This is a genomic window from Demequina salsinemoris, assembly GCF_000974805.1.
Lineage (GTDB): Bacteria > Actinomycetota > Actinomycetes > Actinomycetales > Demequinaceae > Demequina > Demequina salsinemoris.
Window position 1 is genome coordinate 1 of record NZ_BBQZ01000001.1, and the last position, 113,361, is coordinate 113,361.

Annotated in this window: 105 protein-coding genes, 3 tRNA genes and 1 other RNA gene (1 of these 109 only partly in view); 53 read left to right on the forward strand and 56 right to left on the reverse strand. The window is 69.1% G+C overall.

The window, feature by feature from the left end:
* The coding region (locus AOP78_RS00005; protein WP_152659329.1) for an SDR family oxidoreductase at positions 1-452 on the forward strand (452 nt) is incomplete at its 5' end.
* Positions 453-593: 141 nt separating this feature from the next.
* Here AOP78_RS00005 and cysC read toward each other — a convergent pair.
* The 5 genes from cysC to AOP78_RS00030 are packed head-to-tail and all read right to left on the reverse strand — an operon-like array spanning position 594 to position 5,652.
* Positions 594-1,697: an adenylyl-sulfate kinase gene (cysC, locus tag AOP78_RS15395; protein WP_062200052.1), complete on the reverse strand. Its 1,104-nt coding sequence runs from the start codon at positions 1,695-1,697 to the stop codon at positions 594-596.
* Positions 1,694-2,662 carry a sulfite exporter TauE/SafE family protein gene (locus AOP78_RS00015; protein ID WP_083979591.1) on the reverse strand — a complete coding sequence of 323 codons (969 nt, stop codon included), beginning with the start codon at positions 2,660-2,662 and terminating at the stop codon, positions 1,694-1,696. Before AOP78_RS00015 ends, cysC begins: the two co-directional genes overlap by 4 nt.
* Positions 2,663-2,720: 58 nt before the next feature.
* Positions 2,721-3,971, reverse strand: a complete 1,251-nt coding sequence (gene cysN, locus AOP78_RS00020) for a sulfate adenylyltransferase subunit CysN (RefSeq protein WP_062200054.1) — start codon at positions 3,969-3,971, stop codon at positions 2,721-2,723.
* Positions 3,971-4,879 (reverse strand): sulfate adenylyltransferase subunit CysD, encoded by a 909-nt coding sequence (gene cysD, locus AOP78_RS00025; RefSeq protein WP_062200057.1) that lies wholly within the window; start codon positions 4,877-4,879, stop codon positions 3,971-3,973. The genes cysN and cysD overlap by 1 nt, the downstream gene beginning before the upstream one ends.
* On the reverse strand, positions 4,876-5,652 hold the full coding sequence (locus AOP78_RS00030; protein WP_062200060.1) for a 3'(2'),5'-bisphosphate nucleotidase CysQ: 777 nt from the start codon (positions 5,650-5,652) through the stop codon (positions 4,876-4,878). Before AOP78_RS00030 ends, cysD begins: the two co-directional genes overlap by 4 nt.
* 78 nt (positions 5,653-5,730) lie before the next feature.
* On the opposite strand from AOP78_RS00030, the gene AOP78_RS00035 reads away from it, so the two are divergent.
* The 4 genes from AOP78_RS00035 to AOP78_RS00050 all read left to right on the forward strand — a co-directional run bounded on the left by AOP78_RS00035 (position 5,731) and on the right by AOP78_RS00050 (position 11,952).
* Entirely contained in the window at positions 5,731-7,575 is a 1,845-nt protein-coding gene (locus tag AOP78_RS00035; RefSeq protein WP_083979593.1) for a bifunctional copper resistance protein CopD/cytochrome c oxidase assembly protein, read from the forward strand.
* 812 nt (positions 7,576-8,387) lie between these two features.
* The gene (locus tag AOP78_RS00040; protein ID WP_062200066.1) at positions 8,388-9,011 is read left to right on the forward strand and encodes a DUF4190 domain-containing protein; all 624 of its coding nucleotides are present in this window, start codon (positions 8,388-8,390) and stop codon (positions 9,009-9,011) included.
* Between the two features lie 416 nt (positions 9,012-9,427).
* A complete protein-coding gene (locus AOP78_RS00045; protein ID WP_062200070.1) occupies positions 9,428-11,392 on the forward strand; it encodes a putative bifunctional diguanylate cyclase/phosphodiesterase in 1,965 nt (654 codons plus the stop codon).
* Positions 11,393-11,394: 2 nt separating this feature from the next.
* Positions 11,395-11,952 (forward strand): DUF5317 family protein, encoded by a 558-nt coding sequence (locus AOP78_RS00050; RefSeq protein WP_062200073.1) that lies wholly within the window; start codon positions 11,395-11,397, stop codon positions 11,950-11,952.
* Between the two features lie 10 nt (positions 11,953-11,962).
* Here the strand turns inward: AOP78_RS00050 and AOP78_RS00055 are convergent, their stop codons facing one another.
* Positions 11,963-12,322 (reverse strand): RidA family protein, encoded by a 360-nt coding sequence (locus AOP78_RS00055; RefSeq protein WP_062200078.1) that lies wholly within the window; start codon positions 12,320-12,322, stop codon positions 11,963-11,965.
* A gap of 116 nt (positions 12,323-12,438) precedes the next feature.
* Between AOP78_RS00055 and AOP78_RS00060 the strand changes: the two genes are divergently transcribed.
* Complete coding sequence (locus AOP78_RS00060) at positions 12,439-13,098, forward strand: class I SAM-dependent methyltransferase (RefSeq protein ID WP_062200082.1); 660 nt, start codon at positions 12,439-12,441, stop codon at positions 13,096-13,098.
* Positions 13,099-13,155: 57 nt separating this feature from the next.
* On the opposite strand, the gene AOP78_RS00065 is transcribed toward AOP78_RS00060, so the two are convergent.
* A complete protein-coding gene (locus AOP78_RS00065; protein WP_062200087.1) occupies positions 13,156-13,461 on the reverse strand; it encodes a hypothetical protein in 306 nt (101 codons plus the stop codon).
* 165 nt (positions 13,462-13,626) lie between these two features.
* Between AOP78_RS00065 and AOP78_RS00070 the strand changes: the two genes are divergently transcribed.
* From AOP78_RS00070 to AOP78_RS14915, 3 genes are all read left to right on the forward strand, one after another.
* Positions 13,627-14,964 (forward strand): MFS transporter, encoded by a 1,338-nt coding sequence (locus AOP78_RS00070; RefSeq protein ID WP_236685245.1) that lies wholly within the window; start codon positions 13,627-13,629, stop codon positions 14,962-14,964.
* Positions 14,965-15,033: 69 nt separating this feature from the next.
* The gene (locus AOP78_RS00075) at positions 15,034-15,426 is read left to right on the forward strand and encodes an FKBP-type peptidyl-prolyl cis-trans isomerase (protein ID WP_062200090.1); all 393 of its coding nucleotides are present in this window, start codon (positions 15,034-15,036) and stop codon (positions 15,424-15,426) included.
* A gap of 613 nt (positions 15,427-16,039) precedes the next feature.
* A complete protein-coding gene (locus AOP78_RS14915; protein WP_152659330.1) occupies positions 16,040-16,576 on the forward strand; it encodes a hypothetical protein in 537 nt (178 codons plus the stop codon).
* A gap of 276 nt (positions 16,577-16,852) precedes the next feature.
* Here AOP78_RS14915 and AOP78_RS00080 read toward each other — a convergent pair whose 3' ends face one another.
* The 8 genes from AOP78_RS00080 to AOP78_RS14930 all read right to left on the reverse strand — a co-directional run bounded on the left by AOP78_RS00080 (position 16,853) and on the right by AOP78_RS14930 (position 24,461).
* A complete protein-coding gene (locus tag AOP78_RS00080) occupies positions 16,853-17,092 on the reverse strand; it encodes a hypothetical protein (protein WP_152659331.1) in 240 nt (79 codons plus the stop codon).
* Positions 17,093-17,547: 455 nt separating this feature from the next.
* Positions 17,548-18,879 (reverse strand): tyrosine-type recombinase/integrase, encoded by a 1,332-nt coding sequence (locus AOP78_RS00085; RefSeq protein WP_062200099.1) that lies wholly within the window; start codon positions 18,877-18,879, stop codon positions 17,548-17,550.
* A gap of 175 nt (positions 18,880-19,054) precedes the next feature.
* On the reverse strand, positions 19,055-19,261 hold the full coding sequence (locus AOP78_RS14920; protein WP_152659332.1) for a hypothetical protein: 207 nt from the start codon (positions 19,259-19,261) through the stop codon (positions 19,055-19,057).
* A gap of 295 nt (positions 19,262-19,556) precedes the next feature.
* Positions 19,557-19,868: a hypothetical protein gene (locus tag AOP78_RS00090; RefSeq protein ID WP_152659333.1), complete on the reverse strand. Its 312-nt coding sequence runs from the start codon at positions 19,866-19,868 to the stop codon at positions 19,557-19,559.
* Positions 19,869-20,301: 433 nt separating this feature from the next.
* Positions 20,302-20,559, reverse strand: coding sequence for a helix-turn-helix domain-containing protein (locus tag AOP78_RS00100; RefSeq protein WP_062200111.1), 258 nt, complete (start codon positions 20,557-20,559; stop codon positions 20,302-20,304).
* Positions 20,560-21,438: 879 nt separating this feature from the next.
* Positions 21,439-22,149, reverse strand: coding sequence for a DUF4145 domain-containing protein (locus AOP78_RS14660; protein WP_160297571.1), 711 nt, complete (start codon positions 22,147-22,149; stop codon positions 21,439-21,441).
* A 285-nt stretch (positions 22,150-22,434) separates the two neighbouring features.
* On the reverse strand, positions 22,435-23,325 hold the full coding sequence (locus tag AOP78_RS00110) for an NPCBM/NEW2 domain-containing protein (RefSeq protein ID WP_083979599.1): 891 nt from the start codon (positions 23,323-23,325) through the stop codon (positions 22,435-22,437).
* Between the two features lie 281 nt (positions 23,326-23,606).
* Positions 23,607-24,461 carry a hypothetical protein gene (locus AOP78_RS14930; protein ID WP_152659335.1) on the reverse strand — a complete coding sequence of 285 codons (855 nt, stop codon included), beginning with the start codon at positions 24,459-24,461 and terminating at the stop codon, positions 23,607-23,609.
* 315 nt (positions 24,462-24,776) lie between these two features.
* Here AOP78_RS14930 and AOP78_RS00115 point away from each other — a divergent pair, with 315 nt between their 5' ends.
* From AOP78_RS00115 to AOP78_RS00125, 3 genes are read left to right on the forward strand one after another with little or no spacing between them, the layout of a single operon-like run.
* A complete protein-coding gene (locus tag AOP78_RS00115) occupies positions 24,777-25,352 on the forward strand; it encodes a hypothetical protein (protein WP_152659336.1) in 576 nt (191 codons plus the stop codon).
* A complete protein-coding gene (locus AOP78_RS00120) occupies positions 25,349-26,836 on the forward strand; it encodes a hypothetical protein (protein WP_062200126.1) in 1,488 nt (495 codons plus the stop codon). Before AOP78_RS00115 ends, AOP78_RS00120 begins: the two co-directional genes overlap by 4 nt.
* The gene (locus AOP78_RS00125) at positions 26,829-27,827 is read left to right on the forward strand and encodes a coiled-coil domain-containing protein (protein WP_062200128.1); all 999 of its coding nucleotides are present in this window, start codon (positions 26,829-26,831) and stop codon (positions 27,825-27,827) included. Before AOP78_RS00120 ends, AOP78_RS00125 begins: the two co-directional genes overlap by 8 nt.
* Positions 27,828-28,007: 180 nt before the next feature.
* Here AOP78_RS00125 and AOP78_RS00130 read toward each other — a convergent pair whose 3' ends face one another.
* The 5 genes from AOP78_RS00130 to AOP78_RS00150 all read right to left on the reverse strand — a co-directional run bounded on the left by AOP78_RS00130 (position 28,008) and on the right by AOP78_RS00150 (position 32,110).
* Positions 28,008-29,102: an HNH endonuclease gene (locus AOP78_RS00130; protein ID WP_062200132.1), complete on the reverse strand. Its 1,095-nt coding sequence runs from the start codon at positions 29,100-29,102 to the stop codon at positions 28,008-28,010.
* Positions 29,103-29,108: 6 nt separating this feature from the next.
* Positions 29,109-29,459, reverse strand: a complete 351-nt coding sequence (locus AOP78_RS00135; protein ID WP_062200137.1) for a nucleotide pyrophosphohydrolase — start codon at positions 29,457-29,459, stop codon at positions 29,109-29,111.
* 106 nt (positions 29,460-29,565) lie between these two features.
* Positions 29,566-30,882, reverse strand: a complete 1,317-nt coding sequence (locus tag AOP78_RS00140) for a tyrosine-type recombinase/integrase (RefSeq protein WP_062200142.1) — start codon at positions 30,880-30,882, stop codon at positions 29,566-29,568.
* Positions 30,883-31,040: 158 nt separating this feature from the next.
* A tRNA-Gly gene (locus AOP78_RS00145) sits at positions 31,041-31,114 on the reverse strand.
* Positions 31,115-31,177: 63 nt separating this feature from the next.
* Positions 31,178-32,110: an aldose 1-epimerase gene (locus tag AOP78_RS00150; RefSeq protein WP_062200145.1), complete on the reverse strand. Its 933-nt coding sequence runs from the start codon at positions 32,108-32,110 to the stop codon at positions 31,178-31,180.
* A gap of 179 nt (positions 32,111-32,289) precedes the next feature.
* On the opposite strand from AOP78_RS00150, the gene AOP78_RS00155 reads away from it, so the two are divergent.
* A complete protein-coding gene (locus AOP78_RS00155) occupies positions 32,290-32,826 on the forward strand; it encodes a septum formation family protein (RefSeq protein ID WP_062200148.1) in 537 nt (178 codons plus the stop codon).
* Between the two features lie 11 nt (positions 32,827-32,837).
* Here AOP78_RS00155 and AOP78_RS00160 read toward each other — a convergent pair whose 3' ends face one another.
* Positions 32,838-34,139, reverse strand: a complete 1,302-nt coding sequence (locus AOP78_RS00160) for an MFS transporter (protein WP_062200154.1) — start codon at positions 34,137-34,139, stop codon at positions 32,838-32,840.
* A 95-nt stretch (positions 34,140-34,234) separates the two neighbouring features.
* On the opposite strand from AOP78_RS00160, the gene AOP78_RS00165 reads away from it, so the two are divergent.
* Positions 34,235-35,221: an NAD-dependent epimerase/dehydratase family protein gene (locus tag AOP78_RS00165; protein ID WP_083979603.1), complete on the forward strand. Its 987-nt coding sequence runs from the start codon at positions 34,235-34,237 to the stop codon at positions 35,219-35,221.
* A gap of 6 nt (positions 35,222-35,227) precedes the next feature.
* Here AOP78_RS00165 and AOP78_RS00170 read toward each other — a convergent pair whose 3' ends face one another.
* Positions 35,228-36,187 (reverse strand): EamA family transporter, encoded by a 960-nt coding sequence (locus AOP78_RS00170; protein ID WP_066730219.1) that lies wholly within the window; start codon positions 36,185-36,187, stop codon positions 35,228-35,230.
* 104 nt (positions 36,188-36,291) lie between these two features.
* On the opposite strand from AOP78_RS00170, the gene AOP78_RS00175 reads away from it, so the two are divergent.
* The 3 genes from AOP78_RS00175 (at position 36,292) to AOP78_RS00185 (ending at position 39,232) form a co-directional block, all read left to right on the forward strand.
* Positions 36,292-36,918, forward strand: coding sequence for a GNAT family N-acetyltransferase (locus AOP78_RS00175; RefSeq protein WP_062200162.1), 627 nt, complete (start codon positions 36,292-36,294; stop codon positions 36,916-36,918).
* A 104-nt stretch (positions 36,919-37,022) separates the two neighbouring features.
* A complete protein-coding gene (locus AOP78_RS00180) occupies positions 37,023-38,153 on the forward strand; it encodes a serine hydrolase domain-containing protein (RefSeq protein ID WP_062200166.1) in 1,131 nt (376 codons plus the stop codon).
* Positions 38,154-38,251: 98 nt separating this feature from the next.
* Complete coding sequence (locus AOP78_RS00185; protein ID WP_062200170.1) at positions 38,252-39,232, forward strand: SRPBCC family protein; 981 nt, start codon at positions 38,252-38,254, stop codon at positions 39,230-39,232.
* A gap of 66 nt (positions 39,233-39,298) precedes the next feature.
* Here AOP78_RS00185 and AOP78_RS00190 read toward each other — a convergent pair whose 3' ends face one another.
* Both AOP78_RS00190 and AOP78_RS00195 read right to left on the reverse strand, forming a co-directional pair.
* Entirely contained in the window at positions 39,299-40,771 is a 1,473-nt protein-coding gene (locus AOP78_RS00190) for a sensor histidine kinase (protein ID WP_152659337.1), read from the reverse strand.
* Positions 40,768-41,457 carry a response regulator transcription factor gene (locus AOP78_RS00195; RefSeq protein WP_062200176.1) on the reverse strand — a complete coding sequence of 230 codons (690 nt, stop codon included), beginning with the start codon at positions 41,455-41,457 and terminating at the stop codon, positions 40,768-40,770. The genes AOP78_RS00190 and AOP78_RS00195 overlap by 4 nt, the downstream gene beginning before the upstream one ends.
* A gap of 292 nt (positions 41,458-41,749) precedes the next feature.
* On the opposite strand from AOP78_RS00195, the gene AOP78_RS00200 reads away from it, so the two are divergent.
* The 5 genes from AOP78_RS00200 to AOP78_RS00220 all read left to right on the forward strand — a co-directional run bounded on the left by AOP78_RS00200 (position 41,750) and on the right by AOP78_RS00220 (position 46,290).
* Positions 41,750-42,364: a DUF4956 domain-containing protein gene (locus AOP78_RS00200; RefSeq protein ID WP_062200179.1), complete on the forward strand. Its 615-nt coding sequence runs from the start codon at positions 41,750-41,752 to the stop codon at positions 42,362-42,364.
* Positions 42,361-43,140 (forward strand): VTC domain-containing protein, encoded by a 780-nt coding sequence (locus AOP78_RS00205; protein WP_062200182.1) that lies wholly within the window; start codon positions 42,361-42,363, stop codon positions 43,138-43,140. Before AOP78_RS00200 ends, AOP78_RS00205 begins: the two co-directional genes overlap by 4 nt.
* A gap of 22 nt (positions 43,141-43,162) precedes the next feature.
* Entirely contained in the window at positions 43,163-45,025 is a 1,863-nt protein-coding gene (locus tag AOP78_RS00210; RefSeq protein ID WP_062200187.1) for a carbohydrate-binding domain-containing protein, read from the forward strand.
* Between the two features lie 200 nt (positions 45,026-45,225).
* Entirely contained in the window at positions 45,226-45,684 is a 459-nt protein-coding gene (locus tag AOP78_RS00215; protein ID WP_062200192.1) for a VOC family protein, read from the forward strand.
* Between the two features lie 24 nt (positions 45,685-45,708).
* Complete coding sequence (locus tag AOP78_RS00220) at positions 45,709-46,290, forward strand: dienelactone hydrolase family protein (RefSeq protein WP_062200196.1); 582 nt, start codon at positions 45,709-45,711, stop codon at positions 46,288-46,290.
* Positions 46,291-46,292: 2 nt separating this feature from the next.
* Here AOP78_RS00220 and AOP78_RS00225 read toward each other — a convergent pair whose 3' ends face one another.
* Positions 46,293-47,111 carry a CPBP family intramembrane glutamic endopeptidase gene (locus tag AOP78_RS00225; protein ID WP_083979605.1) on the reverse strand — a complete coding sequence of 273 codons (819 nt, stop codon included), beginning with the start codon at positions 47,109-47,111 and terminating at the stop codon, positions 46,293-46,295.
* A gap of 152 nt (positions 47,112-47,263) precedes the next feature.
* On the reverse strand, positions 47,264-48,691 hold the full coding sequence (locus tag AOP78_RS00230; RefSeq protein ID WP_083979759.1) for an ATP-binding protein: 1,428 nt from the start codon (positions 48,689-48,691) through the stop codon (positions 47,264-47,266).
* A gap of 36 nt (positions 48,692-48,727) precedes the next feature.
* Here AOP78_RS00230 and AOP78_RS00235 point away from each other — a divergent pair, with 36 nt between their 5' ends.
* Entirely contained in the window at positions 48,728-49,303 is a 576-nt protein-coding gene (locus tag AOP78_RS00235; RefSeq protein ID WP_062200208.1) for a dienelactone hydrolase family protein, read from the forward strand.
* Positions 49,304-49,331: 28 nt separating this feature from the next.
* Here the strand turns inward: AOP78_RS00235 and AOP78_RS00240 are convergent, their stop codons facing one another.
* Complete coding sequence (locus tag AOP78_RS00240; RefSeq protein ID WP_062200211.1) at positions 49,332-50,276, reverse strand: NAD-dependent epimerase/dehydratase family protein; 945 nt, start codon at positions 50,274-50,276, stop codon at positions 49,332-49,334.
* 171 nt (positions 50,277-50,447) lie between these two features.
* Here AOP78_RS00240 and AOP78_RS00245 point away from each other — a divergent pair, with 171 nt between their 5' ends.
* Positions 50,448-50,876, forward strand: coding sequence for a cupin domain-containing protein (locus AOP78_RS00245; protein ID WP_062200214.1), 429 nt, complete (start codon positions 50,448-50,450; stop codon positions 50,874-50,876).
* Between the two features lie 10 nt (positions 50,877-50,886).
* Here the strand turns inward: AOP78_RS00245 and proC are convergent, their stop codons facing one another.
* The 5 genes from proC to AOP78_RS00270 form a co-directional block, all read right to left on the reverse strand.
* Positions 50,887-51,720 carry a pyrroline-5-carboxylate reductase gene (gene proC / locus AOP78_RS00250; protein WP_062200218.1) on the reverse strand — a complete coding sequence of 278 codons (834 nt, stop codon included), beginning with the start codon at positions 51,718-51,720 and terminating at the stop codon, positions 50,887-50,889.
* Positions 51,721-51,792: 72 nt separating this feature from the next.
* Positions 51,793-52,542, reverse strand: coding sequence for an ABC transporter permease (locus AOP78_RS00255; protein ID WP_062200221.1), 750 nt, complete (start codon positions 52,540-52,542; stop codon positions 51,793-51,795).
* Positions 52,539-53,258 carry an ABC transporter ATP-binding protein gene (locus AOP78_RS00260; RefSeq protein ID WP_062200226.1) on the reverse strand — a complete coding sequence of 240 codons (720 nt, stop codon included), beginning with the start codon at positions 53,256-53,258 and terminating at the stop codon, positions 52,539-52,541. Before AOP78_RS00260 ends, AOP78_RS00255 begins: the two co-directional genes overlap by 4 nt.
* Before the next feature lie 41 nt (positions 53,259-53,299).
* Positions 53,300-53,893 (reverse strand): TetR/AcrR family transcriptional regulator, encoded by a 594-nt coding sequence (locus tag AOP78_RS00265; RefSeq protein WP_062200230.1) that lies wholly within the window; start codon positions 53,891-53,893, stop codon positions 53,300-53,302.
* On the reverse strand, positions 53,890-55,200 hold the full coding sequence (locus AOP78_RS00270; RefSeq protein ID WP_152659338.1) for a hypothetical protein: 1,311 nt from the start codon (positions 55,198-55,200) through the stop codon (positions 53,890-53,892). Before AOP78_RS00270 ends, AOP78_RS00265 begins: the two co-directional genes overlap by 4 nt.
* Positions 55,201-55,277: 77 nt before the next feature.
* Between AOP78_RS00270 and radA the strand changes: the two genes are divergently transcribed.
* Positions 55,278-56,669 (forward strand): DNA repair protein RadA, encoded by a 1,392-nt coding sequence (gene radA / locus AOP78_RS00275; protein ID WP_236685246.1) that lies wholly within the window; start codon positions 55,278-55,280, stop codon positions 56,667-56,669.
* A gap of 3 nt (positions 56,670-56,672) precedes the next feature.
* On the opposite strand, the gene AOP78_RS00280 is transcribed toward radA, so the two are convergent.
* Positions 56,673-57,296, reverse strand: coding sequence for a hypothetical protein (locus tag AOP78_RS00280; protein WP_062200242.1), 624 nt, complete (start codon positions 57,294-57,296; stop codon positions 56,673-56,675).
* A 61-nt stretch (positions 57,297-57,357) separates the two neighbouring features.
* Between AOP78_RS00280 and AOP78_RS00285 the strand changes: the two genes are divergently transcribed.
* Positions 57,358-58,257 carry an HhH-GPD family protein gene (locus AOP78_RS00285; RefSeq protein WP_062200245.1) on the forward strand — a complete coding sequence of 300 codons (900 nt, stop codon included), beginning with the start codon at positions 57,358-57,360 and terminating at the stop codon, positions 58,255-58,257.
* Positions 58,258-58,306: 49 nt separating this feature from the next.
* On the opposite strand, the gene AOP78_RS00290 is transcribed toward AOP78_RS00285, so the two are convergent.
* The 10 genes from AOP78_RS00290 to AOP78_RS00335 all read right to left on the reverse strand — a co-directional run bounded on the left by AOP78_RS00290 (position 58,307) and on the right by AOP78_RS00335 (position 67,390).
* On the reverse strand, positions 58,307-59,323 hold the full coding sequence (locus AOP78_RS00290) for an aldo/keto reductase (RefSeq protein ID WP_062200249.1): 1,017 nt from the start codon (positions 59,321-59,323) through the stop codon (positions 58,307-58,309).
* Positions 59,324-59,586: 263 nt separating this feature from the next.
* Positions 59,587-62,145: an ATP-dependent Clp protease ATP-binding subunit gene (locus AOP78_RS00295; RefSeq protein ID WP_062200252.1), complete on the reverse strand. Its 2,559-nt coding sequence runs from the start codon at positions 62,143-62,145 to the stop codon at positions 59,587-59,589.
* Positions 62,146-62,461: 316 nt separating this feature from the next.
* The gene (gene dtd, locus AOP78_RS00300) at positions 62,462-62,887 is read right to left on the reverse strand and encodes a D-aminoacyl-tRNA deacylase (RefSeq protein WP_062200256.1); all 426 of its coding nucleotides are present in this window, start codon (positions 62,885-62,887) and stop codon (positions 62,462-62,464) included.
* 34 nt (positions 62,888-62,921) lie between these two features.
* On the reverse strand, positions 62,922-63,257 hold the full coding sequence (locus AOP78_RS00305) for a DUF2516 family protein (protein ID WP_062200259.1): 336 nt from the start codon (positions 63,255-63,257) through the stop codon (positions 62,922-62,924).
* A 93-nt stretch (positions 63,258-63,350) separates the two neighbouring features.
* Complete coding sequence (locus AOP78_RS00310) at positions 63,351-63,611, reverse strand: hypothetical protein (RefSeq protein ID WP_062200264.1); 261 nt, start codon at positions 63,609-63,611, stop codon at positions 63,351-63,353.
* 93 nt (positions 63,612-63,704) lie between these two features.
* On the reverse strand, positions 63,705-64,862 hold the full coding sequence (gene ygfZ, locus AOP78_RS00315; protein ID WP_062200268.1) for a CAF17-like 4Fe-4S cluster assembly/insertion protein YgfZ: 1,158 nt from the start codon (positions 64,860-64,862) through the stop codon (positions 63,705-63,707).
* A 13-nt stretch (positions 64,863-64,875) separates the two neighbouring features.
* Positions 64,876-65,487 carry a heme-binding beta-barrel domain-containing protein gene (locus AOP78_RS00320; RefSeq protein ID WP_062200270.1) on the reverse strand — a complete coding sequence of 204 codons (612 nt, stop codon included), beginning with the start codon at positions 65,485-65,487 and terminating at the stop codon, positions 64,876-64,878.
* 150 nt (positions 65,488-65,637) lie between these two features.
* Positions 65,638-66,075 (reverse strand): DUF4395 domain-containing protein, encoded by a 438-nt coding sequence (locus tag AOP78_RS00325; RefSeq protein ID WP_062200275.1) that lies wholly within the window; start codon positions 66,073-66,075, stop codon positions 65,638-65,640.
* Positions 66,076-66,208: 133 nt separating this feature from the next.
* A complete protein-coding gene (locus tag AOP78_RS00330; RefSeq protein ID WP_236685247.1) occupies positions 66,209-66,643 on the reverse strand; it encodes a thioredoxin family protein in 435 nt (144 codons plus the stop codon).
* Positions 66,644-66,655: 12 nt separating this feature from the next.
* Positions 66,656-67,390, reverse strand: a complete 735-nt coding sequence (locus tag AOP78_RS00335) for a hypothetical protein (protein ID WP_062200280.1) — start codon at positions 67,388-67,390, stop codon at positions 66,656-66,658.
* 56 nt (positions 67,391-67,446) lie between these two features.
* Between AOP78_RS00335 and AOP78_RS00340 the strand changes: the two genes are divergently transcribed.
* A complete protein-coding gene (locus AOP78_RS00340) occupies positions 67,447-68,157 on the forward strand; it encodes a response regulator transcription factor (protein WP_062200283.1) in 711 nt (236 codons plus the stop codon).
* Positions 68,158-68,282: 125 nt separating this feature from the next.
* Positions 68,283-69,611 carry a Na+/H+ antiporter NhaA gene (gene nhaA / locus AOP78_RS00345; RefSeq protein WP_083979611.1) on the forward strand — a complete coding sequence of 443 codons (1,329 nt, stop codon included), beginning with the start codon at positions 68,283-68,285 and terminating at the stop codon, positions 69,609-69,611.
* A gap of 85 nt (positions 69,612-69,696) precedes the next feature.
* On the opposite strand, the gene nth is transcribed toward nhaA, so the two are convergent.
* Positions 69,697-70,404 (reverse strand): endonuclease III, encoded by a 708-nt coding sequence (gene nth / locus AOP78_RS00350; RefSeq protein WP_062200287.1) that lies wholly within the window; start codon positions 70,402-70,404, stop codon positions 69,697-69,699.
* A 152-nt stretch (positions 70,405-70,556) separates the two neighbouring features.
* Between nth and AOP78_RS00355 the strand changes: the two genes are divergently transcribed.
* Positions 70,557-70,964: a hypothetical protein gene (locus AOP78_RS00355; protein ID WP_062200291.1), complete on the forward strand. Its 408-nt coding sequence runs from the start codon at positions 70,557-70,559 to the stop codon at positions 70,962-70,964.
* Complete coding sequence (locus AOP78_RS00360; protein WP_062200294.1) at positions 70,957-71,670, forward strand: Crp/Fnr family transcriptional regulator; 714 nt, start codon at positions 70,957-70,959, stop codon at positions 71,668-71,670. Before AOP78_RS00355 ends, AOP78_RS00360 begins: the two co-directional genes overlap by 8 nt.
* Positions 71,671-71,765: 95 nt before the next feature.
* On the opposite strand, the gene AOP78_RS00365 is transcribed toward AOP78_RS00360, so the two are convergent.
* Both AOP78_RS00365 and sp36 read right to left on the reverse strand, forming a co-directional pair.
* Positions 71,766-72,236 carry a RidA family protein gene (locus AOP78_RS00365; protein WP_062200297.1) on the reverse strand — a complete coding sequence of 157 codons (471 nt, stop codon included), beginning with the start codon at positions 72,234-72,236 and terminating at the stop codon, positions 71,766-71,768.
* On the reverse strand, positions 72,233-72,391 hold the full coding sequence (sp36, locus tag AOP78_RS14935; protein WP_152659339.1) for a Sp36 family protein: 159 nt from the start codon (positions 72,389-72,391) through the stop codon (positions 72,233-72,235). Before sp36 ends, AOP78_RS00365 begins: the two co-directional genes overlap by 4 nt.
* A 71-nt stretch (positions 72,392-72,462) precedes the next feature.
* Between sp36 and AOP78_RS00370 the strand changes: the two genes are divergently transcribed.
* The 3 genes from AOP78_RS00370 to AOP78_RS00380 all read left to right on the forward strand — a co-directional run bounded on the left by AOP78_RS00370 (position 72,463) and on the right by AOP78_RS00380 (position 76,213).
* Positions 72,463-75,105, forward strand: a complete 2,643-nt coding sequence (locus AOP78_RS00370) for a transglycosylase domain-containing protein (RefSeq protein ID WP_062200301.1) — start codon at positions 72,463-72,465, stop codon at positions 75,103-75,105.
* Positions 75,105-76,040, forward strand: coding sequence for a metallophosphoesterase (locus AOP78_RS00375; RefSeq protein ID WP_062200305.1), 936 nt, complete (start codon positions 75,105-75,107; stop codon positions 76,038-76,040). The genes AOP78_RS00370 and AOP78_RS00375 overlap by 1 nt, the downstream gene beginning before the upstream one ends.
* 99 nt (positions 76,041-76,139) lie before the next feature.
* Positions 76,140-76,213: transfer RNA gene (locus AOP78_RS00380), tRNA-Pro, on the forward strand.
* A gap of 341 nt (positions 76,214-76,554) precedes the next feature.
* Here AOP78_RS00380 and AOP78_RS00385 read toward each other — a convergent pair.
* Together AOP78_RS00385 and AOP78_RS00390 are read right to left on the reverse strand one after the other, a co-directional pair.
* Complete coding sequence (locus AOP78_RS00385; RefSeq protein ID WP_062200309.1) at positions 76,555-77,598, reverse strand: aspartate-semialdehyde dehydrogenase; 1,044 nt, start codon at positions 77,596-77,598, stop codon at positions 76,555-76,557.
* Positions 77,595-78,866 (reverse strand): aspartate kinase, encoded by a 1,272-nt coding sequence (locus tag AOP78_RS00390; RefSeq protein WP_062200312.1) that lies wholly within the window; start codon positions 78,864-78,866, stop codon positions 77,595-77,597. Before AOP78_RS00390 ends, AOP78_RS00385 begins: the two co-directional genes overlap by 4 nt.
* A gap of 218 nt (positions 78,867-79,084) precedes the next feature.
* On the opposite strand from AOP78_RS00390, the gene AOP78_RS00395 reads away from it, so the two are divergent.
* The 4 genes from AOP78_RS00395 (at position 79,085) to AOP78_RS00410 (ending at position 83,497) form a co-directional block, all read left to right on the forward strand.
* Positions 79,085-80,023, forward strand: coding sequence for an ABC transporter ATP-binding protein (locus AOP78_RS00395; protein WP_062200316.1), 939 nt, complete (start codon positions 79,085-79,087; stop codon positions 80,021-80,023).
* Positions 80,020-81,252 carry an ABC transporter permease gene (locus tag AOP78_RS14940; RefSeq protein WP_062200321.1) on the forward strand — a complete coding sequence of 411 codons (1,233 nt, stop codon included), beginning with the start codon at positions 80,020-80,022 and terminating at the stop codon, positions 81,250-81,252. Before AOP78_RS00395 ends, AOP78_RS14940 begins: the two co-directional genes overlap by 4 nt.
* Positions 81,253-81,392: 140 nt before the next feature.
* Positions 81,393-82,340: an ABC transporter ATP-binding protein gene (locus AOP78_RS00405; protein ID WP_062200324.1), complete on the forward strand. Its 948-nt coding sequence runs from the start codon at positions 81,393-81,395 to the stop codon at positions 82,338-82,340.
* Positions 82,337-83,497, forward strand: coding sequence for an ABC transporter permease (locus tag AOP78_RS00410; RefSeq protein WP_062200329.1), 1,161 nt, complete (start codon positions 82,337-82,339; stop codon positions 83,495-83,497). Before AOP78_RS00405 ends, AOP78_RS00410 begins: the two co-directional genes overlap by 4 nt.
* Before the next feature lie 583 nt (positions 83,498-84,080).
* On the opposite strand, the gene recR is transcribed toward AOP78_RS00410, so the two are convergent.
* Both recR and AOP78_RS00420 read right to left on the reverse strand, forming a co-directional pair.
* Complete coding sequence (recR, locus tag AOP78_RS00415; RefSeq protein WP_062200332.1) at positions 84,081-84,677, reverse strand: recombination mediator RecR; 597 nt, start codon at positions 84,675-84,677, stop codon at positions 84,081-84,083.
* A 94-nt stretch (positions 84,678-84,771) separates the two neighbouring features.
* Positions 84,772-86,949, reverse strand: coding sequence for a DNA polymerase III subunit gamma and tau (locus AOP78_RS00420; RefSeq protein WP_062200337.1), 2,178 nt, complete (start codon positions 86,947-86,949; stop codon positions 84,772-84,774).
* A gap of 183 nt (positions 86,950-87,132) precedes the next feature.
* Here AOP78_RS00420 and AOP78_RS00425 point away from each other — a divergent pair, with 183 nt between their 5' ends.
* From AOP78_RS00425 to AOP78_RS00435, 3 genes are all read left to right on the forward strand, one after another.
* A complete protein-coding gene (locus AOP78_RS00425) occupies positions 87,133-88,137 on the forward strand; it encodes a LacI family DNA-binding transcriptional regulator (protein ID WP_062200340.1) in 1,005 nt (334 codons plus the stop codon).
* 250 nt (positions 88,138-88,387) lie between these two features.
* On the forward strand, positions 88,388-89,665 hold the full coding sequence (locus AOP78_RS00430; RefSeq protein WP_062200344.1) for a family 1 glycosylhydrolase: 1,278 nt from the start codon (positions 88,388-88,390) through the stop codon (positions 89,663-89,665).
* A 94-nt stretch (positions 89,666-89,759) separates the two neighbouring features.
* Positions 89,760-90,590, forward strand: a complete 831-nt coding sequence (locus AOP78_RS00435) for an aldo/keto reductase (protein WP_062201602.1) — start codon at positions 89,760-89,762, stop codon at positions 90,588-90,590.
* A 47-nt stretch (positions 90,591-90,637) separates the two neighbouring features.
* Here the strand turns inward: AOP78_RS00435 and ffs are convergent.
* An RNA gene (gene ffs / locus AOP78_RS00440) (signal recognition particle sRNA small type) lies at positions 90,638-90,734 on the reverse strand.
* A 114-nt stretch (positions 90,735-90,848) separates the two neighbouring features.
* Between ffs and AOP78_RS00445 the strand changes: the two genes are divergently transcribed.
* The 3 genes from AOP78_RS00445 to AOP78_RS00455 all read left to right on the forward strand — a co-directional run bounded on the left by AOP78_RS00445 (position 90,849) and on the right by AOP78_RS00455 (position 93,477).
* Positions 90,849-90,936, forward strand: a tRNA-Ser gene (locus AOP78_RS00445).
* Positions 90,937-90,986: 50 nt separating this feature from the next.
* Positions 90,987-91,682: a LytR C-terminal domain-containing protein gene (locus AOP78_RS00450; RefSeq protein WP_152659340.1), complete on the forward strand. Its 696-nt coding sequence runs from the start codon at positions 90,987-90,989 to the stop codon at positions 91,680-91,682.
* 121 nt (positions 91,683-91,803) lie between these two features.
* Complete coding sequence (locus AOP78_RS00455; protein WP_062200352.1) at positions 91,804-93,477, forward strand: methyl-accepting chemotaxis protein; 1,674 nt, start codon at positions 91,804-91,806, stop codon at positions 93,475-93,477.
* Between the two features lie 154 nt (positions 93,478-93,631).
* On the opposite strand, the gene arfA (AOP78_RS00460) is transcribed toward AOP78_RS00455, so the two are convergent.
* The 4 genes from arfA (AOP78_RS00460) to AOP78_RS00475 are packed head-to-tail and all read right to left on the reverse strand — an operon-like array spanning position 93,632 to position 99,147.
* Positions 93,632-95,134, reverse strand: a complete 1,503-nt coding sequence (gene arfA / locus AOP78_RS00460) for an arabinosylfuranosidase ArfA (protein ID WP_062201604.1) — start codon at positions 95,132-95,134, stop codon at positions 93,632-93,634.
* A 29-nt stretch (positions 95,135-95,163) separates the two neighbouring features.
* Entirely contained in the window at positions 95,164-96,297 is a 1,134-nt protein-coding gene (locus AOP78_RS00465; protein WP_236685248.1) for an arabinan endo-1,5-alpha-L-arabinosidase, read from the reverse strand.
* A gap of 38 nt (positions 96,298-96,335) precedes the next feature.
* Entirely contained in the window at positions 96,336-97,853 is a 1,518-nt protein-coding gene (gene arfA, locus AOP78_RS00470; protein ID WP_062200356.1) for an arabinosylfuranosidase ArfA, read from the reverse strand.
* A gap of 49 nt (positions 97,854-97,902) precedes the next feature.
* Positions 97,903-99,147, reverse strand: coding sequence for a glycoside hydrolase family 27 protein (locus AOP78_RS00475; protein ID WP_369401071.1), 1,245 nt, complete (start codon positions 99,145-99,147; stop codon positions 97,903-97,905).
* A gap of 879 nt (positions 99,148-100,026) precedes the next feature.
* On the opposite strand from AOP78_RS00475, the gene AOP78_RS00480 reads away from it, so the two are divergent.
* The 5 genes from AOP78_RS00480 to AOP78_RS00500 all read left to right on the forward strand — a co-directional run bounded on the left by AOP78_RS00480 (position 100,027) and on the right by AOP78_RS00500 (position 106,345).
* Positions 100,027-101,307: an extracellular solute-binding protein gene (locus tag AOP78_RS00480; protein ID WP_152659341.1), complete on the forward strand. Its 1,281-nt coding sequence runs from the start codon at positions 100,027-100,029 to the stop codon at positions 101,305-101,307.
* 73 nt (positions 101,308-101,380) lie between these two features.
* The gene (locus AOP78_RS00485) at positions 101,381-102,343 is read left to right on the forward strand and encodes a carbohydrate ABC transporter permease (RefSeq protein ID WP_160297572.1); all 963 of its coding nucleotides are present in this window, start codon (positions 101,381-101,383) and stop codon (positions 102,341-102,343) included.
* Positions 102,340-103,185 (forward strand): carbohydrate ABC transporter permease, encoded by an 846-nt coding sequence (locus AOP78_RS00490; RefSeq protein WP_062200367.1) that lies wholly within the window; start codon positions 102,340-102,342, stop codon positions 103,183-103,185. The genes AOP78_RS00485 and AOP78_RS00490 overlap by 4 nt, the downstream gene beginning before the upstream one ends.
* Positions 103,186-103,190: 5 nt before the next feature.
* Positions 103,191-104,285 (forward strand): cellulase family glycosylhydrolase, encoded by a 1,095-nt coding sequence (locus AOP78_RS00495; RefSeq protein WP_062200371.1) that lies wholly within the window; start codon positions 103,191-103,193, stop codon positions 104,283-104,285.
* On the forward strand, positions 104,282-106,345 hold the full coding sequence (locus AOP78_RS00500) for an alpha-L-arabinofuranosidase family protein (RefSeq protein WP_062200376.1): 2,064 nt from the start codon (positions 104,282-104,284) through the stop codon (positions 106,343-106,345). Before AOP78_RS00495 ends, AOP78_RS00500 begins: the two co-directional genes overlap by 4 nt.
* Before the next feature lie 34 nt (positions 106,346-106,379).
* Here the strand turns inward: AOP78_RS00500 and AOP78_RS00505 are convergent, their stop codons facing one another.
* On the reverse strand, positions 106,380-107,426 hold the full coding sequence (locus AOP78_RS00505) for a LacI family DNA-binding transcriptional regulator (protein ID WP_083979621.1): 1,047 nt from the start codon (positions 107,424-107,426) through the stop codon (positions 106,380-106,382).
* Between the two features lie 844 nt (positions 107,427-108,270).
* Here AOP78_RS00505 and AOP78_RS00510 point away from each other — a divergent pair.
* The 5 genes from AOP78_RS00510 to AOP78_RS00530 all read left to right on the forward strand — a co-directional run.
* Positions 108,271-109,668, forward strand: coding sequence for an ABC transporter substrate-binding protein (locus tag AOP78_RS00510; protein WP_062200383.1), 1,398 nt, complete (start codon positions 108,271-108,273; stop codon positions 109,666-109,668).
* 75 nt (positions 109,669-109,743) lie between these two features.
* Positions 109,744-110,697, forward strand: coding sequence for a carbohydrate ABC transporter permease (locus AOP78_RS00515; RefSeq protein ID WP_062200386.1), 954 nt, complete (start codon positions 109,744-109,746; stop codon positions 110,695-110,697).
* A gap of 17 nt (positions 110,698-110,714) precedes the next feature.
* Positions 110,715-111,677: a carbohydrate ABC transporter permease gene (locus AOP78_RS00520; protein ID WP_201774735.1), complete on the forward strand. Its 963-nt coding sequence runs from the start codon at positions 110,715-110,717 to the stop codon at positions 111,675-111,677.
* A gap of 1 nt (position 111,678) precedes the next feature.
* On the forward strand, positions 111,679-113,028 hold the full coding sequence (locus AOP78_RS00525) for an arabinan endo-1,5-alpha-L-arabinosidase (protein WP_062200389.1): 1,350 nt from the start codon (positions 111,679-111,681) through the stop codon (positions 113,026-113,028).
* Positions 113,028-113,361 carry the 5' end (the start) of a YesL family protein gene (locus AOP78_RS00530; protein WP_062200392.1) on the forward strand. The gene runs 383 nt beyond the window's last position, so only the first 334 of its 717 coding nucleotides appear in the window; its start codon is at positions 113,028-113,030; the stop codon falls past the right edge of the window. Before AOP78_RS00525 ends, AOP78_RS00530 begins: the two co-directional genes overlap by 1 nt.

The window sequence follows — 113,361 nt, forward strand, 5'->3', positions numbered from 1 at the left end:
CCACGGCGCCCAAGCACTACATCCTCCGCACCTCCTGGGTCATCGGTGAAGGCAACAACTTCGTGCGCACGATGGCGTCGCTCGCTGAGCGTGGCATCGCACCGAAGGTCGTGTCCGACCAGATCGGCCGCCTGACATTCACCACCGACCTAGCGCGCGCGATCCGACACCTCGTCGAGAGCAAGGCGCCGTACGGCACCTACAACGTCACCGGATCCGGCGAGCCCGCATCGTGGGCCGACATCGCCACCGTCGTCTACGCCGCCGTCGGCGCGGACCCCGCCTCCGTCACCCCCGTGACGACCGAGGAGTACTTCGCCGGCTCGGACAAGCTGATCTCGCCCCGACCGGCGCACTCGACCCTGGATCTCGCGAAGGTCAAGGCAACGGGTCTCGAGCTCCGTGATTGGCGCGAAGGCCTGGCTGGATACCTTGACCACGGACTCGCCTGAGCGCGGTTGGTGAATCGACCTCCGCGTCACGACGACGGTTGAGGTCGCGACAGCACGAGGCAAGGCTTTCCGTGTCGTCGAGCGTCACCGTGGGTCGGTGCGGCCACGCAAAGAATGCGCGTGGAGCTGCACGCGAACCCGTCAGCGACCCTCGAGCCGAAGCGTGCTGATGATCGCCTCCGCCGCCTGGGCGGGCGAGAGGTCCTCGGTGATCACGAGGTCTGCGTTCGTCGGCTCGTCGTACGGGTCCGAGATGCCGGTGAACTCCTTGATCTCGCCGGCGCGCGCCTTCGCGTAGAGCCCCTTGCGATCGCGGGCCTCGCACACCTCGAGGGGCGTGGCGACGTGGATGAGCACGAAGCGGCCGACCTTCTCGACGCGGGCGCGCATCTCGGCGCGCATCTCCTCGTACGGCGCGATCGGGGCGGCGATCGCGATGCCGCCGTGCTCGGCGACGAGCGCGCCCACCCAGCCGATGCGCTGGACGTTGAGCAGGCGGTCCTCGCGGTTGAATCCCAGCCCCTTGGACAGCATCGCGCGGACCTCGTCGCCGTCCAGCAGGGTGACGTGCTGCTCGACGGTCGCGCGCAGGCGCTCGGCGAGCTCCTTGGCGATCGTGGACTTGCCTGAGCCGGACAGCCCGGTGAGCAGGATGACCATGCCGTCGCCGACGGAGCGCTCGGACGCGACGACGTCGAGCTCCTCGATGTCGAAGGCCTCTCTTGCGAGCGACGCCAACAGGGAGACGCGGGCCTCGCCGGCCAGGTGAGCCGCGGACGGCTCGGGAAGCACGCGGACCGCACTTGCGGCCTGGGTGGCGACTGTGACCGCGCGCGCGAGCGCGCGCGGGTCGCCGTGGTCCACGACGATCACCGCGCGATCGGGCTCGGGCAGCGGATCGACATCACCCGTGTAGAGCGTCGCGGGCCCGTCCACGGCCGTTCCCTCGCCGGGGCGCAGGGTCGCATACGCGAACGCGTGCAGGGGGCGGAGCATCTGCACGGCGCCCGCGACCCACCATCCGTGAGCGTCAGGAACGACGGCGGCGACGGTGACGCGGGCGACCGGGGTCGCCTCGCGATCGAGGAGCGTCACCTCGTCGCCGACGGAACCAGGGGAGAACGGGAGACAGAGCGTCGGCGCGGGCGCATCGTCCCCGGGAAGGGAGAGGTACAGCGGAAGGACCCCGGCGACCATGAGCTCGATGTCGTGGTGCTCGAGCTCGGTGAGCCGGTGCTCGGTCACGAGTCCTCCCGATCGAGCTCGGCGGTCTCCGCCTTCGCCTGGGGCGACTCGTGCTCGGACAACCGCTCGTGCCACCAGAACGGGGTGAAGCCCTGCTGGCGGCGCAGCAGGATCCACACGACCGGGGTGAGCAGCGCGGCGGCCGCGACGATCGCGAGCGAGACGCCGGTCGGCACGTTCAGCATCGCCAGGCCGGAGAACAGCAGGACGAAGGCGAGTGCCCGACGGATCGGCGCGCCGCCGACCCTCGATGAGATCTGCGCGCCGATGAAGGCGCCGGGAACGGAGCCCAGGATCACGGGCACGGCGACCGTCCAGTCGACGTCTCCGAAGAACAGGTGTCCTGCGGCGGCTGCGAACACGAGCGGCACGGCCTGGACCAGGTCGGTGCCGACCAGCTGCGACGCGCGCAGCGTGGGGTACAGCGCCATGAGGGCGATGATGATCAGCGATCCGGAGCCGACCGAGGTCAGGCCGACCATGAGGCCGCCGAGGACGCCGACGATGATGGTCGCGGCCACCCGGGGCTCGGGATCGGGCCGCTCGGTCGGAAGGGGCTCGGCGGAGCCGTCGCGGGCCTGCGCACGCTCCCTGAGGCGCATGTAGGCGCGCATCCCGAGCCCGGCGGCCGCGAGGATGAGCGCGACGCCGAGCGCCTGCTTGACGAAGACCTGGATCTGCTCGTCCTCGCCGAACATCTGGACCAGCATGACGCCGGAGAACGCGGCGGGCACCGAACCGATCGTGAGCAGCTTCACGAGCTGCCAGTTGACGGTCTTGCGCCGGATGTGGACGAACGACCCCACGGGCTTCATGAACGTGCTCGCGACGATGTCCGAGGACACCGCGGTGAGCGGCGAGACGCCGAACCCCAGCACGAGCATCGGGGTCATGAGGGCCCCTCCGCCCATGCCGGTCAGTCCGACGACGACGCCCACCACGAGGGCGGCGAAGAACAGATCCATCAGCGTCGCCCTCCGTGGGGGAAGGAGAGTCGGCGCGCCGCGTTCACGGCGCGCACGCTCAGCCGGCCGTCCGTACGACTCCCGCGCCGACGGTGCCGTTGGTGGCCTCGTCGATGAGGATCATCGCGCCCGTCGTGCGGTTGTCGTCGTAGTCGTCGATCATCAGCGGCGTCGTGACGCGCAGCTTCACGCGGCCGATGCTGTTGAGGCCGAGCTGGTGGACGCCCTGCTCGCGGTGGAGCGTGTTGACGTCGAGCTCGTAGGAGATCTCCTTGACGATCGCGCGCGCCGAGCGGGTCGTGTGCAGCAGGCCGATCTTCTGGCCCACGGACAGCGGGTGGTCGTCCATCCAGCACACCGTGAGGTCGAGGTCCTGAGTCGGCTTCGCGTGGTTCTGCGGGCGGCACAGCACGTCGCCGCGCGAGATGTCGAGCTCGTCCTCGAGGCGGATGCTCACCGACATCGGCGGGTAGGCGGCGTCGACCTCGCCGTTCGGGCCGTCGATGGCCTTGACCTTCGAGGTCAGGCCCGAGGGCAGCGCGAGGATGTCGTCGCCGACCTTGATCACGCCCGACGCGACGGTGCCCGCGAAGCCGCGGTAGTCGCGCGCCTTCGAGTGCTGCGGCCGGATCACGTACTGGACGGGGAAGCGCACGTCCTGGAGGTTGCGGTCCGACGCGATGTGGACGTGCTCCAGGTGGTGCAGCAGCGACGTGCCCTGGTACCACGGCATCTTGTCCGAGCGCTCGACGACGTTGTCACCCACGAGCGCAGACAGCGGGATCGCGGTGAGGTCCGTGACGTCGAGCTTCGACGCGAAGTCGGAGAACTCCTGGTAGATCTTGTTGAAGACCTCCTCGGAGTAGTCCACGAGGTCCATCTTGTTGACCGCGAGCACCAGGTGCGGCACGCGCAGCAACGTCGCGATCGTGGCGTGACGGCGCGACTGCTCGGTCAGGCCCTTGCGGGCGTCGACCAGGATGATCGCGAGGTCGGCGGTCGAGGCGCCGGTCACCATGTTGCGGGTGTACTGGGCGTGGCCAGGGGTGTCCGCGATGATGAACTTGCGCTTGGGGGTCGCGAAGTAGCGGTAGGCGACATCGATCGTGATGCCCTGCTCACGCTCGGCGCGCAGACCGTCGGTCAGCAGCGCGAGGTCGGTGTACTCGTTGCCGCGGGCCTGCGAGGCGGACTCGACCGCGTCGAGCTGGTCCTCGAAGATCGACTTGGAGTCGAACAGCAGGCGACCGATGAGGGTGGACTTGCCGTCGTCGACGGAGCCGGCGGTGGCGAAACGGAGCATATCCATTAGAAGTAGCCCTCCTTCTTGCGGTCCTCCATGGCGGCCTCCGACACTCGGTCGTCGCCGCGCGTGGCACCGCGCTCGGTGAGGCGCGTCGCCGCGGTCTCCTCGATGATCTTGTCCAGGGTGTCGGCGTCGGACTCGACCGCTGCGGTCAGCGTCGCGTCGCCGACGGTGCGGTAGCGCACCATCTTGGTGACGACCTCGTCGCCCTCGCGCGGCACGGCGAACTCGTTGGCCGCCATCCACATGCCGTTGCGGTCGAAGACCTCGCGCTCGTGCGCGAAGTAGATCGACGGCACCGCGATGTCGCGGGACTCGATGTAGCTCCAGATGTCGAGCTCGGTCCAGTTGGACAGCGGGAAGACGCGGATCGACTCGCCAGGGTGGACCTTGCCGTTGTACAGGTTCCACAGCTCGGGACGCTGGTTGCGGGGGTCCCACTGGCCGAACTCGTCGCGGAAGGAGAACACGCGCTCCTTGGCGCGGGCCTTCTCCTCGTCGCGTCGGGCGCCGCCCATGCACGCGTCGAAACGGTTCTTCTCGATGGTGTCGAGCAGGACCGGCGTCTGGATGCGGTTGCGCGAGCCGTTGGGCTCCTCGCGCACCGTGCCCTTGTCGATCGCCTCCTGCACGGAGCCGACGACGAGCTGGAGGTCGTACTCCTCGACCATGCGGTCGCGGAACTCGATCACCTCGGGGAAGTTGTGGCCCGTGTCGATGTGGACCACGGGGAACGGCACCGGGCCGGGCGCGAAGGCGCGGATCGCGATGTGCAGCAGCACGATCGAGTCCTTGCCTCCGGAGAACAGGAGAGCGGGACGCTCCATCTGCGCGACGACCTCGCGCGTGATGTGGATCGCCTCCGCCTCGAGAGCGTCGAGCTCACTGAGGTGGTAGGTGGGGTTGGTCACGAATCGTCTCCAGACGAGGATGCTGCGGCGATGGTCTCGAGGATCTGCGTGGCGAGAGCCGGTCGGCACACCACGAGATCGGGAAGGTAGGGATCAGCTCGATTGTATGCGAGAGGGGTGCCATCCACCCTGCTGGTGTGCAGACCCGCCGCGCGGGCGACGGCGATCGGGGCCGCCGAATCCCACTCGTACTGACCGCCGGCGTGGACGTAGGCGTCGACCTGGCCGCGGATCACCGCGGCGATCTTCACGCCTGCGGAGCCCATCGGCAGCAGCTCGGCGTCGAGCGCCTCGCGCACGGGCTCGGTGATGGCCGGCGGGCGCGAGCGGCTGACGGCCAGCTTCAGCCTGGCGTCGCCGGACGATGCGGCGGGCGCCACGGTCGCGGAGTCGAGCACGAGGTCCTCGCCGGGGATGGCGACGGCGCCGGCGATCAGCTCGCCCTGCTCCCAGACCGCGACGTGCACGGCCCAGTCGTCGCGACCCTCGGAGTACTCGCGGGTGCCGTCCAGCGGGTCGATGATCCACACGCGCTCCGCGTCGAGGCGGGCCGCGGAGTCCTTCGCCTCCTCGCTCAGCACAGCGTCGCCGGGCGCCTCGGAGGCGAGCCAGCCGGCGATCGCCTCCTGCGCGCTCGCGTCGCCGAGGTCCTTGAGATCGCGACCGGTGATGCCGTCGGCGGTGGCCTTCGCACGCACGTCGAGGAGCACCTGACCCGCGCGCTTGGCGATGCTCGCCGCGAGCGCGGCGTACTCATCGGTGTGTGAGGTCATGGTCTCTGTCTACCTTGTCAGTAGGGAAATAGCCAATCGCAGAATCTGCTGAGACTCGCGCCCGCGTACGCTTTCCCCATGCCCCCGGAGTCTCTCGTGACCGTCCTCGCGGCCGCGCGGGACGTGGCGCTGTCGCTGACCGTCGGTTCGCTCGTCGCGGTGATGACGGTGGCGGTCCCGGGCTCGAAGGCCGCCGATCGCGCAGCGTCGCTGGCCAGGTACGCGTCGATCGCATGGGCTGTCCTCGCGGTGGGCTACCTGCTCGTGCAGGCCTCCGTCATCACGCTCGTGCCGCTCACCGACGATGCGTACGGCGCGACGCTCGGCCAGTTCATCACGCGCATCGACCTGGGTCAGGCCTACCTCCAGATGGCGATCGCGGCGGTGCTCGCATCGATGGCCGCGGCGCTCATGCGGACCCCCGTCCACGCCGCCTGGGCGATGACGCCGGTCGCGTGGGGGATCGGCTGGGAGGCCGTCACCGGCCACGCCGCGGGCGCGACCGACCACCACCTCGCGGTCTCGGCGCTCGCCCTGCACCTCGTGGGCGCCTCGCTGTGGCTCGGCGTCGTCGCCGCGGTCGCGTGGCTCGGCCCCGTCCTCGACGACGATGCGGCGGATGTCGCGCGCCGCATGTCCCGCATCGCCGCGTGGGCCGCGGCGGCGGTCGTCTCCTCGGGCGTCGTCAACGCGGCCCTGCGCATGACGGGTTTCGGCGACCTGGTGTCCACGACCTACGGCCGGGTGCTGCTCGCCAAGCTCGCCGTCATGGGGGTCGCGATGGCGCTCGCGGCCTGGCATCGCAGGACGACGCTGCCGCGTCTGAGTGAGGCCCCGACGCGCAGGCTCTTCGCGCGCGTCATGATCGTCGATGCGGGCGTGCTGCTCATCGTCACGGGGCTCGCCGCGGTCCTCGCGTCGTCCGCTCCGCCGGTGCCGAGCGTCGTCGTCGCCGACCCGACCCCGGCGTTCCTCCTCACCGGCTACGAGCTTCCGCCCGCCCCGTCCTTCGCGACCTGGTTCGGGACGTGGAGGCTCGAGGCGCTGTCGGCCGCGGTGCTCGTGGCCATGGGCTTCATCTACCTCAGATGGACGATGCGGCTGCGTCGCCGGGGCGACGCCTGGCCCTGGTATCGCGACGTGTCGTGGATCGTCGGCATCGTCACGATGCTGTGGATCACGCAGGGAGGCCCCTCGATCTACGGGATGGTCACCTTCTCCGGCCACATGGTGCAGCACATGCTGCTCGTCATGGTGGCCCCGATCCCGCTCACGCTGGCCGCACCCGTGACCCTTGCGCTGCGCGCCCTGCCCGCGCGCACCGACGGCTCGCGAGGCCCGCGCGAGTGGGTCCGCGGCATCGTCGAGTCGAGGTGGGTCGGGTTCTTCGCCAACCCCGTCGTCGCGGCCGTGAACTTCGCAGGCTCGCTCGTCGTCTTCTACTACTCGCCGTTGTTCCAGTTCGCGCTGTCGAACCATCTCGGACACCTGTGGATGGTGCTCCACTTCACGCTCGCGGGGTACTTCTTCGCGAACGCGCTCGTGGGGATCGATCCCGGACCCAAGCGGCCCGGCTATCCGCTGCGGCTCGTGCTGCTGTTCGCGACCATGGCGTTCCACGCGTTCTTCGGGGTCGCGATCGCGACGTCCGAGGTGCTGCTGGTGCCCGACTGGTTCGGGCTGATGGGCCGCACGTGGGGGCCCGACGCGATCACCGACCAGCAGTGGGGCGGCGAGATCGCGTGGGGGATCGGTGAGCTCCCGGTGCTCGCGCTCGCGATCGGTGTCGCCGTCGCGTGGCGCCGGTCGGACCTCAAGGAGGGGCGCCGCCGGGATCGCCAGGAGGAGCGGACGGACGATGCCGAGCTCAAGGCGTACAACGCGATGCTCGAGCGGATCGCGAGGTCCGACGCGGACTCGTGACGCGACGCGCTTCATCCACAGATTTCCTCCACAGGACTGTGAACAGAAGGCGAACTCCCACACCCACATGTGGATAACCCTGTGGGCTGACGGTGGAAGAAAATGCGTGTCCGATTCACCTTGCATGGGCCCTCCGACCGGAGTACGACTGTACCCATCGAGAAGGGGTTCCACCCGCTCGATCTGGTCGGCGAGGGGGCCACGGGACCGGTTTCACCACCGGTGCCGACCTGGCTCCTTCCCGGTCAGGGATCCGCCTGGTGCGGGTCCGCCGAGACTCGGTCGGCGCGGTTCCTCGTGAATCGCTCGCGATGGTCGGGTCACCGGTTCTCCCGAGGCGCCGCGGCGCGTCGCGAGGGCTGGAGGTTGCTGCTCGGCCGGGACGGACGCACAGCACGCGGGATCGGCGGGTGGGCCCTGGATCGGATGCCTTGGGACAACGTGTCGCCACCACGAGGAGGGGCCTGCGGACGTGCAGGTCTGCCGAGTACTGCGGGTGACGGCGTAGGGAGACGCGGACCCCCTGGCATCGGCTGAGAGGTCACCCTCGAGACAGGGGGGTGAAGCCGCAACGTCAATCACGGCCGTCGGCGGTCCGGCGAGTCCGGGCTGTCGAGAACTCGACGCCATGGCAAGGCCCCCCGAACGCCAATTTCGGGGGGCCTTCGCCTTGCGTCGACCGGCCCCGGAGGGCGGCCTGAGAGCACGCTACGGCGCGGGCTCCCGGAAGCGTTGCAGACACGCCGCCGACCCCCGGCTCCCCGGGGTCGACCGGCCACTAGCCTTGGGGCATTCGAGGCGCGGGAGGATCGATGGACACCGAGCGGTTCACGGGCGACGGTCCGTCCACGGGCGACGGCGGGGCCGTCGTCGGCGAGGCGGATCTCGACAGCGCGCAGCCTGAGCTGGTCGCCGCGGGCGACAAGGGCGGCGCGGCGGACCCGCTCTCCGTCGGCGCGGTCGTCACGGGGATCCTGCTCCTGTCCCCGGTCGCGATCGTGCTGGGACACCTGGCGCTGAAGCGCGCGAAGTCCCGGCCGGACCAGCCGCGGACCTTGGCGATCGCCGGCACCATCCTCGGATACCTGGGGCTCGCGGTGACCATCGGCGCGATCGCCGCCTACATGACGACGTTCGGTCCGGGGTTGGATCGTGCCACCGCCGACGCACAGGCTCAGGCCGACGTCACGGCGATCGGCAACGCGGTCGCGACGGCGCTCGAGTCCGATCCGGTCCTCCCCGACATCGCCGTGGGCGACGAGTCGTACACGGTCGGCGGCGACGAGATCTCCGCGCTGCTCGCCGGCGAGCGCGAGGTCGAGCTCTCCGGCACCTCGCGGACCGACTGGTGCGTCCAGCTCGGATACGAGGGCGGGGAGATCGCGACCGTGGCCTACGTCGGCGCCGACGGATTCCATGAGGGCGCGTGTGACTGATGTCACAAAGGCGGGGTTTTGTATGACAAGCAGGTAAATTTCATCCCATAAGTGCTGGTCTCAGGCACGAGAATGCGGGAGTATGTCAGCGCGGCTACAGTCCGGTGGCCGCAGCAACCGGGGTCGATGGCAACTGCTCCGGAGCGTCGGAGGAAGGGCGTGTCCCCCACGTCGGAAATCCGGGGCTTTGTCGTCGACTCCAGATCAAGGGAGTCACCGATGAACAAGTGGAGCATCCTCCAGAACAGCACCGTGGCGCGCGTCGCCGCGAGCACCACCACCCTCGTCGCCGTCGCCGTCATCGCCGGCGCTGGAGTCAAGTGGAACTAAGTTCCATGCAGCGTGAAGGCGCCGACGAGATCTCAGCTTCGTCGGCGCCTTCACGCCTTGATCTCTTCCTTTTCGCTGTTTGGGCAGTGGGCCTGAGCGCCCTTGCGCTCGTCCTGATCCGGACCCCCTGGCTTGACGCGCTCGACAGTGCGGTGCTGCTTCCGACGCTCATGCTCGTCGGCGCGGCCATCCTCGGCGAGGCGAAGCCGATCGATACCTCGGTCGGGCCCGGTGAGACGCGCAGCCTCTCGATGTCCACGCCGTTCGTGCTGGCGCTCGTGGCCGTGTCGGGCGGCGTCGCGCTTGTAGCCCAGGTTGCGGCAAGCCTCACCGACGACATCGTCAACCGTCGCGATGTCAAGAAGTCCCTCTTCAACGTCGCGCAGTACTCGATCAGCGTCTTTGTCGCGCGAGTGGTCTACGCGCTTCTCGCCGGCGTGCCCCTGTTCGAGGGCCACGCGGTCGTCGGCACCGCGCAGATAGCGCCTCTGATGGTCGCGGGCATTGCCATGGTCACGGTCAATTGGGTCCTCGTGGCTGCCGTCGTCTCGATCGCCTCGAGTCAACCCTTCAGGTTGAGCTCCGGCGAGGACGTCCGTACCTTCATCTCGACGAATCTCATGCTGCTCCCGACCGGAGGCATCGCCGCCATGGTCGCGGATGACGGAGCGATCGCATTGGTGCTGCTCGCGGCTCCCGTCGTCGCGGCCCACATGTTCGCGGCTGCGTCGGCGAAGCACGCCCATGCCGTCGCGCATGATTCCCTCACTGGCCTCGGCAACCGCGGCGCGATGGAGAGCCGCGTGCGACATGCCCTGAAGGCCGCGCGCGAGGACGAGCTTCCCGGCCCCGGCCTCGTGCTGATCGACCTCGACCACTTCAAGGACATCAACGACACCCTTGGTCACTCGGTGGGCGACACGATCCTTCAGGAGGTCGCCCAGCGCCTGGTGGACGCCGCACCCGACTCCGTCGTGCATCGTCTGGGCGGCGACGAGTTCGCGGTCGTCATCGACGGCGACCTGCGCGCTGCCCAGCGCGCGGCCAACGGCCTGCTCGCCTCGCTCGATGAGCCCGTGCTCGTCGAGGGACTCGAGATCCTCGTGCGCGCGAGCGCCGGCATCGCGGTCGCGCCCGAGCACGGCCACACGAGCGAGCTGCTCATGAAGCACGCCGACATCGCGCTGTACCGCGCGAAGCGCGAGCGTGACGGCATCAGCGTCTTCGACTACCGCCACGACGTGAACTCGGTCGAGACGCTCCAGCTGCTCGCCGAGCTGCGCACGGCGCTCGAGCACGACCAGCTCCGGGTCGTCTACCAGCCTCAGGTGAACCTGCGCACCGGCCGGATGGTCGCGGTCGAGGCGCTCGTGCGCTGGGACCACCCCGCGCGCGCCAAGGTCGGCCCCGACAAGTTCATCCCCCTCGCGGAGAACTCGGGCCTGATCTTCCCCCTCACAGCGTTCGTGCTCGACACGTCCCTCGCGCAGATCGCCCAGTGGCGCAAGGTGCGTCACGACCTGCGTCTGTCGGTCAACCTCTCCGCGCGGCACCTGTCGGACCTGTCGCTGCCGCAGCAGATCTCGAACGCGCTCGACAAGCATGGGGTGCCGGCGTCGGCGCTCGTGCTCGAGATCACGGAGACGGGGATCCTCTCGGACGCCGTGCGCGCGGACGTGGTGATCCGCGCGATCCGCGCGATCGGCGTCGAGGTCGCGATCGACGACTACGGGACGGGCAACGCCTCGCTGAACTACCTCAAGAACCTCGAGGTGGACGAGCTCAAGGTCGACCGCACGTTCGTCGGGAACATCCACTCCGACCGCCACGACCACGCGATCGTCGCCTACACGGTCGAGCTCGCGCTCGACCTGGGGCTGCGGGTCGTCGCCGAGGGCATCGAGGACGAGCGCACCGCGGAGCTGCTGCGCGAGATGGGCGAGGTCATCGGCCAGGGTCACCACCTGGGCCGTCCCGTCCCGCCGCACGAGATCGTGCGACGCCTCGCGCTCGAGTCCGAGCGCACGTCCTGGTCGCCTCGCGAGAGCTGACAGTGGTCGTCCTCGTCTTCTCGATCCTCGCGGTGCTCTCGCCGCTCGTCGCTGGCCGCTGGCCCGCGGCCGTGGTGCTTCACCGGTGGCGCTGGGCGTGGCTCGTGTGGGGCTCCCTGCTGCTGCAGATCGCGCTGTTCTCGTTCGGCTTCGCCGAGCGGATCGCGCCCGCGCTGCACATCCTCACCTACGTGGCGGCGATCGTCTTCCTCTGGATGAACCGCGCCGTGAAGGGCGCCGTGATCGTCGCGGCCGGCGCGCTGTCCAACGGCGTCACGATCGCGCTCAACGGGGGAGTGCTGCCCGCGAGCGCGGCCGCCCAGGCCGCCGCCGGCATCGTCCCTGAGGAGGGTGCGGTCAACAGCGGCGTGCTCGCGGATCCGATCCTGCCGTGGCTCGGCGACGTGTTCGCGTGGCCCGAGCCCCTGCCGCTCGCCAACACGTTCTCCGTGGGCGACGTGCTGCTCGTGGTCGGAGTGGCGGTGGCCGCGTGGGCCGGGTCCCGTCGCATCGGGGCGCCGCTCGAGACGCCCGACACGTCGGTGGCCCCGGCCTCCTGACGCCTCGCCGCTACCTGCCCGAGAACGCCACCCCGTCGAGCATGACGAGCCGCTCCGGCTCGGCGAAGTCCGTGGTCGCGGTCATGCGCGCGGGCGGGGTGTCGCCGAAGAACTCGGAGAACACGTCCCACGCGGCATCGATCTCCTCGGTGTACTCGCGGATCCACAGGGTGAGCTGGACGACGTCGCTCATCTCGAGCCCCGCCGCCGCGAGCGTGTCGCGCAGCCCCGCGAGCGCGGTGCGGGTCTGGTCCGCGTAGCTCGACAGCGAGGCGTCGCCGCCGTGGTGGGAGATGAACGTGAAGCCGCCCGCGGTGACGAGGGGCGCATACGACGGATCGCTGGGATCGATGGCGTGTCGCGTGATCATGCCACGAGGCTACGCGGCTGCCTGACCTCGGCGTCTCGGCGCAGGCGTAGGCTCGAAGGTGACGGAGTCGAGCAGCATCACCGCTGTCCGACGGCCGGCGTGAACGGAGCGCTGAGATGCCGAAGGACGTCTGGGGTCCGCTCGTCGATCACTACGACGAGTGGCACAGCTACATGGCCGGGGCAGACCTTGTCGGGGCGGTGTCCAGGGCCGTCGCCGGCGCGGTGCCGCGCGGCTATGTGGTCGAGCTCGGGTGCGGCACTGGCATCTACACCAGGGGGATCGCGCGGAGCTGCGACCGCGTGCTCGCGCTCGACGCCTCCGGCCCGATGGTCGAGCAGGCTCGTGTCGAGCTCGCCCACCTCGCCAACGTCGAGGTCCGCGAGGCCGACGCCTATGCGACCGGCCTGCCCGACGGGGAGGCCGACGGAGTCGTCGCGGTGAACCTGCTCCACATCGTGCCGGACCCGGAGCTCGTGGTCAGGGAGATGCGGCGGATCGTGAGGCCGGGAGGCTCGGTCGTGATCGCCGACGCGACCGTCACCGGGCTCTCGGCCGCGCGCGTGCTCGAGAGCGTCTGGCGGACCGTGCGACGTCCCGAGGGCTTCAAGACCTACCGGAGAGGCCAGCACGACATCTCCCAGACGACGCTCGAGAGCCTCGTGCACGAGGCGGGCTTCGAGTCCGTGGCCGGGGACGAGATCGACGGCAAGGTCATGAACTCGGCCTTCATCCGGGCGACGGCGCCCGCGGTCTCACCCATCGTCGACGCGTAGCTGGGGCGCGAGCGAGCCCGCCCTGGACATCATCCGCGGGGGGGCCCGATCGAGCCGTCAGTCCAGGTCGTCGTGGATGTCGTAGTGGTCCTCGTGGACGGCGTGGCGGTGGCCGTCGTGCAGGTAGTCCATGTGGTCGACGTGCCAGATCGCCTCGTGACCGCACTCGGCCCCATGCTCGTGCTCGGAGATGGCGTGGGCGACGGGGACATCGCCGTGGTCGTCGTAGTGGTCCTCGTGCGCGGCATGGAGGTGGCCGTCGTGCAGGTAGTCGACGTGGTCCGCGTGGCGGATCGCGACGTGGCCGCAGTCCGGTCCGTGCTGGTGCTCGGCGAGGGAGTGGGTCTTCAGGTCAGTCGACATCGGTATGCCTTTCCGTGAGAGGGGTCGCCCGTGGGCGCCGAACGCCGACCCCCAGCCCGCCGGGTTCCCCTCAAGCCGAACACAGCCTGCGGGACCGGGCAACCGGAGCGGCGGCCCGAGCGTCGGCACCCTTTCCTTGTCACACCCTCGCCCTAGGGTGAGCGTGTGAGCACCTCGCAGAAGGGAGCGGACCCGGCGGCGCCGAGAGTCGCGCGCTGGACTCCGTGGCGCGTCGTCGTCATGCTCGGGGTCACGAGCCTCGCCGCCGACATGGTCTACGAGGGCGCCCGGTCGATCTACGGGCCGCTGCTCGCGAGCCTCGGCGCCACCGCGGTGGTCGTGGGTGTCGTCACCGGCGCCGGCGAGGCGATCGCGCTCGTGCTGCGACTCGTGTCCGGCCCGCTCACCGACCGCACCGGCCGCTATTGGGCGGTGACCATCGTCGGCTACGGGCTCACCGCCGTGTCGGTACCGCTGCTCGCCTTCACGCCGTTCCTTGGTGCGGCTGGCCTCGCGGTCGCGGCCGCGCTCATCCTGCTCGAACGGACGGGCAAGGCGATCCGCAGCCCCGCCAAGTCGGCGCTGCTCGCCGACGCGGCGACCCAGGTCGGCACGGGTCGCGGCTTCGGCGTCCACAAGGCGCTCGACCAGACAGGCGCCTTCCTCGGCCCGCTCCTCGTCGCCGCCGTCGTCGGGTTCACCGGGATGCTGTGGGTCGGGCCCGCCGCGCTCGCGGTCCCGGGCGTCGTCGCGATGATCGTGCTGTTCGCGACCCGCGCCCACACGCCCGAGCCGGCCCATGCGCGCGAGGCGACGACAGCGTCGTCCCCCGAGGACCCGGCCACCGCATCGTCCGCGGCCCCGGCGACCCGCGCATCGTCCCTGCCCGGGCAGGGCTGGATCGCGCGAGCGCTGGGCGCCGGGCTGCCGCGCGCGTTCTTCTGGTACGCCGCCGCGGCCGGGCTCATGACGGGAGGGCTCGTGACGTTCGGGCTCATCGGCTACCACCTGGTGGTCGCGGGGCTCGCGTCCGATGCCGCGGTTCCCGTGATCTACGCGTTCGGCATGCTGGCCGAGGCGCTTGCGGCGCTCGCGATCGGATGGTCCTACGACCGGATCGGGCCGCGCGTGCTGTTCGCAGTGCCGGTGCTGGTCGCGATCGTCCCGGCGGTCGCGATGAGCGGAACCCTGACGGTCGCCGTCGCGGGCGTCCTGGTCTGGGGATTCGCGTTCGGGTTGCAGGACTCGACGATCAAGGCGCTCGTCGCCGACATCGTCGAGGCGCCGCGGCGCGCAACCGCTTACGGCGTGTTCGCCGCGGTGCAGGGCGTGATGGCGATCGGCGGCGGACTCATGGCCGGATGGCTGTACGACGTGTCCGTGACGTGGCTCGCGATCGTCGTCGCGTGCACCCAGGCGGTCGCCGCGGTGGTCCTCGCGATCGCCTTCAGGACGATGCGGGGGTCCAGGGACGATGCGCCGCACGGCGCGATTCCCGCCTAGGCTGGCCCGGAACGGCCGGACGCGTCCGGCGCACCGACCCGTGCATCACCCCGAACGCAAGGAGCGACCATGTCCCTGCCTACTCTCACCCGCGACGCGAGCGGCAACCCCTCCGTCGACTTCACCGGCGCCGAGATGCCCGAGGGCCTCGTCGTCGAGGTGCTCACGAAGGGCGAGGGCCCTGCCGTCGTCGAGGGCCAGCACATCACCGTCCACTACAGCGGCTGGCTGTGGGACGGCGCGAAGTTCGACTCGTCGTGGGACCGCGGCGAGTCCATCTCGTTCCCGATCGCGTACGGCGCGCTCATCGACGGCTGGGTCGACGGCATCGTCGGACAGCCTGTGGGCTCGCAGCTGCTGCTCGTCGTCCCGCCGGAGTCCGGCTACGGCTTCCGTCCGATGGGTCCGATCCCCGCGGGCTCCACGCTCGTCTTCGCGGTCGACGTCCTCGAGGCCAAGTAGCGGCGCGACGCCTCGTAAACGACGAAAGGCCCCTCGTCAGAGGGGCCTTTCCGTTGGAGCGGGTGACGGGAATCGAACCCGCGCTATCAGCTTGGGAATCATCCTTGGGCCCTATCCGCGCATCCCGGTTACCAGGGGCCATCCACTGATTACCTGCGGTAATGGTAGCAGGACGTGCCGCACGAGGCGGCGTGAGAATGCATTGTCAGGCGTTCGTTGTTCCACGTTGTTCCACGAATGTGGCCATCGGCCGCACCCTCGGCGTGACCATCGGAGTCCGCTTAGGTGTCGCCGCGGTTGTTTCGGCCGTTCAGCGAGCGCTTATCCAAATGAGTCTCTTGAACGATCGGCACAGTCCCATCTGGGGGCGACGGTCTCGTGCGGGGGCGTGGGCCATCTAGCCTGCGGTGCCGGTCGGAGCACCCAGTCGCGTTGTAGTGGATCGAGCGTTGGAGTTGACGTTCGGGCGCGTGCATTGTTGCGATGCGTTGGCGGAGCAGAGTTCGGATCTGGGTGCACGCGAGCGTCGGCGAGGCCGCTCACTTTCAGTTGAGCGCGGGCCTGGACTTGGATCTACAGTTGACGTATCCACACTACGAGGGGGTAGGGGAATATGAGGTTCGCAGACGACGTCGTTGACGAATACGGTGATGACCTCGCGATGCAATTCGATACCCCGAGCAGTGGAGCTCAGATCGATGTTGCTCGAAACGGCATAGCGCTATTCACGCTTACGGTGGTCGAAGCCGATGGTGGCGAAGTCGCCACATTGACCTTCCACTCGGAAGGCGGCTCGGAGTCCGGAGAGACGGTAATTGTTAGCCAGCGGTCGCTTGGGGTCAACCGAGTCACGATCGATGGCGGCGATATTGAGCTGCCCGGTCACCGCTCTGTTTCGATCGACGAGGCCAGTCGCGCAGATCGTTGGGTCGCGCTCGCGGAGGCTGCGCATCCCGCCCAGATTCCGGATCCTGGTGGTGGAACACCACGTTGGGAGCCTGGAGGTGGCATAAGTCGTTGCATGGCCAAGTGCATGGTGAAGGCTGCCGCAGCGGTAGCGGCGTGTGCCCGACTTGGCCCGGCCGCTGGAGCCCTCTGCTCGGCTGCCGCGTTGATTGAGATTCACGACTGCCCAGACAACTGTGACTAGCACTACGCACTTGTATGTTTACGGACGCTGTTGACGGCGCCGCACTGGCTGACCGGGTCTGCTGCGCGCGGGCGGGCGGCAAGGCGTGTTGGTGGCTCGCGCTTCCTCAAGGGTGGAGTCGCAGGGGCAATCGGCCTGAGGAATGAATGCAGCGTACCTGGGACTGCGGTGACCACCCCGCTCGACACTGCAATCCTTCGGTGATGCTGCGCGTAACTGATTCGACGACTCGTTCCCTTCCGTGGGTGCCGAGCGCGAGCCGCGCTATGCCTCCTGCTACGGCGGACTGTGGCGGTTCCCGCTCATCTTCAGCGCGCTCTCCCGCCGCTCCTTTTTGGAGGCGCCAGCGAACCGCAACCTGAGGTCGTCGGCCACTCCCATCAAGTAATACCTCAAGGGCTCGGCTCCGACTGCCAGCAGGAAAAGGACGACGGCCGTGAGGAGGTCGTGCGTCCACAAGTAGAGGAACCCCGCTGTGCCGAGGCTCCGAGGCGTCGTACTGTGGAAAAACTTCATGGCGACATATACCGAGGCGATATTCTGACCGTCGGTGCGCTTAGAGGCGCCCATGAAGTGCGTTTGGGGTGGATTCCCCCGCGGTATCTTCCTTTCTAAATTCCCATGCCTGCACTCACAAAGTGGTGATCACAGGCGCCTATTCAGCGCACCCATAGACCGCGAAAGCGGTCTATTTGGGTTGATACGTTCTCCATTCGTGTCACCTCCTTTCGCGTTGAATCGAGTGCCTCCGCCCAAGGTGGAGACACGGCCCGTAGCGACGGACCACGAGTGAACATCGCGCTTGCGGTGTCCCTCGTGCAGCAAGTATGGCAGTAGGTGATGTACAATCACGCGCCTTTTCGCCACGGGCGGAACGTCGTGCCTGGCACCTGTATGCGATGCGAGATGCGGTCTTCTGCTGGTCTACTCGTGGCCGTTGGTCGCCCGGGTCCGGTCGGATGTTCTGCAGCTCAACCGCCCTCAGTTCTCGCGAGGTTGTCCAACGCACTTGCGATCTGAGCGTCGCGGTCTTGAGATGCGTGTTGGTAGAGGTGGGCTGCGCGGGTGCTGGTGTGGCCAATGCGGGCCATGAGTTCGGCGGGGGTTGCTCCGGCTTGAGCCGCGAGGGTCGCCCCGGTGTGGCGCAAGTGATGCCACGTGATGTCAGGGCGGGCGATGTTCGTTCGGGCGGTTCGCATGGCGTAGGAGCGGGTCGCGGAGGTCACAGGTAGCTCGGTAGTGGTGGTGAACACGAGTGCGTCGGGGCTGGGGTCGGTGTGGCGCGCCAGGTGCTCGGTGAGCGCGTCGGTGACGATGGCGGGTAGGGCGACTGTGCGTCGTCCTGCGGTGGTCTTGGGCGGTCCGAACGCGACCGGCTGGCCCGCAAGCTCTACGAGAGTCTGACGGACGTTCATTCGGCCATGGGTGAGCTCGAGGTCGCGGCGTCTGAGAGCGAATACTTCGCCGGGCCGTAGGCCCGACCAGGCGGCAACGAGTACGGCGGCGCGGTATTGCTCGGGCATCGCGGCGGCCAGGCGGGTGACCTCGTCAGGGGTCAGCGGTAGGCGTTCGGGGTGGGTCACGTGGCCGGCTCCGGGAATGCGTGCGGGGTTAGCGGTCAGCAGTTCGTCGTCCGTGGCGGTGGTCAGGATTGCGTGCAGGAGCCGGTAGGCCTGCGCGGCGATGGTGCGGCCCGCGTTGGGCCGGGAAGGGATCACCCGGGAGGGACGGGGCGCACCAGCGGCCTTCCACGCGGTCACGATCGCGGGGGAGAGCCGTCCGGTCTGTGCGACGTTCAGGCCTGCGGCGTGTGCCCATGCTCGAGCAGGGTGAGAGCGTCGGGTCTCGGTGACGCCCCGCGCCGTCGCGGAGGCACGAGCGGTTGTTGTGACGGCGGCGTGCCACTCCCGAATCAGTGCTGGGGTGAGGGCCCGCAGGGGCAGGTGGCCGAGGCATATCGCGTGACGGCCTTCGCCAGCGGGTGCGAGTACCCATCGGTCGGCGAGGCGTCGGTAGAGGTCGAGGGTGCGGGGTCTGAGCTGCGGGGTGCGTTGGCGCAGCCACGCGCTCGTGTAGTCGGCCAGGGTGATATCTGCGGCCTCGGGTGCGGTCCACGTGCCCCGAAGTAGCTCGGCGTGGATCAGGGTTAGCCACCGGTCGGCCTCGCCCTTGGTGGCGAACGTGCGCGGGGCCGACCTGGACTTGCCGTCGGGGCCGGTGTAGCGGGCACGCCACCGTCGTGACGGCAACTGCTCCACCGCGCCAAAGCTCCGGCGCCGCGCGCGCCGCGTCGGCCCGCTCACCTGGTCACCTCAGCCGCGTGAGGGCCGCGCGAACCACCCCGGATCGCGGGTGAACGCAACCCATCCCCGTGTAATCCAACAACTGTTGGATATTTGGGGACCTTCTGTGCGAAAGGCAGGAGGGAGCGGGGCTGCCTGGGCAGTACAGAAAAATCGGACGTTGCATCGCAGGTCGTCACTGTTCAGTCCCGTCGGTCGCCGTTTCAGGGTCGACAATTCCGGGTGCTGAAGGATCGATTCGGCGGAGCATCGCGCTGATGAACGACGCGTCGGGTCGCGTAGGATCGCGGTCGTTGTCGTAGACCGCGTGCGGCACGTTGTTGTCGTAGAAGCTCATCGTGCGTTCCCGCCGTTCGGCGCGCAGGACATCGGTGACGGACACGCTTTTCCGACTCGCACGACCCTTCGTCCGGGCCCGTAGTTCGGTGACCACAGGGGAAGGTGTGCCGCGCTGGCGTTGAGCTGAGCGCGACCGTCGCGCGCTCCTGGCCTCGCGCGGAAGGTGACAGTAAGTAGTTCTTTCATCAATGTTCATGTCTTTCTCATATGGGGCTACCTGGCGGGTACGCAGAGGGGATACGGCACGGGTACGCAGAGGGGCTACGTACGGTGACGTGCATGGCGTTGTAGGGACGGGTCCCAGGGGATACGTCACGTGGCCCCTGGGACCCGCACCTTCAGCTGGTGCTCCAGGGGTCGGGCCGGATGCGGTATGACGCGTTGTTGCCATAGCGGGCACCCCGCACCAGTGCCACAGCGCCGCGTTCGATGAGCTCGTGCATCACCTTGCGGACGCTCCGCAGGTTCTGAGGCGTCGGCTCCGTGTTCGCTTTCGTGTAGCCGCACGCCTTGGCGATGGCTGCGTGGCCCCCGAAGTAGAGGCCGGGAGGCTCGCCTCGGTCTCCGGTTGTGTCGAGCGCCCGGTGTGCCATGAACAGCAGCACGCGGGCCTGCGCGTTGGTGAGATACGGGGCCCAATTGGCGAACACAGCGCCTACGAGTCGGTGGCCCATTACAGGTCCTGCGCTCGGCGGCTCTTGAGCCACTTGGTGCGTGCTTCCTGCTCCTTGGCAGGCTCGGATATGGCCAACTCCGCGAGAGAGATGCAATCTGCCGCCCTGCATTCGGGGCAAGCGATCATTGGTCCGGACCCGTCGGCTCGCTCGATGATGACGGCTGGTGAGTGATGAATGCAGTCGAGTTCGTAGATGAAACAGAGCCAGCGAGCCTCAAGGCCCCGCACGTGTTCCTTGCCCGGCGGTACCGACGCGATGACACGGTCGGATTGGTGCCGGTGCGGGATCAGGCGTAGCGGGTGAGGCGTGGACACCGTGACGACACGAAATGGAACCGTGGTTCCATCGGCGAAGGTGTGCGAGCGGCGAGGTCCTGTTGACGAGGCGGAAGCAGACACGACTGTCCCTAGCCCTTGTGGCCCGCGAGCGGGCCGCTGGTCGCGGTCGTGGTCGATCGCTCGATGTACGCCGCGAGGGCGGCGCTAGAGACGAGCACCTTCCGTCCAAGGCGAACAACGGGCAGGCGCCCGTCTGCAATCCAGCGACCGAGCGTGTCGACGTGGACGCGCGCGATCACCGCTGCTTCGTCGCGGGTCAGCAGCACTGACCCGGAGCGGGCTTCGGGAAGGTTGGGCGTGCGGGCGAAGGCGGGAGCCTTGCTCATAATTGGCGTTCCTGACTCGGCTGTCAGGTGTGAGGGGCGCGCGGCAAGGCGCGCGGGCGCGCTAGCGCCTCAGGTGCTTCGGAGAGGGATCGCTTCTAGCGCGTGACAGCCGAAACCATGCCGACGCGGCCCTGCCCGAAGGCGGGGGCCGGAGGCGCTGCGGCGAGCACGACAGTGCTGGCGACGCGGTCCACGAGCCGTTCGGGCACGTGCTCTCGGCGAGTCTGCTGCGCTACCCATTCGCGAGTTTGCTCGCGTCGAGAGACGTGCTCTGCCAAGGCGTCAAGGAGCGCGCGCACCGGTCGCTCAATACGGAAATCGCCACCTTGTGCCGCCAGGTAGTGAATGCGGGCTGCCGCTCCGCTCCGTGTGGACGAATCAGCCGCGCCCGCCATCACCAGACCACGCAGGCGCTGGGCGGCGAGACGGTTGGCTCGATTGATGGCGGAGAATGCGATGAGCTTCTCGCGAGTGCCGGGCTTGTCTAGTACTTTCGCCCACGCCCGGTTCCACGCGCGCACCTGCTTGGCTAGCGGCTCGATCCAATGGTGAATCGCTGCGACCTGAGTATGTCCGGGGTCGCCAGCAGCGCCGCTCTGAGGCGGCTCGTCACGCTCTGGCTCGGTTCCCGGTTGCACACATTCAGTACTACATCCAGGAGTGGCGCTTATCAAAGCTGCAACACGCCGAGACTGTGGATTTGTCCAGTCCTGAGTCGTTGCCTTGGGCCAGCGACGGCAGCCGGCGGCCGGGCGGTTGCCGTCCGGGAGCTCTGCCGAAGAAATGGAACGGGTGCCCGCGACTTCACCCGAGGGGGTCGAGCCAGACAAGGTCGTCGGCCTGGCGTGTCGCGTGCGCGTCAGGCCGTCTGGGGTCGAACTACTTGTTCTTGTCCTGCTCGATTCGGCTGCGAATACTCTCGGGAACCTTCGCATAGAGGTTCGCGACCTTCGTGGGCTTTGCGATCAGCTCTTCTACGAGCTCATTGATGGATTCGAAGATCATGTCTACAACCTCCGTCTCGTCCGGATCGAGGACGAAGACCATCAGATCATCGGGCATGTCTTTGACGTGAAGTGAGCTGTTGCCGGCTACGCGGATGACTGTGAGCATTTGCGCGAGCGGTTCGGGAATCTTGTCGCTGATTCGCTCGATCCTCATCTCGAGATTCGCATTGCCCGGCGCGTCGGCGTCGAGTGTGCGTAGAAGCCTCTCAAGCGAAGCCCTGGCGAGCGCGGTACCTGCTCTGCGCGAGATGCCGAGCACCTCGCGCGCTTCCTCGTAGAGATCCTTCGCTTCCCCGGGCATCTGTGGGTGGGGAACAGAGACAATTCCGGCCGCAGGGTAGACAAGTCGCTCCTCGCGCCAGGTGGACCACTCTTTGCATTGCGCGCACCGAGACGCGGACCAGCAGCCGCTGACCAAACGTGAGTCGTCATAGTCGCCCAGTCCACCGCTCAGGCGGACTTGAAGGCTCTGCCATGTCTGGTGGGCAAATGCCCCGCAACGGGGGCAGTCGAACGCCGACTTCCCCTGACCGGGCGTGTTGTTGGTGGGGAGCCCCTCGTCGGGTTCCGGCACGGGGCTCATACTCATGATCATGAGCTGACATTATCGATTTCGCTAGCGTCGTCGCTAGGTCTGCTGTGTTGATGAAGGCCGAACGTCGTTGACCCAACCTTCGTCTGGGTTTGGCACTTCCGGGAGATTGCCTGGGAGAAATGTCGACGATCGGGTGGTCCAACCGCTCTCGGAGGGATCGACATTCCGATGCCGGTTCACCACTTGTCTAGGGTCAGCGCCTTCGGTATTGAGCGACCCAATGCGAGATTGGGCCCGCCTCCGAGGAGCCGGGCCCAATCCATTCGCAACTGACTAGTTTCCCGAACCTGGTGGCACCGGGTCCGACTTGCAGAGTGCCATGGGCGAGGTCATGACGACAAACGCTTTGCCATATGTGACGGTGTCGGCGTCTGGACCGTCGTAAGTGAATGTGACGTCGTAGGCGTTCTTAATGGAGACCCTGAACGACTTCATCCGGTTCGCGACCTTCATGTACCCCGAGTCGTAGATCGTCTCGCCGTCGGCTGCAACGGTCACGCTGCCGGTGACGTTTGAGGGGGTCTCGTCACTGATCCCAACCTTGGCCTTCACCGCGACGCACTTGTATGCAACCTTGTGGGTGACCTCGCCGGAGTAGTGGGCGGTGCCTGCGAGGTAGCCGGCCCACGCCGACCTGGACCCGAACCCGTACTCCGTGCCGTCGACAGTGGTATTCGCATAGGTGCCGAATGTCTCCGAGGTGCCGCCCCACTCATCGATGAGGTTGAACCACTTCCACACGCGCACGCGCTTCTTCGCCGAGACCGACTTCTGAAGCTTGGTGCTGCCCTTGTAGATGACGCGATAGTTCTTGAGGCCAACGCCGGTGGTCTTGAACTTCAGCGTGAACTTCCCCGTGGAGCTCACCCGCGCTCTATACCTATTTGCGGTCTTCCATGTGCTGCCGGACTTGACCTGCAAGTAGACGTACTTGCCCTTGATGTTCTTAGACGCGGTGCCCTTGATGACGGCGGTTGTTCCTGCGATGAAGTAGGTGTCGTCTGCAGGGTGCGTAATGCTCTTGATCGTGACCGACGTCGTCGCCTTCGTCGTCGCTGATGCATTCCCGGATGAGGCAACGAGGCCAGCGAATGCGAGTGCAAATGCCAGGGCGGCTGCAACGAGCAGGCGTCCTGGATGTGTGGTGGCGGATGGACGGTTCATGCTTTTCCCCTCAGAAGTTGTAGGGGTCAAACTACGGGTGTCAAGAAGTGCTCACACGTGACCAATGACACAGAGTGACGCATCTCACGTAGGCGAATCGCCCATGTCAGAATCAACCGGACGCGAGGGATTGCCGCGCTGATGGGCTACATCTCATTCGGGCTACCGACGGGCGGGCTGGGAAGGGTGCTACTGCGCCTGGAGGTTGTTCACCGGGACGATGCGAAGCATTCCGACGTTGGGACGGTGCGATCGACGGACTCGCGATGCAGGCCGTCCGGTCACCAGTGATTGCGCCTACTCCATCTAGTTTCGAGTGTGTTGAAGCGCGGCGCCTTGGCGAGTGTGGTCGTATCGGCGGGAGGCCACGACGGGGCGACAACAAAAGGTCGCAATGCAAAGCGAACCGCCGCTGGGTGATGCCAAAGGTCTGGGCAGGAGGCGGCTCCAATGAGGCGAACGATCTCGTCGCGGCCAACTAGCCCGGATACGGCGTTGTAGCAGCCGCGCAAGTGTGCGATGCCCTCTGCGCGTACGTCGGCGATACCCATGGGAATTCGACCCGTTCGAGACCTCGGGTAGCAGATTGTGCTGTACGTTGTGGCGCCCGACCTCGGCGAAGGTGTCGCAGGCAGTGTGCTGACAGCTTCGGCTACGACGCTGCACCAGACGTGACCATCCACGACGTTGTGCGAGTCGAGATCACCTCCGACGATGCGGAATGCCCCCTCGGTCACGTCGTGTACGAAGTCCGCACGCGCTGCGCGATCTGCGCTCGACAGTGTGATGCTCACTTGTGCGACTTGAACAAAGGCTGCGTGTAGCGCCTCGTCGACGAGGAGGCGTTCGACCCAGCTCGCGCCGCGTCCGGACTCAAGGTTCAGTCCTGCCGCGTTAGGAATCGGGCGGCGTGTTGGTGTGGCGAAGTCTCGCTCGCTGGTGTGGAAGCCGCCGTAGACATCCTCAATGTCAGCCAGGAACTGACTCAGTCCGTTCGCGCCGCTCGTCGTTACCGACACGCAACGCTTGACCAGGTCGTACTGGTGTCCGGCGCCACGGCAGTAGCAGTTGCAGGCCGAGAGCCGTGCCTGTTCGCACGCTGCGTTGTGTTGCTCGAAGTAGTGCTCCTTGGACACGCGTCCCCCTCAGTCAAGAGCCATTTGCGAAATTAACAGGTAGTTATCAACAATGCAATCGCCCTCAGGCGGCTGTCGGGGAGATACCTCCATCGGTGCAATCGCATCGGATCGGTCCAGAAGGTGGTGTCGGACGGGTGGGTCGCGCTACCGCTGCGGGCGAGTCCTGGGGACAGGCGACTGTTCTCGCGGACTTCGGTCCTGCTTCGGACCTCAATGAGCGACGCCCATTGGTTTCGCGCAGGTGCACCAAGCCTTCGCGCGCGGCGGTCGCGATCGGAGCTAACCTCGGTACTCACGGGAAGGTTCTCAGCCTTGGGAGACGTGATGTCATTTGGGAGGCGCGTGCCAGCGCTGCGGGTCGATGACTTGCCGGACGGCTTCACCAAGGCTGCCCTCGCCCGTCGCGAGTCGCCTCAGATTGTCTATTCATTCTCAACGGACCCAGAGCGGGAGCAGTCCCTGGAATCGTGGGGCGACCTGAGCGCAATCATCGGATCGATCGGGTGCCAGGCCGAGAGGGCTAGTGTCCGGCTCCATTGGTCGGCCGGTGGCCGTCGGCTCGCGGCGGATGTGCTTGGCTCGGCTCCACTTGATCGGCTGATCGTGCGCTGGGAGGACTCCGCGCTGGAGGAGGGACTCACGGCGCGACCGTGGTACGTCACGTACGCGGAGCCTGCCCGCCGACTGGCGAAGGTGCCGATCGGCAAGGTGCCTCATGACTTCGACTCGTTGGCCGATGAACAGGTTGACGCGCTTGAAGGGCTCGACTTCGCGTGGGTACCTGAGGAAGCGGTGCTTTCCGAGGCGGCCGCCGTTGCCGCCCTCGAAACGTTCTTCGCTTCGGGCGGTGCTGAGGAGAGCGGGATGCTCGTAAGGGAGAAGAAATGACCGCCATCAACGGCGATCCGATCATCCATCACCGGGTCGAGGTCGACGGCGAGGTCATCGACTTTGCTATCGAGGCCGCGCCAGTCGATGAGCACCTTGAGGAACTTCATGATCTCGATTCCCTCATTAGGGGCCTGGACGCACGGATCGAGGACCTCGACGGTCGAATCGATCCCCTGACGAACCACTCTGACCGACTTGACGTCGCTGTTGCCGTGTCGAGCGGAGTCCTCGCCGGAGCCGTCGACTCTTTATGGGTGGGCGAGTTCAGTCTCATGGACGCCCGCCTATGGGGTGAGCAGCATGTGAACAAGTTCGTTATGGAGGTTGCGCGCCGCAATGGCTATGAAGGCTCCAGCATGGCGGGGGCTGTGCGGAGACTCGAGAAGGTCTTTCCGTTCGCTGGAGACGATGCCACCAAGGTCTTCGGTGGCGGTCGGCTTCACCACTTGCGGGACCTCACGCACCACCCCTCGCCGGTTGGCCTCATAGCCTCGCTCGTGCTCCAGTTCACCGGACAAGCCTGGGGCGTCACGTTCGGCCAATTGTCTCCGGTGGATCTCGCGGGCAACCCGCACATCGGCGCGAATGCGTACCAGAAGCTTCTGTCTGGCACGGTGGGATGGCTCGGTCACCTGATCAGCGACGTCGCTGGCTCGAGTGCGAACGCCGGTGCAGGAACAGGTCTCCCGGGGCCGTTGATGTCAACGATCTACTCGGCAGCGGCGCAGTGGCAGAAGCTGACTGGCGCAGAGGCCCCTGGCAGGCTCATGGAAGAACTTGAGAAGGCGTTCCGCGGGTCCGACCTTGCTGTTCCTTTCGACTTCCGAACTGAGCTGGGTCTCGTGAACCAGGTTGGTCGGCAGTCGCTCCCCGTGATCCTCAACGACGTCATCGTCAGAGCCTTCTACTTCGTGCGCCGGTTCATCGAGGCACGCTCCGCCGGGATGGGCTGGCGCGAGTCGATCATGGCTGCCAAGCCGTGGGGGAACCGGACCATCGCCCGCATGCTGACCATCTCGACGGCTACTTTCTCCGCTGTCGACCTGGCCGATGCAGCGGTTCGAGCGGCAGCGAAGTCCGGAGGCGAGCCAGCGACCTTTGCAGCCTTGCTCCTGCTGCGGGTGAACTACGTCGGAGCTGTGCGTACGACTGTCGCGCTTGCGATCGATGCGCGCAGGGGTGTCCAGCGTTCCCGCCTGGCCGATGAACGCGCGATCTGCATCAATGAGCGTTTGCGGCTCCTCAACACTCGGTCGTTCTACCTGATCGCAGGCACATGGACCGAAGCGGAAGGTGCCGAACAGGCGGTCACCCTAGCTGAGCAGGCGGCTGCACACGCCGCTTCCGAGTTCCGTGCGTCCTGGTTCGAGACCCTCGAAGCCGAGAAGCGTGTCTCGCCGCTGCTCGACGATGTCCGCGAGAACGACCCCGAGTTCACCCAGCTGCTGCTCGAGACCCTCCGAAGGGGAAGAAGTGACTGACGAACAGCCCCAAGATCCGGACGTTGTTGGCTCGAGTGATGACATCACGCGCAGGAGCAACGAGAGCATCCGTCAGATCGAGCGACTGGCAAAGCAGGTAGAGAAGTCCAAGAACCTGGCGCGCACCGCGAAGACTGAGGCCCTCGAAGCAGGGAAGGTCAAGACTGGATGGGGGCCGTTCGCCAACCGGGAATCGATCGACGAACTCCAGAAATCAGGCACAGCGCAAGCACGGGCGATCGGCGAATTGGCGGACACACAGACCCAGCTCTTCGAGCTCCAGCAGCGGCTAGCGCGAACCGTCACCGAGTACATGAAGCTCGCGCTCGCGAGCAAGGCGAGCGCGCAGTCTGTCTATCGGCAGCTTGAGGCCAAGCTCTCCGGAGCAGACAGCGCCACCTTGAGCGAACTCGCGAAGCAGGAGTTGCTCCTGGTGATGGATCAGGCGCGCCAGATGCTTGATCTGTCCGAACAGCAAGAACAGATCGAGTTCCGGCTCAACAGCGGCGAGCACAGGATCGCCGAGTTGATTCACTCCTCCAAACATCTTCAATCCCTCACCGACGCGGCAGCCGAGCGGCTCGATGATGCAGAAGCCCGCCTGGCCGAAGGAGCCGACGACCAGCGTGCGACCCGGGCGGTCCTCGACAAGCTTGCCTTGCACGTTGACGACGTGGCCCGTGAGCACGAGGTCTCCCTCAACGACGCCGTTGAGAGCCTCCGCGTAGAGCAGCATGCCGCCATCGACCGCTTGAGCGCGGGCTTGCGCCGTCAGGAGGAAGCGGCTACGCAAGCCCGGCAGGAGCTTGAGGGTCAGCTCGCAAGTCAGTTCGCGGATCTCGACGCTGCCGACTCGGCCAGCCAAGAAAGGGCCCAATCGCTGAGCGGCGAGGTCGTCGCTCTGCAACGGCGAAACCGGCTGCTCACCGCTGCGATCGTGGCGAGCTCTGCCGTCGGCATTGCTGGGCTGGTAGTAGCTCTCCTGACATGACGGAGCACTGAGCCACCAGGACGATCACGTGAACGAGCGGGGGCCCGGGCGCGACCCGTTTCTGTATGCAAGCTGAAGTGGACGAAGTGGGCTGACTCTCACGGGCAACGGACACCCTCACAACGGGGCGGACAAGAGGTGGAAGGATCGCGCGCTCCCGCCGCCGAGTCTCGGCCGACGTCAGGAAGTGAACTCGTACTTGATGTGCCATGCAAAGTGCTTCGCGCGACCGCGAGTCCACCCGACCGCCGAGCGCGTCAGATGGTCTTGCACGTACGCCAACTCGGTCCCGTTGAGGACAGAACTCACCCGAATGGCACCTTGAGGTTCCACGCCAACGAGGCCCTTGCCGAACAGCGCGTCGCAACCGAAAACGCAGTTGAGCATCGCGACGTTGTCGAAGTCCACGCGCTCGGCGTCCGTGCACTGTGAGCGGGGCTTGATGTGGGCAGCCACCAGGAATCTCTCGGAGAACGTCCTTCCGCACAGATCGCACACCCCCGTCGAACCTGGCAGGAGGTGCTTGCGGAGCGCGCCTTGCTCGAGGCGTCGCTGTGCAGTCTGCTCCGCGTCTGTCTCACCGACGAAGGGCCGCAGCTCCTCCTCGATGGTCTGCGCCTCGAGGTCCGCACGGCGTGGTTCAAGATCGGCGAGACTCGGGAGCTTGAAGACTGCCTCTACCTGCTCGGGAGACAGGACGTCGAAGCCTTGGGGAACATTTCTCGGGCTGTACGGAGTACCGTCCTTCTTGAGGGTCGCGGCGTTCAGCGTCGCGTAGTCGATGCTGATCCGCTTGACGTCCGCGATCGCGTACATCAGCTCCCACGCATGCCCGTTGTCGTCGACGCCCCACAGTTGCTCGGCGAGGGCGTGGTTGCGGAACTTGTGGGTGACGACTCCCGTGGCATATGCGTAGCCGGTCTTGGACGGCTTGCCTGTCCGCAGGTCCGTGATCTTGCCGGTGAAGATCACGCGGTCGCCGGCGTTAATGCGTCCCCAAGCGTGCGCGCTGTAGCCGTCGTTGCGGTCAGTGACGCCCCAGAAGGCCACGTTGCCGTCGATACTGTGCACCGCCTGCAGGACCTGAAGATCCTGGATCGTCAACTCGTTCCTGACATGCGGATCGCTCAGCCGCATTCCGGGCGTCATCGTCGCTGCGCCCGGTGGGAAGGGCGTGTTCTTGGGGTACAGGTCTCTGTGCCGTGGATCGACCGTGTGCACGAAGTGCGCCTTGGACGTCTCGCTGCTGGCTGGCTGGATCACAAGGTTGGTCATGGTCGCCTAGTACTCGTCGTACTTCTTCGCCGACCCACGGACCCGGTCGGCGGGGTACTTGTTCTCATTGAGAGCGGTCTTTGTCTCGACCGCCGTCGGGATGTCGATGTCCATCACCTGGGCAAGGCGAAGCAGATAGATCGCGACGTCGGCGACCTCCTCTTCGATCGCCTGCCGGCCAGCGGATTCCTGCAGTGCCTCGCGCACCTGCTCGTCTGTCTTCCATTGGAGCAGTTCTGCCAGCTCGCCGAGCTCGCCCATGAGCGCCAGCAGGAGGTTGCGAGGCGTATGGAACTGGTCCCAGTCGCGCTCGTCAGCGAACCGCGCAATGCGTTCCTGCATCTGAGAGATGTCCACGCTCGCATCCTATAGATCCGCACGGTACGACACATGTGTCGTACCGTGCGTCGAAACCGTGCTCAGAAATGCCTGCGATACGACACGGATGTCGCATCGCTGCTTCTCAGCCTCGGACGATGGTGTCGAGCGCGGCTGCGAGATACGCGTCGCGGGCTTGGCTCGCGTGCTGATAGAGGCTGGCGGCGCGGGTGCTGGTGTGGCCGATGCGGTGCATCAACTCGGCTTGGGTAGCGCCTGCTTGCGCTGCCAGGGTCGCGCCTGTGTGGCGCAGGTGGTGCCACGTGATGTCGGGTCGGCCGATCGCATTGCGGGCGGTTCGCATTGCTACCGAACGGGCTCCCGACCTCACCGGGCCTCCGGTCGAGGTGGTGAATACGAGGGCCTCGGGTCGGGAAGGGTGCGCCGTGAGGTGTTCGAAGAGGGCTTCTGTCACGAGACCCGGCAGGGCGACCTTCCGTCGTCCGGCAGCGGTCTTGGGTGGTCCGAAGGCGACAGGCTGGTCGGGGATCTCGATCATCGTGCGTCGCACAGTGAGCTGACCGGCATCGATGTCGATGTCGGCTCGGGTGAGGGCGAAGACTTCGCCGGGCCTCAGCCCCGACCATGCGGCCACGAGCACGGCCACCCGCAGGTGCTCGGGCATCGCTTCAGCGAGATCGGCGACCTCAGACGGCTTGAGAGGCATCCGCTCTTCGTGGGAGACGTGTCCGGCTCCGGGGATGCGGGCGGGATTGTTGGTGATCAGCTCGTCGTCAACGGCGGTGGTGAGGATCGCGTGAAGGAGCCGATAGGCCTGTGCAGTGACGGTGCGCCCCGCATCCGGCCGAGCAGAACGGACAAGACGCGGCTGCGGCGAGCCAGCCTGCTGCCAGGACGTGAGAACTGCAGGGGACAGGCGCCCCGTAGGTGCGACCGTCAGCCCCGCGCCGTGAGCCCACGCTCGCGCGGGATGGCCACCCCTTGTGCCCCGCGTTCCACGCGTCGACGCGGACGCGTGCGCGCTGGCGGTCACGGCGGCGAACCACTCGCGCACCAGGATCGGGCTGATCGTCCTGAGCGACAGCGCCGACAGATCGACTGCCGTTCGACCTTCCCCGACAGGAGTGAGGATCCACCGCTCGGCCAGACGCCGGTACAGATCGAGCGTTCGCGGACGCAGATGCGGGGCACGTTGGCGTAGCCACGCAGCGGTGTAGTCAGCAAGCGTGATGTCTGCGGCCTCGGGAGCCGTCCAGGTCCCGCGCAACAGCTCGGCATGCATCAACGTCAGCCACCGGTCGGCCTCGCCCTTGGTCGCGAACGTCGACGGAGCTGACCTCGACCTGCCATCCGGGCCGGTGTAGCGGGCGCGCCACCGCTTCGAGGGCAGCTGCTCGACTGCGCCGAAGCCGCGCCGAGCAGTGCTCTTGGCGCGGCTCATCGCACGATCCGAACAGGCGAGCCGGTCAGGTGAGGGGGAAAGGGGTGTCGGGAGTCCATCGAGGGCCTTCTTCCACGTTGTTCCACGATGGCCCGAACGAGGGAGAGGCAGGAGGTGGAGCGGGAGGATGAATCTCGCTATCTACCTGCGATGATGATTGGAGCGGGTGACGGGAATCGAACCCGCGCTATCAGCTTGGGAAGCTGAAGTTCTACCATTGAACTACACCCGCAGCGCCGTGATGGTCACACCATAGTAGTGGGCCCCGGCCGTCGGCCGCACCATCCGCGCGTGTTCAGAGCACCGTCGCGACGAGCGACCACTCCGTTGTGAACGTCTCGCCCGGCGCGAGCGCCCGCACGCCGAGCGCGTCGGCGTCCGCCACACCCTCGCCGAAGAGCCGGAGCGAGTCGTTCACATGCGAGACGGGCTCGACCGCGAAGAAAGGCTTGCCCTTGGGCGCGAAGAAGATGAGGTGGCTGAGCGACTCGTCGGCCTCCATGTCGAGCTGGAGCGCGCGCGGCCACGTGATCGTCGCGACCACGGGGTCGGTGCGTCCGGTGAGGCAGTCGTCTACCACGGTGTCGCCGAGCGCGTGCCGCGTGCGGAAGTCGGCGCGCTCGGGCAGCGCTCCCGCGGGGCCGGTGGGAAGCGAGTTCACGAGCTCGTAGGCGGAGTCGCAGCGGACCTGAAGCTCGACCTCGCCTCCGCGCGGCGCCTCCGACGTGCCGAGGCGGCGCTCGAAGTACGGGTGGTGGCCGAGCCCAGCGGGGAAGGTCTCGTCGGAGACGTTGGTGAGCGACATCGTCACGCGGAAGCGGTCGCCCTCGAGCGCGTAGGTGAACCGGGTGGTGAACGGCCACGGGAAGTTCGCGTCGGGAACGGTGCGCGAGTCGAGCGAGAGCGTCACGTGCGACGCGTCGGCCTCGGCCACCTCCCACGGGACGTAGCGGCCGACGCCGTGGCTTGCGGTCTCGCCCGCGCTCGTGACGCGCAGCGGGTGCTCCGTGCCGTCCCACAGGAGCGACGGTCCGCTGATGCGGTTGGACCACGGCACGAGGGGGAACGAGGCGGTGTCGCCGGCCCTCTCGGGGGAGTCGGGGGTGGGCCGCATCGCGTCGACCCACGTCTCGCCGAGACGCACCTGTCCGTAGGCGATCGAGCCGCCTAGGTCCGGGAGCAGGCCGACGCGCCAGGTGCCGTTGTCGAGGATGAGCATCGCGGTCATGGCTCCATTGTGGGACAGGATCGCCGGGACTCCGCGCGACCTGGGACCCACGGCGCGTCCGATTCCTCCCGAGTGCCCTGATTCGCGCGCGGAGTTCATCACACCAGGTAGACGGGAATGCGGGGGTCGGGCGCTCGCCGCGCTAGGGTTCCCTCACCCATGCCTCGAAGGGAGTCCAGGTGGACGACGTCGACACCATCGCCCCTGCCGTGCCGCGCCGTCGCGCGGCCGTCGCGGGCCTGGGCGCCGCCGCGGTCGCCGTGTGGGGATTCGTCGCCTGGCCGATCGTCTCGGCGTGGGTCGCGAACGCGCATGAGGTGCCCGACACGACGGCCGACGCCACGAGCGGAGCCTGCTTCGATCTTCCGGACGATGCGTCCGACCCGGGCGACTACGCGTCCCTCGTGGGCGTCACCTCGGTCGCGTGCGACGACGCGCACGACGGTCAGTACTACGCGACGGGCTCCTTGGCAGACGATGCGTCGGGTGCGATCGACCCCGACGGCGCCTACCCGGGCGTCGAGACGGTGCGCGATGCGGTCACCGCGACGTGCACGGCAGCGGACCTCGTGGAGACCCTCGACTCCGCCGCGTATGACATGGACGTCCAGGTGTACTTCCCGAGCGAGGAGAGCTGGGGCGAGGGCGACCGCGCCTGGGCGTGCGCCGTGGTCGACGCGGAGTCGCCCGTGACGGGCTCGGTGCTGGCCGGCTGACGCGCCGCGGGCTACGCGTTCGTCGTCTCGACGTCCTGGATGGGCTCCGCATCCCTGGGAGCGCCCCGACCGAAGCTGACGAACGGTCGCTGGGCCTGGAACTTGAGCACGACGTTTGAGTGCCGTGACGCCCACAGGCCCACGCCCGCGGACACGAGGAGCGCTGCGATCGCGCCGATGCCGATGGCCCAGCGCGGGCCGTACTGCTCGCCGACCCAGCCGATGATGGGCGAGCCGATCGGCGTGGTCCCGATGAAGATCATCATGTAGAGCGCCATGACCCTGCCGCGCATCGACGGCTCGGTTGTGAGCTGCACCGTCGTGTTGGCCGCGGTGATCATCGTCAGCGCCGCGAAGCCGACCGGGATGCCGGCGAGAGCGAACGTCCAGTAACTGGGCATGAGCGCGAGGAGGCTGTTCGCGACGCCGAAGCCGAAGGCGGCGACGACGACGAGCCGGAGGGTCGGGCGCTTGCGGCGCGCGGCGAGGAGCGCGCCGCCGAGCGAGCCGATCGCGAGGATAGAGCCGAGGATCCCGTAGTCCTCGGGGCCGCGGTCGAACGCGACGCGCGCCATCATCGCGGACGTCATCTGGAAGTTGAGGCCGAACGCCCCGACCACGCCGACGACCACGAGGATCGCGATGATGTCGGGTCTGCTGCGCACATATCTGACCCCCTCGAGCACCTGGCCCGGCTCTCGGGGCGCGCGCCGTTGACGCTCGAACTCGGCGACCCGCATGAGGAGCAGCGCGGCGATCGTCGCGAGGAACGTGAGGCCGTTGAGGACGAAGACCCATCCCGACCCGATCCACGCGATCAGCAGTCCGGCGAGGCCCGGCCCGATGAGCCGGGCGGCGTTGAAGGACGCGGAGTTGAGGCCGATCGCGTTGGGCAGCTGGCTCTGGGGGACCAGGTCGGAGACGAAGGCCATGCGCGCGGGGTTGTCGAACGCCGTGACGAAGCCGAGCCCGAGCGCGAACGCGTAGACCTGCCAGAGCTGCGCGTTCCCCGTGAGCACGATCACGCCGAGGCCGACGCCGAGCAGCGCGCCGCCCGTCTGGGTCGCGATGAGCAGCTTGCGGTGGTCGACCCGGTCAGCGACGACGCCGGTCCAGGGGCCGATCAGCAGGAAAGGGAGGAACTGGAGCGCGGTCGTGATGCCGACGGCGAGCCCCGAGTCGTCCGTGAGGTCGGTCAGCACCACCCAGTCCTGCGCGATGCGCTGCATCCAGGTGCCGATGTTCGACACCACCGCGCCCGCGAACCACAGGCGATAGTTGTAGATGCCGAGCGAGCTGAAGGTGCGATTCATTCCTGTGTTCTCAACGCGAGTCGGCCGCGGGTGATTCCTGGACCGCTCTCCAGGCTATCCATCGGACGGGGTGCCGCCGTCGTTAGGCTGGTGCCATGACTCGATCGGTGCTGATCCTGGGTGGAACCGCGTGGCTGGGGAGCGAGGTCGCCCGTCAGGCGGTCGCTCGCGGCTGGGACGTGACGTGCCTGGCACGAGGCCGCTCGGGCATCGTCCCGTCGGGCGCGACGCTCGTGGAGGCGGACCGCGCCCATGCGGGCGCGTACGACGCGCTCGCGGGTAGGAGGTTCGATGCGGCGGTCGAGGTGAGCTGGCAGCCGCGCTTCGTGCAGGAGGCGCTCGTGGCCCTGTCCGATGCGGTGGATCACTGGACGTACGTGTCGTCGGTGTCGGTCTACAGCGCCGACCGCCAGCCCAACACCGAGGCGTCGCCCCGCATGGAGGCGGTGCATCATGAGGTCGACGCGACCGAGCAGCACTATGCGCAGGCGAAGGTCGCGTGCGAGGACCTCACGACGGCGGCCAGGGACGATGCGCTGATCGCCAGGCCAGGGTTGGTCGCCGGCCCTGGGGATCCGACCGACCGGTTCGGGTACTGGCCCGCGCGTGCCGCTCTTGCGGGTGACGGCCCGCTGCTCGTGCCCTCCGCCGGCGCGCCCACCCAGGCGATCGACATGCGCGACCTCGTCGCGTGGATCCTCGACGCGGGCCAGGCCGACGTGACGGGGCCTGTCAACGCGGTGGGGGAGCAGGTGCCGTTCGCGCAGATGATCGAGACTGCGCGGACCGTCGCGGGGCATTCGGGCGACGAGCGCGGGGCGACGACGCCGTGGCTCGCCATGAGGCGCGTCGGGAGCTGGGCGGGTCCCATGTCGCTTCCCATGTGGGTGCCCGCCGGGGCCTTCCCGCCCATCGGCGCCCATGCCTCGGACCGCTACCTCGCGACGGGGGGCTCGTGGCGTCCGCTCGAGGAGACGATGCGCGACGTCCTCGCGTGGGAGCGCGGCCTCGGCCTGGACCGCCCGCGCAAGGCGGGCCTGAGCCGGGCGGACGAGCTCGACCTGATCGATCAGCTTCCCTGATGCTCGTCAGACGGTGAGCCGCGCGGGCTCCTCCGGCTCCGGATCGGCGTCGGGGAGGGACGATGCGGGCACGGACGATGCGTTGGTCGCCTTGGTGCGCCGGGCGACGACGATGTTCGCCACCGCGATGCCCGCGATCACGAGGCCCGCGCCGATGAGGGAGGGGACGTCCGGTACCTCGCCGAACGCGAGCCACCCGGTGAGCAGGCCGACGGGCGGCACGAGCAGCGAGAACGGCGCGACGGTCGAGGCCGGGTACTTGCCGAGGAGGGTGTTCCACACTCCGTAGCCGAAGAGCGTCGCGAGGATCGCGAGGTACGCGAGCGAGAAGGCGACGCCCCAGGTCGGATGCGTGAGCGCCGCGCCGATCTCGGTGGGTCCCTCGAAGGCGAGCGAGAGCAGGAACAGCGGGATCGGCGGCACGGCGGCCGACCACACCACCACGGACAGGCCGCCGACCGCGCCCAGGCTGCGGGTGAGCACGTTGGACGTCGCCCAGCAGGCCGCCGCGGCGATCGCGAGCACGAAGCCGACGACCGTCGCCGAGGCGCCCGCGTCGAGCCCGATGAGGACGATGCCCGCGACCGCGAGGCCGAGGCCCGCGATGCGTCGTCGGTTGAGCCGCTCGCCGAGGAAGGCCACGGCGAACAGGGTCGTGAAGACCACCTGGACCTGGAGGACCGTGGCCGCGAGGCCCGAGGGCATCCCGAGCGAGATCGCCACGAACAGGAAGCCGAACTGACCGACGCCCATCGCCATCCCGATCGGGATGAGCCGCCGCCACGGGATGCCGCGGCGGGGCACGAAAGGCGCCGCGAGGGCGAACACGACCACGAACCGCAGCGAGGCCAGCAGCAGAGGTGGCATGTCGGCCACGCCCAGGCGGATGACCGCGAAGTTCGCGCCCCACGCGATCGTCACGAGCACCGCGAGCAGCGTGTCGCGAGGCGTGAGGCGCGTGTGCATGTGGCTCCCATCTTCGGGTGCCAGCCTACGGACGCGCGAGCCGGCCACGGAAGACGCTCGTGGCACCTGGTGCGGATGTCGGAGGGGCGCGCGAGACTGTCCGCATGGTCTCCGTACCGCCGCCCGGCCTCCGCATCGTCCCCGCGTCCCAAGCCTCGCTCGAGCACCTCGAGCAGGTGTTCGGCGCGCCGGGGGATCAGGACGAGTGCCGCTGCCAGTGGCCACGGGTGTCCCGCGCCGAGTGGAAGGCGTCGTCGCAGGACGAGCGCGAGGCCGCGCTGCGCTCCCAGGCGGCCTGCGGGCAGGGCGAGGGCGCCCCGAGCTCGGGCCTGCTCGCCTACGTGGACGAGGCGCCGGCCGGGTGGGTCGCGGTCGAGCCTCGGAGCGTGTACCTGCGTCTTCGCGCTGCTCGTCTTCCCTGGCTCGGCCGCGACGAGGACAAGGACGACGACGCGATCTGGGCGGTTCCGTGCTTCGTGGTGCGCCCCGAGTTCCGGGGCAGGGGGCTCATGGGCGAGCTCGCAGCGGCGGCGGTCGCGCATGCGCGGGGGGAGGGCGCGGTCGCGGTCGAGGGGTATCCCGTGATCCCCGTTCCGGACGCCCGGACGCCCGTCGGGGACCTGTTCGTCGGCACGGTCGGAGCGTTCGAGCGTGCGGGCATGACGGAGGTCTCACGGCCGTCGCCGAGGCGCTCCGTCATGCGCATCGACCTGGCCCCGATGTCGGGCTGAACGTCCCGATGCCGCCCCTTGAGGGGGCCCTGAGGGAGTCTTTGCCTCCACAATTCCCGGACACTTTGTGTCGGAAGTAGCTCCATCCGTGCCACGATGAACCCGTGACGACTCTCTCCTCCCGCCTCGACACCGCCCTCGACACCGCGCTCGCGGCCGAGCGCATCGTCGGCGGGGTGGTCCTCGTCGCCGTCGACGGCGAGCTCGCCTACGCGCGCGCCGCGGGGATGCGCGACCGCGAGGCCGGGGCTCCGATGCAGCGGGACACGATCTTCCGCCTCGCGTCCGTCACCAAGACCTTCGTCACCGCTGCGGCGATGCGGCTCGTCGAGGAGGGCGTCGTCGGGCTCGACGAGCCCACCTCGCTGTGGATGACCCACTTCCACCCGCTGCTGCCCGACGGCACCGAGCCGGAGATGACGCTGCGCCACCTGCTGACCCACACCTCGGGGCTCGGCTACGGCTTCGCGCAGGCACCAGGTCACCCGTACCACGCGCTCGGAGTCTCCGACGGGCTCGACGCCTCCGTCGGCAGCCTGCACGAGAACCTCGCGCGGCTCGCCAAGGCGCCCCTGCACTTCTCGCCGGGCGAGCGCTGGGAGTACGGCCTCAGCCTCGACGTCGCCGGGCACCTGCTCGAGACCTCGTCGGGTGTCGCGCTCGCGGAGATCCTGCGCCACGCGGTCTTCGAGCCGCTCGGCCTGCACGACGCCGGCTTCGTCGCCAAGGACGAGTCGAGGCTCGCCGTGCCCTACGCGTCGAGCGCCTCGTCTCCCGTACGCATGACCGACCCGTTCACGCTGTCCTACGAGGACGGCACCTCCACGGTGTTCTCGCCAGGACGCGCGCTCGACCGCGACGTCTATCCATCCGGCGGCTCCGGCATGGTCGGCACCGCGGACGAGGTGCTGAGGCTCCTCGAGGCGCTGCGCCTCCACGGCGAGGGGATCCTCTCCTCCGAGTCGGTTGATCAGATGATGTCCCTCCAGATCGGCCCCGAGGCCGAGTGCGACGGACCCGGCTGGGGCTTCGGCCTGGGCGGCGCCGTCCTCGCGGATCCGGCCGCGGCGGGCGTCCCGCACTCCGAGGGCACCTTCATGTGGGGCGGCGCCTACGGCCACCACTGGTTCGTCGACCCGTCCGCAGGCATCTCCTGCGTGATCCTCACCAACACCGCGCCCGAGGGCATGGACGGCGCGACCCCGCGCGCGATCGTCGAGGCGATCTACCGCTAGCCGCCCGCACGGCCGCCCCCTGCAGCATCGTCCCGGGACCCCAGCATCCGCTGGACCGGTCCGCGACCAGCGCGCATCATTGACGCAGGGAGGTCCCCATGCCGATCACCTCTGTCGAGAAGGATCTCGACGCGCTCACGATGACGATCGTCGCCGACTACCCGGAGCCGGTCTCGCGCCTGTGGGAGGCGTACGAGGATCCGCGCCTGCTCGAGCAGTTCTGGGGTCCGCCCGGCTGGCCCGCGCGATTCACCAGGCATGACATGGTCGTCGGCGGGCTCGCCTCCTACGTGATGACCGGACCCGACGGCGAGTCGGCCGGAGGCTACTGGGAGTTCACGCGCATCGTCCCCGGCGAGCTGATCGAGGTGGTGGACGGCTTCGCGGACTCGGCCGGCGCGCCGGATCCCGCGATGCCGACGATGCGGATCGCCCTGCGCTTCTCGGCGACGGATGAGGGCAGCAGGCTCGAGACCGTCACCTGGTTCAACTCGCGCGAGGAGCTCGACAGGCTCCTCGGGATGGGCATGGAGCAGGGAACGCTCATGGCGATGGGCCAGATGGACCGCGTGCTCGAGGGGCTGCGCGTGTTCGCCGCCGGCCGCGGCACGCTCCTCGAGGAGCTCGGCGACACGCACGTGCGGATCACCCGCTGGATCGAGGCCGACCGCGAGACGGTCTGGCACGCGTACGTCACGCCGGAGCTGATGCGCCGATGGATGCTGGGGCCCGACGGCTGGGTCATGACGGAGGCGGAGATGAGCCTCGAGGCCGGCGGGACGTACAAGAGCTCGTGGGCGCCCGAGCCGGGCGTCGAGGGCGACCCCTTCGGCTTCGAGGGAGAGGTGTTGCTCGTCGACGCGCCGTACCGGGCGGTGACGACCGAGCGGATGATCGGCGTGCCCGAGCCGCAGACCACGAACGACCTCACGATGGTCGAGGAGGACGGCGGCACGCTCATCACGCTGCTCGTCGTCTACCCCGACGCGGCGACGAAGGACATGATCCTCGGGACGGGCATGGTCGGGGGCATGGAGGCCAGCTACGCGCGCCTGGAGCGGATGCTCCAGGCGGAGTGAGGACCATGCGGGGGTCGCCCGGTCGCCCGGTCGCCCGGTCCCCGGGTTGCCCCGGGGCGGCGCCGGTCAGCTCTGCGTGAGGACCGGCACGGCTCCCGTGGTGAGCGGCGCGCGCGGGATCGTGAGGGTCACGGTGGTGCCCTCGCCGACGGTGCTCGCCACGGACAGCGTGCCTCCGTGCGCGTCGACGATCGCCGCGGTGATCGCGAGGCCCAGGCCTGAGCCTCCGCCCTTGGCGCGCGAGCGGGACGAGTCTCCGCGCACGAACCGCTCCGTCGCTCGCGCGGCGATCTCGGGGGTCATGCCGGGGCCGTCGTCCGAGACGGCGACACGCACGGCGCCGTCGGTCGAGGAGACGCGGACGTTCACGTGGTGGCCTCCGTGCACCGCCGCGTTGCGGACGATGTTGAGCACGGCCTGGCGCACCTTGTCGGGGTCGACCGCCGCGACGGCGGGCCCCGTGGCGTCGAGGGCGAACTCGGTCTCCGCATCTGCGGCGGCTGAGTCGCCGACGACCTCGGCGGCCAGCGCCGTGATGTCGGTGTCGACCCGCTGCAGCTCGGGCAGCGCGTCGAACTTCGCGAGCTCGAGCATCTCCTCGACCAGGCGCTTCATGCGTCCAGCCTCGGCCTCGGTGCGGTTCCACGCGTCGTCGACCTCGGCCTTCTCGGCGAGGGCGCCGAGCCGGTAGAGCTGGGCGTAGCCGAGCACGGTCGTCAGGGGCGTGCGCAGCTCGTGGGAGGCGTCGGCGACGAACTCGCGCAGCTTCGCCTCGGAGCGCTCCCGCTCGGCGAGCGACGCGGTGAGGCGTCCGATCATGGAGTTCAGGGCGATCGCGAGGTCGTGGCTCTCGGAGCCTGCGGACGCGCCCTCGAGGCGGACCGACATGTCGCCCTCGGCGATCTGCTTGGACGCGTCGACCATCTGCCGCATGGGCGTGATGCCCAGCCGGATCACCCAGAGGGCGACGAGGCTGAGGCCCGCGAGCAGCGCGATGATGCCGAGCGCCTCGATCGCGATGAGCTGCGTGGTCGCGTCGTGCACGCTCTGCATCGACAGCGCGGTGAACGTCCACACCTCGAACGTGTCGTTGTAGGTCAGGAGCACGCGGTACTCGTAGTCATCGCTGTCGGTCGAGTCGAGCGTGAGGTAGGTGGCGTCCGTCGTCGAGAGCGTCGAGGTGTCGACGGCGTCGAGGTCCGGCACGGAGTCGTCACCGTCGGTCGTGTTCGGCTCGAAGCCGAGGAAGTAGGAGCCATCCGTGAAGAGGATGCCGGTGTAGGCCTCGGACGGGCGCTCCTGCGCGGTGGTGTCCTCGTTGAGCTCGGTGCTCGGCGCCGTCGATGAGTCGCTGTGACGTCCGGCGGCCGAGCTGGCGGGGCCCGAGTAGGAGTCGAGTCGCTCGTCGAGCTGCTGCACCAGATAGCTGTGGGTCGTGACGGTGACGGTCACCGCGACGCCGATGGCGATCGCGGCGACGATCGCCAACCCGATGAGCAGGCGTGCCCGCAGGGACATCCCCGCCCGTACGTCGATCACGCCTGCTGCACTCGCATCGTGTAGCCCACGCCGCGGACGGTGTGGATGAGCTTGGGCTCGTAGGCGTCGACCTTGCGACGGATGTAGCCGACGTAGGTCTCGACGACCGACGGGTCATCGTCGGGCGCGTAGCCCCACACGTTCTGCAGCAGCTGGCCGCGCGAGAGCACCCGACCCGTGTTCTGGAGCAGGAACTTCACGAGGTTGTACTCGGTGGGCGACAGGTGCACCTCCTCGCCAGCGCGCGTGACGCGGTGCGCCACGTCGTCCATGACGAGGTCGGCGAGCGTCCAGGTCTCGGCCGAGTCGGGGGAGGAGTCGACGCGACGCAGCACGGCCTCGACCCGGGCGACGAGCTCCTCGAGCGCGAACGGCTTCGAGAGGTAGTCGTCGCCGCCGATCTGAAGACCCTGGACCTTGTCCGAGGCCGAGTCGCGCGCCGTGAGGAAGATGACCGGGGTGCGGTTGCCGGCGTCGCGCAGGCGCTTGCAGACGGCGAAGCCGTCGAGGTCGGGCATCATCACGTCGAGCACGATGAGATCGGGGGACGACTCGCGCACCATCTTGAGGGCGGTCTGTCCATCGGGTGCGAAGGAGACGTCGTAGCCCTCGTACTTGAGGGCGGCGACGAGCATGGTTCGGAGGTTGTCCTCGTCATCGACAACCAGGATGCGGCGCTGTGACATGACCCCAGTCTCACAGAGACGGCTCTCAATTTGCTGAGAAGTGACATTCAGAACGCTCAGACTGCGGGGGAGGTTCCCGGCGAAACCCACGCAAACGGACGATGCGGCGCTCAGGGCGGGTTCCACGCGCGTGCTCGCGCGCGTCCGAAGTCCTTCTCAGGATCGACAAATCCCAGGTCTGTGCCTGATCTGACAGCCTTCTTAGCGGGTTCTTAGGAACGCCGGGTTCACTAGATGAACGAAAGGTGAACATCCTTCAGGAGCCCCGCCCATTACCGTCAGGAGTGACGACATGTCAGTTTTCGTCTACATCGCCGCCGATCTGGTCGCGATCGCCGCGCTCGTCTTCGGCCTCTACTTCCCGCGCCACCGCCGCAAGGACCTCATCGTGTCCTTCCTCGCGATCAACGTGGGCGTCATGGGCGTCACCTACGCCATGGCGACGGCCGATCTCACGCTGGGCTTCGGCATGGGCATCTTCGCCGTCCTCTCCATCATCCGACTGCGCTCGACCGAGATGGAGCACAACGAGATCGCGTACTACTTCACGGCGATCGCTCTCGGCCTGCTCGGCGGCTTCCCGTCGGGCAACGCGGCGATCAGCTTCACGCTCATGGCGGTGCTGCTCGCGGTCATCTACATCGGCGACCACCCGCAGCTGTTCGCGAAGACCCGCCTCACCCAGCTCGTGCTCGACCGCGCGGTCGCCGACGAGGCCGAGGCCACGATGCTCGCCGGCGCGATGCTCGGCGGCACCGTGCACCGCATCTCGATCCGCAAGGTCGACTACGTCGCCGAGACCACGATGTGCGAGGTGCGCTACTCGCTGAACACCCCGGACGACGTGATGGACAGCGTCGCCGCGACGGGTGACGTCCACACCACCACCCCCGCGAGCCTGCGGTGACGGTCGCCACGCCCTGGGAGGCGTACCTCGGAACGCTGCCGTCCATCGGCCTCGAGGAGATCGAGGATCGCGCCGCGATGCTCACCCGCGTGGACCGCAAGTACGTGGTCGAGCCGGGGCACTGGGCCGAGGTCGTCGCCTCCCTCGACGTCCCGGTCGAGGTCCTCGAGATCGACGGGCTGCGCGAGTTCCGCTACGAGTCCGTCTACTTCGACACGGACGACCTGCAGATGTACCGCGACGCCGCTCGCCGACGCCCGCGCCGCACCAAGGTCCGCACCCGCCGCTACGTCGACACCGGCACCGCCGCGATCGAGGTCAAGGAGCGCAACGCCGCGGGAGCGACCGTGAAGTCGCGCCTGTTCCTCGACTCCCTGCCGGAGGCGGGGACGGGCCTGAGCGACGAGGCCGCGGACTTCGTCGGCGGCTTCCCCCGCCTTGCCGAGGTCGCATCGTCCCTGCGCCCCTCCCTCACCACCTCGTATCTCAGGACGACGCTCGTCACCCCGGACGGTCGCGTGACCGTGGACTCGGGTGTCGAGGCGCACGACGAGGCCGGCCGGTCGATGGCGTACGACCACCGGCTGATCGTCGAGACCAAGGTGTCGCACCACGCGGGTGCGGTGGACCGGGCGCTGTGGGCGCGCGGCATCCGCCCGACCCGCGTCAGCAAGTACTGCACGTCCATGGCCGCGCTGCGGCCCGATCTTCCCGCCAACCGCTGGGCTCGCACGCTGCGCCGTCACGTCGACGGCACGGCCGCGCTCGCCGGCTGACCACCCCGAAAGGCCCCACCTCATGAAGCTCCCCCGCAAGCCCGCGATCGCCTTCGCGTCGTTCGCCGCTGCGAGCGCGCTGTTCCTCAGCGCCTGCTCCTCCGACGCGACCGACTCGGCCACGTCCTCGGACTCGTCGGACTCCTCGTCGGACACGTCGACTGAGACGGTCTCCTCGGCGACCACCAACGGCGAGGCCACCTACGAGCAGCTCGACCTGCCCGAGGTCGACGTGAACCCCGACCTGAACAACGCGACCGAGATCACGCTCGCGGACGGCGCATCGTCCGCTGACGGCGACGGCGTCACGATCGACGGCGACACGGTCACGATCACCGAGGCGGGCACGTACGTGCTGTCGGGAGAGCTGTCCGAGGGGCAGATCGTCGTGAACGTCGCCGACGGCGACGTCACGCTCGTGCTGGACGATGCGACGGTCTCCAACGTCGACGCGCCCGCGATCCAGGTGGACGACGCGGACAACGTCGTGATCTACACCGCGTCTGGGACCACCAACACGATCACCGACTCGGGCACCTACGACGACACGGACGACGAGACCGGCAACGCCGCGATCTTCTCGACCGCCGACCTGTTCCTCGCCGGCGAGGGCACGCTTGTCGTCGACGGTGGCCGCAACGACGGCATCACGTCGAAGGACTCGCTCGTCATCGTGTCGGGAACGTACGACGTGACCGCGGCGGATGACGGCATCCGCGGCAAGGACTCGCTCGTGGTCCTCGACGGCGACGTGACCGTCGACGCGACCGGCGACGCGCTGAAGTCCGACAATGAGGCCGACTCTGACGACCCCGACGCGTACGTGGGCGTCATCTGGATCGAGGACGGTACGTTCGACATCACGTCGGGCGTGGACGGCCTGGACGCCGCGAACCAGATCACGATCAACGGCGGCAGCCTCGCGATCGACGCGGGCGACGACGGCATCACCTCGGGCGTCTACGTCCGGATCGGCGAGACCGAGATCGACATCACCAACTCGTATGAGGGCATCGAGGGCGCCATGATCTACCTCGACGCCGGCGACGTGACCGTCGTCTCCTCCGACGACGGACTCAACGGCACTGACGGCTCGGGATCGTCCAGCTCCGACATGGGCGGCGGCTCGCAGGGCGGCGGCGGTGGCATGGGCGGTGGCCCTGGCGAGCGCAGCTCCTCCGACACGTCGGGCTCGTCCGACTCGTCCACCTCCGACGCGACGACATACGACGACACGGCGACCGCCGCATCGTCCGACACCACCGCGACGACCACGTCCGCTGCCTATGTGACGACGGACTCGACGGACTCGACCACGACGACGACGGCGGACGACTCCGTCGACTCCACCACGACCACGACCGGCATGGGTGGCATGGACGAGGCCGAGGACGGCGTCGAGATCTACATCAGCGGCGGCACGTACGTGCTCGACGCCGGCGGCGACGGCCTCGACTCGAATGGCAACGTCGTGATGACCGGCGGCACCCTGGTCGTGAACGGTCCTGAGGACAACGGCAACGGCGCGATCGACTACAACGGCACGTTCGAGATGGATGGCGGCACGCTTGTCGCCTCCGGCTCGTCCGGCATGGCGCAGTCGCCGAGCGAGGGCGACCAGGGCTACCTGTCGATCAGCTTCGGCTCGACCGTCCCCGTCGGCACGGTGCTGTCGGTCGTCGACTCGGACGGCACCCTGATCGCGTCGTTCACGACCACCAAGTCCTCCTCGTCGCTCGTGCTCTCCGCCGAGGGCATCGAGTCGGGCGAGACGTACACCGTGTACGCCGATGGCACCGTCACCGGCGGCGAGACCGTCGACGGACTCACCGTCGGCGGCACGCTGTCGGGCGGCGACGAGCTGGGCTCGCTCGACGCGTCCTGACGCGGATCGCGCGCGGCTGCCGGACCCGCCCCCACGGGCCCGGCAGCCGCGCGGCGCTCTCCCCGTGCGCCCTGGAGGGAGCTGAGTGCAGGAGGATCGTCAGATCCTGCCTCCAGCTCCCTCCAGGGCGCTTCGGCGTGACGCGCGTACGCTGAGGCCAGGCGCGCAGCGTGGCGCGCCGAGCGACGCGAGAGGTCCCCATGGCCAAGGTCAGCACCTACCTGAACTTCGACGGCACCTGCGAGGAGGCGTTCGCCTTCTACAAGGAGGTCTTCGGCACCGAGTACTCCGCTCCGCTCGCGCGGAAGTCGTCGCTCCCGGCGGTCGAGGGGCAGCCGGGCGTCCCTCCCGAGGAGGCCGACGGCGTCCTCCATGTCGCGCTGCCGCTGCTCGGCGGACACGAGATCATGGGCACCGACATCTCGCCGAGCATGGGGCACGTGCTGAGCCTCGGCAATGCCGTGTCGATCAACCTCGAGTGCGATGAGCTCGATCAGCTCAACCATCTGTTCTTCGGACTGTCCGAGGGTGCGGCCGAGACGTTCGGACCCATGCCGATGCCCTGGGGACAGCACTTCGCGACCGTGCAGGACCGCTTCGGCATCCGGTGGATGCTCGTCGCGCCCGTCGACCCGGCGCTGTCGGCTCCGTCCGCGTAGCGTGAGGGAAGGAAGGGAGTCCCCATGGCCACCGTCGTCCTGATCCACTCCGCCCTCGGACTCACGCCGACCGTCCTGAGGTGGGCCGACGACCTCCGCGCCGAAGGGCACGACGTCATCGTCCCCGACCTCTATGGCGGCGACACCTACGAGGACCTCGACGCGGGCGTGGAGCGCGCGGACGCCGTGCCGCTCAGCGAGCACGTCGATGCGGTGCGCGACGCGATCGTCGATCACGGCGGGCTCGGACAGAACCCCGTGTACGCGGGCTTCTCCCTGGGAGCCGCGGTCGCCGAGGTGCTCGCGCTGACCGATCCCGATGCGCGCGGCATGATCCTCATGCACGGCGCGATGTCGCCGCAGTGGATCGACGCCGCGGAGTGGGGGGAGCACCTCACGGGCCAGGTCCACTACGCGGTGGAGGACTCCTGGTGCGAGGCTGAGGAGATCCAGGCGCTCGTCCGGTTCGCCCCGGAGCGAGCGCTCGAGGAGTTCAAGTACGACGGCTCGACGCACCTGTTCGCCTTCGCGGGGCTGCCGGTCTACGACCAGTACCAGGGCGCCCTCATGCACGATCGGGTGATCGCGTTCCTCGCCGAGCTCTGAGCTCAGGACTGGATGACCCCTGCGAGGGCCAGCGGGAACACGATCAGCAGGAACACCCCGTCGATGCCGTGGAACAGCGCTCCCACCCAGTACGAGCGATAGCGCTTGGTGAGGTAGGCGTAGATCCAGTCCGTGAACATCATCCCTGGCACCTCCCAGATCAGGTGCACGTGGTACCAGGAGAACAGGATGCCGTTCGCGATGACGTCCCAGCGGCCGAACGCACCGCGCATCTTGGGCAGCAGGATGCCGCGGAAGATCAGCTCCTCGCCGATCAGGTAGTTGCACACGATCAGCACCAGGACGACGCCCATGATCCACCACTGCCCGACGAGCTCGGGAGTGGCGAGGTTCTCGATCAGTGCGTAGTCCGGCGGCGCGAGCGCGGGGAACGAGTGGACGAGCGCGTCGTTCAGCGGGTCGACGAGTCCGAGCGCGGCGATCCCTGCCCAGACCACGGCGGCTCCGACCGCCCACCACAGGAGGTGCCAGCTCGCGCGCCCCGTGCGGGGGCTGCGCGGCTTGTCGAGCCACAGGCGGCGCTTGAGGTTCTCCCAGGTGAAGGGGCGCACCTCGCGCCTCAGGATCAGGAGGGCGAGCACGGCCTGCCACACGAGCCCGACGGTCGCGAGCAGGAGCCAGCCGAGAGCGGGCACCTCCATGCGCGGTGCGATGAAGGTGGGCATCACCCACCACAGCCCGAGCCCCATCGGCAGCGCGGTCGCTGCCCAGATCGCGAGGATCCTCCACACGGGGTACTGCTCGTCGTCTGGCAGGTCTCGGGAGTCGACGCTCCTGGTCTGCATGGTCGTTGCGGTCATGGCTCCCCCTCGGGTCGTCGCCGGCCCCCTGCCGACGGTGCGGGCGCCGGTCGGCGTCCACCAGGAAGGTAGGTCGGGGCCGGGGCGCGGCACATCGCCCGGGGGCGGGTTCGTGCCTGCTCCTGAGAGGGTTCCTGGGTGGGGGAGGTCCCCTAGAGCCGTGCGACCGAGTCGATGTCCTCCTCGAACTCCGCGACCACCTCGGGGGCGACGGTCGCGCGCGTGGCGCCGATCGCCTCGAGGTAGTCGGCCGTCGTCGGCCCGCCCTCGCCGGCCACCGCATCGTCCACGGCCTTCTCGAGCGCCGACTGCGACGCGCGCCGCGCGGCGAACTCGATGTCGGCGGGCGTGAAGCCGTCGGAGGCCGCGACGAGCGCGGCCAGGTCCACCTCGCCCGCGGCGGGCGGGATGAAGCGCTCCCAGATCGCGGTGCGCGCCTCCGCGTCGGGCAGGCCGATCGGGATGACGTAGTCGAAGCGCCCGTGCCGCAGGAAGGCCGAGTCGAGCGAGCGGATGAAGTTCGTCGCGCACACCAGCAGGCGATCGGGGCGCTCGCGGAAGGCCGGGATGATCTTGAGCAGCTCGTTCGTGACGCCCTGCAGGGGCGACGGCGGGTCTCCTCGGCGGTGCGAGGCGATCTCCTCGACCTCGTCGATGAGGACGACGGCGTGCTCGAGCTCGTCGATCTGCGTGAACGTCTCGCGCAGCGCGCCGGCGAGCCCCTTCGGGTCGGCGGCGAGGCGTGACGGGAAGACCTCGACGAACGACCACTCAAGCCGCGACGCGACCGCCTTCGCGAACGTCGTCTTGCCCGTGCCGGGAGGTCCGAACAGGACGACGGCGCGCGGAGGCGCGACGCCGAAGCGATCGGCGAGCTCCGGCTGGGCGAGCGGCAGCACGAGGCGCTTCTCGAGCAGCTCCTTCTCGTGCCGCATGCCGCCGACCGCGTCCCACAGGCCGCGCGGCAGCACGCGACCGCCCAGCTCGGCGAGCGGCCCGCGTTCCTCGCGCTGGACCGGAAGGCGGCGCTCGAGGTAGCGCACCGCCTTCTTCTCGGTGAAGCCCGCGTCGCGGTAGGCGTCGAGGTAGTCCTGCTCTGCGGGGACCAGGGCGGACACGGTGGTGACGCCGTCCTCCGCGACGCGGGACTCGAGCGCGCCGAGCAGCGCGGCGCCGATCCCCCGCCCGTGCCACGCCTCGTCGACCGAGTGGAAGACGACCCAGGCCTGGTTGTGCGCGCGCCTGCCGACCGCGGCGCCCACGATCTCGTCGCCGACGACGGCGACCACCGCATCGTCCTGCTGGGACGAGTGGAGGACCTCCGCGAGGGCGTAGACGGGCTCGACGCCCGCGGCGCGCGACGCCTCCCAGAGGCGCACGACCTCCTCGAGGTCCTCGGAATGGGCGTCGCGGATCCGCCACGCGGTCATGTCAGCCTCCTTCGCACGTCGGTGTGCTCTCGGGTGATGCAGCCCCGCCCGGGTATACCCCGGTGGGTATCGAGGGTAGCGGCGGTCCGGCCCCTTCGCCAGGGCTGCGACCCCATCCGCGATTCTTCTCCTGCACGCACGGAGCCGCATCACGTAGCGTGAGGCGAGCCGACAGGGGAGGTGGGCATGGTCCAGATCGTGCTGGTGCACTCGGCGCTCGGACTCACGCCGCACGTGAGGCAGTGGGCGGAGATCCTCGAGCAGGACGGTCACGACGTCCTCGCGCCCGACATGTTCGACGGGCGCACGTTCGACGACGTCGAGACGGCGGTGGCCCACGTCGACTCCAGGGGACCGGATCACTGGATCCCGCTGGCACGCGCGAGGGTGGCGGCTCTGGGCGGGCCCCGCGTGTACGCGGGCTTCTCGCTCGGCGCGGCGCTGGCGACGGCGCTCGCGCTGACCGACCCCGAGGCTGTCGGGCTGGTAGCGATGCACGATGCGGTGGCGCCGTCACGCTTCGGCATCGAGGAGTGGCCCGACGGGCTTCGCGCGCAGCTGCACCACTCCGAGGGCGACCCGTGGGTCGATCCCGACGAGCGCGAGGCCTTCCTCGCGCTCGCGGTCTCGGCGTGCGAGGAGTTCGTCTACCCGGGGGATGCGCACCTGTTCGGATTCGAGGGCTGGCACGAGTACGACGACGTCGCCTCGCACGACATGTACGAGCGGGTGACCGACTTCCTCGCCGAGCTGGACGGCTGAGCGCGCGGCGGCTGAGCGCGCGGCGCGGTCAGCTCGTGGCGGTCGCCGGCTCCGCGCGCGTCCCCCGTACGGTCGCCTCGAGCGCCTCGTCCAGCGGCGTCGCACCCCAGCCGAACCTGGCCTCGAACTCCGAGGAGTCGATGAGGAACGGCTCGTCGAACTCGTAGAGCATCTCGATGCTCTCGCGCACGCGCGGGGAGAACGCGCCGACCATGCGCATCGGCAGGCCTCGCAGCGCCGCGACCTTGCGCTTCCCGGTCTGGCCCGCGAGGCTCCAGATCCGTTCGCACAGCTCGCCCTGGGTGATCGGAGCGAGCGCGGGGAGGACCCATGCCCGGCCCCACGCATCGTCCGAGCCGCCGATCTCGGCCATTGCGCGCGCCACGTCGGGCACGTAGGCGAAGGCGTGCGGCTGGTCCAGCCTGCCGAACACCGCCATGCGCTTGCCCTCGAGCGCGGGGCCCGTGAGCAGCTCCCGCGTGAGCGCGTAGTCGGCGCCCAGATAGTTCGACGGCCGGGTGAGCGCCACCCGGAGCTCGCCCGAGCGGTGGGCGGCGAGCGCCTCAGCCGCCAGCTCCTTGCGAAGCCGACCCTTGCGGGTGGTCGGCGCCTGCGGCGAGGCGTCGGAGATCGGGCCCGCGGGCTGCCCGTATCCGTAGAGGTTGTCCCCGAGCACTACGCGCGTGCCCGTGCGCGTCGCCACCTCGAGCACCGTCTCCTGCAAGGAGGGGAACTCCTGCAGCCAGCGGTGATACGGCGGTTGGGTGAGCTGGTAGACCACCTCGGCCTCGACCAGGACCGACTCGAGGAACTGCGGATCCATGACGTCCCCGGCGCGCAGGTCGGCCCCCGCGGGCAGGCCCGAGCGCGAGCCCGACCTGTTCACGCAGACGACGCGATGGCCCCGGGACACGAGCTCACGGGCCAGCGGCGCGCCGACAGATCCTGTTCCCAGCACGACGTGTGTGGACATGGTCCCCCCTTGACGGGCGGGCGCCCGGCCGGGCCCCGGGATCGCTCGCCCCAGCCCACGGTCCCTGCCATCGGCGCCCACGTCAAACGGAGGAGCGGCGACGCCTCCGCGAGACGCACGCGCTCGGCCGCGCCTCGTCGGCGCCCGCCATGCGGGTGCCACACTGTCCGCATGGGCGATTACCAGGTGATGGACATGGGTGGACTCGACGAGTGGCGCGGGTACCACGGGGGATTCCAGTCGCACACGTTGCGCGACGGGCGACGTGTCGTGGACCACGAGCTCACGATGCAGTACATCGGCATGACCGCCAATGCGTTCGTCCCCGGTGAGGAGGCCGGCTACTGGCATACGCACGCCGAGATCGAGGAGCTCTACGTCTTCCTCGCCGGCCGCGGCCAGATGGCCCTGGACGACGAGATCGTCGACGTCGGTCCAGGCTCGGTCGTCCGGGTGGGGCAGGGCGTGTGGCGCACGTGGCGATGCGTGCCCGACAGTGCCGAGCCGATGCGCTGGCTGTGCATCCGTGCGGGAGGCTCGGAGCTTCCCCACCTCCCGGACGATGCGACGCGGGACGAGTCCCGCCCATCGCCCTGGTAACGGGGCTCGGTCAGCCCTTCTGCAGCTCCTCGCCGAGCTCCTTCGCGCGCGCGATCGCGGCGTTGGCGCCGGCCGAGAACACGCCCTGAAGGCCCGCGGCCTCCATCGCGGCAAGGGCCGCGAGTGTCGTGCCGCCCTTCGAGCTGACCTTCGCACGCAGCTCGGCCGGGGTCTCGCCTGACTCCTCGAGCAGGGCGCCCGCGCCGATGAGCGTCTGCGCGGCGAGGGCCTCCGCCATGCCGCGGTCGAGGCCGTTCGCGATGCCTGCGGCCGCCATCGCCTCGGCGACCGCGTAGAAGAACGCGGGGCCCGACCCGGAGACCACCGAGACGCCGGAGATGAGGTCCTCGGGAACTCGCACGACGAGTCCCGTGCCCTCGAGGATCCGCTCCGCGAGGGCCATGTGCTCCTCGGTCGCGTGCGCGCCCGCGGAGATCGACGTGGCGCCCTTGCCCAGGCGTGCAGGCGTGTTCGGCATCGAGCGGACCACGGCGATGCCGTCGGCGAGCAGCTCCTCGTAGAAGGACGACGGCAGGGCGGCGGCGACGGTCAGGATCAGGGCGTCGGGGGAGACCGAGCCGGAGATCTGGGTCAGCAGCGCGCGCATGTCCTGCGGCTTGACCGAGGTGACCACGACGTCGGCGCCCTCGACCGCCTGGGCCGCGTCCGTCGTCGTCCCGATGCCGTGCTCGGCCGCGAGCGGCGCGAGCCTCTCCTCGCTGCGCCCCGCGGCGACGATGCGATCCGCGGGCCAGCCCGCGCCTCGCATCGCGCCGATCACGGTGGTGCCGATGGTGCCGCCGCCGCCCAGGACGGCGACGCGGGGGAAGGTCTGCTCGCTCATGCGGTCCAGGCTATCGGCAGGGTGCGACAATGCCCGCCCCGCCGGCGCGCGGGGCGGGCGTCGTCACGCGAGTCAGGCGGTGCGGCGCCGCAGCGTCGTCACGCCGAGGATCAGCGAGCCGACGATGAAGCCGACGAGGATCAGCACCTCGGGCCAGATGCCCGAGACGTTGTCCGCGAGGATGTCGTTGATCGCGTCGATCGCGTAGCTGAGCGGCAGGACCGTGGAGATCCAGTACAGGACGTCGGGCATGTCCTCGCGGTCCATGAACAGGCCCGCGATGAGCAGCTGGGGGAGCAGCACGACCGGCATCATCTGGACGGCCTGGAACTCGGTGCGTGCCAGGGACGATGCGGCGAGGCCGAGCGCGGTGCCGAGCAGGGCGTCGAGGACGATGATGAGCACGAGCGCCCACACCGGTCCGGCGACGTCGAGGCTCAGGACGTAGACCGAGTACAGCGTGAGCAGCGTGCCCTGGACCGCTGCGACCAGGCCGAACGCCATCGCGTAGCCGAGCACCACGTCGCCTCGCCGCATCGGCGAGGCCATGAGGCGCTCCATCGTGCCGGAGGTGCGCTCGCGCAGCGTCGCGACCGACGTGATGATGAACATCAGCAGCATGGGGAACAGGCCCATGAGGCGCGCGCCGAGAGGGTCGAACATCGGGGCGTTGGTGAGCGGGTCGATCGTGTCCCCGAAGAGCCACCACAGGAGCGTGAGCAGCAGCATCGGCAGCACGAGGAGCATCGCGATCGTGCGCTTGTCGGCGCGCAGCTGGAGCAGGACGCGCTTCGCGGTCGCGACGGTCAGCCTGGCGTTCATGCCGCCTCCCCTCGACGGGCGAGCGCGAGGAAGGCGGACTCGGCGTCCGTCGTGCCCGTGTCCGCGGTGATCTCGTCGAGCGTGCCGTCCGCGAGGATCCGGCCCTCACGCAGGAACAGGAGGCGGTCGCAGCGCGTGGCCTCGTCCATGACGTGGCTCGAGACGAGGATCGTGGTGCCCTGGTCCGAGAAGTGTCGGAAGAGCTTCCAGAGGTCGTCGCGCAGCGCGGGGTCGAGGCCGACGGTGGGCTCGTCGAGGACGAGCAGGTCCGGGTGGCCGAGGATCGCCGCCGCGAGCGACACGCGCGAGCGCTGGCCGCCCGAGAGCGTGTCGACCACCTGGTCGGCCTGCTCGGACAGCCCGACGCTCGCGATGGTGTGGGTGACGTTGGCGGCGTCGGCCCCGACGAGGGTGCCGAAGTAGCTGAGGTTCTGGCGGACCGTGAGGTCGCCGTAGACCGACGGCGCCTGAGTCACGTAGCCGACGCGGTGGCGCAGCGGGGGCGTCCCGGCGTCGATGCCGAAGATCTTGATGTCGCCGCCCGCGACGATCTGCGCGCCGACGATGGACCGCATGAGGGTGGACTTGCCGCCGCCCGAGGGGCCGAGCAGCCCGACGACCGCGCCGCGCGGCACGGTCAACGAGAGGTCGTGGAGCACTTCCTTGCTGCCCCGGACGACCCTGAGACCTTCGATCTCGATCGCGTTATTCTCCATGCGAGGAATTATCCTCCCGTTCCGTGCCTCCGCGCAACCCCTCAGAGGTCCTGGGTGAGGTACCTCTGCACCGTCGGACCGTAGATCGCCACGAGATCGGCCCGCGGCGCCTCCTCCAGTCTGCTGAACCCGAGCAGATGGCGCGCGACGGCGAGCCCGATCATCTGCGAGCCGACGAGCGAGGCCCGCAGCAGCGCATCGTCCTCGTCGTATCCGCGCGCGAGCAGCACCTGGAGCATGACGTCGTTCATCATGACGCCGCGCACCGCGTCCGCGACCTCGTCGAACGCGATCGCGGTGCGCAGGACCGTGCGCATGCGCACCCCGTCGACCGGGTCGTCCCAGAGTCGGAGGAACTGGTCGACGAGCGCGGCGCCGAGCTCGTCCTCGGGAACCTCGATGAGGCGCGCGAGCCTCGGGTCGTCGCGCTCCGCCGGGCGCAGCGCCGTGACGAACAGCTCGAGCTTCGATCCGAACCAGTGCCGGACCAGCGCGGGGTCGACGCCGGCCGCGCGTGCGACAGCGCGCATCGATGCCGAGTAGCCGTCGCGCACGAACACGTTCGCGGCGGCGGCCAGGATCTCGGCGCGGGTGTCGGAACCCGCGCCCCGGGGGCCTCGCGGCGCCGGCGTCACAGTCCGTACTTGTTGTACAGCTCGAGCAGCTGGTCGTGGTCGCCCGTCGCCACGAAGACCGCGGTCGCGTTGCGCCACACGACGGTGGTCGCATCGTCCGTCTCGATGACCGAGGCGGTCCCGACGACCTCACCTGCGGCATCCGTGACGTCGCCGAGCTCCTCCCCGCCCTTGGCGAGGGCCTTGTAGGCCTTCGTGGCCGCCTTGACCTCGTAGTGCTGGATCGCGAGCACATCGATGATGTCGGTGCCGTCGCTGTAGCGCAGGTCGTACGCCTCGGCGGCGCGCTGGGGGAGGGCGTCCCCCTCCGGGTCGAGCGCGTCCACCGCGGTGAGCGCGAACGTTCCCGCCGTGAGCGGGATGGCTGAGAGGAAGGCGGACGCGTCGTCCGGGAGGGCTGTCGGCTCGATCGAGGGCCCTGCCGGGCCGGTGACATGGATCTCGGCCGCCACGACCACCGGATCGGGCGACAGCGCGACGACGATGCCGTAGCCGATGCCCGCCCACACCACGATGCCCGCCAGCACAAGCGCGGCGATCACAGGAAGGGACGCGCGGGGTCGTCCCGCGGAATCGACGTCGCCTCCGCTCGGGGGCGTGCCCTGCCCGTCGTCCTCGTGCATGAGGTCGTCGTGCGCGTCCGTGTCCTGCGCGTCGTCAGACCCCGTCGGTGCCTCGGGCTCCGCGGGCTCGGGCGCGGCAGGCTCCTGGGCCGGGGTCTCTGCCGAGGCCGCGGGCGGCCAGGTCACGTCGGGGGCAGCGCTCTGGTGCGATGCCGCCGCGGCAGCGCCGAGTGCGATCGATGCCGGGTCGCTGCTCTCAGAAGCCATCGCGGGCTCCTCGGTCTCCGCGAGGCTCACGGGAGCGAAGATCGTCCGAGGCTCGTAGCGCGGGGTGAAGGGGGCCTCCTCCGCGCCGAAGGGCGGCGTGAGCCTGCTCGAAGGGGAGTCCGCCGGGCTCGAGGCCCGCATCCACCCTGCCGGGACGCTCTGCGCGGGTGCTCCCGACGCCTCGAGTGCCGCATTCGTCACGGCCGTCTCCCCGAGCAGCTGAACCTGGTCCGCGGGTGCTCCGTCGGCCTCCGGGTGATCGTACGGCGACACGGGTCGTCCGCCGACGGGCGTCAAGGGGATGCTGCCCGTGGTCGGCATGATCTCGTCGCTTGCGGGAGGGGTCACCGCCGGGATGACCTCGCCCTCGTCGCCCTCGATCGGCTCGGGGGTCATCGCGCGGGCAGGAGTGGGGAAGGACTGCCAGTCCGTCGCCTCCTCAGGCGTCGGCTGTGACGCACCACGGGTGTCCGACATGGCCCCAGCCTAGGGTCTGCGTCCGACGGCGGGCCGAGGCGCGCGGGATGTCGGACCTCCCGGCTACCGTGTCCACCATGGCAACCAACCGTCGAAGCGCCCCCGGCTACCGCTGCACCGAGTGCGGCTGGACGGCGGTCAAGTGGGTCGGTCGCTGCGGCGAGTGCCAGGCGTGGGGCACCGTGGTGGAGGCAGGCGTGTCCGCGGCGGGACCCGCGACCAAGGCGACAGCGCCCACGCACGCAGCCACCCCCATCCCCGACGTTTCGGCCGAGTCGTCGACGCGACGCCCTACGGGAGTGGGGGAGTTCGATCGCGTCCTGGGCGGAGGCCTCGTGCCAGGCGCGGTGATCCTGCTCGCGGGCGAGCCCGGGGTCGGCAAGTCGACCCTCCTGCTCGACGTGGCCGCGCGGGCCGCGCGCTCCGGGGACCGCGTCCTGTACGTCACCGGTGAGGAGTCCGCTGGGCAGGTGCGGCTGCGCGCGGAGAGGATCGGTGCGCTCGAGCGCGGAGTGCTGCTCGCGGCCGAGACGGACCTGGGCGCGGTGCTGTCGCACATCGACTCCGCCGAGCCGCATCTCATGATGGTCGACTCGATCCAGACCCTCGCCTCCGCGGAGATCGAGGGGACGGCGGGAGGCGTCGGTCAGGTGCGCGAGGTCGCGCAGTCGCTCATCCAGGCCGCGAAGACCCGAGGAATCCCGACGGTGCTCGTCGGGCACGTCACCAAGGACGGGTCGGTCGCCGGACCGCGCCTCGTCGAGCATCTGGTGGATGTCGTATGCCAGTTCGAGGGTGAGCAGCACTCAGCGCTGCGTCTGCTGCGCGCGATCAAGAACCGCTTCGGCTCGGTCGATGAGGTCGGCTGCTTCCAGCTCGTCGATGACGGCATCGAGTCGGTCTCCGATCCGTCGGGACTGTTCCTCTCCCACGACGGCGCACACGTGCCCGGCACCTGCGCGACCATCACCCTGGACGGCAAGCGGCCCCTGCCGTCGGAGATCCAGGCGCTGGTCGCGCCGTCCGCGCTCAGCAACCCCCGGCGCGCGACCTCCGGGATCGACGGCGCGAGGGTGTCGATGATCCTCGCGGTCCTGCACCGCCGTGCCGGTCTCGCGGTCGCCGCCGACGACGTCTACGTGTCCACGATCGGCGGCGCCAGGGTGACAGAGCCCGCGGCGGACGTCGCGCTCGCCCTCGCGCTCGCGTCCGCGCGGCTCGATCGGCCGGTCCGCGAGGGGTTGGCTGCCGTCGGCGAGGTGGCGCTGTCCGGCGCGATCCGACCCGTGAGCGCGCTGTCGCAGCGCGTCGCCGAGGCCGGACGTCTGGGATTCCGCGACATCGTCGTGCCTGCTTCGGCCAAGAACGTGAAGGCGCCGACCGGGGTTCGCCTGCACCCGGTGCAGACGCTCGCCGAGGCGGTGCACGTCGCGCTGCCCGCCGAGGACCGCGCGGCCGCGCCGTTCTAGCCGCTACGCGGTGATCTCGAACTGCGTGGGCTCGGCCTCGATGCCCTGCAGGGTGAGCGTGGCCCAGTAGTAGCCGGCCTGCGTCTCGTTGGGAGAGTCTCCGCAGTCGGGCGCGGACCAGTTGCCGGTCCACGTCACGTTGAACTTCTCGGTCGAGCCGTCGGACAGCAGGAAGTCGCTCTCCTTGATGGTCGACTCCTTGCGGCAGTCGGCGGTCGAGTAGATCTCCTCGCTGCCCGAGGTGATCACGAGATCGCTGTCCTTGCCACCGGTGCTGAACAGGCAGGCGGAGGACCCGACGTGCGTGACCTTGACCTTGAACACCGGGGCGGTGCCGACCGCGACGGAGAAGTCGGCTGGCGTCACGGCGATCTCGACGTCGTCGACGCCGCACGCGCGGTTCGCGTCGGCCGCCGCGTCAGCGGCCGCGGCTGACGTCGTCGCGTCGGCGCTCACGCTCGCGGTGGCGGCGGGGTCGCTCTCCTCGGCGGTGCCGTCGCCCGAGGGCGCGAAGATCAGGAACCAGGCGACCACGACCACGAGCACGACGATCGCGAGGAGCAGCAGGCGCCGCATCCAGTAGACCCGCGCAGGCTTGCGCCCGACCGGGTGCCGTAGACCGTCCATGACCGCTCCTTCCCTTTTGTCACTTCACGGTAGTCACGCTCAGCGCTGGAACAATGAAGGCATGCCGACCACGCCGCAAGCCGACCGCGACGCCCGCATGGTGGGGGAGGTGATCGACTGGTTCGCGACGGAGGCCCGCGACCTGCCGTGGAGGCGCTCCGACTGCTCGCCGTGGGGCGTGCTCGTGAGCGAGGTGATGCTCCAGCAGACTCCGGTCGTCCGGGTCGAGCCCGTGTGGCGCGAGTGGATGGCGCGCTGGCCGACGCCCGCAGCCCTCGCCGCCGACGAGCAGGCCGACGCGGTGCGCGCGTGGGGACGCCTCGGGTATCCCCGGCGCGCCAAGAGGCTGTGGGAGTGCGCGGTCGCGCTCGTCGAGCGGCACCGTGGCTCGGTTCCCGCCGATGAGGGGACCCTCCTCGCCCTTCCCGGGATCGGCGCGTACACGGCCGCCGCAGTCGCCGCTTTCGCCTACGGACGACGCGCCACCGTCCTGGACACGAACGTCCGCCGGGTCATCGGGCGGGCCTGGGAGGGAAGGCCCCTTCCCGCCCTGCACCAGACGGTCGGCGAGCGGGAGCACGCATCGTCCCTGGTCCCGGACGATGCGTCACGAGCAGTCGCCTGGGCGGCGGGCTCGATGGAGCTCGGCGCGCTCGTCTGCACCGCGCGGGTGCCGCGCTGTGACGAGTGCCCGCTCGCGGCCGACTGCCGCTGGCTGGCCGAGGGCGCGACCGGGCTCGAGCAGGCCCCCCGGAAGGTGCAGCCGTGGCACGGCACCGATCGTCAGGTACGCGGCCGGATCATGGCGCTGCTGCGCGCGGCGCACGTGCCGGTCACCGTCACGGGGCATGCCTCGCTCGAGGACGTCGAGCCGGGGCAGCTCGACTCGTGCCTCGAGTCGCTCGTGGAGGACGGGCTGGTCAGGTTGGTCGACGAGGAGCGCGGCGCCTACGCGCTGTGAGCGCGCGGCGACGGCCGCACTCCGGCCGTCATCCGCATCGTCCCTGGTTCTAGAGCCACTCGGTCCCGTGGACGGCGTGCGGCTCGATCGCCCTCAGCTCGTCGTCGGAGAGCGGCGCGGCGTCGAGAGCGGCGAGGTTCGCGTGCAGCTGCTCGACCGACGAGGCGCCCACCAGCGCGGACGTCACGCGCGAGTCGCGCAGCACCCACGTGAGCGCCATCTGAGCGAGCGTCTGCCCGCGCCCCACGGCGATCTCGTTGAGGGCCCGCGCGCGCTCGAGGTACAGGTCGGTGATGTTCTTCTCGGACAGGAACGCGGAGTGCGTCACGCGCGAGCCGGCCGGGACGCCGCCCAGGTAGCGGTCGGTCAGCAGTCCCTGAGCGAGCGGCGAGAAGACGATCGCTCCTGCGCCCACGTCGCCGAGAGCGTCGAGCAGTCCGTCCTGCTCCACGCGGCGGTCGAACATGTTGTAACGCGGCTGGTGGATGAGCAGGGGCGTGCCGAGCTCGCGCAGGATGCGCGCCGCCTCGCGCGTGCCATGCGCGTCGTAGTTGGAGATGCCCGCGTACAGCGCCTTGCCCGAGCGCACCGCCTGGTCGAGCGCCATCATCGACTCCTCGATGGGCGTGTCCGGGTCGGGGCGGTGGTGGTAGAAGATGTCGACGTAGTCGACCCCCATGCGGGTGAGCGACTGGTCGAGGCTCGACAGCAGGTACTTGCGCGAGCCCCATTCCCCGTACGGCCCGGGCCACATGTGATACCCGGCCTTGGTGCTGATGAGGATCTCGTCTCGGTACGGCTTCAGATCCTCGGCGAGGATCCGCCCGAAGTTGATCTCCGCGCTGCCGGGGGGCGGACCGTAGTTGTTCGCGAGGTCGAAGTGCGTGACGCCCGCGTCGAAGGCGGCGAGGACGATGTCGCGCATCGTCTCCTGCGGCTTGGTGTCGCCGAAGTTCTGCCACAGGCCGAGGCTCACGCCGGGGAGCTTCAAGCCCCAGCGGCCGCAGCGGCGGTAGTCCATGGAGTCGTAGCGGGCGGCGTCGGCCACATACGGATCGTGAGTCATGCCGCCAGCCTATTGCCGGGCCCGGCCGGTGCCCACCCCAGGCCCGCCCGCCCATCCCGATGTCTCCTGGCGGGACATGAGTGCCGGATCCGCGGCAGATCCGGCACTCATGTCCCGCCAGGGTGCAACGGGGGGCACGGACGATGCGAGCGTCGGCGGGGCGCGGGAGAGGGAGGTCCCGCATCGTCCGGGAACGGCGAAGGCCCGCCGCCCCTTGCGGGGCGACGGGCCTTGCCGAAGCGGTGCGGTCGAGCCGCCCGGGTTCAGGACTCCTTGGGCTCAGCCTCGGGCTTGGCCTCGGTCGTGTCCACGCCCGAGCCGACGATCGCGTCGGCCGTCGTGGGCTCGCCCGTGACGTCGTCCTTGTCGAGTCCCTCGAACGTGAACTCGCCGAGGATGCCCTCGCCCTCCGCGTCCACGCGGACGATCTGGCCCGACGTGACCTCGCCGAACAGGATCTTCTCCGACAGCGTGTCCTCGATGTCGCGCTGGAGGGCACGACGCAGGGGACGCGCACCGAGCACGGGGTCGTAGCCCTTCTCCGCGAGCAGCGCCTTGGCCGCGGGCGTGAGCACGATGCCCATGTCCTTGTCCTTCATGCGCTCGTCGAGGCGGGCGACCATGAGGTCGACGATCTGGATGATCTCCTTCTGCGTGAGCTGCGGGAAGACCACGGTGTTGTCGACGCGGTTGAGGAACTCGGGGCGGAAGTGCTCCTTGAGCTTGGTGCTCACCAGGCTCTGCATCTCCTCGTACGTCTGGCCACCCTCGCGCTGGACGGAGAATCCCGTCGCCTGGCGGCGCGAGATCGCGTCGGCACCCAGGTTGGTGGTCATGATGATGATGGTGTTCTTGAAGTTCACCTCACGGCCCTGAGCGTCGGTCAGCTTGCCGTCCTCCAGGATCTGGAGCAGCGAGTTGAAGATGTCCGGGTGGGCCTTCTCGACCTCGTCGAACAGGACGACGGAGAACGGCTTGCGGCGGACCTTCTCGGTGAGCTGGCCGCCCTCCTCGAAGCCGACGTAGCCGGGAGGCGCGCCGAAGAGGCGGGCCACGGTGTGCTTCTCGCCGTACTCGGACATGTCGAGCGAGATCAGCGAGTCCTCGTCGCCGAACAGGAACTCGGCGAGCGCCTTGGCGAGCTCGGTCTTTCCGACACCGGTCGGGCCGGCGAAGATGAACGAGCCACCGGGACGCTTCGGGTCCTTGAGGCCGGCGCGCGTGCGGCGGATCGACTGCGACAGCACCTTGACGGCCTGCTCCTGGCCGATGATGCGCTTGTGCAGCTCGTCCTCCATGCGCAGGAGGCGCCCGGACTCGTCGGAGCTGACGCGGGTCACCGGCACACCGGTCGACATCGACAGCACCTCGGCGATCAGGTCCTCGTCCACGACCGCGGCGACGTCGAGATCGCCGGACTTCCAGGCCTCCTCCTTCGAGGAGCGCTCCTCGGTGAGGCGGCGCTCGACGTCGCGCAGCGACGCGGCCTTCTCGAAGTCCTGCTCGTCGATCGCGGACTCCTTGTCGCGACGCACGTTCGCGATCTTGTCGTCCAGGTCGCGCAACTCGGGCGGCGAGGTCATGCGGCGGATGCGCAGGCGCGCGCCCGCCTCGTCGATGAGGTCGATCGCCTTGTCCGGCAGGAAGCGGTCGGAGATGTAGCGGTCGGCCATCTGCGCGGCGGCGACGATCGCATCGTCCGTGATGGTGACACGGTGGAACGCCTCGTAGCGGTCGCGCAGGCCCTTGAGGATCTCGATCGCGTGGGCGAGCTCGGGCTCCGGCACCTGGATGGGCTGGAAGCGGCGCTCGAGCGCGGGGTCCTTCTCGACGTGCTTGCGGTACTCGTCGAGCGTCGTGGCGCCGATGGTCTGCAGCTCGCCGCGGGCCAGCATGGGCTTGAGGATCGACGCGGCGTCGATCGCGCCCTCGGCGGCACCCGCACCCACGAGGGTGTGGATCTCGTCGATGAACAGGATGATGTCGCCGCGCGTGCGGATCTCCTTGAGGACCTTCTTGAGGCGCTCCTCGAAGTCACCGCGGTAGCGGGAGCCCGCGACCAGGGAGCCGAGGTCGAGCGTGTAGAGGTGCTTGTCCTTGAGGGTCTCGGGCACGTCGCCGCGCACGATGGCCTGGGCGAGGCCCTCGACGACGGCGGTCTTGCCGACGCCGGGCTCGCCGATCAGCACGGGGTTGTTCTTGGTGCGGCGCGACAGGACCTGCATCACGCGCTCCTGGATGAGCTCGCGGCCGATGACCGGGTCGAGCTTGCCCTCGCGTGCGGCCTGCGTGTAGTTGCGGCCGAACTGGTCCAGCACGGTCGAGCCGGCGGGGGTGCCCTCGGCGGGACCCGAGCCTGCACCGGCGGCGGCGGGCTCCTTGCCCTCGTAGCCGGAGAGCAGCTGGATGACCTGCTGGCGCACTCCACCCAGGTCGGCGCCGAGCTTGCCGAGCACCTGGGCCGCGACGCCCTCGCCCTCGCGGATCAGGCCGAGCAGGATGTGCTCGGTGCCGATGTAGTTGTGTCCGAGCTGCAGCGCCTCGCGCAGCGACAGCTCGAGGACCTTCTTGGCGCGCGGGGTGAAGGGGATGTGGCCGGAGGGGGCGTGCGAGCCCTCGCCGATGATCTCCTGCACCTGCTCGCGGACGCCGTTGAGGGAGATGTCCATCGCCTCGAGGGCCTTGGCCGCGACGCCCTCGCCCTCGCGCACGAGGCCGAGCAGGATGTGCTCGGTCCCGATGTAGTTGTGGTTGAGCATGCGCGCCTCTTCCTGCGCAAGCACGACCACTCGGCGGGCCCGATCGGTGAACCGCTCGAACATGTGAACCTCCCAAAGAGTTGTCCGGCCGAGGCCGGGAGTCGCGGCCCTTGCACACTGCCAAGGGTCGCCGCACGGGAGACACCGCCCCCGTGCGCTTCCAGGCTAACCAGCGCCAAGGGCACCGAATGCCCGTGTTCGCCAGGGGCGTGACACTGTTCACCCACAGGAAACAAGACCTGTGACCGCCGTCTCATACGGGGACGATGCGACACGTCCCGGCAACACGGGGACGATGCGGGGGTTGCGGCCGGGATGATGCGGATAGAGCGAGGGAGGCGCCTGGGTCGGGCGAAATCGCCGTAGGCGCGGGCGGTTCCTAGGCCTCGACGATGATCGTGATCGGCCCGTCGTTGACGAGCTCGACCTTCATGTCTGCGCCGAAGACGCCGGTCCCGACCTCGAGCCCGCGTCCGCGCAGCGACTCGACCACGGCATCGACCAGAGGCTCCGCCACCGGTCCGGGCGCCGCCTGGTTCCACGTGGGGCGGCGGCCCTTGCGAGTATCCGCGTAGAGCGTGAACTGGCTGACGACGATGACGGGAGCGCCCTCGTCGAGCACCGAGCGCTCGTCATCGAGAATGCGCAGATCCGCGATCTTGCGGGCGATCGTCTCGACCTGCTCCGGACCATCGTCGTGCGTCACGCCCACGAGGGCGAGGATCCCCTGGCGGTCGAAGGAGGCGGTGACGACGCCGTCGACCGTGACCGACGCGCGTGAGGCGCGCTGGAGGACGGCCTTCACGGGCGGGTGTCCGGGAGCAGCGGGCGAGCCAGGGTCACCATGTCCCGCCCTTGGGGCCGCGCGAGCCCGGGCGGTGGTGCGGCGCGACCTTGACTCGCACCTCGACGAAGTAGACGAGCACGGCGACGATCGACAGCAGGCCGAAGAAGCCGATGATCCCGCTGCCGATGCCGATCGGCGCGGGAACCGAGATGAACGCGATCAGCGCGGCGATGCCGAGGATCCCGAGCCAGATCGGCTTGGTCTGCTTGCCCGCGGCGACGTAGGCCTCGTTGGAGTACTTCGCGGCGTCGATCAGCGCCCACACCGAGCCGACGAAGGCGGCTACCGAGAGCACGATGATCACGAGGTTCTGCAGAAAGGCGAACAAGTCAGGCTCCTCGGGGACCGGCGATGCGACGCGCACCAGGGTAGCGCGGGGGGTGCTCAGCGCGGAACGGTGGCGATCACACCTCGACGGCGTTCAGGCGACGGTGGCCTCTTCAATGGCGCGGGATCGCTGCCACTGGCGGAGGTGGCGGATAGCCTCCGCGATGTCCATCGCCGCGATCCCGATCGACAGGTAACGCTGAAGGCCCTGCTCGGTGACGGCCAGCGCGATGAAGGCGAGCGCGGACAGCGCCCACAGCGCGGCGTGGGGGAGCGGCGGCGGCTTCCACACGGTGCCGGCGACCAGCACGACGACGAGCGCCAGAAGCGCGAGCACGAGCAGTGCGTTCTCCATGATTCCCCCTTGAACGTGCGCTCATCATGCGCTCGCCGCGCGGTCGCCGCAACAGATGGCGACACGCAGTCACCTGTCAGATGCTGCGAAGGGTCAGTCAGGCATGTCGCCGCCGTCGGCGGCGCAGCCCTTGCCCATCAGCAGGCCCTTCATGGTGGGTCCGACCTTGGGCGGGCGGTCGGCGCTGAAGCCGTCCGCGTTGACGATCAGCTCCTGCGCGGCCGAGAGCGGCCCGCCGTCCGACGGCACGACGAGCGTGGCCGACGGGTCGGTGGACCGCTTGAGCACGGCCAGTGCGATCGGGCCCAGCTCGTGATGGCGCGCGACGGACGTGACGTGCCCGGCGACCGCCGCATCGTCCGCGTCGCCGAGCAGAACCGGCGCCCCGGGTTCGGGGAGCGCGTGCGCGGAGCCGTCGAGGTGAAGAAGAGTGAGGCGACGAGGCGGCCGGCCGACGTTGTGGACCTTCGCCACGGTCTCCTGGCCGCGGTAGCAGCCCTTGTGCAGATGCACGGCGGTGCGCAGCCAGTCGAGCTCGTGCGGCAGCGAGGTCTCGTCGACCTCGGCCGCAGCGCGGGGCCGGTACGCCTCGATGCGCAGGGCCTCGCTCGCCCAGGTGCCGGCGAGCGTCCAGCCCGACGCGAGGCGCGCGTCGACCTCGGCGCCCAGCGTCGCGCGGGGGACGAGCACGAGCCGCCAGGGACGCATCGTCCCCGGGTGCGTGTCGGCCGAGGCCGCGTACGTGGTGCCGCCGGCAGCGACGAAGGGCCACGGATCCACCCACGTGACGGGCTCCCCGTCCGCGGCGGGAGCGCGCACGGCCTCGCCCAGCGCCGCCCACTCGGGCGTGACGTCCACGACCTCGACGCGCAGCATGAAGCGCATCCGGTCAAGGAAGGTCGCGAGCCCCGCGGGGGTCTCGGTGATGAGCCACGTGGTCTCACCGTCGTCCACCGCGGCGGCGACGTGCTCGATCCGGCCCTGCGGGCTGAGGATCATGAGCTCGGTCGATGCTCCAGGGGAGAGCGCGGCGACCTCCTGGGTCGACAGCGAGTTGAGCCACGAGAGCCGATCCGGCCCGGTGACCGTGAGGATCCCCAGGTGCGACTGGTCCACGACCGCGCGTCCCTGCGCGAGCGCGCGCTGCTCCGCGGTCGGGTCGCCGTAGTGCCACGCGACCCCCGCATCGAGGCCGGTCGCCTCGACGGCGCCATGGCGTGACAGCAGGGGGCTCGTGGTCGTGGTGCTCATGGGGGAGGAACGCTCAGGGCGCCTCGGGGGATTCCCCGGCGGGCGCATCGTCCGTCCCGCCAGCGGCATCGTCGAGGCCGACGACCCCGGACTCCTCGCCCGCGCGCGACATCCGCGCGGCGGCATACGACTGGAGCTCCTGGCCGAAGGCCGCGAGGTCCCACGCCCACATGAGCTCGCCCTTGACGTTGCCGTACATGCGGGTCGCGCCGCGCACCTCGGGGCCGCTCTCGGTCGACGCGATGAAGCGTGTCGCCAGATCGACACGGCCGTTGCCGACCGCGCCCATGTACGCCGAGATGACGCCGGACGCCTCGGTGAGGATGACCTCGAGCGGGTGCTGGAAGTCCTGCAGCTCGACGCCCTCGGGCGCCGACGGCGCGACTCGCCAGAAGCCGGACTCGACCTGCCACACGAGGCCCTCCTCGCCGTCGGGACCCATCAGCGTGATGGTCGACGAGTAGATGAGGTACGGGCCGCCGTCGTGGTCGAACGAGAGGCGCTGGCGGAAGGCCGTCGCCTCGATGCCGGGGTAGGAGAGCTCGCCCGAGCCCTCCCATTCACCCACGAGCCACGCGAGGGGATAGACCTCGGGAGCCAGGCCGTCGGGAAGAGTGAAGGTCACCGCGCTCCGTCCTTCAGCAGGCGGTAGGCGACGATGCCGACGATCCACGCGGTGGCGGCGAAGCCGAGCACCGCGAGGACGGTGAAGAGGAGCCCCAGTGCTGTCATGCGTTCATCCTAGGACGAAAGGCCTGCCGTGGTCAGGCGCCGCTCACGCGCGCCTGGTGGCGCGCGTCGCGAGCAGGTAGACCTCGCAGCCCAGGCAGAAGTCGAACACCGCGTTGAGGAACGACGCGATCACGACGAAGCCGATCGCGATGTAGAAGCCGAGCACGACGCCGAAGCCGAGGAACGCGATCGCGAGCACCGCGAAGCCGAGCCCGACCTGCTGCGCGAAGCGCGGCGCGCGGAACGACTCGGTCTCGGTGGGCGGGTCCAGGCGCGGGCGTACCCACTTCTGGAACGCCCACGACTGCACCGTGGCCTGCGGGCCGACGATCGCGCCGGGCATGAACAGCGCCGCGAGCAGGAACGCGAGCACGAGCCCGACGCTGTTCGCGCCGACGACGAGTGCCGCGACAGCGATCACGAGCGTCACGGCCGCGCCGAAGCGCGGGCCGCGTGGGTCGATGCGGATGTCCTTGGCCATGTCTTCCTCCGGGGGTGGGGGTCGTGCCCTCAGGCACGTGCGGGGATTGTAGAGGGACGACGCGGGTGGGCGTCATGCCCTGGCAGGTATCGGGACGATGCGCGGGCCGGGTGGGCGCCCGCGCTGGGGGCTGTCAGATCGCGTACTCGGTGCCGGCGGGCGGGGTCGCGTCGATCGCCTCGCGCGCCTGCGCCTCGGACGGCGCGCCCGAGATGCGGGCGACCACGACCCCGTTCGTGTCGAGCACGAGCGTCGTCGGGGTGCGCATGATGTCGAGCTCGCGCGCGAGCTCGAGTCGCTCCGACGCGTCGATCTCGACGTGGCTCACGCCCTCGTACTCCTCGGCGACCCGGGTGAGCAGCGCCTTGGTGGGCGGGCACTTCGCGCACACCGGGGTCGAGAACTGCACGAAGGTCGCGCGGTAGCCGCGCGGAGCGCCCAACACTGCGGGCGTGAGCGCGCCCGGGATCTCGACGCGCGTCACGCGACCCTGGCGGCTTGACCACCACCAGTACGCGAGCGACGCGATCACGAGCAGGGCGAGCACGATCAGCACTCGAACGAGCAAGGGGGACCTCCGTCAACCGATGAGCAGGCGGCCCGCCAGGTAGACGAGCGTGCCGGCGATGAGAACGGGCGCGATCGCCGAGGATATTCCCGCCCAGCGGGAGCGAGGCCGCGGCTCGCGTCGGTTCATCTCCGCCATCAGCACGACGGCGGCCCCCGTCAAGAGGCCCGTGAGGATGCCGCCGTACCAGCTGAGAGAGGGGAAGAGGAGGCCCATGGCCGCGCCGGCGCCTGCCCCGAGCGTGAACGTGAGCATCGCGTTGACGCCGGGGTTGCGTGTCGCGGCGGAGAACACCGCCGCCATCGCGAGCGTGATCGCGCCGGCGACGACGAGGTCCTCCGCGCCGGGCGTGCGGACCGCGGCCACCCAGGCCGCGCCCGAGGTCGCGATCGCGCCGCCCGCGGCCGTTCCCGAGACCGAGCTGAGCACATGTCCGCGCGGAGAGGGGAAGAACACCTGGGCGACCAGCGCCGCCACCGTGACCGCCGCGAGGGCGATCGCGATGTACCGCAGGTAGGGCTCGCTGCGGCCGACCGCGACGGCGACGAGGGCGACGACCCCGCCGCCACCCACGATGCCCGCGGTGGTCCACCGATGGCCCACATGCACGAGGCTCGACCACCCGATCCCCATGGCGACGGCCATGGCCAGGATGGCGAGCGCGAGGTATCTCGCCCCCAGGTAGCCCGAGCCCGCGACCAGTGCGGCGGCGACGGCGGTGATCGACGCGCGGGATGTCGGAGCCATGGTGGTTAGTCTGGCATGCGCCGCCCCGCTACAGTTAAGCCAATCGGGAGGTGGCGATGGCAGACCTGCTTGTGCTCACCCCGTCCGGAGACGGGGCTGGCGCGGTCCTGCCTGCCCTTTCACTGCTGAGCCATCGGACTCGCGTGGTCGAGCCCGAGCCCGCCGCGATGCTCGATGCGATGGACGCCGACGTGCTCGTCGTCGATGCCCGCAACGATCTCGCCCAGGCGCGCAACAACTGCAAGCTTGTGCAGGTCACCGGGGTGACCGTGCCACTGCTGCTGGTGCTCAGGGATGGCGGGATGTCGATCGTCACGAGCGAGTGGGGCGCGGACGACGTGGTGCTCGCCGATGCCTCGCCCGCCGAGGTCGAGGCTCGCATCAGGCTCATGATGGGCCGCGCGAGCTCCGAGGATCCGTTGGAGAAGGCCGCCGAGTTCTCCTCGGGCGATCTCACGGTGGACGTCGGCGGCTACACGGCCAGGCTCAAGGGCGTGCCGCTCGACCTGACCTACAAGGAGTTCGAGCTCCTCAAGTACCTCATGCAGCATCCCGGCCGCGTCTACACGCGTGACCAGCTGCTCCAGGAGGTGTGGGGCTTCGACTACTACGGCGGCACCCGCACCGTCGACGTGCACGTGCGTCGCCTGCGAGCCAAGCTCGGCTCGGAGCACGAGCAGCTCATCGGCACGGTCCGCAACGTCGGCTACCGCTTCGACCCGCCCGCTCCCAAGCCCGCCGCGGATCCCGAGACCGCCAAGGCGTAGAGGCCTCGGTGAGTCGGGCGCGCCGTGTCCCGCGGCGCGCACAGTCATCCTTGAGCACGAGGGCAGGCCCCTGCGCGCCTGAGTAACCTGGACGTGGATCCCTGTACCCCGACCCAGGAGCCCGCATGCCGAACAAGCCCGCGCGTCTATTCTCGCGACTCACCCCATCGACCGAGCGCACGCTCGCCGATGTGCTGAGGACCGAGCGCGCGGGAGGCATCCTGCTGCTGATCGGCACCGTCGCCGCGCTGATCTGGGCGAACTCGGCGTGGTCGGACTCGTACGAGGCGATGAAGTCGTTCACCATCGGCCCCGAGGCGCTGCACCTCCACCTCGACCTCGCCCACTGGGCGAAGGACGGGCTCCTCGCCATCTTCTTCTTCGTCGTGGGTCTCGAGCTCAAGCGTGAGATCGTCGTCGGCGAGCTGCGACGCCCCTCGACCGCGATCGTGCCGATCGTCGCCGCGATCGGCGGCATGGCGATGCCCGCGATCCTCTACACGGTCGTGAACCTTCAGGACGGCGGCTCGACCGCCGGGTGGGCGGTTCCGACGGCCACCGACATCGCCTTCGCGGTCGCGGTGCTGTCCGTGGTCGGCAAGTGGCTGCCGAACGCGCTTCGCGCTTTCCTGCTGACGCTCGCCGTGGTCGACGATCTCCTGGCGATCATCATCATCGCGGTGTTCTTCACCGACGAGATCGACTTCGTGATGCTGGGCGCGTCCGTGGCCTGCATCATCGTCTTCGCGGTGCTCGCGTCCAAGCGGATCACGTCGCCGTGGCTGCTGTTCCCGCTCGCGTTCGCGGCGTGGGCCTTCATGCACGCCTCCGGCATCCACGCGACCATCGCCGGCGTCGCGCTCGGCATGGCCGTCCCCGCGATCAAGGCCAAGGGCGAGAAGCACTCCCTCGCCGAGCACTGGGAGCACCTGTGGCGCCCGGTCTCCGCGGGCTTCGCGGTTCCCGTGTTCGCGCTGTTCGCCGCGGGCGTCACGCTGTCCGGCGAGGCGCTGTCGAGCGCGATCTCGGATCCTGTCGCCCAGGGTGTCGTCGTCGGTCTCGTGATCGGCAAGCCGCTCGGCATCTTCCTCGCGACGTGGCTCGTCGCGACCTTCACGCGCGCCAACCTGGACCGAGGCATCAGCTGGCCCGACGTCCTGGGCATGGCCTTCCTCGCGGGCATCGGCTTCACGGTGTCGCTCCTCATCGGCGACCTCGCCTTCAACGGCGAGCGCGAGGCAGAGGTGAAGATGTCCGTGCTCGCGGCCTCGGTGCTCGCCGCGGTCCTGGGCGCCGCGATGCTCGCGTGGCGGGACCGGAGCTATCGGAAGACCTACGAGTCGCGCTCGATCCCTGTCGGTCACGACCGCATGGGCGACGCGCACGAGCTCGCGCGCGAGATCGGCGGCGTCGCCGAGCCGGCGCCGAAGCAGGACGGTGCCGACACGCACTGAGTCGTTGCAGCACTGAGCGCGTGCAGCATCGCCCCTCCAGGACGATGCGGTGTCTCAGGGAGTGCGGTGCCTCAGGATGCGGCGCCTAGGAGGACGCCTGGCGCACCTTGGCGCCGGGCGCGGTCGGGCACAGCGCCGCGATCTCGCATGAGCCGCAGTCGGGCTTGCGAGCCATGCAGCGTCGTCGTCCGTGGAAGATCACCCGGTGGGACCACAGCGTCCACTCGCGCCGCTCGATGAGCGCCATGAGGTCGCGCTCGACCACCACGGGATCCTCGTTGACCGTGAGGCCCAGTCGTCGCGCGAGGCGGCCCATGTGGGTGTCCACCGTGATGCCTGGCACGTCGAAGGCGTTGCCGAGCACGACGTTCGCCGTCTTCCTGCCGACCCCGCGGAGCGTGACGAGATCCTTGAGGCGTCCCGGAACCTCGCCGTCGTATCGCTCGACGATGTCCCGGCTGAGTCCCAGCAGCGACTCCGCCTTCGCTCGATAGAACCCGGTGGGCTTGATGAGCGCCTCGAGCGCGTCCCGGTCCGCGTCGGCCATGGCCCGCGCGTCGGGGTACACGGCGAACAGGCCAGGCGTCACCTGATTGACCCGCACGTCCGTGCACTGGGCGGACAGGACCGTGGCGGCCAGCAGCTGGAAGGGCGTCCCGTAGTCGAGCTCGCAGTGCGCGTCGGGGTAGACCTCGGCGAGCGCCCGGTTGATCGCTCGGGCCCGGCGGACGAGCGCCACGGGCGGGGCGGCATCGTCTGAGGCGGCGACGGTCAGCGGGGTGCGGCTGGACATGCCGTCCACCCTAGGTGACCATCGCGTCGCCCACCCTCGCCGTCGCGTCGTCCCGGGCCGAGGAACTCTCAAGAGAGGGACTCGGCGAACCGATAGAGGGGGGGACAGAGGTCCTGCAGGGATGTGTGCCCTCGCGAGCCCCAGGGAGTGGAATGAGCACCATGGCGTCCGCGGAACGGATCGCGGAGCTGCGGCAGCGGCGGCGCGACATCCGCCGTGAGATCGCTCGCGTCCGGTGGTGGCGACGGCTCGTAGCCGCGCGTCGCGAGCTGACCGTCGCCGCGCTCGCGAGGCCGGGAGGCGCCGAGGCCCTCGTGCTCGACGACATCTGGACCGCCCTCGCGGCCGACGCCCCGAGCGCGAGAGAGCTCGTCGCTGCGGTGTGGCCCGAGGCAGGAAGCGTCGCGCCCGGTAGCATCGAGGAGTTGGACACTCTTGATATGCGTCTCGAGGCCTATGAGGCCCGGGTCGCGGAGAACCTGGAGACGGTGACGGCATTGATGGTCAAGGCGATGGGTGAGGCACACCGGCGCGATGTCGCGGAGCGGCGCTATGCCTGAGGCACCCCAGGGTTCCGCGAACACGACGCGCGAGGAGCAGCTGCTGAGGTCATCGCCGCTGTTCGGCGGCATGGACGCGGCCAGCGCGCGCTCGCTGATCGCGCAGATGCCCCGGCGCGAGTTCTCCAAGGGCGAGACGATCTTCAACGAGGGCGACGAGGGCGACGTCATGTACGTCGTCGTCAAGGGCAAGGTGAAGCTCGCGCGCACCGCGCGCGACGGCCGCGAGAACCTGCTCGGCCTCATGGGCGTCGGCGACATGGTCGGCGAGCTCTCGGTCTTCGACCCGGGCCCACGCCTCTCGCGCGCCCACGTCGTCGAGGAGTCGGTGCTCTACGAACTGCCCAAGGCGACGCTCGACGCGTGGCTCGACGAGCACCTCGACATGTCCAGGCACCTGCTGCGCGCGCTCGCGCAGCGCATCCGACGCACCACCAACACGATGGCGGACCTCGTGTTCTCCGACGTCCCCGGCCGCGTCGCGAAGGCGATCCTCGACCTGGGTCACCGCTTCGGACGCATGGAGCGCGGTCACGTGACCGTGCGCCACGGCCTCACGCAGGAGGAGCTCGCGCAGCTCGTCGGCGCGTCGCGCGAGACCGTCAACAAGGCGCTCGCGGACTTCGCCTCGCGCGGCTGGATCGACGTGCACATCGGCTCGGTCGAGGTGTACGAGCCGGACCGTCTGCGCGCCCGCTCGCGCTGACCGCGCGGGCCCGGCTCACACGAAAGGGACGATGCGGCGCTCGCCCGAGCGCGCATCGTCCCTTCGTCGTTCTCCCCGTCTGCCGGGGCGGGCCGTCAGTGGCGGACTGCCACCACGATCTCGACCTCCACGGGCGCTCCGAGCGGAAGCGCCGCGACGCCCACGGCGGAGCGCGCGTGCCGTCCGGCCTCGCCGAACACGTCCACCATGAGCGCCGACGCCGCATTGAGGACGGCGGGCTGCTGTGTGAAGTCGGGAGCGGACGAGACGAAGCCCGTGACCTTGACCACGGACTCGATCGAGTCGAGGCCGCCGGCCGCCTGCGCCGCCGCGGCGAGCGCGTTGAGGGCCGCGGCGCGGGCGCACTCGGCGGCCTTCTCGGGCGTGACGTCGTCGGCTCGCTGGCCGACGTGACCGGTCGCGAGCAGCGAGCCGTCGACGAACGGCAGCTGACCCGAGGTGTGGATCAGGTCGCCCTGGCGCAGCGCGGGCACGTAGGTGCCGACGGGGATCGCCACCTCGGGAAGCGTCAGGCCGAGCGCCGCGAGGCGCTGCGAGGCGCTCATGCGTCGCCCCGGGGGCGCTTCATGTAGGCCACGAGCCCACCGGTGGGTCCGGTCACGACCTGCACGAGCTCCCAGCCGTCCTCGCCCCACTGGTCGAGGATCTGCTTGGTCGCGTGATCGATGAGCGGAACGGTCGAGTACTCCCACGTCGTCATGGTGCCGAGCCTATCCCCCAGGGAACCCCGGGGTCGTCCGAGGCGTTGGCTGGGCAACGTAAGGTTGGGGCATGGGTGTCTTCGTCTCCGAACGCGCGCGCCGTGATGGTCGCGCGACGTTCCCACAGCTCATCGGCGGGCTGATCGCGTTCGTCGTGCTGTCCGTCGTGGCGGGTGTGCTGCTCGCCGGCCTCGCGTTGCCGGTCGTGACCGTCGCGGGCAACACCGCGCAGGGCGCGTCGGACCTGTTCGAGGAGCTGCCAGACGAGCTCGACTCCGTCACCCTGCCGCAGCAGTCGAACATCTACGCGCGCAACGGCAAGACGCTCATCGCGACGTTCTACTCGCAGAACCGCGTCGTCGTCCCGCTCGAGGAGATCTCTCCGTGGCTGCAGGAGGCCGTGGTCGCGGTCGAGGACAACAGGTTCTGGAAGCACAACGGCGTGGACGGCGAGGGCATCCTTCGCGCGATCAGCTCGAACCTCACGTCGGACAGCACGCAGGGCGGCTCGACGCTCACCCAGCAGGTCGTGAAGAACACCCTCCTCCAGAAGGCCATCGACTCCGGTGACGACGACGCCATCAAGGAGGCGACCGCCACCACCTACGAGCGCAAGATCAAGGAGTGGCGCCTCGCGCTCGCTCTCGAGGAGAAGCTCAACGCCGCGCTGGGGACCGATTGCACGAGCGCTCCGGAGGTCGACTGCGGCAAGGAGCAGATCCTCGAGCAGTACCTCAACATCGCGCAGTTCGGCACCAACACCTATGGGGTCGAGGCCGCGGCGCAGTACTACTTCTCCAAGTCGGCCGCCGAGGTCAACGCGCTCGAGGCCGCGACGATCGTCGGCGTGACGCAGAACCCGTCGAAGTACGACCCGGTCCGCAACCCGGAGGCGTCGCTCGAGCGTCGCAACACGGTGCTCAAGCGCATGGTCGACCAGGATGTCATCACGCAGGAGCAGTACGAGGAGTACGTCGCGACGCCCCTCGAGGACTACATGAACATCTCGTACCCGAAGTTCTCGTGCTCGGCGTCCGCGTCCGCGCCGTTCTTCTGCGACTACGTGACGAAGATCATCAAGCAGGACGAGGCGTTCCACGGCGAGGGGACGGAGCTGCTGTACAAGGGTGGCCTCGACATCGTCACCACGCTGAACCTCAAGTACCAGAAGATCGCGAACGAGGAGCTCACCAACTCGTTGCCGATCGACGATCCATCCGGGTGGGCGATGGCGCTCGTGTCGCTCGACACGTCGACGGGCCAGATCCTCGCGATGAGCCAGACGCGCGAGTTCGATCCCACGTCCGAGGCGCCGAACTCCACCTCGGTGAACTACTCGACCGACCGAGACTACGGAGGATCTCGCGGGTTCTCTCCAGGATCGACCTTCAAACCCATCATCCTCGCGACGTGGCTCGAATCGGGAAGATCGCTCAACCAGACGGTCAGCGCGTACATCAAGGAGTACGACGTCTCCGAGTGGCCGGCGAGCTGCACCGACCTCACAGGCGGCGGCACATGGAAACCGACGAACGTCGGCGGCAGCGGCGGAACGAGCATGACGGTGCTTCAGGCGACGGCCAACTCGGTGAACACCGCGTACGTCGCCATGTCCAACCAGCTCGACCTGTGCGACGTCGTGGAGATGGCGGAGCGGCTCGGGTTCCAGCGTGCCGACGGTGCCGAGATCGAGTACGTGCCGTCCATCACGCTCGGCACCCAGAACGCATCGCCCCTGACGATGGCATCGGTGATGCAGACCTTCGCGAACGACGGCGTCCACTGCGAGCCGTACGCGATCCTGAAGATCACCGACTCTGAGGGCAACACTCCGACGGACTCGGAGGGCGAGGCGATCATCCCACCGCAGGAATCGTGTGAGCGGGTGATCTCGGAGGAGATCGCCGTGGGCGTCCAGTACGCGATGTCCAAGGTGGTCGAGTACGGATCGGGAACGAACGCCAAGCTCGCGAACGGCCGAGAGGTGGCGGGAAAGACCGGTACGTCGCAGATGAACCGTCACCTGTGGTTCGTCGGGTACACGCCCGAGCTCACCACGGCGGTCTGGCTGGGCAACCCCGACCACGACGTGGACGGCAAGAACCTCACCCTCAACGGCCACTACTACTCGGGCTGGATCTACGGAAACACGATCTCCGCGCCAACCTTCGCGGCCTACATGGATCGCGCCCTCGAGGGCAAGGAGAACACCGACTTCATCGAGACGCCGAGCAGCGACGTCATGTACGGCACACCGGTGAGCGTCCCGAACGTCATCGGCATGACCGAGGCGCAGGCGAAGTACGCCATCACGAAGGCTGGCTTCAAGTACTCCAGCAGCACCGTGTACTCGACGAGCTACTCCGAAGGGACGGTGGCCGCGCAGTCGCCGTCGTCCTACTCGAAGGCGCTGCCAGGCTCCACCATCACGTACTACGTCGCCACGAGCACCCTCCCGGACTGGTGGTACAACTGGCCCGACGGCTGGGACGCCACCGTGGCTCCCGACGACTACTGGGGCTCGACGTGGCCACCGGCCGAGTTCGAGACCAACCCGCCCAACGGGTGGCCGACCACGGATGACAGCACGGACGAGGCATCCCCCGACGCCACGGCCGACAGCACCACGACGGAGACGACGACCGAGACCACCACGACCACCAACGGTGGGGGCAAGGACAAGAGCTCGTCGAAGAACGGGTCGAGCAACTGATGTCACGCGGCTCCGAGCCCGGCCGTGCCGGGGTGATCGCCGCACGCGGCGCCGCCGTCGCGGCCGGGCTCGGAGCGTCTGCGCTCGCGTGGGGGCTCATCGAGGCGCGACGCTACGTGCTCCGTCACGTCACCGTCCCCGTGCTTCCCGCCGGCGCGGCGCCCGTCACGGTTCTGCACCTGTCGGACCTGCACCTCGCGCCGTACCAGCGGGACCGCGTCGCCTGGGTGCGTGACCTCGCGAGCCTCGCGCCCGACATCGTCGTGGACACCGGTGACAACCTCGGGCACCCCGACGCGGTTCCCGCGCTCATCGAGGCGCTCACGCCGCTGATGGCGCGCCCCGGGGCCTTCGTCTTCGGCTCCAACGACTACTACGGGCCTCGCCGCCTCAACCCGTTCCAGTACTTCGCCGGTCCCTCCACGCTGCACCCCGATCGCGCCGAGCTGCCTCACGCGCAGCTGCGCGCGGCGCTGCGCGACGCGGGCTGGGTGGACCTCACGAACGCGCGAGGAGGTCTTGAGGTCGACGGTCTCACATTGAGCCTCGTGGGCACCGACGACGCTCACATCGGCAGGGACGCGATGCCCGAGCCCTCCGATGAGCGAGGCGACGTCCGGATCGGAGTCACCCACGCGCCCTACACGCGCGTCCTGGACGGGCTCCACGAGGACGGCTGCGACCTGATCCTCGCGGGGCACACGCACGGCGGCCAGGTGTGCGTCCCCGGCTACGGGGCTCTCGTCACCAACTGCGACATCGACACGGGTCGCGTCAAGGGGCTGTCCGGGTGGCCCGGCGCGCGCCCCGATCGCGGGGGGCTCGACTCCTCGTGGCTCCATGTGTCCGCGGGGCTGGGCCATTCGCCGTACGCCCCCGTGCGCTTCGCGTGCAGGCCCGAGGCCACGCTGCTCACGCTCACCGCGCGGGCCTGACGGACCGGGCGTGAGGCGCATCGTCCTGGTCCTTGTGCGTCGAGGGCACCGATTTCAGTTTCCGGCCAGTAGTCCGGTATCCTGAGCAGGCTCAAATCACGGGGTGTGGCGCAGCTTGGTAGCGCGCCTCGTTCGGGACGAGGAGGTCGCAGGTTCAAATCCTGTCACCCCGACCGTGAGATGACCGAGGTCATCAGCGACTGAAGCCCCTTCTGCGGAAGGGGCTTTCGTCGTCTCCGGCATCGCGCATCGTCCTGCTGTCGCGCACGGCCGGGGCTCACGCACCGCCGCCGCACGTCCTGCACACACCCAGCCCTGCAGCCCGCGTGTCGAGGCCCGGATACGCTCGGACACGCCGTGCGCAGAGCGATCTGTGTGCACGGCGTGCGGGGACGATGCGGCAGCCGGGACGATGCAGGGCCATGGACGATGCGGGCGTCACCGAGCCGGGGAAGCGACCGGGGAAGCAGGAAGCCCCCTCGCGCGGCGAGGGGGCCTCCTGAAGTCGAGCGGGTCAGGCCTTGGCGGTCAGCCTCTCCGCGACGAGCTCCGCGATCTGCACCGCGTTGAGCGCGGCGCCCTTGCGCAGGTTGTCGCCCGAGACGAACAGCGCGAGGCCCCTGTTGCCCTCGGCCGCGCCGTCCTGGCGGATGCGGCCCACGAGCGACACGTCGCCACCGGCGGCGGCGAGCGGCGTCGGCACCTCCTCGACCTTGACGCCCGGGGCGCCGGCGAGGATCGCGTAGGCCTCGGCGGGAGTGATGTCGCGCGAGAACTCGGCGTTGATCGACAGCGAGTGGCCGGTGAAGACGGGCACGCGCACGCACGTGCCGCTCACGCGCAGGTCAGGCAGCGAGAGGATCTTGCGCGACTCGTTGCGCAGCTTCTGCTCCTCGTCGGTCTCGTTCGAGCCGTCGTCCACGACGGAGCCGGCCATCGCGAGCACGTTGAACGCGATGGGCGCGACGTACTTCACGGGGGCGGGGAACTCGACGGCGGAGCCGTCGTGCGCGAGGGCCTTGGCGCCGTCGATCACGGCCGCGGCCTGCCCGTGCAGCTCCTCGACGCCCGCGAGGCCGGAGCCGGACACGGCCTGGTAGCTCGAGACGACCAGACGCTCGAGCCCGGCGGCCTCGTGCAGCGGCTTGAGGACCGGCATCGCGGCCATCGTCGTGCAGTTGGGGTTCGCGACGATGCCCTTGGGGATCTCGTCGAGCGCATCGGGGTTGACCTCGGACACGACGAGCGGGACCTCGGGGTCCTTCCTCCACGCGGACGAGTTGTCGATCACGATCGCGCCCGCCGCGGCGAACTTCGGCGCGTACTCCTTGGAGGCGCCGCCGCCCGCGGAGAAGAGCGCGATGTCGATGCCGGAGTAGTCGCCCGAGGCGACGTCCTCGACGACGACGTCGCGGCCCAGGTGCGGCAGCACCTTGCCCGCCGAGCGCGACGACGCGAAGAAGCGCACGTCGGCCTCGGGGAAGCGCTCGGCCACGAGCTCACGCATGACGGCGCCCACCTGGCCGGTGGCGCCCACGACTGCGAGGGAGAGGGTCATCGTCCGGTACCTCCGTAGACGACGGCCTCACCCTGGGACGAGTCGAGGCCGAAAGCGGTGTGGATCGCGCGCACGGCATCGTTCACGAGCTCGGCGCGGGTGACGACGGAGATGCGGATGTCCGACGTCGAGATCATCTCGATGTTGATGCCGGCATCGCGCAGCGCCGAGAAGAACTTGGCGGAGACGCCCGTCGCGGAGCGCATGCCCGCCCCGATGAGCGAGATCTTGCCGATCGAGTCGTCGACCACCAGCTCGCGGAAGCCGATCGACTCGTGGTCGCCCTCGAGCGCCGCACGAGCGGCGTCGACCTGCGCGGTGGGCAGCGTGAACGAGATGTCCGTGACGCCCGTGTGCGTCGCGGACACGTTCTGCACGATCATGTCGATGTTCGCCTCGGCGCGGGCGACCGACTCGAACAGGCGCGCGGCGGAACCGGGGACGTCGGGAACACCGATGACGGTGATCTTGGCCTCGGAGGTGTCGTGGGCGACACCCGCGATGATCGGCTGCTCCATGGCTTCCTCTCCTTCGGTGGGTCCTACGACCATCGTGCCCTCCAGCCCCGAGAAGGACGAGCGGACGTGGATGGGAACGTTGAATCGGCGGGCGTACTCGACGCAGCGTGGCATGAGGACCTTCGCGCCCGAGGCCGCCATGTCCAGCATCTCCTCGTACGTGATGACGTCGAGCTTGCGGGCCGCGGGGACGACGCGGGGGTCGGCGGAGAACACGCCGTCCACGTCGGTGTAGATCTCGCACACGTCGGCCTCGAGCGCCGCGGCGAGCGCGACGGCGGTCGTGTCGGAGCCGCCGCGACCGAGCGTCTGCACGTCCTGCGTCTCCTGGTTGAGGCCCTGGAAGCCTGCGACGATCGCGACGTCGCCACCCTCGAGCGTCTGGCGCAGGCGGCCGGGCGCGACGTCGATGATGCGGGCGCGTCCGTACGAGCCGGACGTGATGACGCCGGCCTGGGGGCCCGTGAAGCTCTGAGCGCCGACGCCGAGGTCGCGTACCGCCATCGCGAGCAGCGCCATCGAGATGCGCTCGCCGGCGGTCAGGAGGATGTCCATCTCACGCGGGTGGTCGTTGCCGGAGACGTCGTTGGAGAGGTCGATCAGCTCGTCGGTCGTGTCGCCCATCGCCGACACCGTCACGACGACGTCGTTCCCGGCGTTGCGGGTCTCGACGACCCGGCGGGCGACGCGGCGGATCGCGTCGGCATCAGCGACCGACGATCCTCCGTACTTCTGCACCACGAGCGGCACGGTGCACTCCTTCTGCGTGAGTGGGGTGGGCCGCGCACGCGAACGTCGCGGCACCCCATTCTAGTCAGAGCCGGAGTGTCAGCTTCGCGGGTCGTCGGACCCGGGCGCCGCTGCAGTCGATACCCGGGTATGACGACCTGCCGCGACATCGTGTGCCAGGATGCTTGACGCCGCTGCAGGGGGCAGGGGCGCACAGCAGAACAGCATGAAGGGGGACCATGACCATCCTTGAGGAGGCGCCGCCGATCACGGCCGCGATCCAGGCGACGGGGGTGGCGCGCGCGTTCGGCAGCGTTCAGGCCGTCCAGGACGCGACGCTCACCGTGGAGCGCGGCAAGGTGACGGCGCTGATCGGCCCCAACGGCTGCGGCAAGACGACGCTCATGCTCATGCTCGCCGGGCTGCTGAGGCCCGACGCCGGCGAGATCCGAGTGGCCGGCGCGGACCCCAGGACGGACTCGGCGGCGGTGCGCGCCGCGATCGGGTGGATGCCCGATCAGCTCGGCTCGTGGGACAACCTCTCGTGCCTGCAGACCCTCACGCTCGTGGGCCAGTCCTACCGGATCCCCGCCGCGCAGGCGCGGGCCAAGGGCCTCTCGCTGTTGCGGAAGGTCCACCTCGAGGAGTTCGCCGACCGCCCGACGCGCGTGCTCAGCCGCGGCCAGAAGCAGCGCCTGTCGCTCGCGCGGGCCTTGGTTCACGACCCCGCGGTGCTGCTGCTCGACGAGCCCGCGAACGGGCTCGATCCGCGCTCGCGCGTCGAGCTGCGTCAGTACGTGCGTGAGATCGCGGCCGAGGGCCGCGCGGTGCTCGTGTCGAGCCACGTGCTCGCCGAGCTCGACGAGATGGTCGACGACGCGGTGTTCATGTCCAAGGGGCGCACGCTCGGGGACGATGCGGCACGGATGGTCGCGCATGCGCGCACCCGGTATCGGGTGTGGTCGCTCGACGTCGATGCGCTGCGCCGTGCCCTCACGGACGCGAGCGTGCCGTTCGAGGAGGCGGAGGGCGGCGCGATGGTGAGCATCGCCGACGAGGCGCACGCGCAGCAGGCGCTCGCGTGGCTGGTCGGCGCCGGGGTGCCCGTCCACCGGTTCGGCCCCGCTGGCAGCGCGCTTGAACAGACCTACATGGCCATGGAGGAGGACCGTCGATGACCACCACCGAGACCTCCCCCAACCCGACCGTCACCGCGCCTGCGCGGAAGGGCAACCCGTGGCTGCCCACCCTGCACGGCACCTTCCTGGTCACGAGGATCGAGCTGCTGCGGCGTCGTCCGTCCACGAAGGGTTGGATCTTCTACGGGATCCTGCTGGCCGCGATCCTGGGGCTCGGGATCCTCGTGTCCGTCCTGTCGACGGCCGAGAAGACGTCGACCCCGCTTGAGCTCGTGCTCGTGCTGGTGCTCGGTGCCGGCATGCTCATCGGGCCGTCGCTGTCGGCGACGTCCATCAACGGCGACTCGGGCGAGGGTGTGCTCGCGCCGCTCCAGATGACGCACCTGACCGCGGGTGACCTCGCGGTCGGCAAGCTGCTGTCCTCGTGGTTCGTGGCCTTCGCGGTGCTCGTGACCACGACGCCGTTCCTCGTCTACGCGTATGCCCGGTCCGGCTGGCACCTGGGCGAGTTGCTGCTGGTCCTCGTCGTCATCCTGTTCCTGGTGCTGACCGCGACGGCCGTCGGACTCGCGTGGTCGGCGATCGCCGCCCGCGCGGTCGCGTCGGTGTCGCTCGCGCACCTCACCACGGGCGTGCTCGTGATCGGCACGCTCGTGCTGTTCGCGTTCACCGCGCCGCTCGTCTCGGACACGATGACCGAGACCGACCGCTACGTCGCGTGGGACGAGCTGTCCGACGAGCAGTCCACCGCGCTGGAGGACGCGTACAACACCGGCGACTTCTCGGCGGTCGACCCGGACGCCCTCGTGTGCGACGAGGAGACCTACGAGTACGGGATCGCGCACACGGAGCGCACGGCGTGGATGGTGCTGATCAACCCGTTGGTCGTCATCGAGGAGGTGTCGCCCCTGGTCAACCCGCTCACCTTCGAGGAGGACGGGCGCGCCGCCCCGGGGATCTTCGCGAACGTCCATCAGATGGTGAGCTCTGCGCGCATCGGTCCCACGGAGGCCGACGCTCAGATGATGGAGTACGACGAGTGCGCGGACATCGCGACGATGGCCTCCGGAGACGACGAGTCGGCGGACGGCGGGAACGCGTATCAGGACACGTGGGAGCAGCAGCAGGAGGAGCAGGCGATGTACCCCCGCACTCCGTGGCTCGGGCTCGGACTCCAGGTCCTGCTGCTCGTCGGCGCGATGGCGATCGTGACGCATCGTCTGCGGGTCCCTTACCGGACGCTGCGCACCGGCACTCGCGTCGCCTGACCCGGTCGGGCGGCGCCGCGGGAGCGGCGGCGGGTCGACAGCATCGACCCGCCGTCGAGGCCCCGCGCTCAACACTCCAGAACTGACGCCCCTAGTGCTGGGGATACCTGGGGCGATACTCTGATCTCACGGGAGGAACCATGACGGTTCAGGCACAGGCGCCGACCGGGCATGCGCTGCATGCTCAGGGGGTCAGGCGCGCGTTCGGGTCGGTGCAGGCGGTGGTGAACGCGTCACTCACGCTCACGCCCGGCACCGTGACCGCGCTGATCGGCCCCAACGGCTGCGGCAAGACCACGCTGATGCTCATGCTCGCCGGGCTGCTGCGCCCCGATGGCGGCACGGTCGAGGTGCTCGGCCACGACCCCGTCACCGCGGGTGCCGTGGCGCGCAAGGGCATCGGCTGGATGCCCGACGTGCTCGGCATGTGGGACTCGCTCACGTGCACCGAGACGCTCGCGACCTTCGGCCGGGCCTATGGACTGTCCAAGGCGGACGCGGACGCTCGCGCCTTCACGATGCTCGAGAAGGTCCATCTGGCCGACCTCGCCGCGCAGCCCGCTCGGGTCCTCAGCCGCGGCCAGAAGCAGCGTCTCTCGCTCGCGCGCGCTCTCATGGGCGACCCCTCGGTGCTGATCCTCGATGAGCCCGCGTCGGGCCTCGACCCGCGCTCCCGCATCGAGCTGCGCGACCTGGTCCGCGCGCTCGCGGCCGAGGGACGGGCCGTCCTCATCTCGTCGCATGTGCTGAGCGAGCTCGACGAGATGGTCGACGAGGCCGTCTTCATGTCCAAGGGGGTGACGCTCGGCGAGAGCGCCGAGGCCGAGGTCGCCAGGGCGCGCGCCCGTTGGCGCGTGACCGCGCTGCCGGGGCACGACGTCCACGCGGCGCTGTCCGAGGCCGCGCGCGACTGGTCCCCGGTCGAGGGCGCCGACGCGTCGGTCGCTGTCGTCCATGTGGCCGATGCGGACGATGCGGCCGACCTGTTGGCCTCCCTCGTCGCCTCGGGCATGAGGATCAGCGCCTTCGGGCCCGTCGGCTCCGCGCTGGAGCAGGCGTACCTCTCGATCGAGCAGGAGCGGCGATGAGCGTCGAGACCACGCAGACGACCCCCGCCCCGCAGGGACGACGCGGCAGGCGCCCCTCGTTCGGACGCCTCACCTGGTCCGGGCTCACGCTGGTGATCGGCCTCGAGCTGCGCCAGCGGGTGCGGTCCACGAAGTGGAAGGTCGCGCTGTCACTGATCGCCGCGCTGATCGCGGTCATCACCGGCCTCATCATCTTCGCGGTGCCGAACGACGAGTGGCAGCCCGGCGACCTCGTCTTCGGGCTCGTCGTGTACTTCGTGCTGTTCCTGGGCCTCGTGGTGTCGCCGACGCTCACGGCGACGTCGATCAACGGCGACGTCAAGGAGGGCACGCTCGCCCCGCTCCAGGCGACCACGCTGTCCGCGTGGGACATCGTGCTGGGCAAGCTGCTCGCGGCGTGGTTCGCGTCGCTCGCGATCCTCGCCGTCGCGATCCCGTTCATCATCTTCGCGATGCTCGACTCGGAGGCGCACCCCGCGGCGCTGATCACGGTGATCCTCGTGCTCGCCGCGGAGCTGCTCGTCGTGTGCGCGCTCGGCCTCGCCTGGTCCGCGCTCACGTCCCGCACCGCGTCGTCCGCGGTGCTCACCTACGTGACCGTCGCGGTGCTCGTGGTCGTGATGCCGATCCTGTTCCCGCTGCTCATGCTCACGATGCCCGTCGAGCAGACGATGACCTACGTCAACCGGGACTACGCGTACTCCGAGTCGACCGTCGACGAGGACAAGTACCCGTACGTCGATGAGAGCGGCTACCACTACCGGTGCACCGAAGAGACGTACACGCAGACCGCGTATCGCACCGACCGCCTCTGGTGGCTGCTCGCGGTGAACCCGTACGTGATCGTCGCCGACTCGGCGCCGAGCCCCGAGATCCCCGAGGACTCGGACGAGTACTACTACACGGACGGCATCCTCGACGCGATCAAGCAGGGCGTGCGCGAGCTGCGCCTGCCGCCCGCGACGACGAGCGACTACTGCCAGCCCGGGCTGTCCGAGGAGGAGATGTACCGGCGCGAGCAGCGCGAGGGCTTGTCGCCCACGTGGCCGTGGGGTCTGGGCTTCCACGCGATCCTCGCCGCGGGGTCGGTGCTCATCGCGGTGCGTCGGGTCGCGGTGCCGTACGGGACGCTGCCGCGAGGCACCCGCGTCGCCTGACTCGACAGACCGCCTCGGAGGCGGTCCTGCACCGGGTGCCGAACTCGGTGGATCCTCTCGGGTTGCTCTGCGCGTTCTCTCAGGGTGCGGGCGTTGAATCGAAGACATGGACACGGTCACCGACTACGGCGCCAGCCGCAGCGAGCGCGCATCGCGGGGAATCCCTTTCCTCCATGCAGTCTCCGCGACGCCCCCTGCTGGCGGCACCGTGCACCCCCTCAGCGGTGCTGTGTCCTATGGCGAGGTCCGCTGGTTCCCGGTCCTCAGCCACACCGCTCCCGGGACCGCTGAGCAGCCGCGACGTCACTCGCAGCCGCAAGCGGTCCCGGGAGGTCACTCTTCATAGGCCTCCGGCGCCGCCACCCCCTCCTCCTAGGCGGCCACGGACCAGACGCGGTCCCCTATGACCGCGTTCGCACGGCACGGCCGCGCACCGATCCCGGTGCGCGGCCGTCGTCGTTCCTCAGGGGCGAGGCATGCGCCGGCTCGTCTCCTGGAGGGACATGAGTGCAGGATTCCTGAAGAAACCCGCACTCATGTCCCTCCAGGAGGCAGGCGACCCCGCGACGTCGCGGCCGACCCGTCAGCTGACGCGGCGGCGGCCCTCGAAGGCGCGGCCGAGCGTCACCTCGTCGGCGTACTCGAGGTCGCCGCCCACGGGAAGCCCCGATGCGAGGCGGGAGACTGCGACACCCATGGGCACGAGCATGCGGGACAGGTAGGTCGCCGTCGCCTCGCCCTCGATGTTGGGGTCGGTCGCGATGATGACCTCCTGGATCCTGCCGTCGCCGAGGCGTCCCATGAGCTCACGGATCCTGAGATCGTCGGGACCGACGCCGTTCATCGGGTCGATCGCTCCGCCGAGCACGTGATAGCGGCCGCGGTACTCGCGGGTGCGCTCAATCACGACGACGTCCTTGGGCTCCTCGACGACGCACAGCAGGTCCTCGGCGCGGCGCGGGTCGGCGCAGATGCGGCACTGCTCGGACTCGGCCACGTTGCCGCACGTCGCGCAGAAGCGGACGCGCTCCTTCACGGTGGTGATCGCGTCGGCGAGACGCTTGACGTCGACGGCGTCCGCGGCGAGGAGGTGGAACGCGATGCGCTGCGCGCTCTTGGGTCCGACCCCGGGCAGGTGCCCGAGCTCGTCGATCAGATCCTGAACTGCGCCGTCGTACATGGAGTCAAGAGTAGGCGGACAGGCTGACGCCTCGTGTCATCACCGCGACCGGGTCGCCCGCCGTGGTCGACGAGCGGGGAACGCGGCAGGCGCCTCAGGACTCGACGATGCGGCCGCCGAGGAGCTTGGTGACGACCTCGACGCCCGCGGATGCTGAGTCGTCGGCCGACTCATCGTCGTCGGAGATGTCCTCGTACTCGTCCTCGGGAGCGGAGGGGGCGGCCGGGGCGCTGGGCGCGGACGGCGCGGCCGCGGCGGTCGTCGGCGAGGTCATGGCCGACCTCGGCGACGAGGACGCCGGGGTGGCGGTGGTTCCCGCGGGTGCGACGCCGTGGGCGCCCTCGACCCGCACCTTGAGGCCGAGCGTCTCGCGGACGGCGAGCGCGACGTTCTCCGCGTGGGGGCCGGTGCCGAAGCGTCCTGCGAGCGCGGGGGCGTCGAAGACCAGGTGAAGCACGCCGCCGTCGAGTCGTCCGACCTGCGCGCTCTGGCTGACCATGGCCCACGTGACTCGGTGCCGTTCGAGCGTGCCCAGCACCTCGGGCCAGCGACGCCGCACGAGCTCGGTGTCCTCGGCGCCGCCCGCGGAGGTGGGCGCGCCGGACTGCTGGGGAGCGGCCGTCGCGGGTGCGGCTGCAGGCGCAGGAGCGGGCGTGGACGTGGGCACGCGTGCGGGTTCGGCTGCCGGCTCGACCACCGGTACCGGCGTCGTCGGGGCGGCCTGCGCGGGAGGCGCCGTGCGAGTCGGGCTCGGGGGCTCGACGACGGGCGTCGCAGACGTCGGCGGGGGAGAGGGCTCGTCCCACGGAGCGCCGGGCTCCTCATCCCAGGGCGGGGGCTCCGAGGCGGGGGTGCGCTGCGGCGCGGGCGAAGCGGCGGGCGCGGCACTCGCGACCGGGGAGGCCGCAGTCTGCGCCGGCGCGGGCGTGGACTGCGCCGGTGTGGCAGGCGCCGCTGTCGCGGGAGGCTGCGGGGAGGCGGGCTGACGGGCTGCCGCGGGTGCTCCGCCGTTGCCTTCGCGCATCGCGCGGACGGCGGCCATCGCGGCCTGCGCGCCCGAGGCTCCGCCCGGTACAGGGTCCGCGGCCCCCGCGGGAACAGTGGTGGGGGCCGCGGATGCCTGAGGCGCGACCTGCGCGGGGGCGGCGTGGACGGGGGCTGCCTGCGCCGGGATGTCGGCCGCGAGCAGACGGGCGCACAGCAGCTCGAGGTGCAGACGCGGCGAGGTGGCGCCGACCATCCTGGTGAGCGCATCGTTCACGAGGTCGCCCGCGCGGGACGCGCGCGCGAGGCCGAGCGCGCGCGCCTGCTCCTTCATGCTCTCGAGCTGGTCCACGGGGATCTCGCCGAGCGCCTTCTCCCCGGACGCGCCGGCGGCCGCGAGGACGACGAGGTCGCGCAGCCGCTCCAGGAGGTCCTCCACGAAGCGACGCGGCTCGTGGCCGGTCGAGATCACCCGCGAGACCACGTCGAACAGGCTCGCGCCGTCGGCCGCCGCGATGGCGCCCACCGCATCGTCCAGCAGGGTCGCGTCGGTGAACCCGAGCAGCGAGATCGCGCGATCGTACGTGACGCCCTCGGGGCCGGAGCCGGCGATGAGCTGGTCCAGCACCGACAGCGAGTCACGCACCGATCCGCCGCCCGCGCGCACGACGAGGGGGAGCACTCCTGAGTCCACGGCGACGGACTCCGCCTCGGACAGCCGCCCGAGGTACTCGGTGAGGATGGGCGGCGGCACGAGCCGGAACGGATAGTGGTGCGTGCGTGAACGGATGGTGCCGATGACCTTGTCAGGCTCGGTGGTCGCGAAGATGAACCGGATGTGCGGCGGCGGCTCCTCGACGAGCTTGAGCAGGGCGTTGAAGCCTTGAGGCGTCACCATGTGCGCCTCATCCAGGATGAAGATCTTGTAGCGGTCGCGCGCGGGCGCGAAGGCCGCGCGCTCGCGCAGCTCGCGAGCGTCGTCGACGCCGTTGTGGCTCGCGGCGTCGATCTCGACGACGTCCACCGACCCGGCGCCGCCGCGCGCGAGCTCGACGCACGAGTCGCACGTGCCGCAGGGGGTGTCCGTGGGGCCGGCCGCGCAGTTGAGGCAGCGCGCGAGGATGCGGGCGGACGTGGTCTTGCCGCAGCCGCGCGGGCCCGAGAAGAGGTAGGCGTGGTTCACCTTGTCGGCGCGCAGCGCCTGCATGAGGGGCACGGTCACGTGCTCCTGGCCCACGACGTCGGCGAAGGCGTCCGGACGGTAGCGGCGGTACAGGGCTGTGGTCACGGGTACGAGCCTAGCCGCCGGGTGTGACAGCCGAACCCGGCACCCGCATCGTCTGGGCACGGGGCGTAGCCCCGCCGGGCCTGTGGACGGCGTCTGGTCGGGGAAGGCCCGAGCGTCGCCGCGCCGGCGTTCAGTGCGACGTTGTATCTTGGCGGTCAGATCACTACGAGGGACGAGGGTGCGATGGCGTCAGTGACGCTCCGCGAGGTCGCGGCGCTCGCCGGGGTGTCCATCAAGACCGTCTCCAACGTGGTCAACGGGCTCCCGACGGTGAGGCCGGAGACGCGGGAACGGGTGCAGGAGGCGATCAGCGCCCTCGGCTACCAGCCGAACCTCTCCGCGCGGCACCTGCGCAGCGGACGCTCCGGGGTGATCGCGCTCGCCATCCCCGAGCTGAGGCACACGTACTTCGCCGAGCTCGCCGGCGAGGTCATCGCCGCCGCGAAGAGGCGCGGCATGGGCGTGCTCATCGAGGAGACCGGCGGTGACAGGGACACCGAGATCGACATGCTCAGGGGACCGCGCCTCGCGATGGTCGACGGCCTGATCATGAGCACGTTCGCGCTGCGCGACGGCGATGAGGACCTCCTCGACGTGGGCTTCCCGCTCGTGCTGCTGGGCGAGAGCATGACGAGCGCGCCGGTCGATCACGTGGCGATCGGCAATGTCGGCGGTGCCAAGGCGGCGACGGCGCACCTGCTGTCGTTGGGCCGGAGGCGGATCGCGGTGCTCGGGGCGATGGACTCGGGCTCCTCGAGGCTGCGGCTCGAGGGGTATCGCCAGGCGCTGGGCGAGGCCGGGATCCCCTTCGACGAGAGCCTCGTCAGCGAGACCGCGGTCTGGCATCGAGCCGAGGGCGCGGCGGCCGTGGCATCGATGCTCGAGAGGGGGATCGATTTCGACGCGATCCTCGGGTTCAACGACCTCCTCGCGCTCGGCGGGATGCACACGCTCGAGATGCGTGGCATCCGCGTGCCGGAGGACGTGGCCGTGATCGGCTTCGACGACCTCGATGAGGCCCGCTACGCGGTGCCTCCGCTGTCGAGCGTCGATCCGAACCGCAGGGTCATCGCCGAGACCGCGGTCGGATTCCTCGTGGAGCAGATGAGCGGTGGTGCGACGCCATCGGCTCCTCGCAGGGTCGCGGCGCCGTTCTCGCTGGTGCCGCGGGGGTCCACGACGGGCTGACCTCGCCCGCGTCGCGCGCCGGACGCGCGTCGGGTTGACAACGCGACGATGCTTCACGAGCATGGGTCTCGCAGGTCGATACAACGTTGGAATGCAACGTTGTATCGAATTCGATCCTTCCGGTCCGGCCGTCTCACAGTCGAGCGGCGGGTCCTCACACTCTCAAGGCGGAGACGATGCGAGACCGCAGACCACTGTCCGTGAACCTCGTCATGGCGACACGCGCCCTGCTCGCGACGGGGGTCGCGCGATGAGCCTCGACCGGTCCCCGATCGGCGCCACCGAACGGCTGCTGTTCGGGGTGGGCTACGAGGACACCTTCATCGTCGAGCCGTTCGCTGGTCGCCGCGCCCTCGATGAGTACGAGCTCACGCAGCACTACGACAACTGGGCCGCCGACCTCGGCCTCGCCGTCGAGGCGGGGGCGGACTATGCCCGGTGGGGAATCCCCTGGTACTGCGTCAACCCCGAACGCGGGGTGTGGGACTTCGCCTGGATCGACGAGGTGGCGGACCGGTTCCGTGAGCTCGGGCTGCGGCCCGTGATCGACCTCATGCACTACGGCACGCCGCTCTGGCTCGAGGGCTCGTTCGCGCATCGCGACTATCCGAAGCACATGGCCGACTACTCGGCCAAGGTGGCCGAGCGCTACGGCGACGTGTTCCGCGCCTTCACGCCCCTCAACGAGCCGCTGCTCAACACGATCTACTGCGGCGAGTTCGGCATCTGGCCCCCGCACCTGACGGGAGATCGAGGCTTCGCAACCCTGCTCGAGCGCTTGGGGCGCGGGATCGTGGAGTGCCAGGCCGCGATCGACGAGGTGTCGGGCGGCCAGGCCGAGTTCGTGCACGTCGAGGCGTCCTACCGCTTCTCGGGCGAGACCGAGCTCTTCGCCGACGAGGTGGCGTTCCTGAGGGAGCGTCAGTTCGTGGTCGAGGACCTGGTCACGGGCCGGATCGGTCCGGACCATCCGCTGGCCGCATGGCTGCTGGAGAACGGATTCGGCGAGGACGCGCTGGCCTGGCACCGCGACCACGTCGCGCTGCCCGACGTCATGGGCGTCAACTACTACCCCCAGGTGTCGACGGAGGAGTTCGTCAGCGGGATCCGGGTGCCCGCGGGAACGCTTGACGACCCCCGTCCCAGGGTCGACGAGGGCGTCCCCGGTCTGGTGGACGTCCTGACGCGGTTCTGGGAGCGATATCAGGTGCCCGTGATGCTGAGCGAGACGAGCGTGGCTGGCGACGCCGTCGCCCAGACCAGGTGGCTGGACGACTCGGTCGCGGCCGTGCATCGTCTGCGCGCTGAGGGTGTGCCCGTGCTGGGCTACACGTGGTGGGCCGTGCTCGACTGGTACACGTGGAACTATCGCGAGCAGAAGGGTCCGCTGCACGACTACGTCACGCGGCAGGGCCTGTGGAGTCTCGAGCCGGATGCCGACGGCGTGCTTCGTCGGGTGCGGACCTCCACGGTCGACCGCTATCGGGCCCACGCCGCCGCGGCGGTCGAGATCGCTCCCGGGCGGTGAGCACTCCACGGCCCATTCCACGCCCCGATCTCGGGCAGTCCCACGGGCGCCCGAGTGTGATCGGTGAAGTCCACCCATGAAACGGAGATGAATGATGACAGTTGAGAGGCTCCCGCGGCTGGCGCTGCGAGACGGACGCTCGATCCCCGCCGTCGGATACGGCCTGTTCCAGGTCCCGTCGGAGGACGCGCAGCGTCTCATCGAGCAGGCGCTCGAGGCCGGCTACCGCCACATCGACGGCGCAGCGGCCTACGGCAACGAGGGCGCCGTCGGCAAGGCGCTCGCCGCGTGCGGGATCGACCGCGACGAGATCTTCGTCACGACCAAGCTGTGGAACGCCGACCAGGGCTACGACAGCGCCCTGCGCGCCTTCGACCGCAGTCGTGAGCTCCTCGGCCTCGACGAGATCGACCTGTACCTCATCCACTTCCCGGCGCCCGAGCGCGGGCTGTTCACGGAGACGTGGACGGCCTTCGAGCGCCTGCACGAGGAGGGGGGCGCACGCTCGATCGGCGTCTCCAACTTCATCGAGCCGTACCTGCAGGAGCTGCTCGCCTCCGCGAACGAGGCGCCGGCCGTGCATCAGATCGAGGTGCACCCGACCTATCAGCAGCGGTCGCTCCAGGAGCTCAGCCGTGCGCACGGCATGGTCATCGAGGCGTACAGCCCGCTGGGCCGTTCGGCCGACCTGACCGCGCCCGCCGTCGTCGAGGCAGCCGAGCAGCACGGCCGTACCCCAGCGCAGGTCATCGTCCGGTGGCACGTGCAGCACGGCATCGTCCCGCTGCCGAAGTCCGTCAACCCGGAACGGATCGTCGGGAACCTCGCGGTCGATGACTTCGTGCTCACCGAGGACCAGATGCGCGCGATCGATGCGCTCGAGGCGGGCAACCGCACGGGCGAGGACATCCCGCACTTCAACTGAGCCGGCACCGTCGCGACGGGGCGCCCTCCGGGGCGCCCCAGAGGGCATGAAAGGACCCCCCACGCACCCGCCAGAGCCCGCTTACCCTTGCTTCATTCCTGACCTGGGGGAGTTGGGCGAGATGGCGCCACGTGGGGGGTCTGCCATCAAGTCTATCGTGCCGATGGGCCGTCTCTCATCCCTTCTCGGGGCGCCAGAACGATGCTGGGGAGAGTCGTTTTCGCGGTTCGGCGATGCTCGGGTATCATCTACGGGCCTGGAGGATTCGCCTAGCGGCCTATGGCGCACGCCTGGAACGCGTGTTGGGTGCAAGCCCTCGGGGGTTCGAATCCCCCATCCTCCGCCAGTCTTCGCCACGGATCGTGGCAACCCGGTTCGTCGTCGAGAGTGGGGCACGTGAGCGAGAGCAGGGGCGGCCGCCTCCGTACCCGCCGTGAGGTCGTGCGCCGTCACCGGCGCGAACGCCAGGTCGTGGTGTTCGGTCTGCTGCTCATCGTGATCGCCGCGATCTCGATCGGAGCCGCCTCGGTCTACCGCGGCGAGGCGGTCGGCCCCTTCGACTCGACGTTCGTCACCTCGCTCGAGGACTACCAGTCCTCGATCACGCTGGTATGCCCGCCCGCCGACACGAAGCCGCTCGACCCATCCGAGGTCGCCGTGCGCGTGCTGAACGGCAGCGACACCAACGGACTCGCCTCCGACGTCGCGGACTCGCTCGCGAACCGTGGCTTCAGGATGCTGGACGCGACCAACTACTCGCGCGGCTACGACGGCGTGGTCAAGATCCTGTTCGGGTCCGACGGCATCGCGCAGGCGTACACGGTGGCACTGCACTTCACCGACGCGAAGCTCGTGCTCGACAACCGCGAGGGGACCACCGTCGACGTCGTCCTCGGCGCCGAGTACGAGGGCTCATCGCTCGTGAGCGTCTACGACGACTCGCTCAACTCGGACGCGTACCTCCACACGGATGAGGACTGCCTCCCGTGGACGCAGATCGAGCAGGAGCCCGCACCTGCGACGATCCCCGACAACCCGCTCGCGACGGTGACTGCGTCTCCCAGCCCGGAGGCGTCCGCCTCGGGCGAGTAGCGCTACCAGGGGCGTTGCGCCACCGGGTGACATTCGCGGAAGTGGGGGCGCCCGGCTGCTCATCTATTTGACATCTCGGTCGATTCTTTCGGGTGACACCGCCTGAAAGGAACGTCATCGTATGAGCGTCACCACCGCATCGTCCGGGGCCCCGGCCGGCTCGTCCCCGAGCCGCTTCAACCTCATCGCGTCCTACCGCAGCTGGGGCATCCGCACCAAGATCGTGTCGCTCGTCGTCGGCCTCGCCGCCGTCGCGGGCATCGCCTCCGGCACCTCGATCTACGCCCTGGGCAAGGTGGCGAGCTCGGCGGAGGAGCTCACGACGCTCCAGAACGACGTGTCGTTCACGATCGGCCTGGTCCACCAGGAGGAGCTCAAGTCGCGCATGCTGATCGGCACGGCGGCGGCCATGCCGCTCGCGACCGACGCCGAGGTGGCCGACTGGGAGGCGAGCATCGCGGAGACCGACGCCGACCTCGACGCCGCGGCGGCCGAGTACGAGGCCGGGATCGCCTCGCTCGGCGCGACCACCGCGTCGCTCGGCGGCGACGACTGGGCGGCCTTCAACGAGGCGTGGACCGCGTGGAAGAACGAGCGCGACACCGTGATGCTCCCCGCGGCCGCGACCGGCGACCGCGAGGCCTTCCAGGCGGCCTACGAATCCGCCTCCGAGACGCTCTCCGCGGCGATCGACTCGCTCGAGGCCGAGGAGACCCTCGTCGCCACCGCGTCGAGCGACCTGTCCGCACGCGCGGCGTCCACCGCATCGACCTACACCACGCTTTCGATCGTCGTGCTGCTCGTGGGCCTCGCGCTCGGTCTGACCATCGCCGTGTTCGCCTCCGCCACCATCCGCAAGCAGATCGCGGGTGTGCACGCGGTGGCCGACGCGCTCGCGAACGGCGACCTCACCGTGCGCTCGGGCGCGACCACCACGGACGAGATCGGCAGGATGGGCCAGGCGCTCGATGAGGCGACCGCGACCCTCGCCGCGACCATGGAGAGCGTCGCGGAGTCCGCCACTCAGGTCGCGGGTGCCTCCGAGGAGCTGTCCGCGTCGAACCGCCAGGTGGCCTCGGGCGCCTCGCAGATGACCGCTCAGGCAGACGCCGTGTCGTCCGCCGCGACCCAGGTCTCGAGCAACCTCGGCGACGTCTCCAAGGGCTCGGACGAGATGTCGGCCTCGATCCGCGAGATCGCGCACTCCGCCGCCGAGGCCGCTCGCGTCGCGTCCCAGGCCGCGACCGCCGCAGACGGCGCCAACCAGCAGATCGGACGCCTGGGCGTGTCCAGCCAGGAGATCGGCAACGTCGTCAAGGTGATCACGAGCATCGCCGACCAGACCAACCTGCTCGCGCTCAACGCGACGATCGAGGCCGCCCGCGCGGGTGACGCCGGCCGCGGCTTCGCCGTCGTCGCCGGCGAGGTCGGCGAGCTGGCACGCGAGACCTCGCGCGCCACCGAGGACATCGCGAACCGCGTGCAGACGATCCAGTCCGACGCTGAGGGCGCGGTGTCGGCGATCGCCGAGATCAGCCAGATCGTCGAGCGGATCAACGAGTTCCAGTCCACGATCGCCTCGGCGATCGAGGAGCAGACGGCGACGACGAACGAGATGGGCCGTGGGGTCTCCGACGCTGCGGGCTCGTCCCAGGACATCGCCTCCAACATCAGCGGCGTGGCTCAGGCCGCGTCGACCTCGGCCGGCGTGCTCACCGAGATGAACGCCGCCGTCGAGGAGCTGTCGCAGCTCGCGCAGCGCATGCACGACAAGGTGCGGGCCTTCACGTACTGAGTGGAGCTCCCGCGTCGAGCGGGACAAGGCAGACGCGTCCTACCCCTGCGGGGGTGGGGCGCGTTCGTCGTGGCCGCGTCAGTGGAGCCGCGCTCGGGAGGGGGGATGAAGGTGGAGGAGATCCGTTCCCTCCCGAGCGCCCTGCCCCCTTCGCTTAGCGGTGGAGAGCTCCGCTGAAGGCAGTCCAGGACTCCGGCGCGAGCCGGAGCGTGATCTCGCCGTCGCCATGCGCGACGGGGAGGGCGTCGACCATCCCGTAGGCCTCGGCGGCCTCCTGGGTCTCGCGCGCCCCCTCGTGGTCGGCGAGCACCGCCGCGCCACCTCCCAGGCGGAGGGTCGCGCCGGGGTGGCGCACGGTCACGGTGCGCTCCTCGGGGGAACGGTTGGTGACGAACAGCGCGACCTCATCGGTGTCGGGATCGATCGTCGCGGCGGCCGTGACGACGGGCACGTCGCCGTGCTTGTCGGTCGCCATGGTCTCTGAGTCGATGCGCAGGTCAAGGACCTCGCCCCGCGCGAGGCGCGAGGTCGTCGCGAACGGATGGAACGTGGTCTGCCGCCACGCGTCACCGCCCGGCTCGGTCATGATCGGGGCGATCACGTTGACGAGCTGCGCGAGGCAGCCCACGGCGACGCGGTCGGCGTTGTTCAGCAGCGTCACGAGCAGGTCGCCGACGACCACCGAGTCGAGGCCCGAGTAGGCGTCCTCGATGATGCGAGGGGCGTCACGCTGGATCGGCAGGTTCTTCTCGCCGGGGAAGCGCGACACGAGGTACCAGACGTTCCACTCGTCGAACGAGAGCGTGATCCGCTTGTCGCTGCGCATCTGGGCGCCGACCGCGTCGGCGGAGGACACGACGCGCTCGATGAAGCGCTGCATGCCCGTGCCCGATCCCAGGAACGAGGCGCGGTCGCCGTCGAGCTCCTCGTAGTAGGCGTGCATCGAGATGTGGTCGACCACGTCGTAGGTGTAGGACAGGACGGTCCGCTCCCACTCACCGAACGTGTCCATCTGCATGGACGAGGACCCGCACGCGACGAGCTCGATGCCCGTGTCGACGAGCTTCATCGCCTTACCCGCCTCAGCCGCGAGCTTGCCGTACTCGTGGGCGTCCTTGTGGCCGATCTGCCACGGGCCGTCCATCTCGTTGCCGAGGCACCACAGCTTCACGGCGTAGGGCTTCTCGCGGCCGTTGGCGATGCGCATGTCGGCCCACCTCGTGCCGGCTTCCCCGTTGCAGTACTCGACGAGCGCCGCGGCGGCCTCGACCCCGCGCGTGCCGAGGTTGACCGCCATCATCGGCTCGAGCCCCTCGCGCTCGCAGTACTGGAGGAACTCGTCGGTGCCGACGGTGTTGGGCTCCACGGTGCGCCACGCGAGGTCGAGGAACGGCTTGCGGTCCTCGACGGGACCGACGCCGTCCTCCCACACGTAGTTGGAGACGAAGTTCCCGCCCGGGTAGCGGACGATCGAGACGCCCAGCTCCTTGGTGAGGTCTGCGACATCCCGGCGGAAGCCGTGCTCGTCCGCCGTGGGGTGACCCGGCTCGAACACGCCCGTGTAGACGCATCGTCCCAGGTGCTCGACGAACGAGCCGAAGATGCGACGATCCAGGGGCCCGATGCGGAAGTCCGGGTGGAGCGTGATGGTGGTCATGGTGTCCTCCTCATCGAGGCCGTGGCGGGTCAGGAGCTCGGCTCGCCCTTGGTCCACGCGACGGGCCAGCCGTCGTCGGTCCAGGCGAGCTCGCGGATCTCCAGGCGGAACTGTCCGTCGTTCGCGCCGTCGTAGTAGTGGAAGGCGAGGTAGCCGTTCGAGTACGACTGGCCGCCTGGTCCGATCATGTCCCCGTCGGTGACGAGGAGCGACTCCCCGCCGTCGTAGAGCATGTCGTTGCCCTCGCTGTCGACGTACGGGCCGGTCACCGACTCGGAGCGTCCGACCGCGATGTTGTAGGTCGACTCGATGCCCTGGCAGCAGCTGTCGCGCGAGACGAACAGGTAGTAGTAGCCGTCGTGCTTGACGATGTACGGCGCCTCGATCGCGTCGAGCGAGTCGTTGCGGGTCGCGATCGTCACGGCCTCGGCGTCATCGGCGGCCAGGCCTGACGGCCACTGCAGCTCGATCATCTGGATGCCGCCCCAGAACGAGCCGAACGTCATCCACGGGGTGCCGTCCTCGTCCTCGACGATGCCCGGGTCGATCGCGTTGTAGTTGTTGAGGTTCGGGTCGGAGGCCCAGACCTCGCCCTGGTCGGTCCAGCCGTAGTCGGGGTCGTCGATGTCGAGCGTCGGCGACGTCATGAGGCCGATCACCGAGCGGTTGGAGCCGAAGGTCGACGCCGCGTAGTACAGGTACCAGGTGCCGTCGTGCTCATAGAGCTCGGGCGCCCAGAAGTTCGAGACCGTCGGGACGATCGAGTACACCCAGTTGGGCTTGGTGTCGGAGTCCCACGCGGTGCCGACCTCCTCCCAGGTGCTGCCCTCGTCCTGCGAGCGGAAGATCCTGGGTGCCCCGCCGCCGATCGTGGCGTCGCCGGTGCCGTAGACGTACCAGTCGCCCTCGCCGTCGTCGATGCCGGCGACGATCGCGGGGTCGTGGATGTAGATGTCGCCCGAGATGTCGAGCGCCGTCGCTGACGGACCCGACCAGGGGGCCCACACGACGATCCCGACTGCCGCCAGGGCGACGACCACGGCGCCTGCGATCGCTCCCACGACGATGCCGCGGCGCGACCTCCTCGCTGGGGGAGCGGCCTCGGTGCCCTGCGCGTCCTCGTTGCCCATGGTCTCCTCCGTGGTGGTGCTGTCGTCATTCATGGGGCCCTCCTGGCGGGGCTCGGGCGCGGTCGCGTCGCTCATCGGGTGCCTCCGAGTCGGAGCACGTTCCACGACACCGGGGGCATGGTCGCGGTCAGGCGGCCGTCGGAGACGGTCGCCGACGCGTTGGGCACGGGGACGATGCTGGAGTCGTCGTCGGCGGTCGCGGACCAGGTGTGGTCGGGGTTGGACAGGCTCGTGGCCTCGATGATCTCCAGGTCTGCGACGCCGCGCAGATCGACGTCGAGCGTGACCTCGTCCGTCAGCGAGCGGTTGACCGCGAACACGACGACCTCGCCGGTCTCCGCGTCGTGCGTCGCGACGGCGTCGACGAGCGGGACCTCACCGAACTTCTTCGTCTCGTATGTGGGGGAGTCGATCGCGACGCGGAGCACCTCGCCCTTGGCGAGCTGGGACGCCTGCGCGAACGGGTGGAACGTCGTCTGGCGCCAGGACCGGCCGCCGGGCTCGGTCATGATCGGGGCGATCACGTTCACGAGCTGCGCGAGCGAGGCCGCGTGCACACGGTCCGTGTGACGCAGCAGCGAGATGAGCAGGTTGCCCACGACCACCGCGTCGGCGACGTTGTAGCGGTCCTCGAGCAGCACCGGGCCCACGGGCCAGTCGTCGCCCGTCGGAGGCTTGGACTCGGCGCGCTGCTGGTACCAGACGTTCCACTCGTCGAACGAGATGTGGATGCGCTTGTCGGCCTTCTTGGCGGCGCGCACCTGGTCGGCCGCCGCGACCACGGACTCCACGAAGTGGTCCATGTTGACGGCCGAGGCCAGGAACGATGCGAGGTCGCCGTCCTCCTCGAAGTAGTAGGCGTGAGCCGAGATGTAGTCGACGTGCTCGTAGCAGTGGCCGAGCACCGTCCGCTCCCACTCGCCGAAGGTCGGCATGAAGGACGCGGACGATCCGCACGCGACGAGCTCGAGGTCGGGGTCGATCATGCGCATCGCGCTCGCGGTCCTCGCAGCGAGTCGGCCGTACTCGTCGGCCGTCATCGCCCCGATCTGCCACGGGCCGTCCATCTCGTTGCCGAGGCACCACATGCGGATGTCGTGGGGCTCCTCGGCACCGTTCTCGCGGCGCTTGTCGGACCAGTAGGTGCCGCCCTTGACGTTGCAGTACTCGAGCAGGTCGAGCGCCTCCTGCACGCCGCGGGTGCCCAGGTTGACCGCCATCATCGGCTCGGTGCCCGACTTCTTGGACCACTTCATGAACTCGTCGACGCCGACCTTGTTCGGGTCCGAGGAGTGCCACGCGAGGTCCAGGCGGGTGGGGCGCTCGTCGACAGGGCCGATGCCGTCCTCCCAGCGGTATCCCGAGACGAAGTTGCCTCCCGGGTAGCGGACCGTGGAGATGCCGAGCTCGCGGGTCATCTCGATCACGTCCGAGCGGAAGCCGTCCTCGTCGGCCGTGGCGGACTCGGGGTCGAAGATGCCGGTGTAGACGCATCGTCCCAGGTGCTCGACGAACGAGCCGAAGGTGCGGCGCCGCACGGGGCCGACCACGAACGCGGGGTCGACGGCCAGACTGGCCTGGAGGGTCATGGGAGGTTCCTTACTCCCTCGCGTCGTCGCGAGGGATTCGCTGGTGTCGTCAGGCGGCGGTCGTCGGGTCGAGCGCGACCCAGGCGACGCCGTGCGAGGGCACGGTGACGGTCAGGTGAGCGTCGGAGACGGCCGCGGGGACGGTCGTCTCGAACAGGTCGGTGGCGGTCTGGGGCGTGTGGCCGCGACCGAGGATCGACGCCAGCGCGACGCGGCTGGTGCGCGGCTGATCGCCCGTCCAGAAGACCGCGACGTAGGTGCGCTCGGTCGACGCGCTGCGTGCGACCCAGACGATGTGCTCGCCGGGGTCCTCGTCCTCGAGGGGCTCGCGGAGGATCTCGTGCCCGTCGACGGAGCTCTGGAGAACCTCGGTGATCGCCGGGGTGGTGAGCAGATCGAGCGTCTCGGGGGTGGACGTGGGCAGGTCGCCGCCGAGCATGAGCGGCGAGCGGGCCATGCACCACAGCGCCATCATCGTGCGCTGCTCGTCGGGCGTGAGGAGGCTGTCGCGGGGCTCGCCACGCTCCGCGCGGATCCCGATGCGGCCCAGGGGCAGCATGTCCGCGTCGGCCCAGCCGCCCTCCTGCTGGAACGGCGCCCACCGGGCGAGGCGCGCGAACTGCGCGTGGATGTCGCTCCAGCGGTCCCACAGGTCGTTGGAGATGCGCCACATCTGGGCGTTCTCGCGCAGGTGGTCCACGTGGGTCGTCGGGAGGTCGGTGCCGGGCGACAGGGACAGGACGATGTCGCGGCCCGAGCGCGCGATCGCGGCGGCGTAGGCGCTGATCTCGCGGTCGTAGTACGGCGCCTGCATGTCGTCGGCCTTGATGAAGTCGACACCCCACGCGGCGAACTGCGCGACCTGGGCGTCGTAGAAGGCCTGCGCGCCGGGGTGATCGTGGTTGAGGCCGTAGTTGTCGGGGTTCCACTCGCATACGTGGTCGAGGTCCACGACGTCCTTGGCCGTGTAGTCGGTGCCGAAGACGGGGAGGTCCTGGTCGACGGCGAGGCGGGGGATGCCTCGCATGATGTGCAGGCCGAACTTGAGGCCGAGCGCGTGGACCTTGTCCGCGAGGGGGCCGAAGCCTGCGCCGTCGGCAGCGGAAGGGAAGCGGTTGACCGCGGGCATCTGACGGCCGTAGGCGTCCAGGGTCAGCGGTGCGCCGTCGTTGTAGCCGTGGGAGCGGGCCGTCGGGTCGTACCACGCGATGTCGACCACGAGGGTGTCCCAGCCCGAGGGGAGAAGCCGATCCGCCATCACGCGCGCGTTGGCGAGGACCTCATCCTCTGTCACTGCCGTTCCGAAGCAGTCCCAGCTGTTCCATCCCATGGGGGGAGTGGTGGCGCGCGACATCGAGCACCTCTCTCTACATCGTTGTAACGTGGTTGTCATCACATGGTGCCCACATCACGTCGGTTTCGTCAATCCGATGCGGGCGCGGATCGGCCGTGCCTTCATGCATCGTTGCAAGAATCGAGGGCGCGAGTCGTCCGTGGCCCAGGGGCTCGGCGCCCTCGCGACGGGCGATCTCGACATGCGGGTCCCAACGATGAGACCGTCGCGACCCGCGCGTCGCGGTATCTGCAAGCTCAGTCTCGTATCGTCGCGCGGCGACGTCACAGGGAGGCTGCGTGCGCGGCATCGGGGTGCGTCAGCGAAGCGAGGCGATGCGAGCGCGGGGCTGCTGGTGGCGGGTCCATGACGCCCGCCACGCGACCTCTGGTCGCGCGCCGAGAGGTGCTTCGGCGCGCGCCATCATCGCATGTTGACCTTATATACCAGGGGTATTCGTGATGAACGGTGGCTTCATGGGCTCGCGGGGTGCGCGCAGGGGGAACGGGGCGCACGTCGACGGGGTCGTCTCGAGGCGCGGATTCGCCCTCGATGATCCCTGCGGTCAGCTGGCGCGAGAGGCGCTTGTGCGGTCCGGCCTCGGGCCGAGATCCGCGAGCGAGGCGCACCGGTTCGATCGGTGCGCTCTCGAAGTCGGGACCATGGTCCCGATTCGGATTCTGCGGGCATTCCGCGGGTTTCACGTGTGTAACGAATTCGTGACCTTCGGTGACGCGCCGTATCCATTGACAACGTTGCAAAGCCCTGCAATATTGCAAAGCACGTGGATCGCACGTGCCGGCGAGGACGCCGGCGCCGCTCAAGGGAGAGAAGGCATTCATGAACAAGAGATATGGAAGCATCGCGCTGGCCGCAGCGACGGCACTCGTGCTCGTCGGCTGCTCGGGGGGTGGTGACACCGATTCCTCGGCAAGCTCCTCGGACGGTTCGGGGTCGAGCGGTGAGAAGACCGACCTGCTGCTCTGGCACGGGTACACCGAGGCTGACGGCGACGTCCTCGCGGAGATCGTCGACAACTTCAACGCGCAGTCCGACACCTGCTCGGTGAGCCAGGAGCCGATCGCCTGGTCCAGCATCACCGAGAAGCTCGTCACGAGCCTCGGCGCCGGCAACGGCCCGAACCTCGTGGTTCAGGGCGTCGACACCGGTGAGGGCTACAAGAACCAGGGCGCGTTCCTGTCGATGGACGACTACTACTCGTCCGGCGACTACGAGAGCGCCGACTACATGTACGAGCAGGCCAAGGACCAGGTCACCTGGGACGGTGAGGCCTACGGCGTGCCGATGGGCACCACCGCGATGGCGGTGTGGGTCAACAGCGATCTGTGGGCGGCCGCAGGCCTGACCGAGGATGACTACCCGACCACGATCGAGGAGCTCATCGCGGTGGCCGAGAAGCTGACCATCGACGAGGACGGCGACGGCACCCCGGAGCAGTACGGCTTCGCGATGCCCGACCAGGACATGGGCGTGTTCTCGACGCTGCTCCACTCGGGTGGCGGCGACTACATCACCGACGGCGTGGCCGCTCTCGACTCGGACGAGAACGTCGCGACCATGACCGAGTGGCAGGACGCCTTCGTCAACGGCATGATCAGCCCGACGGGTATGGACAGCACCGCTGCGATGGAGCTCTTCGGCTCTGGCCGCGCCGCGATGATCCTCAACGGCCCGTGGGAGATCACCTCCGCTGACAGCTTCGGCATCGACATCGAAGGCTTCGGCTGGCCGAGCGACTGGGTCGCCGGTGTCTACAACTACTGGTACGCGACCAGCATGAACGACACCGAGGAGGAGATGACCTGCTCGCTCGAGTTCTCCGACTTCTGGAACAGCTACGACCAGCAGATCATCTGGACCGAGTCCTACTACCCGCCGAACCGTACGGACATCGACCTCGCTGAGATCGATGACCCGCTGGTCTCGATGCTCTCCTCGATGGCGTCGACGTCGTACTACTACGCGACGGGTATCGACACCAACATCACCGACATCCAGTCGGAGTCCAACGCTGCGCAGCAGCAGATCCTGGCAGGCGGCGACGTGTCTTCGCTCCTCGCCGACGCCCAGACCAAGATCTCGGGCTACCTGGACAACTGACGGGACTTCAGCCCGGGTGCCCCTGCAGCAGCAGGGGCACCCGGGCTGGACCCCCCTGAGGGATCGGATCATCGTGACGACCAACGCAGTGCTTGACCAGCCCGCGCCCGACGGCGCGGGCCAGGCGCCCCAGAAGCGGCGCTCGGGGCGCACCTACAACTTCCAGCGACACGCGAACAGGACCGGGTGGCTCTTCGCCGCCCCGGGTCTCGCGATCCTGCTGGCCTTCGTCTTCTTCCCGGCGGGCTACGCCTTCTGGATCTCGCTCACCGACTCGAGCGGGCTCAACAAGCCGACGTTCATCGGCCTCGACAACTACGTCGAGGCGTTCACCGATGCCGACTCGCTGAACGCGATCTGGAACACCGTCGTCTACGCGGTCGCCTACACCCCGATCGTGATCGCGGTCGCACTGTTCCTCGCGATCTTCCTCAATCGCAAGGACCTGTTCGCGCGAGGCGCGCAGCGGACGCTCATCTTCATGCCGTTCATCATCTCGATGGCGGTCGCGGCTCTCGCGTGGAGCTTCATCATCAACCCCAACACGGGCCTGATGCCCTACTGGTTCTCGAAGATCGGCATCAATCTTCCCGACCTGCTGAACGACGCGACATGGGCGATGCCGACCGTGATCTTCGTGGCGGTCTGGAAGAACTTCGGCTACTTCATGGTCATCTTCATCGCGGGACTGCAAGGCATCCCGGGTGACCAGTACGAGGCCGCCTCGCTCGACGGCGCCAACGCGTGGCAGCAGTTCAGGAACGTCACGCTTCCCGGGCTGCGCCCGACCATGACCTACGTGATCATCGTCGCGGTGAACACGGCCTTCCAGACCTTCGACCAGATCTACATCATGACCAACGGCGGACCGCTCAGGTCCACGGAGACGATCGTGTACCGCGTCTACGTCGAGGGCTTCAGCAACTTCAACCAGGGTTACGCCTCGGCACTGTCCTTCGTGCTCATGGCGATCACGCTGACGATCGGCCTGATCCAGCTGTCGATCAGCCGCAAGCAGGAAAGGGACCTCGTATGAACAAGCGCACCCCGCTGTGGATGAGGCCCGGCACGATCGGCGCGAACATCCTGGTCCTCGCGGTCTCGCTCCTCGCGATCTTCCCCCTCATCATCGTGCTGGTCACGGCGTTCACGCCGCAGGACGAGACGATCGCCTACCCGCCGGAGCTGCTCCCGAGCACGTGGACGCTCGACAACTTCCAGGGAGTCTTCGACCGGATCCCGGTCTGGAGCCAGCTGTGGAACACCATCCAGATGTCGGTGGGCGTAACCGCGATCTCGCTGCTCCTCAACTCGATGGTCGCGTACGCCCTGGCGTTCATCGACTTCAAGGGACGCGGGCTGCTGTTCGGCCTGCTCATCGCGACGATGATGATCCCGTTCCAGTCGCTCCTCATCCCGCTGTACAAGATGTTGTCCGAGTTCGGCTGGATCGGCACGATGACAGGACTGATCGTCCCGCGTGCCGCTGACGTGGCGGGCATCTTCCTGCTGCGGCAGTTCTTCATCATGATCCCCAAGGAGCTGCGCGCGGCCGCCATGATCGACGGCGCCAGCGAGTGGAAGATCTACTGGCGCGTCATGATGCCGAACGCCACCGCGGGCCTCCTGACCCTCGGAATCTTCAACTTCGTCGGCAACTGGAACGACATGCTCTGGCCGATGGTCATGACCAACAGCGCGGAGGATAGAACGTTGACAGCAGGCCTGGCGCTGCTCAACGGCACGGCGCAAGGCGTGATCCCCTACGGCGTCACCATGGCAGGCTCGCTCATCTCGGTGCTGCCGCTGGTCATCATGTTCGCCTTCGTCCAGAAGCGGTTCATCGAGGGCGTCGCGACTGCCGGACTGAAGGGCTGATTCACATGCGTCCCAGGTGGACGCCCGACGAGGCGCGTCGGTGGTACGAGGACAAGCAGTGGATCTCGGGGTTCAACTTCATCCCGAGCGGGGCCATCGACGGCCCGCTGTGGCTGCTCCAGTCCTACGACCACGACGCCGCCTATCGGGACGCGGCGCGCGAGATCGCGCTCGCCGCGTCCCTGGGGCTGAACAGCATCCGGTTCTACCTGCCGTTCGAGGTCTGGCGCTACGAGAGGGACGCGTTCTTCGCGAACCTCGACCAGCTGCTCGACCTGCTCGAGGTGCATGGCATGACGATGATGCCGGTCATCTTCAACGACTGCTCGGTGCCCAAGGCCCGCTGGCGTGAGCCTGCGCTCGGGCCGCAGCCCGAGCCGGTGCCTGGACACTTCGGAGGAGACGCCGAGGGCGCGTTCTCGGACGACGTCCAGTCGGGCGACGCCGTCGGCTACGTCATCACGGACGAGGCGGACCTGGAGCCGCTGTTCAAGGAGTACGTCACGTCTCTGGCCACGAGGTACGGCCAGGACGACCGCGTCCTGCTGTGGAACGTGTGGAACGAGGTCGGCAACTCCCAGCGCGGCGATCGCTCGGTCGGCATGATGGAGAGGACGTTCGCGTGGCTGCGCGCCGCGGACATCGAGCAGCCGCTCACCGCCGAGGTGTGGGGCGGCGGCGCGACCTCGCCGTTCTCGTGGATGAACGATCCTGTCACCATCCCGGGACCCGAGCTCCGGGCGGTCGAGCTGTCCGACGTGGTGTCATTCCACTATTACGGGGACTACAGCCACGCACGGCAGCTCATCGCCACGCTGCGTCAGTTCGAACGTCCGCTGTTCAACACCGAGTGGATGCATCGTCCCTACGGCAGCATCATCCAGACGCATCTGCCGCTGTGGAAGCGCGAGGAGATCGGCAGCTACTTCTTCGGCTTCGTCAACGGGAAGTGCCAGCTTCATGAGGCGTGGGACTTCATCAAGGGGATCGACGGCGTCGATACCCGACTATGGATGCACGACATCTTCCACGATGACTTCACCCCGTACGACGCGGAGGAGATCGCCGTGCTCAAGGAGCTCAACGGGGTCGGGCGATGACCGAGATCAGGATCGATCTGAGCCGGCCCGGCACGCCCGTGCGCGCCGAGCTCTTCAGCCAGTTCTTCGAGCACATGAGCCACGCCACCATCGGTGGGCTCAGCGCCGAGCTCGTGGTCAACCCGACCTTCGTGCAGAGCACCCTGCTGAAGGACTGGCAGATCGAGGAGCTGCTCGCGAACGGTGCATGGGCGGACGCGATCTGGAAGGGTGAGGAGCCGACCACCAGGTGGGCGGGTGCGCCCACCTCGAGCGGCGTTGCGGTCCACCTGTTCCACGACGAGACCTCGGCCGGGGTGCCGTTCGCGTGGAGCGCCGTCGGCGAGGTCAGGCCGTGCGTGGGGCGCGTGGGCGACGGCGTCCGCGTCCGCCGCGGCGGGCTGCGCCAGGTCGTCTTCGTGCCGACCCACCGGACATCGCGGATCGAGATCGCGGCGTGGGCGCGCACCGTGAACGACGCGGGGGCGCTGCGCTTCGAGCTCAGGCGCCGCTGGGACGGCGCCGCGGGAGCCGCGGGCGAGCTGCTGGCGGAGGCATCGGTGGAGATCACAGGCGACCGATGGGCCGAGCATCGTGTGGCGCTCGAGGTCGACGCCGTCGTCGGATCCACCGAGCCCGTCGAGCTGTCCCTGCTCTTCGACGGGGACGGGCTGACGCTCGACCGGATCAGCGTGCTTCCCTCGGACCACGTGAACGGCATGGACCCCGAGGTGATCGCGCTCGCCGTCGAGGCTCGCGTACCCGAGCTGAGGTGGCCTGGCGGCAATGCGGTCTCGCACTACCACTGGCGCGACGGCGTCGGCCCGCAGTCGCTGAGGCCGTCCCGTCCGAACTATGCGTGGGGCGGCATCGAGAGCCACCACATCGGCACCGACGAGTACCTCGCGCTGTGCAGGACCATGGGGACCCGCCCCCACATCACGATCAACCTCGGCACCGGCACGGCCGAGGAGGCCGCGCTCTGGGTCGAGTACTGCAACGGCTCCGCCCAGACGCCGATGGGCCGGCTTCGCGCGGAGAACGGCCACCCCGAGCCCTACGACGTCGACACGTGGGAGCTCGGCAACGAGACCTACGGTTCCTGGCAGGGCGGCTTCGTGGGTCCCGAGGAGAACGCGCGCCGGTTCGCCGAGTACGCGAAGGCGATGCGCGCGGCGAGCCCGATCCCGCTCACGCTTCACGCGGCGGGCGACTGGTTCGACCTCGCGCCCGCGCGCGACGGGCTCATCGACGTCTCGAACGACGGTCAATGGCACGGCGAGCTGCTCCGTCAGGGCGTCGAGCACCTCGACGTCGTCTCCCTCCACGGCATCCCGATCAACGACCGCTTCTTCGAGGGCGTCGACTCGGACACGATCCACCAGTCGCTCATGGGCTGGTGCGAGACGGCGCTCGAGTCGCAGCTCCCGGAGCTGCTCGCCGAGCTCGATGCGGGCACGCCCGAGGGGCACGCCCCGATCAGGCTCAGCATCACCGAGTGGGGACCGATCGGTGCGAGCCCCGGTGCGGTCTGCATCGAGAACGCCGACGGCGCCGTGTGGGCGGTGGCCTTCCTCGGGGGCCTGACCGCTTTCGGCGATCGGATCGACATGTGCAGCCCCAACGGGTTCCTGCACGGCGGCGGCATCATGAAGGGCGCCGGCGTCGTGTACGCGGACCCGGCGTACGCCATGATCGCGCGCCTGCGAGCGCTCGCGGGAAGCAGGCCGCTGCCGGTGCAGGCCTCCGGACCGACGTTCCGCATCGACGCCCCCGCCGATTCCGGCAGGGTCGAGGAGAGCGTGCCGTACGTGAGGGCGACCGCACTGCTGAAGCCCGACGGAGGGGTCACGGTCCTCGTCGCGAGCTATCGGGCTCAGGGTGAGGACACACTCGAGATCCCCGGGGGATTCTCGGTGCGCTCGGCGGAGATCTTCGCCTCGGCGCCTTCACTGAGGGCGACGCCTGCGGTGACCGAGCCGGTGCGATGGGAGCCGTTCGCGGTCGACGACGCCGAGACGCTTCGCTTCACGATGCCTGCGCGTTCCGCCGTCTGGCTGGAGCTCGCGCTCGCCGACTGACGGGGTGCGCCCCCGCACCGGCGGGGCGCGGACCCTACGCCTCGGGGTCGGCCTTCGTGACCGAGGAGCCTCGCAGCACGAGCTCGGCCTCGACGACCGCGACCTCGGTGGCTCCGGTCCGGGTGCCGTCGATGCGTCCCAGCAGCATGTCGAGGGCCGCCTCCACTATGCGCCGACGTCCCGGCGAGACGGTGGTGAGCGGAGGCGAGGTGTGCTGGCTGAACCCGATGTCGTCGAAGCCCACGACGGCGATGTCCTCGGGAACCCGGAGGCCATGCGCGCTGATGGCGTGGATCACGCCCATCGCCATGTAGTCGTTGAACGCGAACACCCCGTCGACGGGGATGCCCGCGTCGAGGGTCTCGCTCATCACCCGGTAGCCCTCGCTGGGATCCCACCCGTTCGCGGCCAGCAGTCGCCGCGGGCTCACGTCGATCCCAGCCTCCCGGTGCGCCTCGAGGTATCCCGCGAGCCTCAGTCGGCCGGTCGGTCCGGTGACCGCCGCTGGAGGGAGTCCGACCGCGGCGATCTGCGTGCGTCCCGACTCCAGGAGGTGCGCGGTCGCGAGGCGCGCGCCACCCGCATCGTCCATGGCGACGCGGTCCACGGGCTCGCCGTGGCGGCCGCTGTGCGACGTGAGCGCGACCACCGGGACCGGCAGGCTCGTGAGGTCGACCCGGCCTGCCAGGTGGGTCGGGTCGACGAGGATGCCGTCGGTGATCATCGCGAGCTGGGCGAACACGTCCTGCACGCTGCGGGTGTCGCTCTCATCCGTGGGGTCGATGAGCACCGCGTATCCCCGGTCGCGGGCCGCCGTGAGCAGATCGTCGGCGAGCTCGGCGAAGTACGGCTGTGTCAGTCGTGGCAGCACGAGTGCGAGGGTGTTCGTGGAGCCGCGACGAAGGTTGCGGGCGATGAGGTTGGGGCGGTACCCGAGCGCCGCGATCGCGTCCTTGACGGCGCGTCGCGTCTCATCGCGCACATACGGCTGGTCGTTGACGACGTTGGACACCGTGCGCACGGACACGCCTGCGAACTGCGCCACATCGCGCATCGTGGCGGGGCGTCTCTGTCCCGGCATGGTTCCTCTCTCGGCGCCTGTGGCAGGGGCGGCCACGGCACTAGCGTCACCCGAAGTCTAGTGGTCGAGGGGGTGCGAGCACGACCCCTCCGCGTCGAATCCTTGCATCGTTACAGGCGCGTGATCGTCCCGGCGTGAAGGGACGCGCTGACCACGCCTGAGAACTGGGCTCAATCTCCGCCCATGGCGCCGATTAGCAGGAATGACAATCGTCGACGGTGCCCTCCTCCAAGCCCACGTCGCGCCGAGCCGCCTAGGCGTTGGAATGCACGTCGAGGGAGGGTGCGAATGCAACGTTGCATTGGGGAGTCTCGGGCTTCGCTTCGGGCCGCTGGCGGTGCGCGGGTCGGACCTCGACCACGCGATGCGGCTCTGGCGCGAGAGTGCCCCATCGTCGCACATCGACGGAGCGTCGCGACTCCGTGACAAGGGTGGTCCGAGCGCCATCCTCGAGAACTGCTCTACAACGTTGTAAGCAAATTGCGCCCGGCGGAGTCCGATTTGGACGATTCTGGGCGCCCGAAGCGGAGGTTGCCAGGCCCGGCTCGCGAAGCGCGCCAGGGTGTCACTCACGTCACACTCGAGCAGCGTCGTAAAAAGTACCTGCTAAATGCCGTGTCACATCGATGTAGACCGAATCGTGACATGACCTGACTTGACCCAGGCAGGTCGGTGTGTCACAGTTCCATCGTTGTAAATAACCCGGACGCCGGTGATCCACACCGGCAACGGCCAGCACAGAGGTCAAAGAGGACCCGCGGGAGCGGAACCGGCATCGCAGATGCAGCTCCCAGGGTCGGGCGGGGCCTCACTACCTATCAATGATGATCAGGGAGGAAAGAAGATGAGGAAGAACGTTCTGGCGGCTGGTGCAGTCGCCATGGCGGGCGCCCTGGCGCTCACCGCCTGCAGCTCCGGCGGAGCGGACGAGGGCACGGTCGTCGGCGACGGCGAGGGCGTCGAGCTCACGTTCATGTACCGCGGAAGCGACTACGACAAGGCTGCCTACGAGACCGCCATCACGGCGTTCACGGAGGAGACCGGCGCCACGGTGAAGATGATCATCACCGACGCAGACCAGTACAGCACCAAGCTTCAGGCCGCCATCGCCGGCGGCAACGTTCCCGACGTCTTCTACGTGGACCCCGCGAACATGATGGGCTACGTCTACGCTGACGTCCTCGCGGACCTGACCGACCTGGTCCCGCAGGAGACCGTCGACAACCTGTGGTCCTTCGGCGTCGACGCCTACCGCTTCAACGTCGAGACCGGCGCTCGCGGCCAGGAGGGCGACCCGTTCTATGCGCTGCCCAAGGACGTCGGCCCCTTCGCCTTCGGCTACAACACGGTGCTGTTCGACGAGGCCGGCCTGGACTACCCGGACCCGTCCGAGCCCATGACCTTCGACGAGTTCGTCGAGCTGTGCAAGGCGCTCACCCTCGACACCGACGGTGACGGCGAGCTCGACCAGTGGGGCACCGGCCTCAACGTGACCTGGAACTCGCAGGCCTTCATCTGGGGCGCCGGCGCGGACTGGATCTCCGACGACAAGAAGACCGTCACGGTCGACACCCCGGAGTTCGCCGAGGCGCTCCAGTGGTTCGCCGACCTGGGCCTGGTCGAGGGCGTGACGCCTTCGGTCGAGCAGGCGCAGACCCTCGACACCTACCAGCGCTGGATGGCCGGCGAGATCGGCTTCTTCCCGGTCGCCCCGTGGGACATCGCGACGTACAACGCGGTCGCCGAGGAGAACCCCGACGAGTTCGGCTACGCCATGATCCCCTACCCCGTCGCGAACGAGGGTGACGACTGGTCGACCTGGCTCGGCTCGCTCGGCATCGGTGTCTCGGCTCAGTCCGAGAACGTCGAGCTCGCCGCGAAGCTCGCCGAGTACCTCTCGACCGACCTGGACGCGCAGAAGACCCTGGCCGCCGGCCAGATCCAGATCCCGAACCTCATCGACTACGCCGAGGGTGACTGGATCACGACCGACGCCACCGAGACCGGCTGGCCCGAGAACTCGCAGATCTTCCTCGACATCGCGATGGAGAAGGGCCGTCCGCTCCCGGCGACCTACACCTACACCCCGGAGTGGTACGACAACTTCTGGATCGGCATCGAGAACGTCGTGGACAACGGCTCCGTGACCGCCGAGGACTTCCTCGCGGACAAGCAGGAGGAGATGCAGAAGCTCCTCGACCAGTCGTGGACCTCGGCCGAGGCCGCCAAGGCCCAGGGCTAAGCAGCACTGAAGCGAAGGTGGGGGCCGCCGCCACGGCGGCGGCCCCCGCTCTCGCGAGAACGTTAAGGACAGATCATGGAAACTTCAGCTCCCACCGCTGAGACCAGCGTGTGGTCCAAGGAGGACCGGAAGGCCTCCCGCAAGGCCAACGCCAAGCTTCACCGCAAGGAGTACGGGTGGGCCGCGGCCTTCATGGCGGCTCCGGTCATCGGCTGGGTGGTCTTCCTCCTGTTCCCGATGGCGTTCTCGATCTACGCGTCGTTCACCAACTGGAACGGCATCGGCAACATGACCTTCATCGGTCTCGACAACTACACGAGGCTGCTGCAGGACCAGTACTTCTGGAAGGCGCTGTACAACACCGTCTTCTACATGATCGGCATCCCGATCGGCCTCGCGCTCTCGCTGCTGCTCGCGCTCGCGCTGAGCCGCAAGATCCGCGGCCGCACGTTCTTCCGCACCGTCTACTACATCCCGGTCATCTCGTCGCTCGCCGCGATCGCGATCCTGTGGCAGTGGGCCTACAACGGCGACTTCGGCCTCGTGAACCAGGCGCTCGCGCTCGTCGGCATCGAGGGCCCGAACTGGCTCGCCGATCCGGTGTGGGCCAAGCCTGCGATCATCATCATGACCGTCTGGAAGGGCCTCGGCTACTCGATGCTCCTCTACTTGGCCGCCGTGCAGGCAGTGCCGCGCTCGCTGTACGAGGCCGCCGCTCTTGACGGCGCCAACGGCTGGAAGCGCTTCACGAAGATCACGTGGCCCATGGTGCGCCCCGTCACCTTCTTCCTCGTCGTGACCAACATCATCGGTGGATCCATGATCTTCACCGAGATCAACATCATGACCTCGACCGGTGGTCCGTCGTTCAGCACGGCCTCGCTGGTCTGGTACGTCTGGAACCAGGCGTTCCGCAACCTGAGCATGGGCTACGCGACCGCGATGGCGCTCGTGCTCGGCATCCTCGTCCTGATCGTCACGGCCATCCAGTTCCGGATGAACGCCAAGAACGACTTCTCGATCGACTGAGGCAAAGGAGAATCACGATGAGCCTCAACTCGAACACGGCCACAGCGGCCTCCGGCGCGCTCGCCAACGCAGGTGAGCCGGACCGGATCGACGACAACCCGGCCCCCAAGCTCAAGCGCAGCGGTCTCTTCAAGAAGTCGGGCGCGACGCAGGAGAGCCCCCTCGTCAACATGGTCCTCACGGTCGTGCTGTCGCTGGGCGCGATCGTCATGGCCGCCCCGCTGGTGTGGATGGTGTCCACGTCGCTCAAGACGAAGGACGCGGTCTACTCGCTGCCGCCGCAGTGGATCCCTGACCCCTGGATGTGGGACACCTACGCGCGCGTCTTCGACGACACCTACGTCCTGTCCGGCATCAAGAACTCGCTGATCGTCGCCGTCACGGTGACCGTGGTCGGCACGGTGTTCTCATCCCTCGCCGCGTTCGCGCTCGCGAAGATGAGGCTGCCCGGCAAGAACGCGATCTTCATCATGCTGCTGTCCGGCATGATGGTGCCGTTCCCGACCCTGATGATCCCGCAGTTCGTGCTCTTCTCGAAGCTCGGCTGGGTCGACACCCTGCTCCCGCTGATCGTGCCGGTCATCCTCGGCAACGTCATCATGATCTTCTTCCTCCGCCAGTACCTGCACAACGTGCCGGACTCGCTGGTCGAGGCCGCGAAGATCGACGGCGCCTCGTACTGGAAGATCTTCTGGACCATGATCTTCCCGCTCATCCGTCCCGCGGTCGCCGCGCAGTTCATCCTGTGGTTCATGGCGGTGTGGAACGACTACCTCGCGCCGATCATCTACCTGAACTCGCCTGAGAAGCAGACCCTCCAGGTCGTCATCGCGAACATGAACGTCCAGTACGCGACGCAGCGCGACTACCCGCTCATCATGGGCGCCTCGGTGGTCTCGGTGATCCCGATCCTGATCGTCTTCCTGATCTTCCAGCGGCAGATCATCGAGTCGATCGCCCTGACCGGGTCGAAGACCTGACATGAGCAACGACCAGCTTGCGGGCCCGGCGATCGCCGGGCCCGCGGGCCTTTCACGGCCCGAACCGTCCACGTGGGGCGCGCGCAACGCGCACGACCCGACCGCGGTGCGCGACTCCGACGGCGTGTACTGGCTCTTCTCGACCGACGCCGACGCGGACGGCCCCCTGCGGGCCTCCGGCGCCCAGATCCGCCGGTCCGCAGACCTGGTGAGCTGGGAGTTCGTGGGCTGCGCGCTCGACGGCGTGCCCGGCCCCGCGAGGGACTGGGCGAGCGCCGAGGGTCTCTGGGCCCCCGACGTCGTCCCCGTCGAGACCGCCGCCGGAACCGAGTGGCGCATGTACTACTCGGCGTCGTCGTTCGGCTCCCGCACCTCAGCGATCGGCCTGGCCGTCGCGCCGCATCCGAGCGGCCCGTGGGAGGACCGCGGCATCGTGGTCGCAACCGAGCACGACCGCGACGGCCACAACGCTATCGACGCCCAGCTGGTCGTCGACGGCGACCGGCACCACATGGTCTACGGCTCGTTCTTCGGTGGGCTGCACATCCTCGAGATCGACCCGGCGACCGGCTTCGCGCTCACGGCGCCGGCACCCGGCGAGCCCGCCGCGGATCTCGGCACGCTCATCGCGCGACGACCGAAGTCGGTCGACACCGCGATCGAGGGGCCGTACATCGTCCCCCGACCCGGGGGTGGCTGGGCCCTGATCGTGTCGTACGACTCGCTCGTCAACACGTATCACGTGCGCGTCGCCGTCTCCGATGACCTCTACGGGCCCTACGTGGATCCGGCCGGCCGCGAGATGACCGACCTGGACGCCGACCCGCTCGAGGTGGGGCTGGCCGTGCTCGCGAGCCACCGTCTCGAGGGCGCCGAGCGCGGGATCCTCGCGCCGGGGCACGCGTCGGTGCTCACGGAGGAGACCCACCAGGTGCTCATCCACCACACCCGCTTCGCGGAGACCCCGACCCAGCATGAGGTGCAGGCGCGGCGTCTCGTCTGGACGCACGAGGGTTGGCCCCTCGTCTCCGTCCAGCCGTGGGCGGGCGCGCATGAGGACGACGACGAGTCGACCTGGCCCGCGGACCTCGCCGCGTTGCGCGGCAAGTGGGAGATCGTGGACTGGAGCCTTCCGACGGAGGCCGTCCAGGAGTCGCGCCGCATCACCGTCATGGACGATGCGCTCGAGGGCCTGGTCGCTCACGGCCGCGGCCGCTTCACTCGCGAGGGCGACGCGCCCGTGGACGCCGTCGTGTTCCCCGCGTGGGACTCGGTGCGTCAGCAGGCCACGCTCTGCTTCGTCGCACGTGGGCCGAAGGGCACGGCGCTCGCCGGAACCAAGGTGGGATGATGGCTCTCGTGGACCAGCAAGGCAATCGAGCACAGCGGCGCGCGCGCAAGCGGCTGACGCCGCTCGAGGGCTCGCCGGTCGACGCCTCGGAGATCCCGGGCTGGTCCGGCCGGATCATGGTGTGGCTGCGCGTCGCCGCGCAGCTCGTCGCGATCCAGCTCCTGCTCGTCGCCGGCACCGCGCTCGGCCTCGGCATCCTGGGGTTGGGGCCGGCCTCCGTCGCGGGTTCCACGCTGCTCAGGCGCATCGTCGACGGTGACCCGTCCGACTCGATCTGGACGGACTTCTGGGGCATCTACCGGGCCCAGTTCCGCAGGGCGGCCGCGGTGACAG

Coding starts and splice junctions, on each gene's coding strand:
- AOP78_RS00015 (WP_083979591.1), bottom strand. CDS start 2,662: ATGGATCTGTTCTTCGCCGCCCTCGTGGTGGGCGTCGTCGTCGGACTG.
- cysN (WP_062200054.1), bottom strand. CDS start 3,971: ATGGATATGCTCCGTTTCGCCACCGCCGGCTCCGTCGACGACGGCAAG.
- AOP78_RS00030 (WP_062200060.1), bottom strand. CDS start 5,652: ATGACCTCACACACCGATGAGTACGCCGCGCTCGCGGCGAGCATCGCC.
- AOP78_RS00035 (WP_083979593.1), top strand. CDS start 5,731: ATGCCCCCGGAGTCTCTCGTGACCGTCCTCGCGGCCGCGCGGGACGTG.
- AOP78_RS00040 (WP_062200066.1), top strand. CDS start 8,388: ATGGACACCGAGCGGTTCACGGGCGACGGTCCGTCCACGGGCGACGGC.
- AOP78_RS00055 (WP_062200078.1), bottom strand. CDS start 12,322: ATGATCACGCGACACGCCATCGATCCCAGCGATCCGTCGTATGCGCCC.
- AOP78_RS00060 (WP_062200082.1), top strand. CDS start 12,439: ATGCCGAAGGACGTCTGGGGTCCGCTCGTCGATCACTACGACGAGTGG.
- AOP78_RS00065 (WP_062200087.1), bottom strand. CDS start 13,461: ATGTCGACTGACCTGAAGACCCACTCCCTCGCCGAGCACCAGCACGGA.
- AOP78_RS00075 (WP_062200090.1), top strand. CDS start 15,034: ATGTCCCTGCCTACTCTCACCCGCGACGCGAGCGGCAACCCCTCCGTC.
- AOP78_RS14915 (WP_152659330.1), top strand. CDS start 16,040: ATGAGGTTCGCAGACGACGTCGTTGACGAATACGGTGATGACCTCGCG.
- AOP78_RS00080 (WP_152659331.1), bottom strand. CDS start 17,092: ATGAAGTTTTTCCACAGTACGACGCCTCGGAGCCTCGGCACAGCGGGG.
- AOP78_RS00100 (WP_062200111.1), bottom strand. CDS start 20,559: ATGAGCAAGGCTCCCGCCTTCGCCCGCACGCCCAACCTTCCCGAAGCC.
- AOP78_RS14660 (WP_160297571.1), bottom strand. CDS start 22,149: ATGAGCCCCGTGCCGGAACCCGACGAGGGGCTCCCCACCAACAACACG.
- AOP78_RS00110 (WP_083979599.1), bottom strand. CDS start 23,325: ATGAACCGTCCATCCGCCACCACACATCCAGGACGCCTGCTCGTTGCA.
- AOP78_RS00120 (WP_062200126.1), top strand. CDS start 25,349: ATGACCGCCATCAACGGCGATCCGATCATCCATCACCGGGTCGAGGTC.
- AOP78_RS00130 (WP_062200132.1), bottom strand. CDS start 29,102: ATGACCAACCTTGTGATCCAGCCAGCCAGCAGCGAGACGTCCAAGGCG.
- AOP78_RS00140 (WP_062200142.1), bottom strand. CDS start 30,882: ATGAGCCGCGCCAAGAGCACTGCTCGGCGCGGCTTCGGCGCAGTCGAG.
- AOP78_RS00150 (WP_062200145.1), bottom strand. CDS start 32,110: ATGACCGCGATGCTCATCCTCGACAACGGCACCTGGCGCGTCGGCCTG.
- AOP78_RS00160 (WP_062200154.1), bottom strand. CDS start 34,139: ATGAATCGCACCTTCAGCTCGCTCGGCATCTACAACTATCGCCTGTGG.
- AOP78_RS00165 (WP_083979603.1), top strand. CDS start 34,235: ATGACTCGATCGGTGCTGATCCTGGGTGGAACCGCGTGGCTGGGGAGC.
- AOP78_RS00170 (WP_066730219.1), bottom strand. CDS start 36,187: ATGCACACGCGCCTCACGCCTCGCGACACGCTGCTCGCGGTGCTCGTG.
- AOP78_RS00175 (WP_062200162.1), top strand. CDS start 36,292: ATGGTCTCCGTACCGCCGCCCGGCCTCCGCATCGTCCCCGCGTCCCAA.
- AOP78_RS00185 (WP_062200170.1), top strand. CDS start 38,252: ATGCCGATCACCTCTGTCGAGAAGGATCTCGACGCGCTCACGATGACG.
- AOP78_RS00195 (WP_062200176.1), bottom strand. CDS start 41,457: ATGTCACAGCGCCGCATCCTGGTTGTCGATGACGAGGACAACCTCCGA.
- AOP78_RS00200 (WP_062200179.1), top strand. CDS start 41,750: ATGTCAGTTTTCGTCTACATCGCCGCCGATCTGGTCGCGATCGCCGCG.
- AOP78_RS00210 (WP_062200187.1), top strand. CDS start 43,163: ATGAAGCTCCCCCGCAAGCCCGCGATCGCCTTCGCGTCGTTCGCCGCT.
- AOP78_RS00215 (WP_062200192.1), top strand. CDS start 45,226: ATGGCCAAGGTCAGCACCTACCTGAACTTCGACGGCACCTGCGAGGAG.
- AOP78_RS00220 (WP_062200196.1), top strand. CDS start 45,709: ATGGCCACCGTCGTCCTGATCCACTCCGCCCTCGGACTCACGCCGACC.
- AOP78_RS00225 (WP_083979605.1), bottom strand. CDS start 47,111: ATGACCGCAACGACCATGCAGACCAGGAGCGTCGACTCCCGAGACCTG.
- AOP78_RS00230 (WP_083979759.1), bottom strand. CDS start 48,691: ATGCGGCTCCGTGCGTGCAGGAGAAGAATCGCGGATGGGGTCGCAGCC.
- AOP78_RS00235 (WP_062200208.1), top strand. CDS start 48,728: ATGGTCCAGATCGTGCTGGTGCACTCGGCGCTCGGACTCACGCCGCAC.
- AOP78_RS00240 (WP_062200211.1), bottom strand. CDS start 50,276: ATGTCCACACACGTCGTGCTGGGAACAGGATCTGTCGGCGCGCCGCTG.
- AOP78_RS00245 (WP_062200214.1), top strand. CDS start 50,448: ATGGGCGATTACCAGGTGATGGACATGGGTGGACTCGACGAGTGGCGC.
- proC (WP_062200218.1), bottom strand. CDS start 51,720: ATGAGCGAGCAGACCTTCCCCCGCGTCGCCGTCCTGGGCGGCGGCGGC.
- AOP78_RS00255 (WP_062200221.1), bottom strand. CDS start 52,542: ATGAACGCCAGGCTGACCGTCGCGACCGCGAAGCGCGTCCTGCTCCAG.
- AOP78_RS00260 (WP_062200226.1), bottom strand. CDS start 53,258: ATGGAGAATAACGCGATCGAGATCGAAGGTCTCAGGGTCGTCCGGGGC.
- AOP78_RS00270 (WP_152659338.1), bottom strand. CDS start 55,200: ATGTCGGACACCCGTGGTGCGTCACAGCCGACGCCTGAGGAGGCGACG.
- radA (WP_236685246.1), top strand. CDS start 55,278: ATGGCAACCAACCGTCGAAGCGCCCCCGGCTACCGCTGCACCGAGTGC.
- AOP78_RS00280 (WP_062200242.1), bottom strand. CDS start 57,296: ATGGACGGTCTACGGCACCCGGTCGGGCGCAAGCCTGCGCGGGTCTAC.
- AOP78_RS00285 (WP_062200245.1), top strand. CDS start 57,358: ATGCCGACCACGCCGCAAGCCGACCGCGACGCCCGCATGGTGGGGGAG.
- AOP78_RS00290 (WP_062200249.1), bottom strand. CDS start 59,323: ATGACTCACGATCCGTATGTGGCCGACGCCGCCCGCTACGACTCCATG.
- AOP78_RS00295 (WP_062200252.1), bottom strand. CDS start 62,145: ATGTTCGAGCGGTTCACCGATCGGGCCCGCCGAGTGGTCGTGCTTGCG.
- AOP78_RS00310 (WP_062200264.1), bottom strand. CDS start 63,611: ATGGAGAACGCACTGCTCGTGCTCGCGCTTCTGGCGCTCGTCGTCGTG.
- ygfZ (WP_062200268.1), bottom strand. CDS start 64,862: ATGAGCACCACGACCACGAGCCCCCTGCTGTCACGCCATGGCGCCGTC.
- AOP78_RS00325 (WP_062200275.1), bottom strand. CDS start 66,075: ATGGCCAAGGACATCCGCATCGACCCACGCGGCCCGCGCTTCGGCGCG.
- AOP78_RS00335 (WP_062200280.1), bottom strand. CDS start 67,390: ATGGCTCCGACATCCCGCGCGTCGATCACCGCCGTCGCCGCCGCACTG.
- AOP78_RS00340 (WP_062200283.1), top strand. CDS start 67,447: ATGGCAGACCTGCTTGTGCTCACCCCGTCCGGAGACGGGGCTGGCGCG.
- nhaA (WP_083979611.1), top strand. CDS start 68,283: ATGCCGAACAAGCCCGCGCGTCTATTCTCGCGACTCACCCCATCGACC.
- nth (WP_062200287.1), bottom strand. CDS start 70,404: ATGTCCAGCCGCACCCCGCTGACCGTCGCCGCCTCAGACGATGCCGCC.
- AOP78_RS00355 (WP_062200291.1), top strand. CDS start 70,557: ATGAGCACCATGGCGTCCGCGGAACGGATCGCGGAGCTGCGGCAGCGG.
- AOP78_RS00360 (WP_062200294.1), top strand. CDS start 70,957: ATGCCTGAGGCACCCCAGGGTTCCGCGAACACGACGCGCGAGGAGCAG.
- AOP78_RS00365 (WP_062200297.1), bottom strand. CDS start 72,236: ATGAGCGCCTCGCAGCGCCTCGCGGCGCTCGGCCTGACGCTTCCCGAG.
- sp36 (WP_152659339.1), bottom strand. CDS start 72,391: ATGACGACGTGGGAGTACTCGACCGTTCCGCTCATCGATCACGCGACC.
- AOP78_RS00370 (WP_062200301.1), top strand. CDS start 72,463: ATGGGTGTCTTCGTCTCCGAACGCGCGCGCCGTGATGGTCGCGCGACG.
- AOP78_RS00375 (WP_062200305.1), top strand. CDS start 75,105: ATGTCACGCGGCTCCGAGCCCGGCCGTGCCGGGGTGATCGCCGCACGC.
- AOP78_RS00385 (WP_062200309.1), bottom strand. CDS start 77,598: ATGACCCTCTCCCTCGCAGTCGTGGGCGCCACCGGCCAGGTGGGCGCC.
- AOP78_RS00395 (WP_062200316.1), top strand. CDS start 79,085: ATGACCATCCTTGAGGAGGCGCCGCCGATCACGGCCGCGATCCAGGCG.
- AOP78_RS14940 (WP_062200321.1), top strand. CDS start 80,020: ATGACCACCACCGAGACCTCCCCCAACCCGACCGTCACCGCGCCTGCG.
- AOP78_RS00405 (WP_062200324.1), top strand. CDS start 81,393: ATGACGGTTCAGGCACAGGCGCCGACCGGGCATGCGCTGCATGCTCAG.
- AOP78_RS00410 (WP_062200329.1), top strand. CDS start 82,337: ATGAGCGTCGAGACCACGCAGACGACCCCCGCCCCGCAGGGACGACGC.
- recR (WP_062200332.1), bottom strand. CDS start 84,677: ATGTACGACGGCGCAGTTCAGGATCTGATCGACGAGCTCGGGCACCTG.
- AOP78_RS00425 (WP_062200340.1), top strand. CDS start 87,133: ATGGCGTCAGTGACGCTCCGCGAGGTCGCGGCGCTCGCCGGGGTGTCC.
- AOP78_RS00430 (WP_062200344.1), top strand. CDS start 88,388: ATGAGCCTCGACCGGTCCCCGATCGGCGCCACCGAACGGCTGCTGTTC.
- AOP78_RS00435 (WP_062201602.1), top strand. CDS start 89,760: ATGACAGTTGAGAGGCTCCCGCGGCTGGCGCTGCGAGACGGACGCTCG.
- AOP78_RS00455 (WP_062200352.1), top strand. CDS start 91,804: ATGAGCGTCACCACCGCATCGTCCGGGGCCCCGGCCGGCTCGTCCCCG.
- arfA (WP_062201604.1), bottom strand. CDS start 95,134: ATGACCACCATCACGCTCCACCCGGACTTCCGCATCGGGCCCCTGGAT.
- AOP78_RS00465 (WP_236685248.1), bottom strand. CDS start 96,297: ATGAATGACGACAGCACCACCACGGAGGAGACCATGGGCAACGAGGAC.
- arfA (WP_062200356.1), bottom strand. CDS start 97,853: ATGACCCTCCAGGCCAGTCTGGCCGTCGACCCCGCGTTCGTGGTCGGC.
- AOP78_RS00480 (WP_152659341.1), top strand. CDS start 100,027: ATGAACAAGAGATATGGAAGCATCGCGCTGGCCGCAGCGACGGCACTC.
- AOP78_RS00490 (WP_062200367.1), top strand. CDS start 102,340: ATGAACAAGCGCACCCCGCTGTGGATGAGGCCCGGCACGATCGGCGCG.
- AOP78_RS00495 (WP_062200371.1), top strand. CDS start 103,191: ATGCGTCCCAGGTGGACGCCCGACGAGGCGCGTCGGTGGTACGAGGAC.
- AOP78_RS00500 (WP_062200376.1), top strand. CDS start 104,282: ATGACCGAGATCAGGATCGATCTGAGCCGGCCCGGCACGCCCGTGCGC.
- AOP78_RS00505 (WP_083979621.1), bottom strand. CDS start 107,426: ATGCCGGGACAGAGACGCCCCGCCACGATGCGCGATGTGGCGCAGTTC.
- AOP78_RS00510 (WP_062200383.1), top strand. CDS start 108,271: ATGAGGAAGAACGTTCTGGCGGCTGGTGCAGTCGCCATGGCGGGCGCC.
- AOP78_RS00515 (WP_062200386.1), top strand. CDS start 109,744: ATGGAAACTTCAGCTCCCACCGCTGAGACCAGCGTGTGGTCCAAGGAG.
- AOP78_RS00520 (WP_201774735.1), top strand. CDS start 110,715: ATGAGCCTCAACTCGAACACGGCCACAGCGGCCTCCGGCGCGCTCGCC.
- AOP78_RS00525 (WP_062200389.1), top strand. CDS start 111,679: ATGAGCAACGACCAGCTTGCGGGCCCGGCGATCGCCGGGCCCGCGGGC.